Origin of the sequence: Prauserella salsuginis, assembly GCF_024648885.1 — a bacterium.
GTDB classification, from domain to species: domain Bacteria; phylum Actinomycetota; class Actinomycetes; order Mycobacteriales; family Pseudonocardiaceae; genus Prauserella; species Prauserella salsuginis.
The window spans coordinates 115344-230116 of the sequence record NZ_JANBBF010000012.1; the positions used below are offsets into that span (position 1 = coordinate 115344).

Genomic DNA, 114773 nt, shown 5'->3' on the forward strand with positions numbered 1-114773 from the left:
CCAGTCTACGTCACTTGTCGCGGACCGTCCGCGACGCCAGGCGAGGACGGTTCCGGTCATCCGCGCGATCCCTGGTGAGGGGCCTGTTTCCTAGCGTCGTGGTAGGTCCGGAGCGCGACCCGGCGATGCTGTCGGCGGCGGCTTCGCGGGCGGTGCATCCGACATGACGGCCACCCGAGAAAGGTTCGTACACGATCATGACGTCCGAAAGTCTTGCGGCAGCGATCGCCCGTGTCGGAAACCCGGTCGACCTACTGCGCAACACCGCGGCCCGCGCTCACACGTTCCCTGTCGCTGCAGAGTTCAGCAACTGGCGTTCAGAGCAGCGCGCCTGGGCAGAATCCTGCGCACTGCTCGATCAATCACACCACATGACCGACCTGTTCCTCGAAGGGCCGGATGCGCTGAAGCTGCTCAGCGACCTCGCGGTGAACACGTTCGCCAACTTCGGCGTGAACAAGGCGAAGCAGTTCGTTGCCGTCAATCCCAGTGGACAACTGATCGGCGACGCGATCCTGTTCCACCTGGAGGAGGAGCTGTTTGACCTCGTGGGCCATCCCATGGTGATCGATTGGGTACTGTTCCATCTCGATCGCGGTAGCTACCGGGTAACAGCTGAACGGGATGAGAACTCCGCAGTCCGCAAGTTCGGACCCCCCAAGTTCTACCGCTACGAGCTACAGGGCCCGACCGCCGCAGCGGTGCTCGAGCAGGCCACCGGCGCCGCCCTTCCCGAGACCAAGTTCTTCAACATGGCGGACTTCAGGATCGCCGGGCACACCGTGCGTGGGTTGCGTCACGGTATGGCGGGCCAGCCCGGCTTCGAGCTGTTCGGTCCATGGGACGAGGGTGAGGCCGTGCTCGGCGCACTGCTGGAGGCTGGTGAGGGCCACGGCCTGCTCCGGGCCGGCGCGAAGGCATACTCGACCGCGAACCTCGAATCGGGCTGGGTGCCGGCGCCGATTCCGGCGATCTTTGGCGATGACCCATTGCTCAACGAGTACCGCGAGTGGTTGCGCGCGTCGGCGGTCGGCGCGGTCGGTGGCAGCGTCGACTCCGAGGACATCGAGGACTACTACCTGACGCCGTACGACATCGGCTATGACCGCAACGTCAAGTTCGACCATGACTTCGTCGGTCGCGAGGCGTTGGAAGAACTCGCGAAGAACCCTCCCCGTAGCAAGGTCACGCTCGTCTGGAACAACGACGACGTCACCGAGGCGCTGGGTTCACTGCTGTCCAAGGGTCCGGGCGCCAAGTACCTCGACCTACCCAAGATCCGTTATGCGCTGCACCAAGAGGACATGGTCCTCTGTGGAGGAGAGCAGATCGGTGTCTCGCTCGACTGCGGCTACATCGCCAACGAGCGCGCCATGGTCTCGCTGGCGACCGTCGCGAAGGACTACGCCACGCCCGGCACCGAGGTGACGGTGGTTTGGGGAGAGGAGCCGAACTCGGCCAAGCCCCAGGTCGAGGAACACAAGAGCTGGAAGATCCGGGCAACGGTTGCGCCCGTGCCGTTCGTCCAGTTCGCGCGCACCAACTACCGGAGCAAATGATGACCTCTGTGACGAACAGCCGGGCCTCGAGCTCGGCCCCGCGACCTCGCACGGCGAAGCAGGCGGTCGCAACCGCGTTGCGCGCCGCGACGTACGAGATCCTTCCGCTCAAGAGTGCCGAGGAGAAGGTGCTCGCGCATGTTCCAAAAGACGTAGAACTTACGGTCACCACGACCGAAGCAAAAGGACTCGCCCCGACGATCGATCTCGCCGTCAAGCTTGGTGAAGCAGGTTACCGAGCGGCACCGCACCTGGCGGCTCGCCAAGTCAGGGACCGTGCGCACTTGATAGACCTCGTCACGCGGCTACGCGAGGCGAGTGTTGACAGCGTCTTCGTGATCGGTGGCGATGCCGCCGAGTCGGGAGAGTACCCGGACGCGCTGACCCTGTTGGAAGCCATGAAGGAGATCGGGCATCCGTTCTCCACGGTGGGAATCGGTGGCTATCCCGAGGGGCATGGGAAGATCGCTGACGATCTGATCGAACAGGCCATGAAGGACAAAGCGCCGTACGTCACGCAGATCATTTCCCAGCTCTGCTTCGACGGTGACACCACCATCGAGTGGGCACGCGAGGTCGCCGGCAACGGTGTCGACCTGCCGATCCGTGTCGGCATCCCCGGGGCCATCAGCAGGCAGAAGCTGATCCGCGTCTCGGCAGGGCTCGGCCTCGGTCAGTCGGCGAAGTTCCTCAGCAAGCAGCAGAACATGTTCTGGCGGTTCTTCCGGCCCGGTGGGTACAACCCGAACAAACTGATCGAGCGGCTCACCCCTGCGTTCGCGCAGCAGGACAACAACCTGCAAGGCTTCCATGTCTACACCTTCAATGATCTGGACAGTACAGAGGCCTGGCGTCAACGCTGGCTTGCCAAGCTGTCCTGAACCCTGCACCGAGCAACCGGCGTACCCGAAACGCTTCCACGAACCGTGCGAGGGCTTGTCCCGAAGTTCGTCCAACCGGCAGGTTCGTGGGAGTTCCCCCGAGGAGTTCTTCAGCGATGAGTGCCCAGATCATCGATGGGCGTGCCTGCGCCCGCACCCTCAAGCAGAGTTTGGAGGCCGATGTGGCGCGTCTCCGTGCGGAGGGACTCGGTATCGGCCTAGCCACTGTGGTGGTCGGCGACGAATACAGTTCGACGGCGTACGAACGCCGGCTCCGGAGACTGGCCGACGAGCTGGGGGTGCCGTATTCGCCACGTGAGTTACCCGCAGATGTCGGCCAGGACGAGCTTCTCGCATGCATCGGTGAGCTCAACGCCGAGCCATCGGTCTCGGGAATTCTCATCCTCCGTCCACTTCCCTCCCATGTGGACGAGTCGGTCGTCTTCCGCGCGATCGACCCGTGCAAGGACGTCGAGGCCGTCCACCCGGACAATGCCGGACTGCTCGCTCTGGGCGTGCCGCGTTTCGTCCCGTCCACCGCGGCATCCTGCTTCCACCTGCTGGATACCTGGCTCGACTCCGTCGGGGAGGATCGAGCGGAGTTCTACCATCGTTGCCTCATAGTTGTCGTCGGCCGTTCCAACAACGTCGGTAAGCCGGCTATCTCCCTGGGATACGAGCGTCAGGCCACCGTTTCGTCCGTCGACGAGTGGGCAGACCGCACTACCGGCATCGGCCGTCATACCCGTTGGGCTGACGTTCTGATCGTGGCTGCCGGCAAGGCCGGACTGATCAAGGCCGAGCACGTCGGCGAGAACGCCGTGGTGATCGATGTCGGCATCAACGGCGCCACCGGGCGTGACGGCAAGGTGCGCATGATCGGTGACGTCGACTACGACTCGGTCGCGTCCCGGGCTCGAGCACTCACCCCGGTCCCCGGCGGGGTCGGTCCGGTTACGGATGTCTGGCTGCTCCGCAACACCGTTACCGCGGCTCGGCTGCTCGCAGGACAGCGCATCGAGCAGGCTCTGCCGGCCTTGCCCGTCGCTCGCACCGCACAGGTCCGCACACTCCAGGAGAAGTCATGACCCCGCCTCACGGCGCGCAGCACGGCGCTCTGCTTCTGTCCTGTCCGGATCAGCCGGGCGTCGTGCACGCGGTCAGCGAACTGCTCATACAGGAGAAGTGCACGATCGTGCAGAGTCAGCAGTTTGGCAGTGCGACGAGCGGCCTGTTCTTCATGCGGGTGGAGTTCGCGCACATCGACGGCTCACCGCTCGATTTCGACTCCGTGGAGCGACGCGTCGAAGAGCTGGCGACGACGTTCGACCTGACCTGGACGCTTGCCGATGCCGCCCGCAGGCAGCGTGCTGTCATCATGGTCAGCAAGGCCGCCCACTGCCTTAACGATCTGTTGTTCCGCAACTCAATCGGTGAGCTCAACCTCGACGTCGTCGCCGTAGTGTCCAACCATCCCGACCTCGGCCGGATCGCCGACAGCTTCGGCGCGCCTTTCAAACACATTCCAGTGACCAAGGAAACCAAGGCCGAGGCGGAGTCCGCCCTTCTCGAACTAGTACGCGAGGCGGGCGTGGATCTTGTGGTGCTGGCGCGCTACATGCAGATACTCTCGGACGACCTGTGCAGGCAGCTCGACGGCAAGGCCATCAACATCCATCACTCGATGCTGCCGAGTTTCAAGGGTGCGAAGCCCTACCACCAGGCACACGCCCGCGGGGTGAAGTTCATCGGTGCGACCGCGCACTACGTCACGGCGGATCTCGACGAGGGGCCGATCATAGAGCAGGAACTGATGCGCGTCGACCACTCGCTGAGTCCTGACCGGCTCGCTGCCCGAGGTCGCGAAGCAGAGGCCACGGCCCTGGCCAGAGCGGTCCGTTGGCACACCGAGAACCGTATCGCGGTCGTCGGCAACAGGACGGTCGTGTTTCCATGACTGACCACCCGCTTGTCGACGCGACGATCGGCAGCTTTCTCGACGGGCTCGCCGCCCGTCGCCCTGCGCCAGGGGGAGGGGCGACGGCTGCGCTGCACGCCGCTCAGGCCGCGGCTTTGATCAGCATGGTTGCGCGCTACAGCGTTGGCGAGAAGTACGCGGATGTCGCTGATTTCGTCGGCGACATCCTGGAGAAGGCCGAGTCAGAGCGGTGCGCCGCACTGCGACTCGCCGCCGACGATGCCGTGGTATTCACCGCGGTCACCGACGCGTACCGTCTGCCTCGTGACACCGAGCCGGAGAGGGCGCACCGGACCGATGCGATCGCGAAAGCTCTGGTCAATGCGACCGGCCCGCCCGCAGGCGTTATCCGGACCGCCGCGAATGTCATGTCGCTGGCCGAAGACCTGTTGCCGGCAGGCAATCGCAACGTGATCACCGACATCGCCGCGGCCAGCGAGGCGGCGCGTGCGGCCGCCACGACGGCCCGGCTCAACGTGGAGATCAACCTCGGCGGTATCCGAGACGAGAAGGTCCGCGTCGACTTGTGGCGTGTGCTCGGCCAGGTCGACGACCTTGCCCGCCGTGCCGCAGTCCTGGAACGTTCGGTTCGGGCAGCGCTGGTGTAGGTACCGGTTCCCCGAACGTCTCCAGTGAGTGCACCAAGGAGACACGCTTTGGTCGTCAGGTCCGGGTCTCTCGAATAAGTCACCGCGTCGTCTTGCACAAGTGCTCAGTGAGTTCGTTCGTTCGCGTGGAGCTGGCACGACGACCCGATGACCCCGAGGTGCCTTGGGGCACAGGTCCTCGAGGCACCTCGGGGGCGAACATCGGACTGTCCCCGCCGGAGTCAGTCCATCCAGAAGGTCGCCACCGCTTCGGTGACCAAATCCAGCTTGGCGGCCTGGATATCCTCTGTGAGGTCCAGGTGAGCGTCGATCATCGAGGCGAAACCGCACTGGGTGGACAGCGCGAGCTGCTCGGCCGGGATATGGGTGGCGGCCTCATGGAGCCTGCCCACGATCTCGTTGACCGTCTCGACGCGGGACGTTTTCGTGGAGACCAGCCCCAGCACCACCGCCTGGTCTGAAGCCGCGGCGGAAAGAGGCTCGAAAGTACCCGAGCGTTCGTCGTCGTACTCGAGTAGGAAGCGGTCGAAGCCCTTGCAACGACGAAACAGCGCTTCGTCGACGTAGTCGTAGCCACCGACCGCCATCCATCGGCCGTTGCGGTTCCCCCGACACAGGTGCACTCCGAAGGTCACACCGGGGACATCAGTGACCGAGTTGAGCAACTCCAGGCCTTCGGTCAGAATTCTCTCGGTGGCGATGCCCTGACGGTCGTACCAGTCGCGGGTCTCCTGCTGTACAAGCGTGGCGATCTCCGGTGCGTCGAGCTGTATGTAAGTGCAGCCGAGCGCGGCCAGTTCGTGGACTTCCTGTCGCACGATGTCTGCGGCGTCGGCAGCCATCTCGAACGCGTCACGGTAAGTCGCCGTGGAGTGTTCCGGCGACCACCGCAGGAACATCATCAAGGGGCTGGGTAGGGTGATCTTGACCGGGCGACGCGCGCGGGCCCGCGCGTACGTGAACTCCTCCGTCACGCCCGAACGTCGGAAGCGCAGCGTGTCGGTCACGACGACCGGCAGCTCCTCCTCGATCGGCCCTTGGTCGGTGTACCAGACGCGCGTGACCCCGGGGACGTGCTCGAGGCCGTCGACGTTCTCCATGAGCGGCCCGCTGAAGATTTCTCGGCGCAGCTCGCCGTCGGTGACGACATCGAGCCGCTGCCCTCCTGCAGTGCTATCACACGGTCGACCGCGGTGTCCTCGATCAGTTTGAAATCGGATGCGGCAAGCGCACTCTCCCGCCACGCTTCCCGCGCTCGCACGAGGTGGCGCGGTCGTAGCAGCGAGCCGACGACCTCCGCTCGGAATGGTGCGGTCATAGTCGTGATCCTTTCGTCGATTCTGGACGCCGTGCCCGGTGCGGAACAGGCGTGCCGGACGGGGCCGCGACCTTCCCTCCGACAGTTCGGTTACGAGGATTCGGTTGCCGCCTGGGCTGCGGCGGATGGCTCCTGAGCCGGTTCCTTGGCGAACAGCACCCGGTTGCTCGCCGAGAGAATCGCGATCAGGCTGATCAAACAGACAGTCGCGATGAGTACGGATACGGCCATCGACGTACCGAACTCGGCGAACAGCGCGGTTGCGAGCAGCGGGGTGATCCCGCCGCCCAGGACCGAGGCGATGGTGTAGCTGATCGACGCACCGGAGTACCGCAACCGGATCGGGAACATCTCCGTGATCAGGGCGGGCTGCGGCCCCGCCATGATCGAGTTGGCTGCAGTGATGCCGATCAGCGCCACCGCGATCAGTGGTATCGAGACGCTGTCGACTAGCCAGAACAGTGGGAAGGCCCACAACACACCGACTCCGGCGCCGACCGCGAAGGTAATCTTACGACCGAACCGGTCGCCGGAGAGCGCGGACGCAAGCATCATCATGATCCAGGCGACGCTCACGCCGATGAGGATCCACAGCATCGTCGTGGTGGGGATGTTCAGCGTGGCGGTGCCGTACGAAACCATGTAGACCGATACCAGGTAACCGATCGCGGGGGCCGCGACCGAAGCCAGGCTGCCGATCAGGATCTGCAACGCGCTGGTCTTGAACACCTCGATGACGGGCAACTTCTCGACCTTTCCCGAATCCCGGACCTTCTCGAAATCCAAGCTTTCTTCGATGGCGAGCCGAATGACCAGCCCGACGATGATGAGCAGGGAACTGCTGAGGAAAGCGATTCGCCAGCCCCATGCCGTGAACGCATCGGGTGACATTACGCCGGTGATCAACAGGAAAGCCAGCTGTGACAACAGGATTCCGGATGGCAACCCGAGCTGGGGGAAACAACCATACAGCGAGCGGCGCTTCGGTGGGGCGTTTTCGACCGCCATCAGAACGGCACCGGCCCACTCGCCACCGACGCCGGCACCCTGGATTAGGCGCAGTACGATCAGTAGAATCGGCGCCCAGATCCCGATGATTTCGAAGGTCGGGAGGAAGCCGATGAGCGTGGTCGCGATGCCCATCATTAGCAACGAGACGACCAGCATCGATTTGCGGCCGACGCGGTCTCCGAAGTGGCCCATCACGATACCGCCGATCGGGCGCGCGATGAAGCCGACGGCGAAGGTGCCGAGGGAGGCGAGAGTCCCGGCGGTTTCGGAGAATTCGGGGAAGAACTGGGTTCGGAAGACCAGCGTTGCGGCGATGCCGTAGATGAAGAAGTCGTACCACTCGATGGTCGTGCCGATATAGCTGGCGAGCGCGACCGTACCTGGCTTGCGGCCTGCGTGCGCGTCGCCTCGCCTTGGTGTACTCGTGGTCATGGGAGCTCCTCGTTGAGCGATACCGGCCCCGGCCGGACCGGTCGGGACCGGGGCATGGTGCCGCCGCGACGGTGGCTCAGTGCAGGAGGCCGCCGCCGTCACAGACGATCGACTGTCCAGTGATCAAGGTCGCGTCGGGGGAAGCGAGGAAGGAGACGAGACCGGCGAAGTCCTCCGGTGTGACGAATTCTCGGATGGCTTGCTGGGACATGGTCCGGGCGAACACGTCGTCTCCGGAGTGCTCACGGGTGCCAGGGGTAGCCACTTGAGTGGGCATGACGGCGTTGACACAGATGCGGTGTTCGCCGAACTCACGCGCCATCACCCGGGTCATCCCGATCAAGGCGCCTTTACTCGCGATGTAACCGATCTGCCCCAGTGTGCCGGTGAAGAAGGTCCGCGAGGCCACGTTCACGACGCGTCCTCGGTGGTCACTGTCTCGCAGGTACGAAAGCACGCCTGGGCCATCAGCAGCGGGCCGACCGCGTTGACGTCGTAGAAGCGATGCAGCTCCTCGGGCGTCGCTTCCAACAGGCTCGACCGCCCGGATAGGAGACCGGCGTTGTTCACCAGTACATCCACCCCGCCGCGGCGACTGGCGACTTCCGCGACCGTGCGATGCACGGCGTCCGGATCGGTGACATCGCAGGTCCACCGTTCCAGGGAGCCTGCGCCCACGTCTGTGTGCCGGGAATCCGGGCCCGACTCCGGAACGGTGTCCAGTGCGGCCACATGCGCGCCGTCAGCGCTCAGCCGAGCCGCGATTGCACCACCCAGGCCGCCCGCGGCGCCGGTCACGATCGCGACCATGCCGGCGAGCCGGGCACTCATTGCTGGTTCTCCTGGGGGTGAGCAGCGAGAGCTTCGACGGTGATGTCCATGTACTTCCACATGGGCAGCGAGACGAGCGCGTCGTGCAGGGCAGCTGAGTCCGCGGCCTCGTAGAGCCCGATCGTGGCGTTGCGGCCGGGCACGCGCCAGAGTCGCTTGAGCACGCCCTCGGCGCGTAGTTCCATCGCGCGTTCGCGCTCGCCGCTCTTCAGCCTGTTGCGGACCTCGTCGGGAGTGTCGTTCGGCAGCAGGTTCTCCGTGCGGACCAGGAACTCCATACGATCCTCTTCCTCAGATTCGGTTGGCGACGTCGAGCAGCAGCGCCGCGAGTTCGTTCGGTGCGGTGACCATGGCCTCGTGGCCAGTCGCGATCCGGTGGATCGGCCAGTCGCGGTTCGTGGCCCGCTCTGCTTGGCCCTGAAACACCCGCATCCAATCCACGCACTCGATGAACGCGGCTGCGACCTGGTCACTCCTACCGGTCAGCTGCAATGGCTCGGTATAGGTGAGCCACGGGTGGGGAGTGAGTCGGGGGATCAGCCAGTCGAGGTCAGCCTGGTCGGTAACGCCGAGCTTGGTCAGCGACCGTGGCGGTACGAGCCAGCCGAATCCTGGTCCCGCCGCTGCTTCGCGCCAGTGCTCCGCCACGCCCGCAGGAAGTAGGTCCACAGCTGCCTCGCCGTGGTCGCCGACGAACGCGTCGAGGTGCACCCGCAGGGAGAGACGTTCAGGGACGCGGTCTGCGACACCGGTGACCACTTGGCCCGCGTAGCTGTGACCCACCAGCACGGCGTCGCGCACGTCGTAGCCTTCCAACAACCCGACGACGTCCTGGACATGGGTGGACAGTCCGACCTGCGGGGTGAGCGTGTGGGCGCGACCGGACAGCCCGGTCAGGGTGGGGGTGTGGACCTCGTGGCCGGCGGCGCGCAGTTCGGGGACCAGGCGTTGCCAGGCCCAGCCGCCGTGCCAAGCTCCGTGGATCAGTACGAATGTGCTCATCGGGAGTCCTCGGGATCGTCGGCGTCGACGTACCGGACGCCGAGCCGCTCCAGAAGGGGCCGCATGTCGTAGACGTCGAGGCCGAGCTCGCCGTCGTGGAAACGGCGGCGCTTGGCCTTCTCGTTCGCCTCTCGCTTGGCCGCGGCTTCCACGACGGCTTCGCCCTCCGTCAACGGGACACAGAGCACTCCGTCGTCGTCGGCGACGATGATGTCCCCGGGATTGACCAGTTGGCCGGCGACGACGATCGGTACGTTCACCGACCCCGGGACGGACTTCGCGGTGCCTTGCGCGTGGACTGCACGCGACCACACGGGGAATCCCATCTCCTCGAGATCGGCGATGTCGCGAACGCCGGCGTCTGTGACCAGGCCTCGGACCCCACGCCGCAGGAGCTGCGTGGCGAACAGATCACCGAACATGCCGTCGGTTGACCGCGACGTCGTGGCGACGACCAGGATGTCGCCTTCACCGCACTGTTCGATGCTCGCGTGGATCATCAGGTTGTCGCCCGGATGGGACAGCACAGTGACCGCCCGTCCGGCGATTCGCGCGCGGGGATAGATGGGCCGTAGTTCCGGGCCGAGTAGCCCGCGACGCCCATAGGCCTCATGGGAGGTCGCTACTCCACGCTTTGCGAGCGCCGCTGTGATCTGAGGCGTGGGGCCGCGGTCGGTTCGGTAGATGACGTGCTCGGTCACAGCAGCACCTTCCCGACGACGGGGAAGACACGTTGGTACGCCTCGGCCTGCGTGATGGATTCCCCGCCGCCATTACGTACGGCCTGAACACCACGACGTAGACCGAGGTCGGTGTAGTACTCCACCAGGTGCGACTGTGCGCTCATGCACTCCATCGCCTTGCGCTTGCGGTCGAAGACCGGCGTGATGTCGAGGAGTAGGTTCGGTACGAACCCGCACTGCTCGGGTTGATGCGGCTCGAACTGGATAACCTGAGGTGCACCGATCGGCGGTGTTGAGCGGTCGTGCCCGGCGGCTTGCGAGACCTGGCGGGCGAGCAGGGTCGCCTCGTGCGCGGCATTGTGGTCGCGGTTGTATGGATCGGAGGCGACGTGCGTGAGGAGGATTTCGGGCTGTGCGTCGCGGATCTCGGCGACGATGCGATCGAGGCCCGCGTCGTCGACTCGCAAGGGATAGTCGCCGAGGTCAAGGAAGGTGATATGCGCGCCGAGGGCTTCCGCTGCCGCCTCGGCTTCGGCGCGCCGCTTACTTTTAGCGGTCTCCAACGTCATCCCGGCCTGCTTCCACAGGCCCTGGGACTCACCGCGCTCTCCGTAGCTTAGACACGTGATCCGGGCGTCGCACCCTCGCTCCGCGTATAGGGCGAGCGCGCCACCCGCCCGCCACACGAAGTCCCCGGAGTGCGCGCTGATCACCTGGATCGTGGGACGCTTGTGTTCAGCCATTGCTGCTGATCGCCTTTCTCCGACACTCGATTCCCATGGGCTCAGAGGGCGAGGACGAGCCGACGACGACGTAGGGCAGTCGGCTCTCCGGTTCACGACGTGCACCGATGTGCCAGGGCCTGTCGTCCTTGGTCGGGCCGCAGACCAAGCGCTGTGTTCTGAACCCATTGGGTAGCAACACATCGATGTGAGCGCCTAGTTGCCTCTGCGGCAACGGCTCGATGTAAGGCGATCCGCGCTCCAGTGAGGGCGAACGTTTCAGACTCGGTTATACGGGAGAGGATCTTGGCATTTCCTGTGACGCTGGCCGTCGTTCGGCCAGCTCGTGTGGACGTTCCCTCCACCTAGCCCATCTCCTTGCGCCGTTGCTAAGGCCACCGCGCGTCCGCGATAGCGACAGTGACCACATTAAGTACGGGGCGCCGTCTGGGTAACTCGCGAATGACCGGACCAGGTTGGGTGGCTTGACGTGTCGCCTCTACGTCATTCGTCGTAAGGCGGCCGGCCTGCACGTCTCGAAATGTGCTCCTCCGACGCGCCAGGCTTACGGCGTCGTGAAGCAGTAAAGGGGCAACGTGGCCCAGCGGAACCTGCGGATCGGCGACGGCACACTGATCATCGCTACGCCAAGGCCGGCGTGCTCAACCGCGCACAGGGTCGCGACATGGACGGCCGAGCGCGATCGATCTCCATCGACTCCTTGCCTACAGGTCAACGCGGTGCTTAGGTGGCCATCGACGATCCGCCGTATCTCGACGAGCAAGCCGGGGCAACGTTCCGGGGTGATGCTGAAGATGCTGATCTCGGCCAGAGTCGTAAGGACGACCGTCGCGTTGCTAGAGGCAATTCCGATCATCCAGAAGGCGATCATGGGCTGATGGCCGCGTAGATGTGCGGGGCGTTCGAGACCGGTCAGCGCAAACTGGAGTTCCGCTGGGGTATCAGCTGTCGTCGTCGCTCTCCGGCGAGCTCGCACCGTTGACGGCCAGTAGCCTGCTCGCGCTCGGGGGGCTCGTGTACGTCGCGCTAATGTTCTGCGGGGAGAGAACCGCCGTGCGGAACCGGGATCAGCGAACGCGTGACGCGGAGCGGGAACCGCTCACTCCGGCAGCTCCCGGAACAGTGTCGCGAAACGCTCGGCCACCGGCGTCAAAACGGCGTCGGCGCGCCGGACCAGCCCGAGAGGCAGGTCCGGCCACCCGCCGACGACCGGCACGGGCATGATGCCGGGACGTGGCCCGCTCATTTCGGTGCTCAGCACCGAGACACCGGCACCGGCGGCGACGAGGCTCGCCGCGTTCTGCACCGTCGGCACGCGGACGACGTGATCGGGGCTCCCGCCAACCGAGGTGAACCGGTCGTCAAGCAGTCGCGACAGGCTGCGCGCGCCCGGCACCCTGGCGGGGAGGATCCAGGTCAGTTCCCGCAGGTCGGCGAGCTCGACCGGCCCGCTCGACGCGAGATCCCACGAGGCCGGGGCGACCAGCGACAGCGGCAGCTCCTCGACCATCTCGACTGCAAACGCGGTGTCGTGCAGCGGAGGTAGCGGCTCTTCGGGAAGCACCGGTATCACGGCGAGATCGAGGTGCCCGTTCGCGAGGCTTTCCAGTAGATCCCGGACCGCGGTGTCCATGATCTCCAGCGTTACCTTCGGATGCTCGGCCAGATACGACGCGAGCTTGCCGCTGACGACCCGCCACATCCCCATCGGTTCGACCCCGAGCCGGAGCTCGCCCTCCAGGCCCTCCCCCATGGAGCGCAGCGTCGCCGAGATGCGCTGCTCCTCGGCGATCAGTCGCCTGCCCGCCGATTCGAGATAACGGCCGGCCGCGGTGAGCTCGACGCCTCGTGGGAGCCGGTCGAACAGCCGCACTCCGAGCCCGGATTCGAGTTTCGCCATCGCTGTGCTCAGCGGTGGTTGGGACACGTGAAGTGCCTTGGCCGCTTCGGTGATCGACCCGGCCTCGGCGACGGCTAGGAAGTACTTCACGGTGCGGATGTCCATCGGTACAGCATAGGGGCTCGATATACATGATTCATATGGGCAACCGAAGAAATTTATCTTTGTAGTATCCCAGAGATGGCATCAGAGTGTGACACAGGACCCAGGCAGGGCCGCGGCGCCGCCCGCGGTGCCCAGAAGAAGCGACGGGAGTTCCCCGATGATAGAGATCAAAGTCGATTTCGAGAGGTGCGACGCGAACGGCACCTGCGCCGCGCTGATGCCGGACGTGTTCCGGATCGGCGAGGACGGGCGGCTCCGGCAGCTCGTGTCCGAAGTGGATGACGGCCGCGAAAACGAGCTCGACGAAGCCATCTTGTGCTGCCCGGTGGGGGCGATCTCCCGGTCATGACGACGACTGCTGATTTCGATCCGTTCGCACCCGATGCCGGTCATGAGGGTGGGGCCGTTGATGGCCGAGCGCTCGTGTCGGGTCCCTACGGCTTCGCGGCTCTGGGCCACGAGCTCGCCTCGACGGTCCTGCGCGACCCCCGGTTCCAGAACTCGGCGCTGCGTCTGATGGAGGAGTTCGGCATCACCGAGGGGCCGGTCCACGACTTTCGCGCACGCAGCATCATCATGATCGAGGGCGACCCGCACATGCGGCTGCGCACGCCGCTCGCGCGCTTCATGAGCCCGGTGACCGTCGAGAGGATCCGTGGCGTTCTGCGCGCGATCGTCGAGACGATCACGGACGACCTCGACGACTCGAAGCCATTCGACTTCTATCGCCAGGTCGCCTACCGGATCCCGTCGATGGTCTACTGCCACCTCGCCGGTGCACCGTTCAGCGACGCGCCGAAGGTGCAGAGCCTGTCGGAGCGGACCCTCGCGCTGCTGCACCGCGACCGGAGTCTCGCGCCGTCGATTCGGGCCGCCTATGACGAGCTGTTCGACTATCTCGACGACCTCATCCGCCGCAAGCGGGAGCAGGGGTTCGGTGAGGACATGCTGTCGTACCTGCTCAAACAGGGCGACGACGGCAAGCTCACCGAGCAGGAGGTGCTCACCGAGGCGACCTCGATGCTGGAGGCGAGCTCGGTCAACACGGCGCACCAGGCGGGCCTAGTCGTCTGGACACTGCTGCGCGACCGGGACGTGTGGCGGCGGCTCGTCGCGGACCCAGAGCTGATACCGGCGGCGGTCGTCGAGGCGCTGCGGCTCTATCCGCGCACCGGACTGGTCAGCAAGATCGCGACGGAGGACGTCGAGCTTGGCGACGTCGTGATCCCACGCGGCTCGGACGTGCACGTGGCCGTCTGGTCGGCCAACCGCGACCCGGAGCGTTTCGAGAACCCGGGCGCCTTCAGCCTCGACCGCGAGTGCAACCAGCCGCTGACGTTCAGCACCGGCCCGCACAACTGCCTCGGGCAGGGGCTCGCGAAGGCCGAGATCGAGGAGGTCGTGCGCCACCTGGCCGAGCACTACCCGGACGCGGTCGTCGACGAGGACGCGACCCGCATCGGGCAGGCCGGTGGCCGGTGGCTCGTCGAGTCTCTGACCGTGGACCTACGGCCGTGACGAGGGGACATGGGGAGATCCGCTCCCTGACCGAAAGCCTCGCCGATCACTGGTCCCACGTTGGATACGACGACATCCCTGGCGACGTCGTCGCCGACGTCAAGGACCACATCCTCGACACCCTCGCGGTCGCGCTGCGCGGTGCCACCACGGCCGAGGCAACGAGCGTCATCGACGCGCTTGCCGGTGTGCAGAGCACGTCCGTCGGCAGCACCGTCTGGGGCACCGGCCTGCGGCTTTCGCCCGCACAGGCGGCGCTGGCGAACGGAACCTCCGCGCACGCCAGGGACTTCGACGACGGCGGCGGCCCCGGCCACGCCGGATCGACGGTGCTGCCCGCCGCGATGGCTGTCGCCGAGGCGACCGGCGCGAACGGCAAGGCGCTCATCACCGCGACGATCGCCGGCTACGACATCGGGCACCGCGCGCTCGCCGCCCTCGGCGGATTCGGCACGCACACCGACCGAGGCTGGCATTCTAGCGGCACGATGGGCAGCCTCGCGGCGGCGGGCGGGGCGGCGAAGTGCCTCGGCCTCGACGCGGAGCGGTACACCGACGCGCTCGGGATCGCGGGCTCGTTCACCGGCGGAGTGTGGGCGTTCAAGGACGATGGTGCCCAGACGAAGCGGTTGCATCCCGGGAAGGCGGGGGAGACCGGCGTTGACGCTGCGATCTTCGCCCGCGCCGGAATCACCGGCCCCCACCGGCTTTTCGAATCGCAGTGGGGCGGGTTGTTCGCGACGTACAACGGCGGCGTCGGACACCCGGATGTCGCGCTGAAAGACCTCGGTTCCGACTTCAACGTCGCGAGCGCGTATCTCAAGCCGTACGCGTGCTGCCGGGGCTGCCACTCGGCCGTCGACGTCGTGCTGGATCTGCTGCGTACACGGTGCATTCGGGCCGAGGATGTCCGCTCGGTCCGCGTCACCGCCGGTGCGACGGCGTTGAGCATGCTTTCGGCCGATCCGATCGAGACGGTCTTCGACGCGCAGTTCAGCCTGCCGTACGCGGTGAGCCTGGCACTGTGCGGCGATCGCCTCGGCCTCGACGAGTACGAGCCTCCGCGCGTCGACGAGCCCCGCATCAAGGAGACCCTCGCCAAGATCTCCATGCACCTCGACGAGAGCATCGACCTGCTCGACGGTCCGCGCCTCGATGTCGAACTCACCGATGGCGAACGGCTCACTCTCGAATCCGGCGATCCTACTTTCGCCAAGGGATCGGCACCGAACCCGATGCGGCACGACGAGGTCGTCGCCAAGGCGACCGAACTCGTCGCACCGCTGGGCGGTGATGTTGCCCGCGGCCTCGTGAACGCCGTCGACCACCTCGACCACGCCCCCGACGTCACCGAGCTCCTGCACGTACTCGGCGACCGGTCATGAACGGAACGGAAACCATGTCGACCCCGGAGAAGCTCAAGCGCACCGAGATCATCGCCGCCGAACCGGCCGAGTCGATGGCTGGCCTGCTCGACATCGAGATGGGCCATGCCCTCGGCGACACCCTCGCGCCGCTGTGGCACTGGTGCTACCTGCTCGAACGCAGTCCTGAACGGGCGCTCGGCGAGGACGGCCACCCCGTCGAGGGCATCCCGGCGCCGCCCGGGCCCGATCGCCGCCGCATGTTCGCCGGTGGCCGCGTCACCACGCTCGGCGGGCTGAAGATCGGCAAGCCGGCCACGAAGGTCACCTCGATCGCGAAGTCGGTCGACAAGGAAGGCCGCACCGGGCGGCTGACCTTCACGACCGTGCTGCAGGAGATCTTCCAGGACGACCGGCTCGTCATCCGCGAGGAGCAGGACATCGTCTACCGCGCGCCGGGATCGAACGCGCTGCCGACACCGCCACCGCCGCCGGAGCCCGCGGCCGGGCCGACCCTGGAACTCACCGCAGACGAGCGGCTGCTGTTCCGCTTCTCCGCGCTGACCTACAACGCCCACCGGATACACTACGACCTCGACTGGTGCCGCAAGGAGGGCTACGACGGACTCGTCATCCACGGCCCGCTGCTGGCGTTCATGATGGGCGAGCACCTGCGCCGCGAAGGCATCGACCTGGTCGGGAAGACCTTCGGATACCGGCTCGTATGCCCGATGACCCAGCCGCAGACGTTCACCATCGTCCCCGGCCCGGGCGGGCTCGACCACGGCGCCGAGGCCCGCAGCGCGACCGGAGCCGTCTGCGCCGTCGGCACCTTGATGGAGGGCTGAGCCGTGTCGACCTGTTCGTCAGACGTCCTGGTCGTCGGCGGCTCCGTGGCCGCCACCCGCGCCGCCGAGATCGTCGTCCGCAAGGCTCCCCAGCTGAGCGTTGTCGTCGTCAGCGACGAGTCCCACGCGCCGTACGAGCGCCCGCCGCTGTCCAAGACGGATCTCGACGATGCGATGGATCTGGACGCGCTGACCTATCCGACGGTGGCCACGCTCCGCGATGCCGGGGTGGAGTTCGAACTCGCTACCCGTGCAGAGAGGCTCGACGTCGGTACGCGCACGGTCACGACCACCACCGGCTCGGTCGAATACGGCGCACTGGTGATCGCGACCGGATGCGAGCCGGTGATCCCGTCACTGCTCCGCGGACTCGATGACGTCTACGCGCTGCGCTGTTACGAGGACGCGGTCGCGCTGCGCGCGGCCGTCGCGGGCTCGGACACCGCGGTGGCGATCGTCGGCGCCGGCTTCATCGGCGGAGAGTTCGCCGCGACCCTCGCGAAACAGGAGCGGGACGTGGCGCTCATCGACCTCGCGCCGAAACCGTTGGGGCGCTTCGGCGACGCTGTCGCGGCGTCCTACAAGCAGCTGCATCGCGACGCGGGCGTGACGCTGCACCTCGGCACGGCGGCCGTAGATGTGACCCACGACGGCGGACGGCGCGAACTCGTGCTCGACGACGACACCCGAGTTCGGGCCGATGTCATTCTGCTCGGGGTCGGCGTCAGGCCCGCCGTCGACTGGCTCGCCGACTCTGGACTGACATTGGACAACGGAATCGTCTGCGACACGACCCTCCGGGCGGCCGACCGGGTGTACGCCGCGGGAGACGCCATCCGGTGGACGAACGCGCGTTTCGGATCGACGATGCGGATCGAGCACTGGACCAACGCGGCCCAACAGGGGCGCGTGGCGGGCATGAACGCCGCGAACGCTGTGCTCGGCGAGTCGCCCGTCGAATGCGCCAACGTCCCATACTTCTGGTCCGACCAGCACGGCGTCCGCATCCAGTTCGCCGGACACCGCACCGGCGACGAGGAGATCGTGGAGAGCCACGACGACAGCGGCTCACTCTACCTGTACCGGCGGGGCGACGAGGTGACCGGAGCACTCGCCTTCGAGCGGCGCACGCAATTCGTCAAACTCCGCGCTGCCCTGAAGACGCCGCTGCCGTGGGAGACCGCGCGGGAGCTGGCGGAACTCGCGTAGCGACCACGACACCCGGCACCACGGTCCGGGTGGGCCCGAACGAGTTTAGGAAGGAGTAGCCAGCGTCGGTGAGCCGTCGTGGCCGGAAGTTGATTTGTGACACGTATGGGAGGTCGAAACGATGGGTATTGGTGGCTTGACGCGATTTCCTCCACGCTGGAAGAAAGGCTTCAAAGCGAAGGCCGGTGCGAGGGGACGGGGAGGAAGCCGTGCGTGAAGATCACCAGGTCGTTGTCGTCGGGGCGGGACCGACTGGGCTGTTGACCGCACTCGGTCTTGCGCAGCAAGATATCGACGTCACCGTGGTCGAGCGAGCGCCCGGTCTGCAGGACGCGCCGCGCGCGATCGTCTACCATTGGTCCACGCTTGGCGGGATCGAGCGCCTGGGCCTCTTCGACGCCGCCGTGCGGGAAGGTTTCCTCAAACAGGACTACGCCTACCGCGTGCACAAGACCGGCGAGATCATCGAATACGGCCTCAAACCACTGGAAGGTAAGGTCAAGCACCCCTACAACCTCCACATGGGACAGGGTGTGCTCGCCCAGGTAATCCTCCGTGAGGCCGAGACGCACGACAACATCCGGATCCTGTGGGGCCACGAGGTTGTCGACGTCGCGCCCGACAATGCCGGAGTCGATGTCCGGGTCCAGGTCGTCGACGACGAGACGACCGTGCGCGGCGCATGGCTCGTCGGTGCGGACGGAGCTAACTCGCGGGTGCGTAGCGCCCTCGATCTCGGGTTCGACGGCATGACCTGGCCCGAGCGGTTCGTGGCCACTAACATCCGCTTCCCTGACGACCGCGAGGGCTGGGCCCAGTCGACTTTCTACGTTGACGACGAGTACGGTGCCATCATCGCCAAGATCGACGAATCCGGCGAGCACGGGCTATGGCGCTACACGTTCATGGAGGACGACGCGCTGCCCGCCGAGACTGTGGCTGACCGGCTGCCCCGGTTCTTGTCTGCGGTCTTCGGTGACGACGTCGCGGATCGGATCGAAGTCGACGCGATCTCGCCGTATCGGATGCATCAGCGCAGCGCCTCGACGTTCCGCGCGGGCCGGGTCTTGCTGGCGGGCGACGCCGCCCATGTGACGAACCCGTGCGGCGGTCTCGGGCTCACGATGGGGCTCTTTGACGCCTACGCGCTGATCGAGGCGCTCGGTGGCGTGATCCGCGACGGCGTGCAAGACGGTGTCCTCGACGCCTACGCCGAGCAGCGGCGTACCGCGTTCGAGGAGAAGGCCAGTCCCCGCGCATCGGCGAACAAGCAGTTGATCTTCCACTCCAGTGATCTCGCGAAGCTCGACAAGGACTTGGAACTCTTCCGGCGCATGTCGAAAGATTCCGAACTGGCAGCCGATGTCCTCTACTTCACCAAAACGCTGGAGTGTCCGTCGCTGCTCGCAGGCTGACCCATGAGGCCGTGCCCCTATCCAGCCCGCCGCGTCAGCGGCGCTTCTGTCCGCTGAACCCGATCTCATGTAAGGATCCGCATGACTCCGCTCTCCGGGCTCGTCGTCGTCGCTCTCGAGCAGGCGGTCGCCGCTCCCTTCGCCACCCGCCAGCTCGCCGATCTGGGCGCCCGCGTCATCAAGATCGAGCGCCCCGGGGTGGGGGACTTCGCCCGGCGCTACGACGAGACGGTCCACGGACAGGCCAGCCACTTCGTCTGGCTCAACCGGGGCAAGGAATCGGTGAGCCTGGACCTGAAGAGCGACGACGGTCGAGCGACGATCCAAACGCTGGTGAGCCGGGCCGACGTGTTCATCCAGAACCTCGCTCCCGGCGCGGCCGAGCGGCTCGGACTCAGTGCCGACGCGCTGCGCGAGGAAAACCCGGGACTCGTCCACGTGTCGATCTCCGGCTATGGCGACGGCGGCCCGTACTCGACGAAGAAGGCCTACGACCTGCTGGTCCAGTGCGAGGCCGGGCTCGTGTCGATCACCGGCACGCCGGATGAGCCCTCCAAGGTCGGCATCTCCATCGCCGACATCGCCTCGGGCATGTACGCCTACACCGGCATCCTGACCGCGATCATCCAGCGTCAGCAGACCGGAACCGGAGTCACGATCGAGGTCTCGATGCTGGAGGCGCTCTCGGAGTGGATGGGCTACCCGCTCAACTACGCGATGTACGGGGGAGAGGCCCCGCCGCGCACCGGCGCACGCCATGCGTCGATCTATCCGTACGGTCCGTTCACCTGCGGTGATGGGAACCTCGTGTTCCTCGGTCTGCAGAACGAGCGCGAATGGGCCGTGTTCTGCGAGCGGATCCTGGAGAAGGTCGAGCTGACCCAGGACCAGCGCTTCAGCCGCAACTCGCTGCGCGTCGAGCACAGCGACGCGCTCCGCAGCGAGATCGAACGCGCTTTCGTCGGCAGTGCGGCCGAGGAGATCGCCGCGAAACTGGAAAGTGCGGGCATCGCCAACGCCGTGCTCCGGGACATGCACGGGCTCGCCGACCACCCGCATCTGGAGGCGCGCGATCGCTGGCGGACCTACGATTCACCTCGCGGGCAGCTGCGTGGCCTCATCCCGCCCGTCACGTTCGCGGGCTCCGAGCCGCTGATGGGCGCGATTCCCGACATCGGCGAGCACACCGACACGGTGCTCGCCGAATTCGGTATGCCGCGATCCTCGGGCGCGTCGTGAACACGAATCAGTTCTCCTGCGCGGTGCTCGTCCGTACCGCTCGGTCGCTGCTGTTCGTGCCCGGCGACCGCCCGGGGCGTTTCGACCAGGCCGCGGCCGCGGGCGCCGACGCGGTCATCCTCGATCTGGAGGACGCCGTCTCCTCGGAGCGCAAGGAAATCGCTCGCACCGAGGTCGCCAGCTGGCTCGACCGCGGCGACTACGCGTGCGTGCGCGTCAATGCGGTCGGCGGTCCCGAGCACCAGCGTGATCTCGACGCACTCCGGGCGCTGCCGGGACTGCTCGCGGTGATGGTCCCCAAACCGGACGATCCCGCTCGGCTCGCTGCCATCGCTGAACACGTGCGCATGCCGATGATCGCACTCGTCGAGACGGCCACCAGCCTCCTGCGGGCGACCGAGCTCGCGGCGGTTCCGGGTGTTGAGCGGCTGGCGTTCGGCCACCTCGACTACGCCGCCGACATCGGTGCGACTCCGACGCAGACGGCGATGCGGCACGCGCGCTCGACGCTTGTGGCCGTGTCCAGGGCAGCGGGCGTCGCAGGGCCGATCGACGGCGTGACAACAGCGATCGACGACCTCGGCGGCCTCTCGAAAGACGTCGCGTGTGCGAGGGAACTCGGCATGACCGGCAAGCTACTCGTGCATCCACGCCAGGTCGTGGGCACACACAACGGCTTTCGCCCTACCGACGACGAGATCCGTTGGGCGCGCAGCGTCACCGACGCCACGACGACCGGCGACGAGGCCTTGAGCGTTGACGGCCAGATGGTCGACGCGCCGGTGCTGGCGCGCGCCGCGGCGCTCCTGCACCAGGCGGAATGAGCATGGATCACGCTGACCCCAGAGCGGACGAAACGGAAGTGAGCAGAAGTGGCTGAGCAGAACACGAGGGGCGCTGCAGCGATCACCGGCGGCGCGGGCGGCCTCGGGGCTGAGATCGCCACCCGGCTGGCGCGGCAGGGCTTCTCGCTCACGCTCCTCGATCTGCACGACGAGGGGCTGCGGCGAGTCGAGGAACAACTCGGAGCGGCCGTGTCCGAAACCGCCGTCCTGAGCATCGCCCTCGACCTTACGGATGAGGACGGGGTAGCCGCGGCATTCGACCGGATCGACGAGCGATTCGGGCGGCTCGACGCTCTGGTCAACACCGCGGGCGGCAGCGGCACCGACCAGATTCGCAGCCTCGACGAACTCTCGGCCGACGTCTGGCGCCACGTCGTCGACGACAACCTGACCAGCGCCTTCCTGTGCTGTAAGCACGCCGTCCCGATCATGAAACGGGCCGGCTACGGCCGCATCGTCAACTTCTCCTCGGCGGTGGCTAACGGCAAGACCGAACCGTCCGGAGCTGTCGGCACCCGGCTCCCCTACGCGGCCTCGAAGGCCGCCATCAACGGCCTCACCAAGCAACTCGCCAAGGACCTCGGAGGCACCGGCATCACCGTCAACTCGCTCTCACCAGGGCTGGTGTTGCCGAAGGAACGGCGAGTGCGAGACAGCTTCGAGGCACTCCCTGCCGAGGCCCAGGCCGCGGCGCGGGCGGCGATCCCGGCCGGACGCACCGGCACCGGCGCCGAGGTCGCCGCCGCCGTGGCCTACCTGGTCTCTGAGGAAGCCGGGTTCACCACCGGCAGCGTCATGAGCGTCGACGGCGCCGAAGTCTGACCACCCCGATGTCCCATCAAACCCACCGACCACGAAGGACGAACATGCTGCCCCACCCCTTGGTGCTCGTGCCCGCTCTCGGCTCGGACGAACGACTCTGGCAACCCCTGATCGAACGGCTCGGTGACACCGTCGATACCGTCGTGATTCGAGGAGAAGGTGACGCGATCTCGGCGATGGCCGACAGCGTGGTCGCCCAGACCCCGGAAAGGTTCTACCTGGCAGGCAACTCGATGGGCGGCTACGTGGCGCTCGACATCGTGCTCCGCTACCCGGAGCGTGTGACCGGACTAGTGCTGCTGAACACGTCGGCCATCGCGGCGGCACCGGAGCGCAGAGACGCCTCGCTCAAGCTGATCGAGCAAGTCGAGAACGGCGGATTCGCGGAAGCGGTCGCGACCATCTCGGCTCCGGTCGCACCCGGTCGTCCGGATGTCAGCGCGATCGCGGCGGCAATGGCCCTGGATCTCGGCCCGGCCGTGTTCAACGACCACCAGACGGCGGTGAGCAACCGCGGGGACCGCAGAGCCGAACTCGGTGACCTGACCGTACCAACGCTGGTCATCACCGGGGACAAAGACAGGGTCGTGCCTGCCGAACTCGGCGAGGAACTCGCGAAGCTGATTCCCGGTGCGGAGCTGGCCGTGCTGGAAGGCGTCGGGCACCTTTCGCCTCTCGAAGCCCCCGGCGATGTCGCCACACACCTGATCACGTGGCTGGAGCGGAGTTCGCAGTAATGGGCCACCTCAGTGGTCGCGACCGGGACGGTGCGCGACTCACTCGCTCCATCGACCGGAGTCAGGGGCAGTGGTCGGCGGGCGACCTCGTGCGCCTCGTTGGCGTCGAGTCCGACCGTCCGAAGCATGTATTCGGCGAAGACGGCGCCGGGGCCGGTGCGGTGTTGGGGCGACGCGAACATATCGTCGAGCACGCAGTCCAGTCCCGGATCGGGCCGGTCTCGCCGCACGACGCGGTTCTCGGGAATGGTGGGTGGAATGGAGACGCCCCCACTTGCCGGTGTCCACGCGATCCAGAGGCAAGGGGCACGTCACTTATGGCGGCGCCACCGGGCAATCCGACGAGACCGTCGGGCGGGGCTGGGCGCTTATCTCCGCCGCCGGGACACGGTGGCGTGCTCGCCCCGATCCGGTAGCGGCTGCTCGATCGGCTCGGCGGGCTCGCTGTCACCATCGGGCCGGTCGGCAGTGGCGCCGAGATGATCGACGCCGTCGGCCTCTACGAGGCCTGGCTCGCCAAGCACGATCGGAAAAATCTATTCATACGGCCTGATTTCACCGTCGCCGCTACCGCGGCCGACGATGAAAGCCTGCAGGTCGCGTTTCATAGCGTCACCGGGGCACTCGCGCGCTGACGGAGGAGACGAGTTTATGAGGTTCACGCATGAGACGCTGCCGCAACGGGTCGTTTTCGCTCCCGGCGACGCGCCGTATGCGGTGGCCAACGAGGTCGCGGCGCTGAACGGGTCTAAGGTCATGCTCCTCGCGTCGGAACGCGAGGTAGCCCTGGCCGACCCGATCGCCGATCGGATCCCAGTGGTCCTGCTGCACGACGAGGTAGTCATGCACGTGCCGGCCGACGTCGCGGCGCGTGCCCGCGACACGGCGATGGCCACCGGAGCGGATGTCCTGGTCTGCGTCGGCGGCGGGTCGACCACGGGGCTGGCGAAGGCGGTCGCGCTGGCCAGCGGCCTGCCGATCGTCGCCGTGCCCACCACCTACGCGGGGTCGGAGGCCACGAATGTCTGGGGCCTGACCGAGGGCGGGACCAAGACGACCGGTGTCGACGCCGCGGTGCTTCCGCGCTCGATCGTCTACGACGCGCACCTGCTGAGCACGCTACCCGGGGAGTCGGCTGTCGCGTCGGGACTGAACGCGATGGCGCACTGCGTGGACTCGATGTGGGGTCCGCGAGCCGACCCGATCGACCGCGCCTTCGCCGGCGAGGGCATCCGGGGGCTGGCGACCGGGCTCCGGCGCGTTGCGGCCGACCCGGCCGACGTCGGCGGCATCGAGCAGATGCTCTACGGCGCCTACCTCGCCGCGGTCGCGTTCGCCTCCGCCGGATCCGGTATGCACCACAAGATCTGCCACGTGCTCGGCGGTATGTTCGACCTCCCGCACGCCGAGACCCACTCCGTCGTTCTGCCGCACGTGCTGGCTTTCAACGCGCCGAACGCCCCGGAGGGGGAACGCCGGATCGCGGCCGCGTTCGACGCCGACACCGCCGTCGAGGGACTTGCCGCACTGCGCGACGAGCTCAACGCTCCCGGCGCGCTTCGGGACCACGGGATGCCCGAGGCCGGGATCGCTGACGCGCTAGCCCCGATCAAGAAGGCGATCCCGGCCGACAATCCCACACCCGTCACGGACGAGAACCTGACCACGCTGCTGGAAGCGGCCTGGTCCGGTCTCGACGACCGAAGGAGCCGATGATGCACCCCCACGCCGACCATGTCCCCCGCGAGGTCACGTCCGAGCAGCAGGCTGTCGAACAGCGCCTGGTCGAGCGTGTCGTCGCCTCGTTCGACGCCTGCGGTGACCCGCGGCTCAAGGAGGTGATGACCTCCCTGGTCCGGCACCTGCACTCCTTCATCCGTGAGGTTCAACTGACCGAGCCGGAATGGGACGCGGCCATCGAATTTCTCACCAGGGCCGGGCACATTACCGACGACGTCCGTCAGGAGTTCATCCTGCTGTCGGACACCCTCGGTGCCTCGATGCAGACCATCAACGTCAACAACCAGGCCTACGGCGACGCCACCGACGCCACCGTGTTCGGCCCGTTCTTCGTCGAGGACTCACCGGCGATCGAGAACGGCGACGACCTGGCCTTCGGCGCGTCCGGCGAGCCATGCTGGGTCGAGGGCACCGTCACCGACACCGAAGGAAACCCGTTGGCCGGTGCGCGGATCGAGGTCTGGGAAGCGGACGAGGATGGCCGCTACGACGTGCAGTACGACGCAGGAAAGAGGGCGGCCCGCGCACACCTGTTCACCGACGTGAACGGTGCCTACCGATTCTGGGGGCTGACGCCCACACCGTATCCGATCCCAGACGACGGCCCGGTTGGCGAGATGCTCGCCGTGGTCGGCCGCTCGCCGCTGCGGGCCGCGCACCTGCACTTCATGGTCTCCGCCGACCACCACCGCAAGCTTGTGACCCACATTTTCCCCGAGGGCGACTCGATCCTGTGGGATGACACCGTCTTCGGTGTGAAGGAGTCACTGATCAAGCGGTTCGAGTCGCAGCCCGCAGGCACGCCGACGCCGGACGGTCGCGAGATCGAGGGCACCTGGTCCCGGGTGCGATTCGACATCGTGCTGGCGTCGGCCGCGGCGTGATCAGGACGATGCCGCGCCGGTCACCTCCGATTCTCGTCGGAGTGCGACCGGAGCGGCGTGATCGTGTGCCTCAGCAGTGGCATTCGTAGTGCGCGCGTCGCTTGGCATACCAGGCCTGCCACCGCTGGGGCTATCGATCCCGCCAGCATCGCGTGTGCGGCGCGCCTGGTGAGGTCGGCTTCGTCCCGATTACTAAGCGCAGCGCGCCGATACTCCAGGCGTGCATCATCGTCGGTGACGAATCCCAGCCCGACGAGTGCAGCGCACGCCAGCAGCCGCTCGGTCGGCGCGCGGCCGTGCTCGGATCGAGCGGGTGAAGATGTAGGCGGCCGCGATCAGGAAATAGCATCAGCAGTGCGCAGCTGTGGTAACCGAAGTTCCATACCGAGATTGCCTGCGGTCACAACGATAACGATCTGCCGACGGCGAGAACGTTGGCAGGTGGTCGCCCGGCCGGGGTTCGCTCACGACACGGCGGCGTCGATCTTGTCGTAGCGCATCGACTTCGCACGCTCCATCACGGTACGCAGTGGCTCGGGTTCGTGCCCGGTGATCTGTTCGACGTGTCGGGACTGGATTGCCTGGTAGCCCTTGGCGATCGCGATTTCGGCGGTTACCAGCTCGTCGCTGGCCCACATGTGTCCGTCGGGGCTGGGCGGCATGTCCGGGTCGTAGGTCCGGGGGATACCGATCGAGTCGTAGAACGCGAGGCGTTCCTCGGCGGTGATCGGCACGTACTCGATCGGCCTCCCGTACACCTCGGTGCCGATCGCGGCGATCCGCTCGAAATTCAGTAGCTCGGGACCGGTGATCTCGTAGACCGCACCCGCGTGTGCCTCCGGGTCGAGTAGGCACGCGGCCGCGCTGCGTGCGACATTGGCCTTCGACACCGGGGCGAGGTAGCCGTCGCCGGTGGCCTGTTCCATCCGCCCGGTGTCGGCGCCCGGTGCTACGAGGATGTTGCTGACGATCTCGGCATAGAGCGCGTTTCGCAGAAATGTGTATTCCAGTCCGGACACCCGTAGATCCAGTTCACTCTGGTAGTGGTCGATCGCGGACAACGCCGGATTGCGCCGCTGCACCCCGCCGACGGAGGTGTAGACGATATGACGGATGCCTGCCTTCTGCGCGGCAGCGATGACGTTGCGGTGTTCCTCGACGCGGCGTCCCAGGTTAAGCCCGCTGATCAGGAACAGGACGTCGCCGCCCTGGTAGGCGGCTTCGAGTAGCTCCAGCTTCCGATGGTCGCCCTCGCGCAGGAGGATTCCGGGCCCGGTGTGGTGGGCGAGCTTATCCGGTGTACGGGACACGAGCGTCAACTCGCGGTTTGGATCGGCCCGTAGTAGGAGATCGGTGACGCGGCGTCCCAGATCTCCCGAGGCTCCGCTGACGACGATGCGACTCATTCGAAACTCCTTGTGCTCGACGTGTGATCGACCGGGCGGCCCGCCCGTGAACTGTGTCTCGTACCTTGACGGAGTTTCCGGCGCCTGACGATGCCGGGAATATGGCGGCTGCCATACCTCCCGTGCATGGTCAGGGCAACGTTTCTGGTGTTGTCGCGCCACCGGCTTGACGTCGACAGTGACCAGGTCGCCTTACGAATGCCGAGATCGAGGTAGCCGACATGCCGTCCATCGACTTTCGGTTGTGATCGCCGTGATCGTCGAGCATGCCGAATTCCGTGTGCTGCCCGGGAGAGGGGCCGAGCTCGAGGCCGCTTTCGCGCGGATCAGCGATCTTCTCCTGGGAGCGCAGGGGTGCCACGGAGCAGAACTGCTGCACAGCGTCGACCACGAGGACACCTACCTGCTCCGGGTGTGGTGGGAGAACCTCGAAGACCACACCGAAGTCTTTGCTCGCACCGAAGCGGGAATGTCGCTGGCCGCCGTACTGGGGCCGTACTGCGATGGCCCGCCCCACGTTGTCCACTACGGAGGCAGTGCACATGCCTGAGATCGTGTTCCACCAGCCTGGCGGCCGTGTCGCCACCGTCGAGACCGAAGCGGGCGTGAGCGTGATGCGCGCGGCCGTCCAGAACGCTGTGGAGGGCATCGTCGGCGAGTGCGGCGGTCAGGCAATGTGTGCGACTTGCCATGTTCTCGTCCACGAGTCCGTTCTGGACGGTCTGCCGCCGATCGGCGACGACGAGGAAGAGATGCTCGACTGTACGGCGGCGCCGCGCGATCCACGACGGAGCAGGCTGGGCTGCCAGCTGATCATGGGTACCGATCTTCCGAAGGTTGCGGTCGATGTCCCCGAAACCCAGCTCTGAGCCCGGCGTGGTCGTCATCGGCGCCGGACAGGCCGGTGTCCACGTCGCCGACGCACTGCGCGAGGGTGGATACCACGGTGCGGTGACCATCGTCGGCGACGAGCCCGGCGTGCCCTACGAGCGGCCGCCGCTGTCCAAGGGCTTCCTGGTCGGGACCACCGCGCCCGAGTCGTTGCGCCTGCGCGATCCCGAGCACTTCATGAAACGGCGGATCAAGCTGCGTATTGGCGTCGCAGCGAGAAGGGTCGACACGGTCGGCAGGACCGTCGCCCTCGCTGACGGGATGCGGCTGGGCTACGACCACCTCGTCCTGGCCACCGGCGCCGCACCACGAGGGTTGCCGATCCCCGGCAGCGACCTTACCGGGGTGTGCTGTCTGCGCACCGTCGCCGACGCGCGGTGGCTCCGGGAACGGATGCGCTCGGCCCGGTCGGTCGTGATCGTCGGCGGCGGATTCATCGGCATGGAAATCGCGGCGACGACGCGTGGGCGCGGACCGCACACTACCGTATTGGAAGCGGCGGACCGTCCACTCGAGCGGGCACTGTCGCCGACCATGGCACGGCACCTAGTCGAGGCACATCGACGGTCGGGTGTGGACGTCCGGCTTGGCGAAAGAGTCACCGGACTCGTGGGCGAGCGGGGGCACGTCACGGGCGTCGTCGGCGCGAGCGGGCACACATACCCGGCGGATCTGGTCGTTGTGGCGATCGGGGTGTCCCCGCGCGCCGAACTGGCCGAGGCCGCCGGAGTGCGGGTCGCGGACGGGATCCTCGTCGACGGCTCGCTGCGCACGACGGTTCCGGAGATCTTCGCCGTCGGCGACTGCGCGCGGCACCCGAACGTCCACGCCGGGGCAATGGTGCGGATCGAGTCCGTGCAGAACGCTACCGACCAGGCGCGGCACGTCGCGGACACGATCCTCGGCACCGTCGATGAGCCGTATGCGCGGCTGCCGTGGTTCTGGAGCCACCAGGGTGAACTGAGGTTGCAGATTGCCGGGCTGCGCGGGCCGGACGAATACGACGTCGTGCTGGGCGCCCCGGAGTCGGGGCGGTTCTCTGTGTGCGGTTATCGGGACGGACGGCTCGTTGCGGTCGAGACGCTCAACCGGCCCGCGGACCACCAGGCGGCGCGGCGCCTCCTTCAGGCGGGAGTCTCCCCGGACCCGGCCCTGCTGAGTGATCACGCCTTCGATCTCAAGGACTTCGCGAAGCGAGAGGTGCCCTCGGCCGACCGGGTTCCCCGTCCGCTTCCCACCCGAGAGGAGCACTCATGACGACCGAAGTACCGACCGCAGACTGGATCGACCCGGTCACGATGAACGCCGACCCGTACCCATCCTACCGCCGCCTCCGGCAGGAGAGCCCGGTTGCCTGGGTGCCCGCGCTCGGGCAGTTCCTGGCTACCGGCTACCGGGCGTGCCGGGCGATTGAGGATGACCAGCGGAGTTTCAGTGCCGGATGCACGTCTGGGACCAGCGCCAAGATGGCCCGCGCACTCGGCGGTCAGCCGATGGTGAACAAGGACGACCCCGACCACACGCACGAGCGCCGCGTCATCAACCCGGGTCTCCGGCCGAAACAGCTCCGCGATCGATGGACACCCGTCTTCGAGGCCAACGCGCGCACCTACCTTGAAACCCTCCGCGAGCACGGACCCGACGACGCGGATCTCAACCGTGACTACGCGGCCCCGGTGGCGGCTCGGAACCTCATCGACCTGCTGGGATTCCGGGACGTCGAGGTCGACGTCATGCGGGAGTGGTCGAACGCGTTCGTCAGCGGAGTCGGCAACCTCTTCGACGACCCGGAGACGTGGAAGCGTAACGATCGAGCGTGTGCCGAGGTTGGTGCCGTCCTCGACGAACTCGTCCCATACTACCGCTCCCACCCCGACGATTCGATGATCTCGGCGCTCGCGAACGCAGAGCTCACCGACGAGCAGATCCTTGCGAACGTCAACCTCACCATCACCGGTGGCATGAACGAGCCCCAGCACGCGGTGACGAGCACGGTGTGGGCCCTCGACCGGCACCGGGAGCAGCGCGATCAGACGCTGGACGATCCTGCGTTGTGGCCTGCGGTGTTCGACGAGACGGTGCGTTGGCTCTCGCCGATCGGCATGTATCCGAGGCAGGCGACCGAGGACGTCGTGCTCAACGGCGTCACGGTGCCGGAGGGAGCGCTCATCGGCGTCGTGGTCGCCGCTGCGAACCGCGACAACGGTGAGTTCGAGCGGGGCGAGGAGTTCGACATCCATCGCCCTAAACGGCCGCACCTCGCCTTCGGCAGCGGCGTGCACATGTGCGCCGGGCACTGGGCGGCGCGGATTGCGATCGGTGAGATCGCCGTCCCGCTGCTCTACGGCGAACTTCCCGGATTTCGGCCCGACACCCGGCGGGACGAATCTTGGTTCGGCTGGTTTTTCCGGGGACTGACCGAATTGCCTGTCACTTGGGACTGAGCCTACGGACTGCCCTTTAGCATCAACAACAAACAGGAGAAGAAATGTCCCTCACCGGCGAGCGCTTCACTGAACTTGACCGCGTCCAATTCTTCATCGACGGAGCATGGGCGGACCCGGTCGGCGACGGCGTGAACCACCAGACCGAGGCCGCGACCGGCGAGATCATCGGCACCGCGGCGCTCGGCGGCGCCCCGGACATCGACGCGGCGGTCCGCGCCGCGCGTCGCGGCGTGCGACGACGGGCCGTGGGGACGGTCGACTGCGCCGGAACGGGCCGCGACGCTGCGCCGCCTCGCCGACGTACTCGAAACCAGGGCAGCCGACACCGCCCGGCTCGTCAGCCGCGAGAACGGTATGCCGATCGGGTTCTCTGAGCAGGTCAACGGTGGTCTTCCTGGCGCGATGCTGCGGACCTACGCCGACGTCGTCGAGAACCTCGTCCTCGAACGTGCCCAGTCGAGCCAGGCCGGATCGACGATCGTGCGGCGCGAGCCTCTCGGCGTGGTCGCCGCGATTGTGCCGTGGAACTTCCCGCAGGCCCTCGCCGCGTTCAAGATCGCGCCCGCGCTGGCGGCCGGGAACACGGTCGTCCTGAAACCCTCCCCGGAGACCGCGCTCGACGCCTACGTCTGGGCCGACGCCGCCCATGAGGCCGGACTGCCGGACGGCGTGCTCAACATCGTCGTCGGTGACCGTGACGCGGGCGCCGCGCTGGTCACGCATCCGCTGGTAGACAAGATCTCCTTCACCGGCTCGACCGAGGCGGGGCGCCAGATCGGCGCCGAAGCGGGCCGGCTCGTCCGCCCGGTCACCCTCGAACTCGGCGGGAAGTCCCCCGGCGTGTTCCTCGACGACGGCGACGTCGACAGCCTGGTCACCGCGCTCGACGGCGCGTCGTATCTCAACAACAGCCAGACCTGCACGACGCAGTCGCGGATTCTGGTCGCGCGCTCCCGCTACAACGAGGTGCTCGATGCGCTCGCCGACCACGCCACCAACCACTTCACGATCGGCGACCCGCTCGACCCGTCGGTGACGCTCGGGCCGATGGCGTCGAGCAGGCAGCTCGATCGCGTCCTCGGCTACATCGACGCCGCGAAGAACTCCGGCGCACGCATGATCGCAGGCGGCGGCCGCCCGGCTGGGCTCGACCGAGGCTACTTCGTCGAGCCGACCGTGTTCGCCGACGTCGACAACCACGACACGCTTGCGCGCGAAGAGGTGTTCGGCCCGGTCATCGCCGTGATCCCCTTCGACGGCGAAGCGGAGGCGGTTCGGATCGCCAACGACACGAACTTCGGGCTCGCCAGCGTCGTCTACAGTACAGACGAGGACCACGCGCTGAACGTCGCCCGCAAGATCCGCTCGGGCACCGTCGGCCTGAACTACTACATGCTCGACATCGGCGCGCCCTACGGCGGATACAAGGAATCCGGCCTGGGCCGCGAACTCGGCGGCGAAATCGGCATCGAGGGATACCTGCAGTATAAGTCTATCTACGCGTCGGCACGGTATCTCGGGGAGTGAGTGCGGTTCAGGGCTTTTACTCGCCGCGCAGCACCGCGGATGGCGAACGGCCGTACCGGCGGCGGAAGGCGGCCGCGAAGCGCGGCACGTGCCCGAATCCCCAACGATTCGCGATCTCGGCGACGGTCCGGCCCTTGGCGTGCACCAGGTCGTCGTGGGCGCGTGCGAGCCGCACCCGCTCGACGTACTGCCGAGGCGCCACGTCGAGAACGGTGCGGAAATCGCGTTGCAGCGTCCGTTCGGAGACTCCGGCGAACGCACTCAGCGATTTCAGCGAGAGATCCGCTTCCGGTTCTGATTCGATGAGGGCGAGCACGCGTCTGACCCTGTATGGAACAGTCGAACGGGAATCGTCCCGACGCAATTCGGTGCTGTAATTGTGCGGCTGCGCCGACAGCAGCCCGGCGATGAGGAAGTTCGCCCACGCCGATGCCCCTTCGGGGCTCGATCCGAGTCCGGTCGGGTCATCGAGATCGTGCGCTAGCAACGCGATCGTGCGCACCCAGGTCGCCGACGCAGGTGCCGTCATGTCGACCCGCAGATTGAAGAGGACCGGGTCGTAGAGAGTCCGCCCCAGCATCCGTTCCAGTTGCTTCTCGAGGGCCTCCCGGTCGATGCGCACGTGGAGTTGGGTGTAGCCGGTGCCGAAACGCATGGTGGTGTGCATGCACGGCGAGATGATTCCGCCCGTACTGGGGCCGAGGAGTACGGAGGAATCGGCGCAGTCGATCCGGTTCGTCCCGGCTAGCGCGAAATGCACGTCGTAATACGACAGCACCTCGGGAATCTCGACGCGGACATCGCTGCCGTAATGTCGGAGATAGATCAGCGAGACCGGGCCGATGGTCGCGGCGGACATGTCGCTGGTCGGAGCGATGGACGACGTGGTCGTCTCGATCCGGAACGGCCCCAACTGCTGGGAAAGGAGTTCCAGTGCCCGCGCCGAACCGTCGGCGCGGACGATCTCGTACCGGGAAGGAAGAACGGGGAGAACCGAGGCCGCTGTATTCACGATGCACCTCCGCACGATGCGGGAACAGGGTACACAACGGGCTGCGGCGACTGTCAAGACAGCGAGCGCGTCGATGCGATGTCGCGAAACGGATTGCCGTTGCGGCTTTCAGCTCGTCGTGGGCACGCCACACGTCGTAAGGTTGAATGCGCTGGATACAGCAGTGTCGCTGTGAGTGGAGGCTAGAGTGGAAGTCCGCGAGCTCGAGTGGTTCATCGCCCTGGCCCGCACGGAGAACGTCACGAGCGCGGCCGATCGGCTGCACATCAGCCAGCCGACGCTCTCGCGTGCACTCGGGCGGCTCGAACGCAAGCTCGGAGTGAAGCTGTTTGACCGCCAGCAGAATCGGTTGTACCTGAGCAAGTTCGGCGAGATCTTCCAATCGCACGTCCTGCGCGCGATCACCGAACTCGAACAGGGTGAGGAGCGGGTCAGGACGCTCGCCGATCCGGAATGCGGCACCGTGTCCCTCGGATTCCTGCACTCGTTCGGTGGCTGGCTCGTGCCGTCGGTGCTGGACCGGTACCGCACGATCGCGCCGACCACGACGTTCGAGCTGATGGGTGCGGCGATGGACTCGATTGTCGATGCTGTCCGGGACGGTCGGCTCGACGTCGGCTTCGTCGCTCCGGAACCGGTCGCGATCGACGTGTTGTGGGTTCCGCTCGGCCGGGAAATACTGTGCCTGGAGGTGCCGGAGGGCGACGAGTTCGAGGGCCGCGCGGAGATCTCGATCGCGGAGATCGGTCGGCGGCAGATGCTCGCGCTTGGCGAGGAGTACGGACTTCGGCACGTCGTGGACCGGCTCTTCGATGACGCGGGAGTCGTACCCCAGATATCGATCGAGGCGACCGAGCTGTCGACGCTGAAGGCACTGGTACGGCACGGAAGTGGGATCGCGATCGTGCCGCTTCCCCCGGACGGTGGTTCCTCGTCGACGATTATCCCGATCAGCGACGAGAACGCTTTCCGCTTCTACGGTGCGGTGACCAGGCAGTGCGGTCCGACAGGCAGCGCGGCCCGGTCGTTCGTTGACTTCGTCGCAGGCGAGGCCGATGTCCGTTCGCTCGGGGGCGAGCACGGTGCGGCGGTGTGACCGCGAGCTGTCAAACCGGTGACTGGCCGAGCCGGTGCGGAAGGCATGCGATCACGTCCGGATCGGCTGGGCCCTTCTCAGCCGAGCGGACCCCAGAAGGTCTCGCCACCGTAGGTGTCCGACAAGGGCTCCAGCGCCTCCGGCCAGACTCCCGGGGTGACTTTCCTGCGCTGGTCGGGACGCCGGACGGCGCCGTCCCAGCCCACCTGTTCCATGTAGTAGTAGAGCTGCACGACGTGGCCGTCCGGGTCGACCGCGTGTAGAACGTAGTCGATGCCGGGATGGATCTCCTGCGGCAAGTCGAGGAACTTGACGTCGCGCTCCTCGAGGAAGGCCTTCGCAGTCCGCAGCTGCTCGTACGATCCGAGCTGGATACCGAACGACAGCAGCGTGCTGTGCTCGCTGACGCCGAGTGCGCTCCGCAGCGCGAGGGGGAACAGCCCGATGCTATGGTGCTCGGTGTTGGCGCGCAGGAACGCCGCGCGGTGTCCCTCGACGGCCGTGTCCTCGCTTGCGGTCAGCCCGAGCATCTTTGTGTAGAAGTGCTGGGCCTCGGCGACGTCTTCGACGAAGATTCCGACCGGCCCGATCCGGACGGCCTTGAACGGGCGTCCGAGCAGCACGCCGCCAACGTCGTGCGTCTTGTCCGACCTGTCGGCCCAGCGGTGTCCCGAGGTCAGGTCAACGCCGTCGGCGAGGGCCTCGGCGAGCTCGGTGACCTCCGCTTTGAACGGGAGCTCGGGGTGGTCGTCGCGCCACGGCCACATCGATTCCGGTTTGCTGAGCCCATCCCAGCCGATCTGCTCGATACCGTACTCGAGCTCGTTCGTATGGCCGGTGGGGTCGGGGAAGTAAGTGTGCCAGTTCGAGCCGGGGTCGCGGCCGTACCGGGCGATCTTCTTGCCCTGCGATTCCAGCCATTTGCGTGCTTCGACAATCTCGCGCAGTGTACTAACCTGCCATGTGATCTGGTTGATCGTGATGTCCGGGCGGTCCGGCGACTCTCTGAGCTGTACCCACGGACGTGGCATCAGCACGAACGTATGGTGGTCGCTGTTGTGGCGCAGGAAGTAGATCTTGCTGTCTGGTACCTGGTCGAGCCAGTCGCCCGGGTCAGCCTTTGCGAGCTCCACGGTGTCCGAGACGGTGAAGCCGAGCAGGTCGCGATAGAATCGCGCGGACGCGCCGGTGTCGGCGACGCTGATGCCGAAGTGGTTGAGCCGCCGGATCTTGAACGGGCGGTCGTAGAGGATGCCGCCGACCGAGTACTTCTCCGTCGTCGCGTTGTCCGTCATGTCTCAGTCCGCCTTGGTCACGTCGTTGCGTAGGGAACCCAGCACGGTAGAAGTGACTTCGACACGGTCGCCGGGCTTGAGGAATCGGGAGTCGTCGGAAAAGGTGCCGTCGTCGAGTCGCTTGCTGGAATCGACGGCGGTGCCTTTCGGGGTACCGGAGAGAATCATGTCGCCGGGGTACAGCGTCATGTCGCGCGAGAGGTGCGCGCCTAGGGCCCCGAAGTCGTGGATCATCGAAGCTGTGTTGCCGTTCTGGCGGAGCTCGCCGTTGACGCGGGTCTCGATTGGGATGTCGTGTGGGTCGATGTCGTCGTCGATTACGATCCACGGACCCAGGCCGGCCGCGGTGTCAAAGTTCTTCGAGTACTGGAAGTCCGGGCCGAAGGACACGTTGTCGCGGACGGACCAGTCGTTGGCCAGCGTGTAGCCCCAGATATGGGCGCGGAACCCGTCGGCGGGGATGTCGCGGCCGCGCGGGCCGATGATGGCCGCGACCTCGGCTTCATAGTCGAGGTGCTCGGTGCGTGCGGGGTAACGTACGTCGTCGCCATCGATCGAGGTGCAGCGGGCGTCCTTGATGAAGTACTTCGGCCTGCCCTCCTGGAGCCGGGCGAGGGTGGCCTGCGCGTCGGCGTCGTCGGTGTTGTCGGCGGCGGCCTGCATGTGGTCGGCGAAGTTCGCCAGCGCGGCGAAGATACGGGAGGCACCCTCGATCGGTGCGTGCAGCATGATCTCGTCGAGTGCGAAGCGGAGCTGTTCGCCGTCAACGCCGACGCCGTCGCCGGAGAGATGCTCGACGGCCGCACGGGCACCGTCGAGCGCGGGCTTCCCCTCGGTGATGAAGGCGTTGAGGCCGGCCGGAACCTCGGAGTCGGCCCGGGCCGACGGGCGAGCCGTGTCGGTGGTGTCGGCGAGGTACCTCGCATAGGCGGCGTTGGCGTCGATGATGCTGCCGTCGTGTGCGATGCCGACGCGGCGGGCCGGTCCGAAGACTGCGATCTTCATGATTCTCCTGGTAGCGGGTCGTTCTTGCTGGTTCAGCGTGCGTCGGGGTCGACGCCGACCTTGTCGAACAGCCGCCCGTCGGTTTGCGTGAGGCTGTAGATCGTGAGGCGCTGGATTTTGCTGTCGCGGACGGTGAAGAAATCGCCGAGCGTCACGTGTTCGCCGTTGGCGATGAGGTCGATCTCGACGGCGACGTGCTCGCCGTCGACGATTGGGTCCTGGGGACTGGGCTTCATGGCGCCGGGTGCGAGCCCGTTCTCGTACATGCGGCGGATGGCGTCGGCGCCATGAAACGTGCCAGCAGAGTTCTGCAGTACGGCGTCGGAGGCGAAGAGGTCGGCGACGGCGATCGGATCACCTGCGGTGACCCCGGCGAAGTAGGCGGCGACGACGTCGGTTGGACTGCTCATGGGCGTGGTTCCCTTCTGAGACCAAGGTTTCGGGGGAGTCAGGTCGCGGCCAGGCCCGCGGTCTCGTCCATGGCGACGAATCCGCCACGCAGGAAGATCAGCGGAGGGTCGTCGGCGCGCAGCTCTAGCGAGTCGACGTGACAGACGACCTGGTAGTGGTCGCCGATCGGGTCGATCTTGAAACGGGAACACTCGAGTGTCACGATCGCATCGTCGAGTAGCGGGGGGCCGTCCTCGGAGGATTGCCAGGCGACGCCGTCGAAGCGGTCGACACCGCGACGAGAGAACGCTGCGCAGAGGTTGCGCTGCGCATGCCCGAGGACGTTGACGCCGAAGCGGTCGGATCCGTGCAGTCGCTTCCATGTCGAGGACCCCAGAGCGACGTAGAACGCGATCAGCGGAGGGTCGAGAGAGACCGAGGTGAAGGACCCGATGGTCATCCCGACCGGCCCCGAGCGCGTCCGACCGGTGATGACGGCGACGCTGGTGGGCACGTGTCCGAGGGCGCGCCGGTAAGCGTCGGTGTCCGTAATGGACACGGGAATCCTGGCACTGAGGGTGTCAGTTGCCACGGCGGGCTCCTTCCTAGAGCGCGATCGCGGGCTCGTCATTGCCGAGTAGCAGACGGCCATAGGCCTCCCGGCCGATCTCGGTGGTGACGAGCGCGTGCCTGCTCGCCGCCTCGCAGTCCCGCCAAATCCGGCTGAGGACATTGGCATCAGCGAACGAACCGGCGCCGTTGGCCGTCAGCAGGAGGTCGATCTCCTCCTTGACCAGCTCCGCGACGACACCGATGTCGTTGCGGAGGCGGGCGAGCGTCTCCAGATTCAGGGGTTGCCGATCGACCGCCGCGCGGTCGATGTCCAGACACATCCGCTGGGTCAGCAGTTCGGCGAGGTGCAGCTTGGTGGCGGCCTTGGCGACGCCCAGCTGATGCGTCGGCGATTCCTTAGCCTGCCGGTAGGCGGTGTAGGCGACGGGCTTTCCAGGCAGCTTCGCTCGGGTCAGCTCCAACGCGTGCCTGCCGAGCCCGAGCTGCGGCGCGATGAGGATCGCGGCGGCTACGGCGTTGAACGGCATGTCGCTCATCCGGTCGTCGGTGAATGGCGAGCGGAACCGGGACGCGAACATGTCCTTCACTCGCTGCACGCGGTACTCGGGTACGAAGTGGTCCTCGATGACGATCGTGTCGCTTCCGGTGCCTTTCATCCCGGCCACGAACCAGGTCGGTTCGATTGTGAACGCCTCCCTGGGGACCTGCGCCATCGCCTGCTCGCCGTCCTCGAGCGTGATCGTCAGGCTGGCCCAGTCAGCGATAAACGAACCTGATCCGTAGGGCCAGCGGCCGCTCACGCGGTAGCCGCCTTCGACCGGTTCGCTGCGGTCACCTGGGGAGAAGATGCCACAGATCTTGGGGCGGTCATGACCACGGAAAATGTCGTCCTGACACTGCTCGGAGAACGTGGAGCCGAAGCCGGTGCCGACAGCCATCAGCCCGGTCACCCATCCGGTCGAGCCGTCGCCGCGCGCTACCTCGGCGATCGCTTCAATGGCCGTGCGCAGTGTCGCGTCAGGCCCGCCGAGCCGCTTCGGCACCATCAGGTGGAACAGTCCGGCCTCGTCGAGTGCCGTCGTCACCTCCGGGACCACGCGGCGGGCCTCGGCCCCCTGGGCGGCGTGCTCGCGGATCAGCGGGATCAACTCGGTGGCGCGGGCGACCAGCTCGGAGTCGGGAGTCGCGAGGTCCTCGGTAGCCGAAGGAATGTCGGTGGCCAGGTCAGTCATGGTTCTCTCGATTCGGACTCGGTGACGGGTATCGCGGGGTATGTCACGAGCATTGTTCTCGGCGACGGTGCGTGACAATGCCGGGAAATTCGCGACGGTCATTCACCGGGCGCATGGCGCGCCAATGAGCGGCTCCAACCGCGGTCACGCGTAAGCCCGTGCGGTTAGAAGCCGGGACGTTGGGGTTGACCGCGTGGACAAGGTTCGCCTGCCTGGAGGTCGTGTCTCTGACGATATCGGTCAACCACAAGGGATCCGGGCAGTAAACGTCCATGCCGCGCGCAGTGTTGTTGACGACCAACGCGCTCGTCGTGGCACGGGGCGACACGACGAACGACACACGTTACCGGTTCAGCTCGATCGCCGCTTCCCGGGAATTGAACGTGATGGTGCTTGGCGGTACTACACCGTTCATCGCCACGATGTTGGTGGAGATCGCGAACGGTTCACCGTAGTTGGTGGTTGTGTTCGTGATCGTCTGTCGGCTGCTCACCATCGGTTCGGTACTGACGGCCAGGCGTGGTTATGAGCCGGATGGCCGTGTTGTGGTCGACACGATCTCGTCTCCGCGTACTGCGGCCCTGGATGATGTCAGGCGCGCAACCGACGTTGTCGTCATGAAGGCCCTCGGTCCGGCGTGAAAGCCTGGTCCGAGGGCCTTATCTGTACACGATGAATACCACGGCGGTCCGGGGCGTCGTCGTCAATTGGTGTCGGTGACGCGGATTCCGTAGGTGAAGGTTTCCGATGCGCCGGGTGGTAGGAGGCGCAGACCAGGGCGGTGCCGGAATTCGCCGACGTCGCCTTGCCGGCACGGAAGGCCCGTCCACGGTTCGAGGCAAAGGAGTTGCCCGGTGGGTGGGGACCAGATCGCGAGGTGGTCGAACCCTTCCCTGAGGGTGAGGGTCAGTGACGGCGAACCTGCGGCGCCGAGTGTGACGCTGCGACTGGCGAGTCGGTCGAAGATGGCGGCGCCGTCGTCGAACAACGGGGGATCGAGCGGTAGAACCCGCCCTCGGACGGGTGAGGGGTAGCGCTGCGGTCGTAGTAGGACGTCGGTAACGCGGCGGATCGGTTGTGGCTCGGGTCGGTCGAAAACGACGGTGTGCGCACGCCGTGTGGTGGTCGCCGGCAACGGCCATCGGAATGCCGGGTGGACGCCGAGCGCGAAGGGGAGCGGCTCGTCGCCCGGGTTATCGACGCGGTAGCGAGCCACGAGTTCATGGTCGGCGACCCAGTGATCGACGGTGAGCCGGAAGCGAAACGGGAAGGCCCGCCGGGTCGCGGCGTCGTCGACGAGGACATGGCCGGTGCCGACGCGACGAAACCGCTGACGTCGCGCGATGCCGTGTTGCGGCATGATGTAATGCTGGCCACGATGGCGGATCCGGTCGCCTTCCGAACGGCCGATGACGGGAAAGAGCACCGGCGCGTGCCACGGCCAGGTTCTGCCCGCCTGCCACAACAGCTCCTGCCCGCCAGGCGTGGTTAGTGAGATCAGCTGAGCTCCGAGGTCGGCCACGGTCGCCGTGAGGGTTCCGTCGCCTGCAACGGTCATCGTGTCGTTCACACCATCTCCCATGTCAGTCTTGTCTTCGGTGATGAGTCTCGACAGTTGGGACGTAAAACCGCGGGGCGTGCCGCTCGCCGGGACATCTCCAAACGTCCTGACAGGGAGTATTGCCCGCATCGTCGATGCTGGCTAGAGTCATCGTGGTCCCGATGAACGGAATCGAGTGCCGATAATCGGGACAAGCACCAGAGTCCGGTCGCCAGTGGCGGCGGCCGCTCAGAGAGGAGTACGCGACATGGCTGCTGCGCCGACCCGGGTCCCGCGGCCCGCGGTCATCTACTTCTTCGGGGCGCTCGGAGGAATCCTGTTCGGCTACGAGACCGGGATCATCGCGGGTGCGCTGGCATACATCCACGAGACACCGGGATTCGAGCCGAACGCCGTGGCGACTGGCCTGATTGTCGGTGGTATCTCGTTGGGCGCGATCGCGGGAGCGTTGCTGGCCGGCAAGCTGGCCGATCGAGTCGGCCGGCGCCGCGTGATCCTGGGGCTCGGCGCAATCTTCATCATCGGCTCGATCGCGTGCGCGGTGGCCCCGGACAACACGATGCTGATCATCGCGCGGGTGTTCCTCGGGCTCGGCGTGGGCGGTTCATCGGCGCTGGTCCCGGTCTACATGTCCGAGATGGCACCTGCGCGTATGCGCGGACGGCTGGCCGGATTGAACCAACTTATGATCGTGACCGGACTGCTGCTGGGTTACCTCGTGAATCTCGCCTTGGCGGGATCGGGTGACTGGCGTCTGATGTTGGCCAGCGGGGCACTACCCGCGGTGCTGCTCGTCGCAGGGTTGCCGCTGTTGCCGGAGAGTCCTCGATGGCTCGTGGCACACGGGCGGACCGAGGAAGCACGCATCCTGCTGGAGGCGACGCGAAGTGAGGCCGAGGCCGAAGTGGACCTGGCCCAGATCGACAAGGTGAGCGAACCTACAGGCAGTCGCCGGGAGCTGTTCTCTCGATGGGTGCGACCTGCAGTCATCGTGGGTGTCGGGATTCCGATTCTTACGCAGTTCACAGGTTTGAACATCGTCACCTACTACGCACCCACCATATTCGACGGACTCGGAATCGAACACCAGAACGCGCTGGCTTTCACGGTCATCCTCGGTGCTGTCAAGGTCGCCGCGGTCGCGGTAGGACTGACGTTCATCGACAGGGTGGGCAGGCGACGCCTGTTCAGTGTCGGTAGCGCGGTCATGGCCGTGTGCATGTTGTGGATGGCGTACGAGGCGGCGAAGGGCGATGCGCTCAATCCCCTGTCGATGCTCATCGCGATGTCCGCCATGTTCGTGGGCTACTCCGTGACGTGGGGTCCGGTGAACTGGGTCGTGCTCGGCGAGATCTATCCCCTTCGTGTCCGGGGTGCCGGAATGGGCCTGTCGGGAATGATCACGTGGGCGGCGACGCTGGCGATCACCTTCGGGTTCCCCATCATGCGGGACGGATGGGGGTTGACGGCCAGCATGATCTTTTTCGCGGCCTGCAACGTGGTCGGACTCGTTTTCGTGTGGCGCTACGTACTCGAAACGAAGGGTCGCACGTTGGAGGACATCGAACTGGACCTGCGTCATCGCGCCGAGCCTGCGAAACAGAAGTCCGCGGTCACGGCCGTGCGGTGACGGACAAACACGGCAACGAAGGGCACCGAATGGATAGGACATCACCGACCGGGTATGGACTGCTCGACGGGAGAGTCGCGTTGATCACCGGTGGGGCGCGGAACATCGGGCGTGCCATAGCGATGCGATGCGGAGCGGAAGGCGCCGCCGTGGCCGTCGCCGACGTAGACGCCGATCGCGTGACGTCGGTGGCCGACGAGATCGAGCAAGCCGGAGGCACGGCCTTCGGCGTAGCCGTGGACATGTCGACAGAGGAGGGTGTCGGGTCGGCATTCGAGAGCGTTGAACAGCGTTTCGGGCTCGTTGACGTGCTCATCAACAATGCCTACGCCCGTGGACCCCGTGCGGCGTGGGGACCGTTCCTGCATGTCACGCCGAGCGCCTGGGACGAGTTCACGCGTGTCAATCTGGGCCTCCTGTTCCATCCGACTCATCGCATGGCATCGGCGTTAGCCGAGCGGGGGCGGAAGGGAACGATCGTGAACATCAGCTCCCACGGTGCTGCGCGTGCGCACCGCAACTACATTCCCTACGACACGGTGAAGGGCGGAACCGACTCGTTCACCAGGTCCGTGGCCGTCGACCTGGCACCCTGGGGAATCCGGGTGAACGGTCTGAGGCCTGGTGCCGTCGAGGTCGACTCGGACGATCCGGATCCACATGTCAGGCGGCATCGTGCCGAGCAGATCCCCCTGGGCCGTGCCGGGGTGCCCGACGACATCGCGAGCAGTGCGATCTACCTGGCGTCCGATCTCTCGCAGTGGGTGACGGGGCAGACCTTCAACGTCGATGGGGGAATGGCTGCCCAAGCCCGCGCGCCACAGGTGGAGACGCAGCGCGTCTGGACACCCGCCAACATCGCCGATCACCGGCCAGGGGGCTGAGGTGGACGGACACATGAGGACGCGCCCATTCGTGACCGAGGTCGAGACCTTTCCGCTCGAGGTCGAGCTGGAGGACGGCGGGTACGGTTCGGCGCGTGCGAGGGTCGCTGCTCGTGTCGCCACCCTCGTCAAGATCACGACGTCGGACGGCGTATCCGGCTGGGGAGAGGCGTTCGGCCCACCGCGACAGGTGGCACCGTTCCTGGCCGATATCGCACGCGAGGTCGTGGGCACTCCGGTCGACGTCCGCGAGACCCGCACCCTCGACATGGTGTCCCAGGGCTACCACCATCTGTCCTGGGGACTTCCGGTCGCCGCAGCGAGTGGTATCGACATCGCGCTCTGGGATGCGTACGCGCGTACGTTCGGCGTACCCGCCAGCCACCTCCTCGGCGGCGCACTGCACACGACGGTGCACGCCTACGCATCGAGCGGATACGTCACGCGAGACCAGGATCTCGGACGCTTTCGCGACACGATGGCCAAGCATGCCGCGGAGGGGTTCACCGCGGTGAAGATCAAACTGGGAATCGCGCCGCGTGACGACCGTGCGCGTACCGAGGCTGCTCGGGAAGCGATGGGCGGTGACGGCGTCGTGATCGTCGACTACAACGGCAACGCCACCGCCGCGACTCTCGTGCGGTCTGTCGACGGAATCCGCGACCTCGACCCGTACTGGGTGGAGGAGCCCGTGGGTCCGGACGATCTCGCGGGCTGGCGGGCGGTGCGTGGCGTCGGAGTCCCGCTTTCGGCTGGCGAGGCGTTGTACACGCGGTACGGGTTCCGTGATCCGATCGCCGAACGCCGTATCGACATCGTGCAGCCGGACCTGACCAAGTGCGGCGGCTTCAGTGAAGGACAGGTCATCCGGCAGCTCGCGGCCGCGTGGAACCTGCAACTCTCGCCACATTGCTGGGGGACCGGCGTGGCCCAGGCCGCCACCCTCCAGTTCCTGGCCGCCACTCCTACCGTGCCGTTCGGCATGGCGGGCGAGCCGCCGCTGTTCTTCGAGTTCGACCGCGGCCACAACCCGCTCCGGGAAGGAGTCCTGGTGGATCCGGTCGCAGCCCGTGGCGGCGTGGTCGCCATTCCCGACGGCCCCGGACTGGGCGTGACGATCGACGAGGAGTGGGTGCGAGGACACGCCATGAAGGAACACGGAGTCCGGCTTCGTGCGCACGCCACAAGCAGTACAAGGAGATGACTCGATGACATCGATCCACAGCGTGGATCCTCGGACCGGAAGCGCCGTCGAGGAGGTGACGCACGAGACAACCCGGGAGGAGCTGGACCAGATCGTGCGCGCGGCGGTGCGAGCGCAGTATGCACTCGAGGATGCGGGCCGGGCCGGACGCGCGGCGATGCTACGGGAGATGGCGGGGGCCCTCGAAGCCGACCGGGCGGGCATCGTGACCATCGCCGACAGGGAAACAGCGCTCGGCCCGGACCGGCTCAACGCCGAGTTGACGCGCACCTGCTACCAGCTGCGTCTGTTCGCCGAGACAGTCGAGGAGGGCGGTTACCTCGAAGCCGTGCTCGACTCGGCAGGCGACACGTCCATGGGTCCGAGGCCGGACCTTCGGCGGATGCTGGTTCCCCTTGGCGTCGTCGGCGTGTTCGGCGCCAGCAACTTCCCCCTGGCGTTCTCGGTTCCGGGCGGGGACACGGCATCGGCGCTTGCTGCGGGCTGTTCCGTCGTGGTGAAGGCTCACGGCTCGCATCCGGCGACGTCGGCGCGTTGTGCGGCGGCCCTGCGTGCGGGTGCCAGCGCCGCAGGTCTGCCCGACGAGGTCGTCGCCGTGGTCTACGGCCAACCGGCGGGCGCGCTGTTGGTGCGGCACGAGTCGGTGCGCGCCGTCGGATTCACCGGCTCGGTGGGAGGTGGCCGCGCCCTTCTGGATCTGATCCACGCGCGGCCCGATCCCATTCCGTTCTACGGTGAACTGGCCAGCCTCAACCCGGTGATCGTGACCCCGTCGGCGCTCCGAGAGCGTGCCGAGGAGATCGGTACCGGCTTCGCGGACTCGGTGACGGGGTCGGCGGGGCAGTTGTGCACCAAGCCCGGTCTGGCACTTGTCCCGGAAGGCTCGGACGGGGACCGGTTCGTCGCTGCGGCGACATCGCGCATCGCAGCCGGATCGAACGACCGCATCCTGCTCAACGGGCGGATTTGGCAGTCCTATACGGACACGACCGCGGCGTGGCGGGCGCTACCGGACACGCGCGTGCTCCACGATGGCGCCGCCGCTGCACCCGCGGTCTCGCCGTTCGTGCTCGAGACCACTGCGCGAGACCTGAACCCGATGTTGACCGAGGAGTGCTTCGGACCCTGCGCCGTGATCGCACGGTTCGTCGATGAGGCCGAACTCGATGCCGTGCTGGAGACCTTGCCGGCGTCGCTGACGGCCACCGTGCACGGCGACGACACCGGGCAGCTCCGCCGGCTCGGTGAGCGGTTGGGACGCAAGGCGGGAAGGCTGCTGTTCGGCGGGTTCCCGACCGGAGTCGCGGTGAGCGACGCCCAGAACCACGGTGGTCCGTGGCCGGCGACGAACAGCCTGCACACATCGGTCGGGACTACCGCCATCCGCCGGTTCCTCCGGCCCGTCACCTGGCAGAACGCTCCCCAAGACGTCCTGCCTGCCGAGTTGCGCGATGGTCCCTCCGTCGTACCTCGGCGGATCGACGGCTTCGTGGCGCTTCCGGACAAGGAGTGACGGGCATGCGTATCGGGCGGCTGGTCGACGGCAGGTGTGTGATCGATACCGGCGACGGCTTTTGGCGTTCCGCAGCCGAGGGGGTCACCGTCGAATCGGTGGTCGCGGGAGGACATGCAGAGACTGTGGGGAAACCGGTCGACGATCCGGTGTTCACCGCGCCCTACCGTCCCGGCACGATCATCGGCGTCGGACTGAATTTTCTCGACACCGTCGCGCAGATGGGCTGGGAGCAACCGAGCGCACCGTACCTGTTTCCGAAACTGTCCTCGAGCGTGATCGGTGACGGAGACGCCATCGTGCTCGACGACTCGCTGACCGCTCGGCTGGACTGGGAGGTCGAACTGGCCGTGGTCATCGGGCGGACCACGAAGAACGTTTCCGCGTCGGAGGCATTGAAGCATGTCTTCGGCTATACCGGGGCCAACGACGTCTCCGCTCGCGACGTCCAGGCCGAGGACGGTCAATGGCTACGTGGCAAGGGAATGGACACTTACTGCCCGCTGGGCCCCGTGGTGGTGAACGCCGACGTGATTCCGGACCCGCAGGCGGTGCGGTTACAGACGTGGGTCAACGGTCAGCAGTGGCAGAACGGGACGACTGCGGACATGGTTTTCACCGTGGCCGAGTTGGTCGCCTATTGCAGCGCCCACTTCACGCTGGAGCCGGGCGACGTGATTCTCACCGGAACTCCGGCCGGCTGCGGAGATTTCGCCGTGCCGCGCCGTGGCTTGCGGCAAGGAGACGTCGTCGAGACCCAAGTCGCCGGCATCGGACGGCTCCGGAACCCGGTTCGTGCAATCTAGAGAGGAGCAGACCATGGATGCTGCAGGAGCAGCCCCCGGCCGCCGTCCGTTGGATCCGAAGGTGCGGCAGTTCCTTGCCGAGGCGAGTACGGCCACTCTGGCCACGCACCTGTACAAGCACGGGATCAGACAACCTTTTCTGGTAGGTGTCCGTCCCATCGGCCCCGCTTTTGACGGCTTCGTCGGTGAGGCTTTCACGATGCGGTTCATTCCGTCCCGGGAAGACGTCGAACCGCTCGACGATCCGTACCGCACCGGAAACGTCCTGCAATGGGAGGCGGTCGAGAGCGTCGAGGAGGGGCAGGTCATCGTCGTCGACAGCCGCGGTGACATCAGCGCGGCCTCGGGCGGAGACATGCTGCTCACCAGGGCGTCCAAACGTGGCGCGACCGGGTTCGTCACCGACGGAGCCGTGCGCGACGGGCATGCGCTGGCCGAACTCGGTTTCCCCGTCTACTCGCAGGGCATCACGTCCACGACCCGGCCGGCGGCCTTCCACGTAGCCGACCTGCAATCGCCGATCGGTTGTGCCGGAGTCGCTGTCTATCCCGGTGACGTTCTCGTCGGTGACCGCGACGGCGTGGTGGTCGTCCCGCGCGCGCTCGCGGACGACATCGCCGAACCCGCTCGTGATCAGGAGTTCCTCGAAAGCTATCTGCACAGCCGGGTTCAGAACGGCGAATCGCTGTGGGGGCTGTACCCGCCGGAACAGGCCACGCTGGACGATTACGCGTCCTGGTGCGCAAGCCGCTCCGATGATCGACCGCACAACAACCATTGAGGATTAGCCACATGAACCGAGAACAGCTCGCCGAGCACATGGAAGCCACGATTCGAACGTACTTCGATGGCTGTAACGAGGCCGATGTCGAGAAGATGGCCGCGTGTTTCACTCCGGACGCCGTGCACTACTTCCCACCCGGGATGTACGGCGGTGCGTGGCGCGGCAACACCACCATCGGTGAGAACTGGGCACATTTCGTCGCGACCAAGGGGTCCGCGTGGACGATCGACCGACTTGTGACGATTCCGGAGAGCCACGAGGCCGTCATCGAATGGACCCACTACAAAACCGCCGAGGCGACAATCCTGCGCGGTGACGAGTGGTATGTGTTCGACCCCGATTCCGGGCTGATCACCGAGATCCGCGCCTATTACGCCTCACCGGTCGACCGTTCCCGCCCTGAGCTCCGGCTCGAGGACTTCGACTATGCAGGTCGCGGGTACCACCTCGAATGCCCGGTGGTCCGTCCGCACGCGAGCCAGTAGGTCTCCTGAACTTCACCAGCTTCACTCTCTTTGTCACCGCCGACGGAAGCGAGTGTCATGTCCGACACCACCGATGTCACGCCGAAAGTGCCCCTGGAGAGCGCGACCTCCAAAATAATGCGTCGCATCGTGCCGCTGTTCGCGGTGATGATGCTGTGCAACCAACTCAACAGATCGAACATCGGTTATGCACAGCACTACCTCGAGGCCGATCTCGGGATTGGTGCCGCCGCATACGGACTCGGCGCTGGCCTGTTCTTCATCGCCTACACGGTGTTTGAGCTACCCAGTAATATGCTCATGGAGCGATTCGGGCCGAAGATCTGGTTGTCCCGTATCTGCATCAGCTGGGGTGTCATCTCCGCAGCGACGATGTTCGTGCAGGGCCCGACCAGCTTTTACGTACTGCGGTTCCTGCTCGGCGTCGCCGAGGCGGGTTTCGTGCCCGCCGTGCTGTACTACCTGACCAAATGGCTCCCGAACTCGTTCCGCGGCAGGGCCAACGCCCGGTACGCGGTCGGTGCGCTTCTGGCCTTCTCGCTGTCCGGACCGTTGTCCGCTCCGTTGCTTGGGCTGGACGGCGCGATGAGCCTGCATGGATGGCAGTGGTTGTTCCTCATCGAAGGACTGCTGTCGGTGGCTGTCGGTGTCTTCGCGATATTCTGGCTGGACAGCAAGATCGCGGACGCTCGGTGGCTCAGCGACGACGAGAAGTCGGCGCTGACGTCGACGATCGAGGCCGAGGAGGAAGCCGTCGCCGCGGCGCACACGGGCGGCGGGAAGCCTCGCTGGTACCACGTCTTGTGGGACCGTAAAGTCCTCCTCCTCGTGTTCATCTACTTCTGCGTACAGATGTCGATCTATGCGAACACGTTCTGGTTGCCCGCGATCGTGCGGGGAATCGGTGGTCTGTCCGATCTCGAAGTCGGCTTGTTGTCCTCGCTGCCATGGGTGTGCGCCATCGCGTCGATGTTCACACTGGCGAGGATCGGCGATCGCACCGGGAAACGGAGGGTGCTGCTGGTCGGCGCCCTGCTGACCGCGGCGGTCGGCTCCTTCGGGGCAGCAGTGGTCTCACCGTGGCTCGCACTGGTGTTTCTCTGCGTCGCGGCCATGGGATTCAAGTCGATCAGCCCGATCTTCTGGCCGATCGTTCAGCGCACGCTGCATCCGGTGACGGTGGGGTTCGCCATCGCCATCATCAACTCCATCGCCAACCTGGGTGGATTCGTGGCGCCGTACGGCTTCGGACTGGTGGAACAGCACACCGGAAGTACCGAGCTCGCGCTCATGGCGCTCGCCGGCGTATCCCTGCTCGCGGCCGCCGCATGTGCGTTCGTACGGGACAAGCCGGAGGTCGGCCCGGATGCTTCGATGCCGGCGTCGGCTGACCGCGACACTCCGGCAGTGACACCGAAAGGATGACCATGACCATGGCCCAGAGCCACGACTACTCACGACGAAAGAACACCACGGACGCGATCTCGCGGGTCGAGCTGTCGCTGGTGCGGCTTCCGCTGCATTCGCCCATCAGCGATGCGAAGGTGCTGACCGGGCGGCAGAAGCCCTTGACCGAGATCGCGTTCCTGTTCGCCGAGATCACCACCGAAGCGGGCTACTCGGGGATCGGCTTCGGGTATTCGAAACGTGCGGGTGGGCCAGGAATGTATGCCCACGCCAAGGAGATCGCGGATGAACTCATCGGGGAAGACCCCAGCGACATCGGCAAGATATGGGACAAACTGGTGTGGGCCGGCGCCTCGATGGGGCGCACGGGCCTGACGACACAGGCGATCGCGGCCTTCGACATCGCGCTGTGGGACCTGAAGGCCAAGCGCGCCGGCCTCCCGCTGGCGAAGCTGCTCGGGGCCCATCGCGATGCGGTGCGCTGCTACAACACATCCGGTGGATATCTGTCGATGCCACTCGAGCAAGTGCTCGAGAACGTCACGACTTCGGTGGCCCGCGGTATCGGCGGCATCAAGATCAAAGTCGGCCAACCCGACGTGAAGGAAGACCTGCGCCGCGTCGAAGCGGTGCGACACCATCTCGGTGACACGTTCCCGCTGATGGTGGACGCCAACCAGCAATGGGATCGGGCTACCGCTCTTCGGGTCGGACGTGCCCTTGAGCGCTTCGATCTCACCTGGATCGAGGAACCGGTCGACTGTTACGACGCCGAAGGTCACGCGAGACTCGCCGCAACGTTGGACACGCCCATCGCGACCGGGGAGATGCTCACGAGCATCGATGAACACTGGAACCTCATTCGGCAGGACGCCTCGGATTTCGTTCAGCCCGACGCGCCGCGGGTCGGCGGTATCACCCCGTTCCTTCGCATCATGGCGTTGGCGGACCACCGGAAGCTCTCGCTGGCCCCTCACTTCGCCATGGAGATCCATCTCCATCTGGCCGCCGCGTACCCCGGCATCACCTGGCTCGAACACTTCGAATGGCTGGAGCCCCTGTTCAACGAACGCCTCGAACTTCGCGACGGTCACATGACGGTGCCCGACCGTCCTGGCCTCGGGTTCTCGCTGTCGGAGCAGGCGCGAGCGTGGACCAGTGACCGGGTGACGGTGACGGAACCGCGAGTGTGAGCATGTTGCTGTTCCCTGCGGCCCGCGGTCGCAGGGAACAGCGGAGGGGCTCGTCGTTAGGCCGTTCCGGCTGACTGGCCCCTGTCTTCAATGGCACACTGTCCCGGTCAGCAGGACAGTGTGAGAGGACAGCAGTGACCGACAGTGAACTGCCCAAGGGGTCGCTCGATCGCGGCTTGACGATCCTGACCTACCTGTCGACGGCGGGGGAGTCACCGGTGTCGGAGCTCGCGACCGTGGTCGGCATGAGCCGAAGCGCGGCGTACCGGATCGTCGATCGCCTGCGCGAAGCCGACTATGTGGTCGACAGTGACGCCGGCCGGGTCAAGCTCGGGCCGGCGGCCGCGCGACTGGCCATGGCCGCGGTGCAGACCACCGACGTGGTGCATGTGGCGCCGGAGCTGCTGCGGTTGCTCGCCCAGCAGACTCGCGAGACCGTGGGTCTGGGCGTGCTCTCGGGAGATGAGATGGTGTTCGTTTACCGGGAACGCGGACCGCAGTCGGTCACGGTGAACGCCGAGCTCGGCGCTCGCCGTCCACTCCACTGCACCGCCATCGGCAAGGCGTACCTCAGCGCCATGACGGCGGCGGAACGTCGGGCGCTCGTGCGGGCACCGAAGCTCACGCGCTACACCGAACGCACCATCACCAGCCGTACCGAGCTCGACCGTGAGCTCGAGACATCACGAAACCGCGGGTGGACGGTCGAACGGGGTGAATTCGACGACGCCAGCACGTGCTGCGGCGCGCCGATACTCGACCACACGGGTGCACCCGTCGCGGCCATTTCGGTGGCCGGGCTCCGCGACCGTATGGAGAACGTCCTCGACAGGGTCGGTCCTACCGTGGCGAGTACTGCGGACGCCATCTCCCGCCGTCTCGGTTACAACCCGGATGCCAGTCCCAGCGCGTAGTGACAAGCTCGGGTTCGAGGAACCGGCTGTGGGTGCGGTGCTGGTGTGAACCTCGTGGTCCAGCTGTCGGGGTCGGCTGTCCTGCCGCGCAGCTGCCCTGGCTGCGGCAACGACCATGCGTTCGTAGGCGCCGCCTCCGGGGTCGCCGTTCCCCGGCGACGACGCCCGGAGAGGGCCGCGGAATCAACTCACCAGGTTGGCTGCGGCCTCGTCCATGTGGCTGCGCACGAATTCGTGGGCCTTGTGGGCCTCGCCGCTCGCGATGATGTCGACGATCTCGACGTGCGGGCCGACAGCCATGTTGGCGACGGCGCGGTCGCGGCCGGCCCACATGACAGACATCCGGATGGCCCCCTCGAGTCCCTCCCAGGAACGCAGCAGGACGGAGTTGCCGGAGAGCCGGCACAGCTCGCGGTGGAAGGTCAGGTCGACTTCGATGCGTTCGCCGACCTCGGCGTCCTGGTTATCGACCATCGCTTGCACGGCCTCGCGTAGCACGGTCACGGCGGAGTCCCGGTCGGGGCGAGCGGCGAGGGACTCGGCGGCCAGTGACTCGAGGGCCGCTCGGACTGCGAACAGGTGGACGATCTCCTCGGTGTCGAGGGTCCGAACCGCGAGGCCGCCCCTGGCGTTGGTCGAGATGATGCCCTCCTGTTGCAGCTGGCGCATCGCCTCTCGCAGTGTGCCGCGGCTGATGCCGAGCTTCTCCGAGAGGTCGGTCTCGACAAGGTGGGTGCCGGGCGCGAGCTCGCCGGTGCTGATCGCCCGTCGCAGCGCGAGTAGCGCGCGTTGACGGAGGCTGGTGCGTTCGAGCCCGGCGAGAGCTCCGGAGGTGCTGTTCATCGTTTCCTTCGTTGTCGTCGGCCGGGCCCAGCTTACCCGGCCTGTCGACTGTTGACCTATCGGTGTGCGGCGCCGTGCATGGCGCGGATCCGCTCGACGAGCTTGCCCGTGCTGACGCCGTACCGGTCCGAGAGCGTTGGCAGCGCGCCGGCATCGAGGAACTCGTCGGGCAGGCCGACGGGGGTGACCTGCCGGCCGCTCCCGTTACGTACCAGCGTGTGTGCGACGGCGTCGAACAGGCCGCCGATGACCGTGTGGTTCTCGCACGTCATCACCAGCCGGTCCTTGCCCAGCTCGCGCAGGATCGTGTCCTCGTCGAGTGGTTTGAGTGTCGGGACGTGCAGGACGGCCACGTCGATCCGGTCTGCCTCCAGGGCCCGGGCAGCCTCGAGCGCACGTTCGGTCATCAGTCCGGTGGACACCAGGAGTACATCGGCACCGTCCCGGACCAGTTTGGCCTTGCCGAGCTCGAAGGAGTAGTCGTACTCGTCGAGCACCCGTGGCACCTTGCCCCGCAGGATGCGGGTGTACGTCGGGCCGTCGTGTGCGGCCAGCTGCGGCACTGCCTGTTCGATGTCCACGGCGTCGCACGGGTCGACGATGGTCAGGTCGGGCATGCCGCGCAGGATCGCGAGGTCTTCTGTGGCTTGGTGCGAGGGTCCGTAGCCGGTCGTCAGCCCCGGTAGTGCGCACACCATGTTGACGTTGAGACCGGCCTCGGCGATGTCCAGGCAAAGGAAGTCGTAGGCCCGGCGGGTGGCGAAGACCGAGTACGTCGACACGAAGGGGACGAACCCCTCCAGTGCCAGGCCGGCGGCGGAGCCCACCAGAGCTTGCTCTGCCATCCCGATCTGGTAAAAGCGGTCCGGCATCGCGTCACGGAAGACGTGCAGATCCGTGTATTTCGCCAGGTCGGCGGATAGTCCGATGATCCGGTCGTCCTCCTGGGCCAGTTCGACCAGGGCATGACCGAGGGGTGCGGCGGTGACGCGTTGGTCCTCGCGGGCCAGCGACGCGCTCATCGCGTCGGAGGTGAGCCGCTTCGGGGCAGTCGTGGCGGTGCTGGTGTGAATGCTCATGCTTCGTAGGACTCCTTGAGCTGCTGGTGGGCCTTGGCCCATTCGTCGGGGGCGACCCGCATGAAGTGCAGTTTTTCCCTGTTCTCGAGGAACTCCACGCCCTTGCCGAGCTTCGTGTCGACGACGAGGCAGCGTGGCTTGCCGGCCTCCTCCGCCCGGAGCTCCTCCAGGGCGGTGAGCAGGGCCGGCAGGTCGTGGCCGTCGACTCGGCGGGCGATCCATCCGAATGTCTCGAACTTCTGGTCGACCGGTTCCATCCCGAGTACGCCGCTGCTTTTTCCGTCCGCCTGCTGGTCGTTGAAGTCCACGATCGCGATCAGGTTGTCGAGTTGGTGGTGCCCGGCGACCGCGGCGGCCTCCCACGTCGATCCTTCGTTGAGCTCGCCGTCGGAGAGAATGTTGTAGACGAATGCGGGGTTGTCCCTGCGCTTGAGGCCCATGGCGATCCCGTTGGCGATCGTCAGCCCGTGGCCGAGCGAGCCACCGGAGATCTCGACCCCCGGTGTATAGGAGGCCATGGCCGACATCGGTAGTCGCGAGTCGTCGCTCGCGTAGGTGTCCAGCTCTTCTGCGGGAAGCACCTTCGCCTCGGCCAGAGCGGCGTACAGCGCCAGCGCGTAGTGCCCGATGGAGAGCAGGCAGCGGTCGCGGCCCTCCCACTCCGGGTCGTCAGGACGCAGTGCCAGCTGGTCGGCGTACAACACGGCGAGCACGTCGGCGATGTCGAGCGCCTGCCCGATATAGCCCTGCCCCTGCACCTCCGCCTGGATGAGGGCGTTACTGCGGATGTTGAACGCAGCCTCGCGGATGCGCTCGAGCCGCTTCTGCCCGGTGACGGTGGTCTCGGCAGGGATCCTCTCGCCGGTCGCGCGGGTGCTGTCCTCTGTCTTCATCTGGTATCTCCAGTAGTGAGGTCGGTTGCGGGGTCGTTGTGGGCGAACGATGTGGGCGTGAGTGCGCAATAGGTGCGAATGACCTGTGAGTCGTCCTGCTCGGCCAGGCCGGCGTCGGCGGCGGCACGGAACCTGGCGGCCGCCGCCTCGAGCAGCGGAGTATCAAGTCCCGCCGTCGCCGCGACGTCGGCCACCAGCCCGGAATCCTTGACGAAGATGCTGACTGCGCTGGTCACCTCGGTGTCCGGGCCTTGAAGCATCCGGTGACCACGGTCGCTGAGCATCCAGGACCCGCCGGCGCCACCGGCGACGGCCGGTAGAACCTCCGCGGGGTCGAGTCCGAGGGCCTCGGCCAGAGCTAGCGCCTCGGCGGCAGCGACCAGATGGACTGAGCAGAGCAGCTGGTTCACCGCCTTCATGGCTTGTCCACGGCCGGCCTCGGCGCCGCAGTGGATCACCTGGCCGAGCGCGTCCAGCGCCGGGCGCAGCCGGGCCAGGGCCTCGGGTGGCCCTGAGCCGAAGAGCAGCAGCTCGCCGGTGCGGGCACGGGATACGCCGCCGGTGACCGGAACGTCCAGGACGCTCACGCCTTCGGGAGCCCCGGCGACCAGCTCTGTCACGGCGTCGGGGCCCACCGTGCTCATCACGACGAGAGTGCTGCCCGGGGTCATGCGGGCGAGCACGCCGTCGGGACCGAGCGTGATCGTCCGCAGCTGCTCGGCGGTGGCGACCATGCACATCACGGCCTCGGCCTCGTCCACTGAAGCGGTGTCGGTCGTCGTGCGCATCCCCTCGCCGGCGGCGTGCTGCAGCCGGTCGGGGTCTGTGTCGACGGCGGTGACGTCGGCACCGGCGCGGGCCAGCTGGGTTGCCATCGGCAGCCCGATAGCCCCGATACCGACGAAGGTGATGGCCGGGGGAGTTGGCAGGGTCATCGTCTTGTCCTCCTCTCCGGAACTCAGAGCACGAGGCCCAGCAGCAGGCAGACGCCGAGCCCGACGACGGCGAACGTGGACTGGGCGAGGGTGTAGATCTTGAACGTGCCTTTGACGGTGAATCCGAGCATCTGCTTGAAGATCCAGAAGGTGTTGTCGGTGACGTGCCCGCCGAACGCAGCTCCCGTGCCTGCGGCGAGCAGGATGAGGATCGCCGGGGTCGAGATCGTGCCCACGATCGGCGCGAGCAGCGTGGCCGCGGTGATAGCTGCCACCGACGCCGAGCCCTGGGCGAGCCGCAGCACCGCGGCGACGATCCAGGCGAGCAGGACCGGGATGGAGGCGTTGGCGGTGAAAGCGCTGCCGAGCATGTCGCTGATACCGACCTTGTTGATCACCTCACCGAGCGAACCGGCGACGCCGGTGAAGAGCAGGATCGAACCGGAGGTCTGGGCGCCCTTGGTGATCAGGTCGTCGATGCCGTCGCGCCCCACGGCCGGGAGGGCGAGCACGATGCCGATCAGCAAGCCGATGATCAGGGCGACGACGGGGCTGCCGAGGAAGGCGAGGAACGGGATCGAGTTGCCGGTGACCTCGCCGATGGTGTTGATCACGATGAGCACGATCGGGACGATGACCGGCAGCATCGCCACGAGGAGCGGCTGCTGGCGCGTCTTGACCGCCGGGCTTCGGGCTGCGCCCGGACCGTCGGAATGCGTCGTAGTGGTGTCGGTCGCGGCCACCGCGAACAACGAGTCGTCGAAGTCGGGTTCGCGGTCGGTGTCCGGGTTGAAGATCAGCCTCATCAGCCGGTCGTGCAGGAAGATGCTGCCGAGGATGAAGACGATCCCGAGCGGCACACCCCACAGCAGCACCGTGCCGAGCGGGACGCCCAGCGGGCCGGCGATGGTGACGGCGGCGACGCCTGGCACGACGATCAGCAGACCCACCTCGAGCCCGATCGCGAGGGATCCGGCGAGTGTGGCCAGGCTGCGGCCCGTTCGCTTGGCGATCGCACCGGCGATCGGAGCGAGGATCACCAGCGCGACGTCGAAGTAGATCGCCGGGAAGACAATGCCGGAGGTGAGTCCCAGCACGTACGGTGACCGTTTCGGGCCCGCGAGAGCGAGGAATCTGTCGACCACGCGTTGCAGCGTGCCGGTGGCCGAGAGGGTCGTCCCGATCATCACGCCGAAGCCGATGATGAGGCCGACTTCTGCCATCAGGCTGCCGAATCCGTCGGTGACAGCGGTGACGGAGTCGGCGAACCCCATGCCGCCAGCGACGCCGAGGTAGAGCGCGCCGACGACCAGCGAGATAACGGGGTTGATGCGCAGCGCCACGATCATCAGCACGATGCCGATCACCGTGATGGCCAGGTGTGTCAGAAGTAATGCGTCCACGGGGGGTCTCCGGAGGGATCGGGCGACGATGGCCGATGGTCAGTGGAGGTCGTCAGTGCAGGTGGCTTCCGCCGTTGACGTCGAGGGTGACGCCGGTCAGGTATGAGGAATCCGCTGAACAGAGGAAGGTGATGGCCGCTGCGACCTCCTCGGTCGTCGCGGTGCGGCCGACCGGAATGGAGCCGGCGATCTGCGCTTCCTGCTCGGCAGTGCTACCGACCCGGATGTCGGTATCGACCGCACCGGGAGTGACCGCGTTGACGGTGACCCCGGTCGGTCCGAGCTCACGGGCCAGTGCCTTGGTGAAACCGAGGATGGCGGCCTTCGCCGCAGAGTAGGGCACCTTGCCGAAGACGCCGCCGCCGCGCTGGGCAGAGACCGACGACATGTTGACGATGCGCCCCCAGCCGCTGTCGACCATCCGGGGAAGGAAAGCCTTGGTGACCAGGTAGGTCCCGGTCGCGTTGACGTCCATCACCCGGCGCCACAGGTCGAGGGTCGTGTCGAGGAAGTCGACCGGCGAGGTGATGCCCGCGATGTTGACGACGGCACCGATCTCGGGCAGCCGACCGGCCGTGACTTCAGCGGTCACTGCGTCCCGCGCTGCGTCGACCGCGGTCTCATCAGCGACGTCCACCGCGTGTCCGAACGCCGGTACGCCGTGTTCGGATGTGATGGACTTCGCCACCACCTCCGCCCGGTCCCCGGCCAGGTCGAGGACCGCGACAGCCCAGCCGTCGCGGGCGAAGCGTCGCGCGGTGGCGATGCCGATTCCGTTCTCGCTGCTCGCTCCGGTGATGACGGCGGTGCGCTGCGAACTCATGGTGCTCCCTTGCTCCTGTTCGGGTGGGGCGCTGTGGTGGCGAGCACGCTAGAGCTGTTGACTGTTAACAGTCAACCCCAGGATTCAGGCGCCCTGTCTCATGGGCAGCGGACCTGGCCGTTTCCGGGGGCTATGCGGTTGGTCAAGCTGCGGGCGCGGCAGTGGGACTGGGTGCGGGTGTCGACAGTGGGTGTGATTGCGGATCGTGGTGTAGAGCTCGCGCATGCTGAGGCGGTGCGCTTCCTTGATCGCCAGGACTACGAGACGGCGGCCGGTCTGGGCGGCGATGCCGAGGTTGACACCGTCGAGATGGGTGGTGTCGGCGCGCTCGGTGTCCACGCGAGAGTTGAGGCGTGCGCATCCGGCCGGCGTCGACCAGCATCAGACCCGCGCCGGCGTAGCACCGGCGACGGCGTCGCCGAGAACCTGTTGGCACGCGGGTAGGTCGTTGGCGCCGCGCGGAAGTCGGGCATGCCGTAGGCCACTTCCTTGGCCGCGGGCGAGGCGCGGCGAACTGCGGTGCGAGCGGTAAGGAGATCGCGTACTTGTTGTGCTGCACGAAGAATACGACCGGTGCGGCGAACACGGCGGCGAAGTTGCACGCCTCGTGGAAGTCGCCCTCGCTCGTTGCGCCGTCGCCTGCGGCGCGACGCGATGCGTACCCGTAGTGCCAATCCCCCGCAGCATGCTCGAGTAGCCCGAGCGGGTTCTCATCTCGCGCAGCGATTGCCGCGGTGTCGCGGTAGGTCGGGAGCACCAGTCCCGTCCGCGAGGGCCGAGGCACAGGCGTCCCGGCACCTCTCCTGTCCACGTGAGGACGGGGAGGCCGCCAACCCGACCTTCCGCACGCACCAGCGTGCTGGCACCTGATCGTTCAGCTGGGGGGCGAACACCAGCCGACGGTGATCGTTGGTTAGCGCATCCGGGGCGCGTGCCGTCGCGTCGCTCACCAGAAGGACGAATTCGTCAAGCACGCGAGCCGTGCTGCGGGCCGCTTCGAGCGGGCCCGCACTCACCCGTACCGCCATCGGCAAGACTCTGTGGATGGAGCGTGTCAACATTGCCGGACAAACGGCTACCGTTGAAATAGTTCGCGAGACGGGGCAACCGAGTTGGCCGAATCGATCTACTCTCGCGCCGCCGAGCCTCAGGGGCGAGGCTAGTGGACAGTCTTCAGGACGCGGTCGATCGGACATCGTCGGCGAGCTTGCAGCGGACGCCTGGGTTCCGGCGGTGCCTTGGCCAGGTGTCTGACGATCTCGCGTGTGAGCGCCTACGCGTGTGTCGAATGACTGGTGGTCGACGGCGTGATCACCGGTTTCCACGTTGGGGTCGATACGGTGAGACTGCGTTTGACGACGTTGTACCCATCGCGGCCGTGGAAGGACGATGTACTACGCGACCGAAGCGACAACGTGGTCGAACTGAGATCGATGCTGTCGTTGCGCCTGTTCGGCGACGTTCGCAGAAAACATGTTCCTCGCCACCACCACCCCTGTCGCGGTTCGGAAGACTGTCCAAACTTTTGTTCATGACCACCTTTTCCCAGCGGAGATAACGAGGCTTGGGGCGGTCACCGTTTCAGCGGGTGTATGGCGGTCTCTTGATGAGAATTTGCGTTTCGGTCCTGCCGAGCCCCGAACACCTCAACGCTGGTCGGGCAGAGCGCGGCACGCGCGCAGCTCTCGAATGTTGAGAGTCTGGGTGGTCGGCGATGCGGCGGGGCGGAGGTCAACATGCTGCAGCGCACCCTTAGCGACTCGGGCTATGTGCGTGGCGGGGTGCGCGTTTGAGCGTGATGGAGCTGATGCGGTCGGCGAGGCTTTCGGGGACATGCCAGTCTTCGGGTGCTCCGGTGAGGCAGGCGTCGTGGCCGAGAGCGGCTTCGATAATGGCTTGGACGTCGTGAGCGGTGAGACCGGCGAAGCGGATGCGGGCTTTGCCCGGGCCATCGATGGCCACTACACCGTGGTTCGGGCAGCCACCGAGGCAGTGCACCTTGCGCACGTCGATCTTGTCAACCGCTGGGGCGGTAGTGAGCGCGGCGGTCAGGGACTGGGCGAATTCGCCGCTGTGCTGAGGCGCGTAGCGCGGGCAGGTGCGGCAGACGAGCAGGGTCACTGGTGCCTCCGGTTGAGCAGGACGTCGTGCTGGGTTGAGTGCTGATCGGGTACGGGCGCCGTGCACGTGTTCTGTGAGGGGGTAACAAGCTAGCGGCTTCATCGAGCCGCCTGAACGTGGCGGCTCGATGAAGCGCACTGGTCAATTCGCCTCGGGTGTTTCCTTGTGGAATCTGCCGTCTTTCATGATGTAGTTGAGCTTGTCGTGGTCTTGTAGCACGGTGATGTCGGCGAGTGGGTCGCCGTCGACGAGGAGGAGGTCGGCGAGGTATCCGGGCTGGACCTTGCCGAGCTCGCCCGGGCGTTGCATGATTTCGCCGCCGAGTGCGGTGGCGGCCAGGATCGCTTCCATCGGGGTGAATCCGAAGCGTTCGACGAAGTGTTGCAGGTCACGGGCGTAGGTGCCGTGGGGTGTCCAGGCGAACCCGTAGTCTCCGCCGGGCAGGACCTTGATGCCGCGCTTGTGCATTTCGATCATCGCTTCGGTAGCGATTTCCAGCTCGCGCTTGTAGCCGGCGGCTTCGGCGGCCTCGGGTGGGTAGCCGAAGTCGGCGGCCTCGTAGAGGGTGGCGATCAGCCAGTTCACCGCTGGGGCCACGAACACCCAGTCCTTGGCCTGCTCGAGCATGTCCATGCCTTCGGGATCGGTGAAGCTGGCGTGGTAGATGATGTCGACGCCGTGGCGCACGCACATCTTCACGCTTTCGGCGCTGCGGGCGTGTGCGCAGACGCGCTTACCTCGCCGGTGTGCTTCGGCGACCGCGGCGGCGACCTCTTCGTCGGAGAAGTAGGTGTCCTCGGCTCGTTGGGTGCCGGTGATCTCTTCGCCGGTCATGGACAGCTTGATCTGGTCAACGCCGATCTCGATCAGTTCCCGGACGGCCTTGCGCATGCCTTCGGGTCCGTCGGCGAACACGGTGATGCCCTTGACCAGGGCCCCGCCGGTAACGGCGATTTCCGGGCCGTTGGCCAGGTATCGCGGGCCGGGAATGCGGCCGGCGTCGATCGCGTCGCGTACGACGACATCGAGACGCATCTTCGCCGAGGCGGCGCCCACTCCCATCGTGTAGCCGGAGTCGAGGAACGTCTTGGCCGATTCCACGGTGAATAGGAGGTGTTCCTCGACCGGCAGGGTACCCAGCCCGTCCATATCGGCGCTGTTGTTCCAGGTCAGGTGGGTGTGTGCGTCGCAGAGGCCGGACATGAGCGTGCGGCCGCGGCCTTCTATCACGCGGGCGTCTTTTGCGGCGCCGGGGGAGGTGGTGCCGACCGAGACGATTCGGTCGTGATCTACCAGGACGTCGCCGCGGTAGGGTTCGGCGCCAGTGGAGTCCAAGATGGATACGTCGCGGAACAGGGTCTTGTTTCGGCTGATGGACATGGATATCTCCTCACCTTTGAGGGCGGGGACGACGCCGCTGGAGTGCCGCGCGGCCGCTACCGGATCGCGGCGTCGCCCCAAAGCTTTTCGAGTTGATCAGAGAAACTTCCGCAGTAGGTCGGTGACCTCGCCTGCGGCTTCGACGGCGGTCCAGTGACCGACGTCCGGGAGTACTTCCACGACGGCGTTGCCGTGGCCGGCGGCGAGCTGCTCACTGACCGCGCCGGGACCGACCTTGTCTTCGGACCCAGTGATCAGCAGCAACGGCAGACGCGTGGGCACCGGGCCGGGATCGGTCGCGGCGGCCAGGGCTTCACAGTTGCGTGCATAGCCTTCGGGGTCTTGGCGCATGACCAATTCGCGCACGAATGCCGCGACCTCGGGCTTGTTCCTGCGGGTGGCCTCGGACAGTGCGTTGGCGACTATGCCCGGTGCTACGGCTGCGGTGCCTTGGGCGCGCACCAGTCCGGCGCGGTCGCGCTGGGCTTGGCGCCCGGTCTCGGCGGGTTCGGCCACCGCGCCCAGTAATGCCAGCGAGGAGACCTTGCCCGGGTGACGCGCGGCGAGTTCGCGCACCACGAGTGTGCCCATCGAATGCCCGATGACGGCGGCGGAGTCCACCCCGAGTTCGCCGAGCACGGCGGCGAGATCGTCGGCATGCGAGGCGATGCTCACTCCCGCACGGGTGGCCGATCGGCCGGCGCCTGCCGAGTCCACCCGGATGACGCGGTGGGTTGCGGCCAACGTATCGGCCTGCGCTTGGTAGAAGTTCGACGTGCCGCCGAGGCCGTGCACCATCAGCACAGCAGGGCCGTCGCCGTCGACCTCGACGGCGAGCTCGGCACCATTGATCTTCACGAGTGCTGCTCCTTTCCTCACTGGATTCGGTTCCTGAGCTTTCCGAGGTTGCTGATCGACACCTCGACGACGTCGCCGCTGTTGAGGAACTGGGGCGGGTCGAATCCGATTCCGACGCCGGCGGGCGTGCCGGTGGCGATGACGTCGCCCGGTTCGAGGGTGATCCCGCCCGAGATGGTCGAGATCAGGTCGGGGATGTCGAAGATGAGATCCTTGACTAGTGCCAACTGGCGGGTCTCGCCGTTGACGGTCGTCTCCAGCTCGAGTGCGGCAACGTCAGTGATCTCATCGGCGGTGACCGCGTACGGTCCCATCGGGCAGTGCGTGTCCAGCGATTTGCCGAGCAACCACTGCTTGTGGTCTCGCTGCACGTCCCGGGCCGTGACGTCGTTGACGATCGTGTAGCCCCACACGTGGTCGAAGGCGTCGTCGCGGCTGATCCCGAGCCCGCCCCGTCCGATGATCACCGCCAGCTCACCCTCGTAGTCCAGCTCCGCGGTGACGTCGGGATGGGACCCCACGACGTCGTAGGGTCCAGTCACCGACGTGGTGGCTTTCGAGAACACCACCGGGCGCTGAGGCAGTTCCTCAGAACGACTCGGCGTGTCGTACCCGCTGCGGCCGAACTCGGCGACGTGTGCTTTGTAGTTCTTGCCCACACAGAACACGTTGCGCCGCGGACGCGGAATCGGTGCGCGCAACGTGACTTCGTGCAAGGGTGTTGCCGGCTGCGTCGTGGCGTTGGCGGCCAGAACCTCGCCGAGTTCAGCCCAGTGCTCGATCACTCCGATCACCCCGAACCCCACAGGCAGCAACCCGCTGACGTCGCGGACCACGCCGGCTTCGGAATCGATGACCCCGACCCGATCGCCCGCCTCAGCGGAGTACGTCACCAGTTTCATGTGAACCAATCCTGACCATTTGAGACCAATAAGCGATAGTCGGGACCATACTCGGCGCGACATGCACTGTCGATACCTGGCAAACTTGAAACCAAAGTCGACAACATTGGTCTTTATTGGTCTCGAGTTGGATGCTAGAGTGGGCGCGTGACATCAGTGGAACGGTCGCTGAGGGCTCTGGTGAGCGAAGGTGCCAAGGCCGGCACTCTCGCGCCGGGGGACAAGCTGCCCACCGAACGTGACCTCGTCGAACGGCTGTCCGCGCCGCGCAGTGCCGTACGCCGTGCCTTGGAACGACTGGAAGATGACGGGCTAGTTATCCGTCACGTCGGTCGCGGCACGTTCCTCACCGACGCCGTCGCACCCTATGCCGACGGCGCGCCGGCCGACACCAGCCCGGCCGAAATCATGCAGGTCCGGCAACTCCTGGAACCGCAGGTGGCCACGCTCGCCGCGCGAGTGGCCACTCAAGCCGACCTCGCCCGCATCGACGAAGCGCTCGAGGCCGGCGGCTCCGCCGATGATTTCGAGGGCTTCGAACGCTTCGACGCCGTGCTGCACCGCTCGATCGCCACTGCAGCGCACAACGGGCTGCTCATGTCGATGTTCGAAGTCATGAACACGGCCCGCTCGCTGCCCGTGTGGGGAAACCTCAAGCGGCGCACCTCTACTCCCAAAGTGCGCCGCTGTTATCACCGCCAACACACCGAGATCGTCGAAGCTCTCCGCGACCGCGATCCCGACGGCGCGGGCGAGGCCATGCGCCGCCACCTACAACACGTCGCCGACAGCCTCCTAGGCCGCGGATAGGATAGGACGTGTCCGTATTCTCGTCGTCTTGGTGGGGTGTTCCACAGGTTTCTGACAGTGTCGCAGTTGCCGTGTCCGCGGCTGGTGGAGATCGCCTCGGCAATGTTGTCTCTGGCGGTTGGCGAATCGTCGTTCGTTTTCGGAGCAGAGTTCCTCGTCGAGGATGGGTTTGTTACCGACAACGATCCGGCACCCGCCCCGGCCCGCCAAGCCGGTGGGCCGGGGTATGTGACCTTGCATGTGCCTGCTCTCTTGTCCCGACTACGGGGTAGGAGTCGCGTGAACTACTAACCGTGCCGGGCTTCTTGTCGGCCCCGCGGAAGCGTGTTTTGATCTTGTGGAATCGGGTGATTCGTGCTTCGCGGCCGCTTCGGTCGGCTGGATCGTTACCTCAGCCATCGGTGCAGCGGCCGGTCATACGAGGCCTATTCGTATGTGGCCCGTGCGTGTGTTTTGGCCGGGTTGCGGTAGTTTTCGGCGTTGGTGCGGGTTGCGGCTTGTTCGTCAGTGGTGAGCGGGCGGCGCGCTTTGCTGGTAGTCCTGCGACCAGCTAGCCGGGTGGATTTCGGTGCCTTCGAGGACGACCGCGCCGACTGCGATGAGACTGTCTGCGCCGAGTCTGGCTCCGTTGAGGACGACGGCGCCCATGCCGAGGGTCGGTGTGGTCGTCTTCGATGGTGTAGCCGTGCAGGACAGCGCGGTGCGGTGGAGAGTGCATTCTCGTCAATCGCGGTGGGGAGGTCGCGAGCATGCAGGTGTGTCACGGATTCGTCGGTGGCGATGTTTGCCGTGCGCGCCGGGAGCGAAGGGGTATCCGCGGTAGCCGCCTGCGGCGCTGTCGAAGTGGACGATGCCTAAGTTGATGGCTGCGTCCACAGTGCGCTAGGCCGGCCCGTGCGCGTTGTGGAGGTGAAGGAGAACTCGACGTCGGGGAGTGTAGCGCGAACGTGGCCGAGGAAGTCATGACCTGGTCGGGGTCGGCGGCGTCCAGCTTTGTTGGCGAGGCCGATGCGCCCGATGCCCATGTCCGCGAAGCGCTGCGACGTGTCGCGCCGAACGAATCACCAGGCGCTAACCTCCGATCTCGTCCGGTAACCAGTCATGGACTCTCTGTCCGCTCGCCGCGCGACAAGATCTGGAGTCGTTGCCGAAGGTTCCTGACGCTCACAGAACGAGCCGTGCGCCGCTCAAGGCGCTGCGGACGCTTCTTGGTCAGGACAGAGATCGCGCTGGGACATATCCAGGTCGGGGGTGGAACGCGTAAGGGCCTTTCTGATGTATCAGGCGCGGGCGAGGTCGATCGCCGTCCATGCCATCGCGGTGGCGCCGTCGAGCACAGCCTTGTCGGCGGCCTGGGTGATGCAGGCCGCAGTGAACTCGGGTTGATGGTTCACTGCGGGCAGGCAGTCCAGCCCCAGCATCGGGTGGATAGTGGGCACGACGTGGGAGACATTGCCCATGTCGGTTGCTGCGCCGCCCGGCGAGCCGCCGGACAGGTCCGGGAAGACACGCCCGAGCGCCTCGGCGTTGGCCCGGTACATGTCGAGCATGGTCGCGTCGGGCCGCAGGTCGGCGTAGTCGAGGGAGATCGGTGTGGTGGTCAGTTCACATCCGGTAGCCAGTGCCCCGGCATCGAAACAGTTCTGCACGCGCTGCTTGAGTCGGGAGAGGCACTCCAGTGTGGACGATCGGACTATCCACCCTCCGCGGCTTGCGTCCGGGATGATGTTCGCCGCAGTGCCGGCCTCCGTGACGATGCCGGAGATGCGGTCGTCCGGACCAGTCTGTTGGCGCAGAAGTCCGACTGCGACCTGCGCGACGGTCATCGCATCGGCGGCGTTGACGCCGTGCTGTGGATACGCCCCCGCATGTGCGGGCTTCCCTCGGTAGGAGATCTCGAATTGCGAGACGGCGAGGCCGGGCATCGCGGCCATCTCCACTGCGCCGGGATGGACCATCATTGCCGCGTCCATCCCCTCGAAGGCTCCGCGTTCGAGCATGAGGATCTTGCCTCCACCGCCCTCCTCCGCCGGGGTGCCGAGGACGGTCACCGTCAACCCCAGGTCGTCGGCAAGACCGGCGAGCGCCGCTCCGGCCCCGACGGCAGCGGCGGCGATGATGTTGTGGCCGCAGGCGTGGCCCATGTCGGGGAGTGCGTCGTACTCGGCGCAGATCCCGATGTGCAGCGGCCCCGTTCCGGCGGTCGCACGGACAGCGGTGGGAAGGCCATAGCAGCCGTGCTCGACCTCGAACCCGGCCACGGTGAGAGCCTCCGCCACCCACGCGCTCGCCCGCTCTTCCTCGAATGCGAGTTCTGGGTGGGTGTGGATGCGATGGGAAAGCTCGATCAGCCGGTCGCGCCGAGCGCCGACCGCATCGGCGGCGTACTGCTTGGCGTCGGCCGTCATGCGTCCTCCGTCGGTGCAGTGTGGATGGAAGCTGGGCGGGTGGCCGCGTCGTAGGCGGCTCGGGAGCCGGTGGCGCCCATGCCACTGTCGCCGGCCGGCTCGTACAGCCTCTCGGGGCCGCCGCCCTGCCACTGGTTTACCCATACGACCCCGGCGGGGATGCGTCGCGCGGCGACCATGTGCTCGGGGTCGGCGGTGTACACCGTGGCGGCGAGCCCCAAGCGCGTCTTGGCCGCTTCTGCCAGTCCTTCCTCGAAGGAGGACACAACCATTACCGGGGCGAGGGGGCCGAAGGTCTCCTCGTTCATGACCAGCATGGAGCCGTCCACGTCCGTGAGGACGGTGGCGGGGTAGAAGAAGCCCTTGCCACCCCGCTCCTTCCCGCCAGTGCGGACGGTCGCGCCGCGTTCGGCCGCGTCGGCGACGTGGCGTGCGACGATGTCGCGTTGCCGCTGGTCCACCAGCGGGCCCAGAACGGTGGTCTCGTCGCGTCCGTCTCCGAGGGTGTACGTTCCCGCGACGTCGACGAGGGCGTCGATGAATTCCTCGGCGATGTCACGGTGCACGTAGATGCGTTCCATGGACGTGCAGATCTGGCCGGAGTTGGCGAACGCGCCGAAGGCGACCGCCGCGGCGGTCGCGGCCGGGTCGACGCCCGCGTCGACGACGACGGGGTCCTTACCGCCGAGTTCGAGGATCGAGCGGCGCAGCAGAGCTCCGCTTTCCCGGCCGACCGCCCGGCCCGCCTCGACCGAGCCGGTGAAGTGCACCAGCCCGATCCGCTCGTCGGCGACGAGCGGCACACCAGCCCGGGAGTCGCCGTGCACGAGGTTGACCGTCCCGGGTGGCAGATCGGCCAGTTCCAGCAGCCGCGCCGCCGACATCGGCGACCGCTCGGACGGCTTGAGCACGACGGTGTTGCCCGCGGCAAGTAGCGGGCCGATCGCGCCGAGCGTCATGGGTACCGGGAAGTTCCAGGGGACGATGACGGCGGCGGCTCCGAGCGGATGGCGCAGGAGGGTGGTGCTGCTCCCGTCCGGACCGGCGACCGTCTTGTCGAACGGGTAGTCCAGGGCTTCGGCGACGGTGGTCTTGAACAGCTGTGCGGCGGCGCCGATGAAGCCGGTGCCGAGGGAGACGGGTTTGCCCATCTCGCGACACTCGATCTCCGCCAGCTCGGATGCTTGCTCGGCGACGGCGTCCGCCCACCTCGTCAACCGCGCTACACGCTCCGCGACGGGTAGCACCGCCCAGGCGGGCTGTGCTTCGACGGCCGCTCCCACTGCCTGGCGGACGTCCTCGGGTGATCCGCTGGGGCAACGGGCCGTGATCTCCTCGGTGGCGGGGTCGATCACGTCGTGGAACGCCTCGCCGCGGGTGTCTTGCCAGTGTCCGCCGATCAGGTTCTGCAGGGTTTTCACAGGGTGTGCTCCTTCGCCGGGGCGGCGGACGGTCAGTCGAGACGGTCGGCCATCAGTTCGCCGAGCATGATCGATGCGACGTTGGTGTTGGCCCGCGGGACGGACGGGAAGATCGATGCGTCAACCACGCGAAGGCCCTCGACCCCGCGTATGCGGCAGGAGGGGTCGACCACCGCGGAGTCGTCGTCGGCCGCCCCCATTCGGCACGTGCTGGTGCCGTGCTGGGCGTCCACCGCGGTCGCCAGCAGGTGGTCGTCGAGTTCGGCATCGTTGTCCAGCACCGCGAACAGGTCGCTGTTGGCGTCCTCGACCGACCCGTCGACGACGGTCGCCGCCTCAGGGCTGCGGGCCATCTCCACCAGGGTGCGGACACCGTTACGCAGTCGCGCGAGGTCGCGGTCGTCCGACAGCATCCGCTCCCGGATTTCGGGCTGAGCCTGAGGGTCGGTGGAGGTCAGCGACAGCACTCCGCGCGAGTGGTTGTGGTTCAGCCACACCCCGAAGCCGCCCATCGGCGACCGCGTGTCAGCACTGGCCATGGACAGCACGTTCATGTTCAGCGACACCAACATCATGTCGTGAGGGGCGGCGCCGGGCGCACCGCTGCTGTAGCGGACACAGACGTTGGTGTGGCGGTCGTCGTCGGTCTTGATCGCGGCCTCCGTGGTCAGCGGCAGCCCGACGACCACCATCGGATGGTCCTGCATACCGCGGCCGACCGGGAGGTCCGCCACGACCGCGAGGCCGAGACGGTGCAGGTCCGCAGCCGGGCCGATGCCCGAGCGCAACAGAATCGCCGGTGAGTGGACCACGCCGGCGCTGAGCACGACCTCGTCCGCGTACTCGGTCGTCGCCGCGCCGCCGGTGATCACGCGGACGCCGACGGCCCGGCCGCCCTCGACGACGACCCGGTCGACCAGCGCGTCGCCGCGGACGGTGAGCCCGGTCAGCGACCGAACCGGTTCGAGATAGCCGTCGTTGACCGTGACCCGGCGGCCGCCGCGCGAGTTGATCGGGTATGGCGAGACCCCGGCCGCACCGGGCGCGTTCACGTCCGGCGCCCAGGGGTGCCCGGCGGCCTGGGCGGCCGCTGACAGTGCGCCGTCCACCCCGCCCCACTGTTCCTGCGGCGTCCGGAAGATCGGCGTCGGTCCGCCGCGCCCGTGGTAGGGCTCGTCGCCGAACTCCTCGTCGTCCTCGAGCTTGGCGAAGTAGGGCAGGACGTCCTCGGGTGACCAGCCGGCGCATCCGGCGGCGGCCCAGTCCTCGAAGTCTTCCATCGGCGGGCGAATGGCGATCTGCCCGTTGATCGACGAACTGCCGCCCGCGCCTCGGCCGCGCCAGTACGGTGCCTGGGGCTGCTTGTCCGTCCGAGCCGAGTTGATGCCCTCCCAGACCAGGCCCGCCACGGCGGTGGGATCCATCAGCGCGCGGGCGGGGTTGGGTGACCGCCACGCCTCAGGCATCTGCGCGGTCCGATAGTCGGGGCCGGCCTCCAGGAGCAGGACGCGCTTGCCGCGTTCGGCCGAGCGAGCGGCGAGGGCCGCGCCCGCGGAGCCCGCTCCTACGACGATGATGTCCCAGCCCGGGTCTGTCACGGTGAACCTCCTGTGTTCGGATCAGGAGTACGAGCCCGGGGATCTCCGGACCGTTGCTGGACCGTATAGTTGTCCCCCGAGTCATGTTCAGTCAATAGTGAATTTTCATTTCTGATTGACCGATTGGAGTTTCGGTGGTGTCCAGCCGTGCCGGCGACGGTCCTCCCGACGATGCCAACTCTCTGATCGACGACTTCGGCCTGTACATCGGGCGCGCAATGGGGTGGCCGCCGATGGCCGGGCGTGCCGCGGGGGTGCTGATGCTCAGCGAGAGCCCCATGACGATGACGCAGCTCCAAGACGCTCTTCATGCGAGCAAGGGCTCGATGTCCGAGACGACGAGGCTGCTGGTGTTGAGCGGGACCGTCCGGCGTTTCAAGGAACCGGGGTCTCGCCGGTACGTGTACGAATGGCGCGACGATGCCTGGATCGGCTGCTTGCAGCACCAGATCGAGGGAACGACCGATCTGCTGGCGCTGGCGGAGAACGCGCAGGCACGCGACGCGGCGCTGCCCGAGCGGCAGCGCGCACGTCTACGCGACATGCACGAGTTCTACACCTTCATGGTCCAGCGTCTCGAAACGCTCCTCGCCGAGTACCGGGCGTTCCGCGAGCACGGCGACCCTGACCACGTGGCTGCTCGAGACCGCGCTGCGGGCGGAGACGGCTGAGAACCTGCGCGGTGAGGTCGGACAACCCTGCATCGTCGGCTGCGACGGCAGCAACGGGCTTGCAACACTCCCGGATTCGAGCTGCGGAAAGGGCCGTTCCGCCGTTCCTTCACGCGAACTCAGTCGGCTGGCCGGTGGTTGGTGTCGTCCTCGAAGACGAGGAAGGTGCGGGTGCCGAGCACGCCGGGGATGGCTTGCAGTTGCTCGAGTACGACGTGGCGGAGTGCGTCGTTGTCGGCTGCTCTGATCAGGAGGATCACGTCGAATTCGCCGCCGGTCAGTGCCATGTGGTGGACCTCGGGGATGGCACGTAGCCGGTCTTTGAGATCGCGCCAGCTGTTCTGTCGGACGGTCAGGGTGACGTAGGCCGAGGTGGTCAGTCCGAGTTTCGTCGGGTCCACGGTGGCCGTGAATCCCGTGATGACGCCGTTCTGCACGAGCCGTTCGAGGCGTGTGTAGGCGTTGGCGCGGGAAATGGAGACGCGTTCGGCGAGCGCTCGGCCCGACAGGCGGCCGTCGGCTTGTAGTTCGGCGACGATGCGGCGGTCCGTCTCATCGATGTCGGTTTCCAATGGTCTCATTTCCCGTGGTCGGCTGAGTGGGATGTGTGCCAATTGGCATGGCAGTGCCGCCTATGAAAGACGACCATCTCAACTTTGTCGTCGTCTGTAGCTATCTGGCACGCCATGCTGCCACGCTCTCGATACGTTTGTCTCGCGGTGGAGGAGTGGAATGAGTGTCGACGAGCTCGGCGCAGCGGTGGCCACGGTGCGGATCCTGGACGAAGCGGGCGATCTCGTCGACGGGGCTGACCGGCCGGATTCGGATGCGCTGTTGGCGGGGTACCGTCAGCTCGTACACGGCCGCAGGCTCAATGAGCAAGCCGGTGCGCTCGTCCGGCAGGGCAGATTGGCCGTCTACCCGTCGTCGCGGGGCCAAGAGGCATGCCAGGTCGCTTGTGTCACGGCACTGTCCGAAGGCGACTGGTTGTTCCCGACCTATCGGGACGCGGTCGCGATCGCCACGCGAGGTGTCGATCCGGTCGAGGTCCTCAGCATGCTGAAGGGCGACTGGCACTGCGGCTACGACCCGGCACAGCATCGTGTGGCTCCGCAGGCCACGCCCTTGGCTACGCAGTTGCTGCACGCCGTCGGGGTGGCTCATGCGGCGCGGCTCAAGGGTGAGGACACCGTTGTCATGGCGCTGTGCGGCGACGGGGCGACGAGCGAAGGTGACTTCCACGAGGCCTGCAACTTCGCGGCCGTGTTCGCCTCACCTGTCGTGTTCTTCGTGCAGAACAACAAGTACGCGATCTCCGTCCCGCTCGCACGCCAATCGGTAGCACCGTCCTTGGCGTCGAAGGCCGTCGGTTACGGCATGCCGGGTGTGCGGGTCGACGGCAACGACCTCGGTGCACTGTCCACAGTGCTCGGTGAAGCGGTCGAACAGGCGCGCAGGGGAGGCGGTCCGACGCTCGTCGAAGCCGATACCTACCGCGTGGAGGCGCATACCAACGCCGACGATGCGACGCGCTACCGGACCACTGACGAGGTCGACGAGTGGGCAGGGCGGGACCCGCTCACCCGCGTGTCTGCCTATCTACGCGGGGTGGGTGCGCTCGACGACGACATCGAGGCGGAGTTCGCCGCCGACGCCGACCGCATGGCCGCCCGGGTTCGAGAGGGGCTCGGCGTTGACGTCGCCCCGGACCCGGATGAGCTGTTCGCGCACGTCTACGCCACCCCGACCCAGCAGCTCGTGCAGCAGCGGGCCGCGCTGCAGGGCGAGTTCGACGTCGAGGAGGCGTGATGACCGCAAAGATGACCATGGCGCAGGCGATCAACAGTGCGTTGCGGGATGCCATGACCGCGGACGAGTCGGTGGTCGTGTTCGGCGAGGATGTCGGTCCGCTGGGTGGTGTCTTCCGCGTGACGGAGGGCCTGACGCGCGACTTCGGTGAGGACCGCTGTTTCGACACTCCGCTTGCCGAGTCGGGCATCGTGGGGATGGCCGCCGGGATGGCCATGAACGGCATGCGTCCGGTTGTCGAGATGCAGTTCGACGCCTTCGCCTACCCGGCGTTCGAACAGATCGTCAGTCACGTAGCGAAGTTCGGCAATCGGACGCGGGGCACGCTCCGACTGCCGATGGTCATCCGGATTCCGTATGCCGGTGGGATCGGCGGTGTCGAGCACCATTGCGACTCGTCGGAGGCCTACTACGCCCATACCGCGGGCCTGACGGTCGTCGCCCCGGCCGACAACACCGATGCCTACGCGCTGCTTCGTGCCGCGATCGAGTGGCCCGACCCGGTCGTGTACCTGGAGCCGAAGCGTCACTACTTCAGCAACGAAGAGGTCGATCTCGCCGCGGCCGATTCGACGATCGGCCGCGCGGCCGTGGTGCGCAAGGGCCGGGACGCCACGCTGATCGCCTACGGCCCCTCGGTTCCTGTCGCGCTCGCCGCAGCGGAGGAAGCGGCCACCGAGGGTCGTGACCTCGGCGTCGTGGACCTGCGGTCCATCGTGCCGTTCGACGACGACACCGTGTGCGAGCAGGTCAAGCACACGGGCCGAGCCGTGGTGGTGGCCGAGGCGCCGGGCTTCGCGTCGGTCGCCTCGGAGATCGCGGCGCGCGTGACGGAGCGCTGCTTCCACTATCTGGAAGCGCCGGTTCGGCGGGTCACCGGCTTCGACATTCCCTATCCCGCGCCGAAACTCGAGCATTTTCACCTGCCGGACACCGCACGGATTCTCGATGCGGTCGACGAGCTTCAGTGGGAGGAGCAGCCGTGAGCGAAGAAGTGTTCACCTTGCCCGACCTCGGTGAGGGATTGACCGAGGCGACGTTGCTGCGGTGGCTCGTGACGGTGGGCGACGTCGTCGCCGTCGACGCCCCGGTGGCGGAGGTCGAGACGGCGAAGGCTTCGGTCGAGGTTCCCTCACCGTTCGAAGGTCGGATCACGCAGCTGCACGGCGACGAGGGCGTGGCGGTGCAGGTCGGCCAGCCGCTGATCACGGTCGACGTCCCGTCCACCGTCGGCGAAGCCGACTCGGCGGACGCGGACCGGTACGTGGAGGAAGAGCGCGCCGGGTCGGGCAATGTGCTCATCGGCTACGGCACCGGCAACGGCCCCGGACGACGTCGCCGTACCGCGAAGAAACGTGAACCCGCCCCGCAACCGTCAGCGCCCGCTGATGCGGGCGCACAGGCGTCAACGGCCGCAGCGGCCCCGCCGCGGCGACCTGTGCAGTCGCCGATCGTGCGCAAGCTTGCTCGCGAGCGCGGTGTCGATCTGAGCACAGTGGCCGGGAGCGGTCCCGGCGGACTGATCACGCGCAGCGACGTCGAGGCGGCGGGCCGGCCGACCGAACCGGCGGCTTCTCAGGCAGCGTCGCACGCTGCACGCGTCGATGCGGACACCGACGGCCGGACAGGGCTCCCGATCCATGCGCGAGTGCCGCTGACCGGGCTACGCAAGGCAGTCGCAGACACGCTGAGCCGGAGCCGCAGCGAGATACCGGAAGCGACCACGTGGGTGGACGTGGACGCCACGGAGCTGCTCGAACTGCGCCGGACACTCGGCCACCCGGAACCGGCGCCGGGCATCCTCGCCATGGTGGCGCGCTTCGTCGTCGCAGGCCTGACCCGATTCCCGGAACTGAACTCGCGAGTGGACACCGAGCGCCAGGAGATCACCCACTTCGACGGGATCAATCTCGGGCTGGCCGCACAGACCGACCGCGGACTGATGGTCCCGGCCGTCCGCAACGCGCACCGCCTCGGCATGCGGGGACTCGACACCGAGATCCGGCGACTCACGACAGCGGCCCGCGACGGGACGGTGCAGCCCGACGAGCTCACAACCAGCTCCTTCACGCTCAACAACTACGGCGTGCTCGGCGTGGACGGCAGCGCGGCGATCATCAACCATCCCGAGGTAGCCATCCTCGGGATGGGACGGATCATCCGCCGGCCATGGGTCGTCGACGACGAGGTGGTACCGCGCAGCATCCTGCAGCTGTCACTCGCTTTCGACCACCGCGTCTGCGACGGCGGCACCGCAGGCGGATTCCTCGGCTTCGTCGCCGACGCCATCGAATCACCGGTGTCCGCGCTGGCCGAGCTGTGAGTGCTGAATCCGGGGCCGTCATCCGGGGCCATCGGGCCGGTGTGAAGAGTCCGGTGGCCGGATCCGCACGGTCACCGCAGCGGGTACCGCGCCTTCAGCGTCGAGCCCGCTTCGGTGCTGGTGTGAAACGCGATCGAGTTCCGTCGAGCTGATGTCGGACCAGCCGATGAACATCCCGAGAACCGACTACACCGGAGGTGGCAATCCATGACCGGAACGTTGCCGTGGGACGGCGAGATGACCTGTGTGCGCCACGATGAGCGCACGGGTGCGAGCTTCGTCATCGCCCTGCACTCGACCACTCTGGGCCCGGCCGCGGGCGGAACGCGTGCCATGGCCTACCCGTCGCTGGACGAGGCGGTCACGGATGCGCGCCGGTTGGCTCGCGCGATGTCGTTGAAGATGGCCGCCGCTGATTTGCCGATAGGCGGCGGAAAGTCGGTGATTATGTTGCCGACACCGCGCGCGCAGCTCGATGACCGCCGCTGGCGGGAAATCCTGTCGGTCCACGCGCACAACCTCGAACTGCTCAACGGTTCCTACTGGACCGGCCCCGACGTCGGAACCGGTTCGGAGGACATGGACGTGCTGGCGCGTACCACGAGGTTCGCGTTCGGCCGGTCCGTCGCGGCTGGGGGCCCGGGTTCGAGCGCGGAAGCCACGGCGCAGGGCGTGTTCTCGGCGATCCGGGCGTCCGTCCGGGAGGTGGGAGAGCCGGGACTGGACGGGTTGCGAATTCTCGTTCAGGGGCTCGGCGCTGTCGGCTCGCGGGTGGCCACCCTGGTCGCAGAGGCCGGTGCACGGTTGCTCGTCACCGACGTCGACGAAGCGAGGTGCGGACCCCATGTGGCGGCGGGAGCAAGGATCGTTCCGGCTGAAGAAGTCACCCGGACGGAATGCGACGTGTTTGCCCCGTGCGCCACCGGCGGTGTGATCGACACCGACATCGCCACGATGCTCCCGGCCCGTGTGGTGGCAGGTGCCGCGAACAACATCCTGGCCACCGACGGGGCCGAAAGGGTGCTGCACGACCGGGGCATCATCGTGGCTCCGGACTTCGTCGCCAACGGCGGCGGCGCGCTCCACCTGATCGGCCGTGAGGTACTCGGTTGGTCGGAATCCGACGTTCTGGCGCGCACCGTCCTCATCGAAAAGGCGCTCGACGAGGTATTCACCTCGGCCCGCAAACAGCGAATCACCCCACTGCAGGCGGCGACGGCCGGAGCTGTTGAACGCATTCAGGCTTGACGCGTGCGATCGGGAAGCGGATCGGGCCGATCCGCTCGACGCGCCATTCGCAGGCGATCTGTCGACAACCCGTCCGACACATGTCGAGGGCGCCTCGTGGAACTTGGCTGGTAATGCTTCAGCCGGGCTGTCCCACTGTTGGCCGCAGGTGCAACGCGAGGGAGCGATGAACACGTCCCATGCCGCCGATGCTTCGACCAGGAATGACTGGCACGTCTCACCCGGCGTCCCTGATCACAGGCCCTCGGTGAGAATCAGTTCGAATTCGTCTCTGGTGGCGGCCAGATGTCGGGTCATTTCCGCCGCTGCCCTGTCCGGGTCGCGCTCCCGGATCGCGGCGAGCACGAGCGCGTGTCCCTCTACACAGGACTCCTTGAGGAACTGGAAGCCCAAGAGGTCGACCGGCGCGAACATCTTGACCCTGGCATCCTCCACGGCCACCGCGAGTTCATGGTTCCCGGAAGCGCGTGCGACAGCGAGGTGGAACGCCGTGTCCGCGTCGCGGGAGTCGTGCAGTGCCTCCGACGCCTCGAGTTCGGCCTGCGCCTGTTCCATCGCGGCGAGCTCCTCGTCACTGCGCCGTTCGGCGGCGAATCGTGCCGCGGCGCTGTCGATCACCGCGCGGAATTCGAGGAGCGCCACGATGTCGTCCGCCCGCTCGCGGATGTCCTGGCGGATCCGCCACGCTTCCATCATCGAGGCCTGCACGAACGCTCCACCGTGGGAACCTCGGCGAATGGTGATCTGTCCACTGCCTTCCAATACCCGCAGCGCCTGCCGCAGCGTGTCCCTCGCGACGCCGAGCTGGTCGGCCAGCTGCCGCTCCGGGGGAAGGCGATCACCGGGCCGGATCCGTCCCAGCGTCATCTCCCTTCGGAGGTGATCGACGATGGCCTGGTAACCGGAAATCGCCCGTGGGGGCGCGGACGCGGCCGAGGTCTCCGACGCGGCTGCGCTGCCCGATGTGACGGAGGCGTCACCGGACCGCTTGCTCATCACGCTCGCACCTCGATCGGAACTAGAGGGGAAGACCGGGCGCGTCGGTTCCCACGATCCTCTTGCCGACGAAGAACTCTAGCAGTTCAGCGTCGCTGTGCCCGCCGATGCCGGAGCTGCCGAAGAAGCTCTGTGCCGAGTGCGGCGACATGTCCAGCACGCTCGTGCCGTTGACCTTTACCTCGCCGGCGACGAGCGCGGCGCCGAGCGAGCTCGCCTCATCGATGTCGTCGGAGAAGACGTATCCGGCGAGCCCCACCTGGCCGGAGTTCGCACGGCGCACCGCATCCTCCACCGCGTCGAAGGCTTCGACCGAGAGTAGGGGGCCGAAGATCTCCGAGTCCGGCTCGATGTCGTCGCCGACGGCGAGCGTGGGAGGAAAGAAGAAGCCTTCGTCGGGCGTCGTTCCCACCTCGATGATCGTGGCGCCGCGAGCGGCGAGGCCATCCCGCTGCGTGGTCAGCTCCAGTCGCCGCCCCTCGAAGGCGACCGGTCCGAGCGTCGTCGTGTCGTCGAGGCTCGAGCCGATTCGCAGGGTGGCGAGCTCGGTGCGCAGCACCTCTACGAGACGATCGTGCACCGTGCTTGCGGCCAGGACCCGCCGCGGCGCCTCGCACCACTGACCGGAGAGCTTCATGGCGCCGGCCACGAGCGCCCGCGCTGTGGCCTCGATGTCGGCGTCCGGTAACACGATCGCCGGGTTGTTCGAACCGAGCTCGAGACGCAGTCTGGCGAAGCGGGGTGCCGCGGCGGCTGCGATCGCACGGCCGGTCGGAGTGGCGCCCGTCATCGAGATCGCGGCGATCCGCCGGTCTTCGACGAGCTGGGCGCCCGCCTCCGCTCCGCCGAGGACCAGGTTCACGACGCCTTCGGGAAGACCGGCCTCGGCCGCCGCCTCCGCGACGAGTAGTGCGCTCCACGGCGAGGCCGGTGACGGTTTCATGACGGCGCTCGCACCCGCCGCGAGCGCGAACCCGAGCTTCTTGACGGCCATCGCCGACGGCGCGTTCCACGGCATCAGCAGGGCGGCGGGCCCCCATGGCACGCGGTGGATGCGCACGTCCCGGTCGTCGGCCGGTACGGCTTCGGCGTCACCGAGCGCGAGTGCACGGTCCGCGGCGGAGCGCACGGTGTCGCCGTTGCTGGAGGCGAACAGCCGGGTCACCGAGATCGGCACACCCGAGTTGAGCGCGTCGAGGCGGGCGATCTCGCCGGCGCGGGCGTCGAGGCCGTCGGCGAGGGCGTGTAGCAACGGCGCGCGTCGCTCGGCGCCGAGCGACGACCAGCGGCCGTCGGCGTGGGCACCGGTCGCGGCAGCCACGGCCCGGTCGATCTGCTCGCTCGACGACGATCGGCTGGAGGCGAGTTCGGCGCCGGTGTTCGGGTCACGCAGCGAGGCGCCGTCGGCGATGTGGCTCTGCTCGGCGCGGCCGTTGATCCAGGTGGACGGTGCGGGAAAGGGCATGCTCGTCAGATCCGATCGAAATAGCGTTGCAGGTCCCATTGCGTCACCGTGGATTGGTAGACGCGCCACTCGAGCTCGGCGAGGTGGCGGAAATGCGAGGTGCTGTCCTCACCGATGAGCCGACGGACGAAGTCGGACGTCGCAAACATTCCTGCGGCCTCCGCGAGCTGCGTGGGCATGGCTGCGTCGACGTCGCCGTCGTAGGCGTTGCCCACCGTCATCGCGGGAGGCTTTACCGAACGCTCGATGCCGTCGCGCGCGGAGGCCAGCACACCGCCCAGCGTCAGGTAGGGGTTGGTGTCGGCGCCGGGTATCCGGTACTCGAAACGCAAGGCGGCCGACGTGTGCCCGACGATCCGTGCCGAGACCGAGCGGTTCTGTACCGCCCATGTCCGGCCGTAGCCCGCGATCTCCTGCGAATGGGTGCGCCGGTAGGAGTTGATGGTCGGCGCGTACCAGACCATGAACGCGGGAGTGTGTTCGAGCACCCCGGCGACGGCCGAGCGCAGTGTGTCGCTCATGTGGTGCTCGGCATCCGGGTCCCAGAAGACGGACTGGCCCGCGTCGTCGCGCAACGACAGGTGCACGTGGCAGGACGAGCCGGGCTGGTCGTTGAGCGGGCGTGCCATGAATGTCACCGACAGCCCTGCTGCCACCGCGCTGTCGCGCACGGCGAGTTTGTAGAGGGCGTGCCGGTCGGCCATCTCGAGTGGATCCCCGTAGGCGAAGGTCATTTCCCACTGCCCGGTTCCCCATTCGGACTGCCCTGCCTCCATCTCGATGCCGCTTTCTCGCAGGTTGCGCCGCAGCTTCTGAAAGAAGGGCTCGTAACCGTTTCCCTCGTGGATGGTGAAATCGCTCGGGGTGAGCGTCGTGGGGTCGAGGTCCTCCCGAAAGCTGCTCTTGCGCAGCGCACGAGGGTTGTTCGCGAACAGGTAGAACTCCAGCTCCGTACCCGTCTGCGGCGAGTAGCCCATGCTCCGATATCGGGCGAGTTCTTTCTTGAGCATCACGCGCGGTGAGATCTCGAGCGGCTCGCCGGTTCCGGGCCATACGGGGTCTGCCATGCAGATGGCGACACCGTCGAGCCACGCGGCTCTGCGCAGCGTGCCGACGTCGGGGACGAGCGCCACGTCGGGTGCACCGTTGTGCATGCTGCAGACGGCGAGGACGCCTGCTCCGATGAGGTCGAAGGACTGCTCGACGTCCCAGGCCCATGCACAGGTGCAGATCTCGATGCCGCACTCGAGGATGCTGGGCAGGCGCTCTGCGGGAATCCGCCGTCCTACCAGGCGGCCCTGTAGGTCCGGGGTCGCGACGATCACCGTGTGGATGCCCGCTCGGTCGAGCTGGGACGGGTCGAGGAGATACGTCATCGCGTCAACCACCCGCCGTCCACCGGCAACTCGATGCCGTCGATCCAGGCCGCCTCGTCGGAGAGCAGCCACGAGACAGCCGACGCCACGTCGGCAGGCGTTCCGACCCGGTTCACGAGGAGGCGCTGTCCCATGAACTCCATGGCCTCGGGGCTCGTGACGTCCTCATAGGAGAAGAAGTCCGTCGCGATGGGTCCCGGCGCGACGCAGTTGACGCGGATGTTCTGGGCAGCGAGCTCGACGGCGAGTGCCTTGGTGAGCATGGGTACGCCGCCCTTGCTCGCGTTGTAGTGCGGCTGCGCGGTGCTGCCGCTGGTCACGACGACGGAAGCCTCGACGGTGGAGAGGTTGACGATCGCGCCGCCGCCCGCGGCGCCGAGGCGCGGCGCCAGTTCCTGCGCGACCAGGAACTGGCCCTTGAGGTTGACGTCGAGCACCAGGTCCCAGGCGTCCTCGGTGAGGTCACTCAATGAGTGTGGCGTTACCAGGCCGGCGTTGTTGACGAGCAGGTTGAGCGAACCCCATGCCTCGACGGCGGCCTCGGCGGCGGCCCGGATGTCGGAGCGCACGCGCACGTCGACGATGGCTGAGAGCGCCGTGCCGTCCTTGGCCTCGACGAGGTCGGCGGTCTCCCTTGCAGCATCGCCGTTGACGTCGGTTGCCATGACTCGGGCACCCTCGCCCGCCAGGCGGAGTGCGGTCTCTCGGCCGATACCGCCGCCTGCGCCGGTGATGAAAACCGATCGCCCTGCATGTCGTTTGCTCATCGTGTGACCTCCTGTGTGTCGTCGTCGCGGGTGGACTGCGCCGTCGCGGCCGCGGTGCGGGCGAGCCAATCGAAAATCGGGTCTCCACCGAAGGTCTCGGGATGCCACTGCACCCCGATCGCGGACGTTCCCGCGACCTCGATGGCCTCGGGAGTCCCGTCCGGCGCATGCCCGACGACGGTCACACCGTCGCCGGGGTGCTCGACCGCCTGGTGATGGAAGGAGTTCACCTTGGTGCGTGTGCCGTAGACAGCCGCGTGCGTGCTGCCCTCGGTGAACTCCACGTCGTGCACCCGATGCGCACGCGGATAGGCATACGAGCCGTGCGATTCGCCCTCGCCGATTTCGAGATGCTGCTGCAGCGTGCCCCCGAGCGCCACATTGAGAATCTGCTGGCCGCGGCAGACTCCGAGAACGGGAATGTCCCGCTCCAGCGCCGCGACGACGAGGTCGATCTCGAACTGGTCGCAGGCCGGGTCTACGACCGTCGTGAAAGGACCTGGCGACTGGCCGTACCGGCGCGGGTCGACGTCGTCCCCGCCGACCAGGACGAGCCCGTCGATGCGCGCGACGAGCGCCCTAGCGTCGCCGTCGAGTGGCAGGTGCACCGCGAGCGCACCCGCACCCTGCACCGACGTGGCGAACTCGGCGAAGTAGACGTCGATGGGCGCATCGGCGAACCCCTGTGGAGCTGCCATGATCGTCGCGCGCTTCCGGCGGCCGGTCAGCCCGATGAGTGGGCTTGCCGCAGTGGGAGCGACGTACCGAGTCAGAGTCATTGGATCGAGTTCCCGTGTCATTCGCGTCTCTAGTGGTCCAGTTTTTGTGTGATCAGGGTGAAAGCCTCCGGGTTTCGTGACCGCGCCAGTAGGGCCTGCACCATGCCGAGAGCCGGCGCCAGGATGACGACCGCGAGCAGCACATAGCTCACGGCGCCCCAGGTGGGGTTGCCCGCCGCGTCGACGTCGCCGACGAGTAGCGGGAAGTTGCTGCCGATCAGCCACGCGGCCACGCCGAGGCCCACCAGTCCGGCGAGCGGCGCCACATACCCCTCCCACGGGTTGGCCGGGATCGCAGTGCGCGCGAAAAAGGTGACGACCGCGAGGCAAGTGACCGTCATGAGCACGACGATGGAGAGCGTTCCGATCCCGGCAAACCAGGTGAACACCGTTTCGGGTTCCAATCCGGCGACCGTGTCGAGCACGATCACGACGGTGGCGATACCGATTTGCAGCAGCGAGGCCCGGTGCGGCGAACGGTGCCGGGGATGCACCTCACCGATGCCAGGCGGCAGTAGCCTTGCGCGGCTCATCGAGTGGAAGTAACGGGTCAGAACGTTGTGCAGCGAGAGAACGGCCGCGAACATGCTGGCGATCAGTAGCGCCCCGACCGCGGCCGAGCCGACTTGGCCTAGGTAGCGGTCGGTGACCCTGGCAACGAGCGTGGCCGGGTCGGCGCCCACGACCTCCGTCAGTCGGGACTGGCCGACACCCATCACGATCGCCCAGGCGGCCAACGCGTAGAAGATGCCGATGACCAGTGCGGAGCCGTAGGTGGCTCGCGGGATCGTGCGGTCGGGGTCGCGTACCTCGCTGCGGTAGACGACCGTCGACTCGAAGCCGATGAAACCCGCTATCGCGAACATGAGCGCGAGAGCCGGAGACCCCGAAAGGATGTTCTCGAGCGAGAACGGACTCAAGGACAATCCCTCGGCACCGCCCGTCATCATGATCGATGCCGCCAGCGCGAGGACGGTCGCCATCTCGGCGATCAGCGCCACGAGCAGCACGCGTGAGCTCAGTTCGATGTGCCGGTAGCCGAGCACGGCGACGACGGCAACGCAGGCGAGAGTGACGATCCACCAGGGGACGTCGGGGCCGCCGAGTAACACGATGCTCGATCTGACGGTCGCACCGAAGTAGGAGAAGACAGCGACCTGGATGGTTGTGTAGCAGAGCACGGCGAGATAGGCCGCGGCGACTCCCGGAACACGTCCGAGGCCGTGCGAGATGTAGGTGAAGAATGCGCCCGCGTGCGGCAGGCGCTTGCTCATGGCCATCAGGCCGACTGAGAACAGCAACAGAATGCCGGTGGCCACCAGGAACATCACCGGCAGACCGGCACCGTTACCGGCCAGGAAGCCGATCGGCATGATGCCGCCGACCACGGTAAGCGGTGCGGCGCACGCGATCACCATGAAGGTCACTGCGTATGGGCCGAGGGTGCCGCTCAGCCGGTCTTCGCCCTGGACGCTCATCGGCGAACCTCCTCAGGGAATGATTTGGCCTAATAACCAGACCATTCGTCCATAGAGAGTGAACACCCACTTGAATGAAGTTGACCTAATCGTTATGTAGTGCCTGCTCGTGATGGCCACCGCTCAGCCGAGGCGCGCCGAACGTGCAGACAGGGCGGACGAACCGCGGTCACTGACGGCCGGTCGCCGGACCGCGGCGTGGAACTCGAGCGGAGCGTCAACCTGTTCATCCGCGCTATGGCAATCGGAGTGATCGTGCGGCCAGCCTTGTGTCGGACGACCAAGCGTGAAACCGGGGAATCGTTCAGGACAAGCGCGTCACCCTCACGCTGGGGGCGTCATCTGAACCGTCACGGGGAAGGGACCGGCTTCGGTGTTAGACCAGCGCCGGTCGGCGTGGTTGGTGTCAGAGCGTAGTAGGCGCTTTCCTGCTCGGCGGGTGTGCGGTAGCCGAGGCGGGGAGTGCAGACGGGCGTTGTTGTACCAGTCGGCCCATTCCATCAGGGCGTATTCAACCTCGGCGAGGGTCTTGAACGGGCCGTGTCGGTTGACGACTTCGGTCTTGAACAACCCGATGATCGACTCCGCCAGGGCGTTGTCGTAAGCGTCGCCGACCGATCCGATCGACGGTCGGATGTCTTCGAGTTCGAGGTGCTCGGCGAACCGGATCGAGGTGTATTGACTGGGTTCAATCGGTCGTTGCAACACCGGGCTGTTCGAGGGAGTGTAACTGTTCTTCGAAAACCTCTGTAGGGGTCTTCCACCCGAGGACCTTCCGCGGCCGGTTGTTGAGAGCGAGAGCAACGGCTTCGAGGTCTTCGGCTGACCATCGCGATAGGTCAGTGCCCTTGGGGAAATATTGGCGTAGCAGGCCGTTGGTGTTCTCGTTTGTTGGCCGTTGCCAGGGTGAGTGCGGATCAGCGAAGAACACTCGTGTGCCCGTCGCAAGAGCGAATGCGGCATGCCCCGACATCTCCTTGCCACGATCCCACGTGATCGTCTCGCGCAACTGCTCTGGCAACGTCGTGATCGAGTCGGCCAGGGCGTTGTTCATCGCGACAGCTCCGTACCCGCCGAGCGAAGGGCCGTTTTTCACCACCGGCATCTCGCCCCACCCGTCTTGTCTCGGCAGATGAACCAGGATGGTCGAGCGACTCGAGCGCTCCACGAGCGTGCCTACCGCGGATCGGTCTGTGCCGATGATCAGATCGCCTTCCCAATGCCCCGGTACCGCGCGGTCATCGGCTTCCGCGGGACGTTTCGAGAGCACGACATCCTCGGTGACATGCCCATATGGTTTGTTCCGTCCGCGTTCGCGCGGCTTGCGCAACGCTCTGCCGGTGCGCAAGTAGGTGACGAGTTCGCGCTTGAGTGCGCCGCGAGATTCGATGAACAGCGCTTGGTAGATCGCCTCGTGGCCGATGCGCATGGACTCATCATCGGGGAAGTCGATCGTCCTCCGATGCGAGATCTGTTCCGGACTCCACGACAACCCCCACCGCCTGTCGGCCCGGTGGGGCTTGTTGAGCTTCGTCCACGGCGGTGTCTCCGGACCTTCCACGGCGCTCCCATCCGGCCGGCGCACCTTCCCCTCGAGACGCTCCGCGACATACTCGCGCAGAGCGCCGTTCGTCGCCAACTTCGCCACCTTGGGGCGCTTCGCGGCCTGTTGCGCCTTCCACTGAGCGACCGTGACACGGTACTCCTGTCTACCTGCACGGGTAGCGGCATTACGACGCAACTCGCGCGAGATCGTCCCGGGATCTCGGCCGATCTGGCGGCCGATCTCTCTGACACCCTTCTCCTGGGCACGAAGGATCGCGATCTCCTCACGCTCGGCGAACGACAGATATCGGCCCGAGGGCTCATCCAGCGAGATCGGCGGCATGCCGCCAGCGTGACGAAACCACCGTGTCCCGACCGGCACCGACACACCGACCTGAAGCGCCGCCTCCGCCGACGTGATACCTGTCGCGATCAGCTGCCAGAACTGTCGCTGGACCGCGCGCGAGGGGTCAGGACGTCCGGGCGAACGCATCGCCGGCCGAAGCGCCCGATCCGCACGCCACTGCCGCCGCACCCGGTCAGGCGCATCGCTGGTCTTCTTCTTGCCCCAGTCTGTCGTCGCCACCCCTGAACACCTCCACGATCAAGGTGTTGCGACGACCAGTTGAACTCGCCTTGACTGCCGGCATCGGAGTGGTGGATCAGCCCCGGCCCGATCGGATGCCCGTTGTGATCGCGTCGCCAGACGGCCATGTTGAGTGCTTTGGACATCAACGCGGTTGTCTTCGTACTTGCGGCGGTCCAGCCGACGATCGCGCGCGAGTACGCGTCGATGATGAAGGCCACGTAGGACCAGCCGGTCCAGGTCGCCACGTAGGTGAAGTCCGCGACCCACACGTGGTTCGGCGCGCAGGCGGTGAAGTCACGATTGAGCTTGTCTCCGGCTCGTATCCCATCCTTGGCGGTGATTGTCGTGCGCTGCTTGTGCCCCTGCACGACCCCGTTGAGCCCCAGTTCTCGCATGATGCGGTCGACGGTGCAGAACGCCACCTCGTGGCCCTGACGGCGCAGATAGCGGGTCATCTTGCGCCGCCCGTACATCTCCTCTGGCTTACCCCGCACGTCGCGCAGGGCGTTCTCTACGTGGGCGTCGGCGACATCTCGCGCCGAGGCAAGCCGATGTCGGGCTTTGCGATAAGTCCTGGGCGCGACCTGCACCCCGTGCGCCGAGAGCGCACGGCAGATCGACTCGACGCCGTAGACCTGGCGATACTCGTCGATGAAGGCGACGATCAGCGGTGTCGCGGGTCGAGTTCCCGCGCGAAGAAAGCCGAGGCCAGCTTCAGAATCTCGTTGGCCTGCTTGAGGTCCCGGACCTCCTTGCGCAGCTTCTGCAACTCGTCACGTTCGGCCGCCGACAGCCCCGCACGTTGCTCATCGCCGGACTGCGAGCCCGCTGCCAGGGCCTTTTTCACCCACACCCGTAGCGATTCGTGGTGCACATCAACCAGCGGAGCAATCGCCCTCGCCGCGGCATACGGGGACTCAAACTCATCCAGCCGTTCCAAGACCAGACGAACGGCCTTCTCACGGACCTCGGGCGGGTAGCGCTTCGACATGATGACGACCATCTTCCCTCAAGACAGGAAGTGGCCCCCAACTCGTGACGGTTCAGTTTGGCGTCGGCGGCGGTGGTAGGTGCATTCGCTTTCAGTGCCACACGAAGCATCTGAGTCGTCACCGGGTCGCCAGCCACGCCCGTCGGTGGCTAGACAGTCGACCGCTCGGCGAGCTGCCAAGGGCCCGCAGGTGCTCGGACATCTGCCGGATCTCGGCGAGGCCGCGTTGGATTCCTTCGTCGTCAGCGGCGCTGGCGTCCATGGCGCCGACACCGAGGTGTGTCCGCAGCGACTCGACCAGAGCGTTGAGTTCCTCAGCGCCCATCACCGCGTCGGTATCCAACGTGAACGGCAGATCCGGCGTTGCGCCGACGCGGGCGGCGCGCCAGGTGCGTTGACACGCTTCTGAACAGAAGTCGGCGTCGACCGACGAGGCGAGACTGCCCGCATTGCTGGCACCCGAGAGTGGCGTCGATCTCGGCCAGGATGTCCGACACGGCTACCCCTGCGGAACCTTCTGCTCGACGACCTCCACCAGCGTGTGTTGGCCATCTTGCGCGCCTTGTCGATGCCGGACTGGATGACCAGTACATAGACGCGGGCGGTATCCGTGACGCCGATGGCGACTGTGCAACTGGTGGGGCTGGGTAGGGCCGAACTGCGCGGCGTCTGCCTTGCTGAGCAGCGAGCACGGGTCGAGCTCGGCGGATGGTGTACCGGTGCCAGCTTCGCCTTCGGATGGCGGGGTAGAGGCTTAGGACGACGCGGCCGGCCTGCTCGGTCCGCCGGCAGTCTCCGGAGTACCGCCCTCGCTGTTGCAACACGAGGTGACGATGGCAGCTCGCCTCGACTTCGCGGTCCACCCCCGCACCCGAGCCCGACGATACCGGCTGCACGGGTTGGACATCGACAACTGACCGGCTGGCTGATTTGGTCGCCGAAGACATCATGCGCCGGATCGACGCCCGAGAATGGCCACCCGGGGCGTGCTTGCCGGTGCGATCAGCGCTGCGCGGCGAGTACGTGCACTGCCGAGGCGATCAAGGACGTGCTGATCACGCCGCTACGCCGCCATGTTCGGCACGTTGGAACGGACCCCAGAAATTGAATCGAATTCAAGACATCCCTTGACGGGGCAGGATGCCGGAATCTAGCCTCAAGTTACTGAATCTGATTCAAGACTTGGAGTGGTGATGGTCGTCAATCGGCGTGGTGAGGCGTCTCGTTCCGCGCTGCTGGCCGCGGGCAAGACCGCGTTCAGCAGCCGTCGGTACGAAGAGGTCTCGATCGTGGACTTGGCGCGCGAGCTCGGCGTGGCGGCCGGCTCGATCAGCTACCACTTCGGTGGCAAGCGGGGCTTCTACTTGGCCGTGCTCGAGGCTGCGGCAGACGAGTTCTGGGGCGATCTGCTGGCGATGCGCGGTCCCGCACTGGACCGGTTGAGTCGCGGTGTCGACAGGTTGCTCGATGAGGCGGTGCAGCAGCCGGCGTCGTTCGAGGCGCTGATCGCTGATGTCGCCGATGCCGAGGTCCGCCAGATTCGGGAGCGGCATCGGGGCCGGCTGGCCGATGCGTTGGCCGTCGAGATGACCGGTTCGAGTTCGTCGGTGGTACTGCGCGCGGCGATCAGCGGGTTTCTGTCTTTCGTCGAGGGGTTGGTGTTGCATTGGCTGCACACCGGCGAGATCACTCGTGTCCAGGTCAAGGATCTGATCATGGGCAACTTCTTCGGTGCCGCGATGAGCGCGTTGCGGGTCGACCCCGATATCGAACTTACCCAGCGAGCCATTGATGCCGCGCTCTCGGATGCGCACGGCTTTGGCCTGTTTGCGGGTTCCTCAGACGTTTTCCATCGAGCCGAAACACCGGAGTGATCACTGATGTCTACAATTCTGCCCACCGGTCCGTCGCGTATCGTCGGCACACCGGTCGCGCGGGCGCTGGCTTGGCTGATCGGGCCGCGGGGATTGCGCGATCAGGCCACTCTGCGCCGCGAGATACAGGGCAAAGTCGTCGTGATCACCGGAGCGTCCTTCGGGGTCGGCGAGGCGACGGCGAAATGGTTTGCCGGTGCCGGTGCACGGGTTGTCCTCGCCGCGCGATCGGTCGATCGGTTGAGGGAGGTTTCCGACGAGATCGCCGCCGCCGGTGGTGAGGCCTATTCGTATCCGCTCGACCTGACAAGCGAGGATTCGGTGCGCGAATTCGCCGATGCGGTTCTGTGTGACTTCGGTGGCGTCGACGTACTGATTCACAACGCGGGCAAGTCGCTGCGGCGCTCGATCCACCTGTCCTACGACCGGCCCAAGGACGTCACCGCCACCACCGGCGCGAACTACCTGGGGCCGATGCGGCTGACTCTGGCACTGCTGCCCGGTATGCGCGAGCGCGGCAGTGGCCATATCGTCAACGTCTCGACGGTCGGCATCATGTTCCCCGTCGCGCCGAAGTGGGGTTTCTACCTGTCGTCGAAGCTGGCCTTCGACTGGTGGATGCGAGCGGTAGGCGCCGAAGCCCGTGCCGACGGCGTCACCTTGACCACCTTCTACGGCGGCCTGCTGCACACCAGGATGAGCGCACCCAGCCGCTGGATGCGGGTGCTGCCGGGGCAGACTTCGCAGGACGCGGCCAAAGTGCTGGCCAAAGCCGTGGTGAACAAGCCGCGCACGATGACCCCGCTCTACGGCTTCCCGTCGGCGATCCTGGTGACGCTGCTGCGGCTGCCGCTGGAAGTGCTGGTGGAACGGATCTTCCGCAATCTCGGTGATACTCAGGCCTCGCTGTCGCGGCTGCGACCCGCCGCCGGTTCGCCACCGGTTGCGTCCGTCGGCGACCAGGCGGAGGTGGCTAGCGGTGCGCGCTGATCTTCGACACGGCCTCCGGCAGTGGGGTTCGGCACTGTCCGCGATCGCGAAGTCGGGAATGCTCGCACCGGTCGGTCCGCGCAAGGCGGCGGCCCTGGCCCGCAGCTTCTACCGATACGGGCCGACCCCGGCGATGTTGCTGGCGGCGACGGCGATCCGCCACCCGGACAAGGTCGCGATCATCGACGACGCCGGGGAGCTGACGTACCGGCAGCTGCAAGGGCGTGCCGAAGCGATCGCGGCCGCGCTGTTCGCGGCCACGCCGACGCCCCCTAGATCAGTGGGCATCCTCTGCCGCAACCATCGCGGGTTCGCCGAGGCGCTGGCCGCGGGCGCACAACTCGGCGCGGAACTGATCTTCATCAACACCGAACTCCCACCGGCGCAGTTGCACGCGATCCTGGCCAGGCACCAGCCCGACGTTCTGATCTACGACGACGAGTACGCTGCCGCCGTCGAGGACGCCTACTATCTGGGGTTGCGGGTGCCGGCCTGGCATGAACCCAGCGCCGAAACCTCTGCGCTGCCCAGCCTCGACGACCTCGCCGCGCGCAGTGGTCCGGCACCGCCGCGGGTGCGTGGCACGGTCAAGCTGACCTTGCTGACCTCGGGAACCACGGGATTGGCCAAGGGAGTGCCGCGCGCGGTCAAGCCCACTGCGATCGTGCTGTTGGCCGTGACGGCGATGGCGATCGTGCGACTACGCACGACGGACCGGGTCTTGGTCGCACCGCCGATGTTCCACGGTTTCGGACTGCTCGCTCTACTCGGCCCGCTGGCCTTGGGCGCGACCGCGATCTGCCGCCGCCGATTCGACGCGCAGACCGCGCTGGACGATATCGCCCGCCACCGGGTCACGGTGGTGATGGCGGTGCCGGTCATGTTGCAGCGAATGTTGGCCGTGCCCGGTCTTACCGACAACGCGTCGGCGCGTTCGGCGCTGCGGATCATGGTCACCGGCGCCGCACCGATCGCACCGGCAACGGTGTCGGCGCTGATCGAGGAATTCGGGCCGATTCTGGTCAACGGCTACGGCTCGACCGAGGCCGGTCTCGTCACGATCGCCACGCCCCAGGACCTCCTCGCCGCACCCGACACGATCGGCCGGACCCTGCTCGGGGTGTCGGTGCGAATCCTGCGCGCCGACCGAACCGAGGCAGCCACCGGCGAGATCGGTGAGATCTTTGTCCGCAGTGGACTGGAGTACGCCGGTTACACCCCCGACGCCGCCGCAACGGTGTCGTCAAAGGAGATCCTCGACGGCCACGTCAGCACCGGGGACCTGGGGCACTTCGACGCCGAAGGCCATCTGTTCATCGATGGTCGTGCCGACGACATGATCGTCTCCGGCGGAGAGAACGTCTTCCCCGGCGAGGTCGAATACCGTCTCGTCGAGCACCCCGATATCACGGACGCCGTCGTGATCGGCGTCGCGGACGCCGAGTTCGGTCAGGTCTTCAACGCGTTCATCGTGCTCGGTTCCGGGGCCGCGACCCCGGCCGATGACGCCCTCAAGCAGCATGTGCGCCAAGCGCTCGAACGCTACAAGGTTCCCAAACGGTTCATCGTGGTCGACGAGATTCCGCGCAACGCAAGCGGCAAGGTTCTGCGGGCGAAACTGCACGCCCCGACCACGCCCTGATCGAGCACTTCGGAAAGGCCGGGCCATGACTACGAAGCCATATCGCGAGCCCTCGATCATCATCATCGGTGCCGGCGTCGCCGGAATCGCCGCCGCGGTGACCTTCAAGAAGGCCGGGTTCGAGGATTTCGTTATCCTGGAGAAAGGATCCGACGTCGGTGGGGTGTGGTTCTGGAATCGCTATCCGGGACTGACTTGCGATGTGCCCTCGCAGGTGTACCAGTTCGGGTTCGCCCCGAAGGCGGACTGGAGCCGGATCTGGGCCACCGGAGCCGAAATCCAGCGTTATCACGCCGACGTTGTCGAGAAGTTCGGATTACGCGAGCACTTGCGCCTGGACAGCGAGGTCACCGACGCGGTATTCGACGGGAACCGCTGGGACGTCACCGTCGCCGATGGCACCCGACACCGCGCGGACTTCGTCATCGCCGCGACCGGCGTACTGCACCATCCGTTCACCCCCGACATCCCGGGGCTGGACGAATTTGCCGGTGCCACGGTTCACACCGCGCGCTGGAACGACTCGATTGTCACCGAGGGCAAGCGGATCGCGGTGATCGGCTCCGGCTCGACCGGCGTGCAGGTCGTGTCGGCACTACAGCCGGACGCGGCGACACTGACCCAGTTCGCCCGCACTCCGCAGTGGGTGCTGTGGGCGCCGATGGGATTGCGACAGTCCTCGCTGGTGACCAAGGTGCTCTTGGCGTCCCCGGCTCTGCGCGATCGGGTCTACGGCCTGTCGCTGTGGGCGTCGGGGATTCTCGCCGACGTCGTCCTGCGTCCGACCTGGCGGCGCAGACTGGTCCAGCGATTCGCGCGCTGGTCGTTGCGCGCGCAGGTCCGCGACCGGAAGCTGCGCGAAACACTGACCCCCGACTATCAGCCACTGTGCAAGCGGCAGGTCGTCTCGGGCACCTACTACCAGGCCATCCAGGCAGCCAATGCGGAACTGGTCACCGAAGGGATCACCGAGATCACCCCGGCCGGTATCCGCACCGCCGACGGGCGTGAGCACGAGATCGACCTGATCGTGTTCGCGACCGGGTTCCACCCGCACAACTACATGCGCCCGATGAACCTACGTGGCCGCGACGGGCTCACCATCGATCAGGCGTGGGAGAAAGGCCCACGCGCCTACCGCATGTCCGCGATCCCCGGTTTCCCGAACCTGTTCACGGTGCTCGGGCCGAATTCGCCGACCGGGTCGATCTCGCTGCAGTACTCCGCCGAACTCACCTCCCGCTACATCACCCGCTGGCTCGAGCGTTTCCGGGCCGGTGAGTTCGACACCGTCGAGGTCACCGAGGATGCCACCACCCGGTTCAACGACGCGGTAGCCGAGGCGATGGGCCCGACCGTGTGGAACACCGGCTGCAACTCCTGGTACTTCACCGAGCAGAACACCATCGACCTGTGGCCCTTCGACCGCAAGACGATGACCGCGATGCTCACAGAACCCGACGACCACGACTTCCTGATCAACCGAAACGCACCCGCGCGCGACTCCGCCGAATCATCGACCCGCTGAATCCAGAATGAGGGCACAAATGTCCAGCAAACCCCGAATCGATCTCACCGGCGTCGTCGTCATCATCACCGGCGGCGGCCGCGGAATCGGCGCCGCCACCGCGCAAGCGTTCAGCGCGCGCGGTGCGCACCTGTGGATCGGCGACATCGACACCGATATCGCCTGCGCCACCGCATCCTGGATCCCGCACTGCCGCAGCGCACGCCTGGACGTGACCAGCGCCGAATCCTGGCGCGAATTCCTCGCCGAAGTCATCGAGGAGGAAGGCCGAATCGACATCCTGGTCAACAACGCCGGGGTCATGCCGCTCGGCGGCTTCATCGAGGAAACCCAGTCCACCACCGATCTCATCCTCGACGTCAACGTGCGCGGTGTCATCAACGGAATGCGCGCGGTGCTGCCCAGCATGGCCGAAGCAGGGCGCGGCCACATTATCAATGTGGCGTCGATGGCCGGGATGATCCCGATTCCGGGCATGGTCACCTACAACGGCTCCAAGTTCGCCGCGCTGGGGCTGTCGCTGGCCGCGCGCCACGAGTACGCGGGCACCGGTGTCACCGTGACCGCAGTGCTGCCCTGCGCAGTGCGCACGGAACTGTCCTCGGGCGCGACCCTGGGCAAGGGCATGCCGACGGTCGATCCCGAAGACGTGGCGCGTGCCGTCGTCGACAGCGTGCGGCGCAGGCCCGAACAGGTCTCGGTCCCAGGCTGGGTAGCGCCCGGCTGGTCACTCGTGCGGGCACTGGTTCCCCGATTCATCGAGAACGCCCTACGCCGCCTCGTCGACGACCGGCGTGCACTGAACGGGATCGACCCCGAGGGCCGACGTGCCTACCTCGACCGCATCGAACGTCATGCCCGCGAACACACCGCCACCGCCGAGACCACCTCCAAGCGCCCGCTAGCCCGCAAGACCGGCCTTCGATGACCACCCGGGCTCTGGTAATCGGCTGCGGCGGCACGATCGGCAGGGCGTGGACCATCGCGGCCTTGTACGCGCTGTCCGAACAACTCCAGTGGGATCCGCGCACCGCCGACCTGTTGCAGGGAACCTCTGCAGGCGCCGAACTGGTGACCATGCTCGCCAGTGGCGTCGCGGTCGACGAACTAGTGGCTATGCAGCAGGGCAACGCCGATGACCCACGGCTGCGCTCCCACCACGCCGACACACCGCCGAGCTTGCCGCCCCTACCGCTCCCCCGACCGCTCAACCCGCGGCTGCTGCGCTCGCAGCGTGGGCTGGCCGCACTGGCCGGGATCGCTCCGATCGGCCGCGGCGACCCGAGCTGGCTGGCGCGCCTGGCCGACGGTTTCACCGCGGGCCGGGACTGGCTCGACCACTCTGCCGCTCGAATGGTCGCCTTCGACATCGATTCCGGAGAACGGGTCGCGTTCGGCGCTCCCGGTGCGCCCGCTGTATCACCGGCGACCGCATTGCAGGCATCCTGGTCGGTCCCGGGCTGGATGCCGCCGGTCACCGCGCACGGCCGCACCTACATCGACGGCGGTGCGGCCTCGACCGTCTCGCTCGACCTGCTCGCCGACGACGACTTCGACGAGATCTACCTCATCGCCCCGATGGCCTCACCGGACCGAGCCCGCATCCCTGGCCTCGGCGGGTTCCTCGAAGACCGCTGTCTGCGCCGGCCGATGACCGGCATCCTCGCCGCCGAGATCGCTACCGTCACCGCCCGCGGGACACGCGTGATCACGATCTGCCCTGGCATCGCAGACCTGGCGAACCTGCCGCCGAACTTCATGCACCGCAAGCGGCAGCACCAGGCGTTCACCCACTCGAGCCGCACCGCCCACGACACTGTCGCCGCCGCACTGGCGACCGGTACCGGCTGAAGCCATCCTTCGACTTCACCTTGATCAGGAACGCCACACATCGGATTCTCAAACAAGAATCCTTCAAAAGGAGACGAGATGTCGACCGACACCAAGTCGCCGCTGCGGCGCAACCGCGGCGTCCGTGGCCGCACACCACGGACGCTGGCCGTGCTCAGCGTCGCAGTCCTCGCGATCGCCACGACGCTGAGCACCGCCGGCCCCGCAGCATCGGCACCGGACGCCGGGGTGTCATCGGTTTCGTCGCCGGACACTGATTTCTACCTGCCGCCCAGCCCGCTGCCCGAAGGAGCTCCCGGGACGATCCTGCGCAGCGAACGCTTTCCCCTCGCTCTGGCCTTGCCCGGAGTCGACGGACAGGTCCCGGCGAACGCGACGCGGATCATGTACCGCAGCGCCGACACCCACGGCACTCCCACCGCAGTGACCGGCACCTACCTCGAACCCACCCTGCCCTGGAACGGCCCCGGCCCTCGCCCGCTCATCGCAGTGGCTCCCGGCACGCAGGGGCAAGGCGACCAATGTGCACCGTCGAAAGGGTTCGCCGAACTGGTGCACTACAACCCCCCGCTCGACGGGTGGTTCAGCTACGAGACGAGCACCGCCTATTCCCTGCTGGCACGCGGGATGGCCGTGGTGATGACCGACTATCACGGACTCGGCACCCCCGCGATGCACGACTATGTCAACCGCCTCGCCGAAGCGCACGCGGTACTCGACTCGATCCGCGCCGTGGAGGCGCTGACCGGAATCACCCGTTCCAGTGCGATCTTCGGCTACTCCCAAGGTGGTGGCGCCGCCGCTGCGGCGGCCGAACTGCAGCGCTCCTACGCTCCTGAACTCGACGTGCGTGGCACCTACGCCGGTGCCCCACCCGCGGATCTCCGCGCGGCGATGGCCAGCCCAGCGGTCAACGGGGCCGTGCCCGGCGTGATCGGTGGCACCGCACCAGGCCTGCTCGGCTACGCACTCAACGGCTTCGCCGCCGACTACCCCGAGGTCAGGCCGGTCATCGACGCGGCCCTCAATCCGGCAGGCAAGACGATGGCGGCGGACGTGGCGGACACCTGTATCGCCGAGACAGTCAGCCGCACCATGTTCCGTCCGGTCACCTTGTTCACCACCGGCGGCCGCACCCCAGCCGAGATCGTCGACAGCTCACCGGAACTGACCGCCGTCGTCGATCAGCAACGCATCGGCCGACTCACCCCCAACGCCCCGGTACTGATCGCCGGCAGCACCAACGACGACGTCGTGCCATACCCCCAGGTTCGCCAGCTCGCCGCCGACTGGTGCGCGCACGGCGCCACCGTGCAGCTCGAACAAACCACCTGGCTGCCACCGCTGCTGCCCAGCACCGGCACCGGCCACATCCTGGAATTCCTCGCCGCCACCGCCAGCGCCCACGACTGGCTCGCCCAACGCCTCGCCGGCAAGCCGGCACCCAGCAACTGCTCCGCACTGCCGTGAAGTCCGGCGGAGACGTCGTATGACCGGCACTTTCCAGACGGTTGAACGAGGTTGAAGCGGTCATGGACGTAAGGCCGCTTCGACTATGCCGGCTTTCCGAAATGGTCGTCCGCGGAAGCCCCGCTCACTCTTCGCTGACTGGTACGACGTCGTCTGTGCGGGCCCATGGGAACAACCTCCTCCGTAGGCCCGCACTCTCCGCGGCAGCCTGCGACTACCTGGTGAGCCGCACAACGGCGAGGTCGGGTTCGCCGTCGTAGTCGGCCAGCTCGAAGTCGGTCTCCGGGGCTGCCGAGGATCCCGGTGTAGCAAGCCTCGCACCTAGCGTTCACCGCACCGGTGAAACGCCGGCGCGGGAGCATTCCGGCCGAGCAACGCAGGGTGTGGTCATGCCGTTCGCCGCCACGTTCTTGTCCGGATGCCAGGTGGTCGCAGCGCTGTATTGCGACGAGCCACTGGTCGACGCGCGCACTGCCTGTTCCTGCCGGATGCCTTTTCCGTTGCGCCGGTGCGGTATCCAGTACCGCACGGTGGCTGCTGAGACGTCCGGTGCCCGGTCCGGCCCGCACGTGCTGCGAGCTTGAGGCTCCCGAACAGCAACACGTGGAGAATCTAGTATTCTCCACGCCAGAATCAGTACGCTGGGAGGTTCGATGGCGACGGAGATGAAACAGCCCCCGCCTTACGCCATCGCCAGTGTTGATCACGCGTTGAGGCTTGCGACGATCCTCCAGCTCGAAGGAAGCCTGAGCGTGGCCGACGCGGCTGCCCGCCTGGGTGTCGCGCGATCGACCGCCCACCGGCTGCTCGCGATGCTCGTTTACCGGGACTTCGCAGTGCAGGACGACACGAAGGTCTATCGTGCGGGTCCTGTCCTGGAACTCGGCTCGCATTCGCACTCGACGGTGTCGCTGTTGCGGCGGGCGGCGTTGCCGCAGCTGCGCGAGCTGGTCGACAGGCTGGGGGAGTCGGTGAACCTGACGGTGCGCACCGGTGACACCGCTCGGTTCATCGCCTGCGTCGAGTGCCAGCAGGCCCTGAGGGTGGGTTCCCGGGAGGGCATGGTTTTCCCCGCGCACCAGACCACCGCGGGACTGCTGCTGCTCGCCGAGCTCACCGACGAGGAACTCGATTCCGTCTACGCCGGAGCGGGGCACGGCGAGGTACCCGCGATGGACGAGCTGCGCCGGGAGCTGGCAAAGGTCCGCCGCAACGGATTTGCGCTCAACCAGGGCCGTTCGGAGCGCGGAGTCGTCGCCGTCGGCGTGCCCGTTCGCTCTCCGGACGGCGCAGCGCTCGCGGGGGTGTCGGTGTCGATGCCGAGCGTGCGGTACGACCGGCGGCGGTTGCGCGCGATCGTCGCGGACCTCTCCTCGGCCGTGCGTGCGCTGGAAGCGGACCTGCACGAGCAGCTACGGGTACAACGCCAGGAGTCGGCGCATCGTCAGTGAGGCGTCGGGTCGGTTCAGCGTTCGCAGGCCCTCGTGGTAGTTCTTTACAGCAGAACTCTCTGTTCCTCAGTGCGTAACCGCCGGAGGATGGACCGAGCCATCCGGTAGTTCGTAGGCAGCACTGCGGCCCCTTCACTCGGGGTTCCGCGGGGTTGGATGCCAGGAGGAGTTCAGTCCAGTGCAGTTCTATCTTGACGGCTACAAGCCGGGGGATCCGTTCGTCGAGGAGCCCCATCCGTCGGTGGCCAAGCGCCTGTCGGGCCTGCCGGAGGAAGCTGATGTGGTGATCATCGGCTGTGGTCCTGCCGGGTTGGTGCTGGCGGCTCAACTGGCCCAGTTCCCCGAGCTGCGCACGGTGATCGTCGACCGACGGGACGGACCGCTCGAGGTGGGCCAAGCGGACGGGGTCGCCTGCCGCACGGTGGAGATGTTCGAGGCGTTCGGGCTGGCCGACCGGTTGGTCCACGAGGGGTACCAGGTCAACGAGGTGACGTTCTGGCGGCCGGACCCCGAGCGCAGCGGGTCGATCGTGCGCACCGGCCGGGTCGACGACGTGGAGGAGGGCATCTCCGAGATGCCGCACATGATCGTCAACCAGGCTCGGATGCTGGCCTACCTGCGTGAGCACATGCGCCGGTCGGCTGCCCGCGCCGAGCCGTTCTACGGGCTGCACGTGACCGACGTGCGTGTCGACACCGCCGACGCCGATGAGCACCCGGTCACAGTCGAGCTGCAGCACGTCGAGAATCTCGAGCCGACCGGTGAGACGTCGACGATCCGCGCGAAATACGTGGTCGGTTGTGACGGTTCGCGCAGCGGGACCCGGGAAGCCATCGGGCGCCGCCTCGAGGGCGATGCCACCGACAGCTCCTGGGGTGTGCTGGACGTCCTCGCCGTGACCGATTTCCCCGATATCCGGCTCAAGTCGGCCATCCACTCCGAGCAGGGCAGCATCCTGATCATTCCGCGAGAAGGTGGGTACCTGGTCCGGCTCTACATCGAGCTCGACAACGACCGCGACGGCGAGATGCTGCGCAATCGCAGCGCGACGCCGGAGAAACTCGCCGCGGTCGCCAACCGGATCCTGCACCCGTACTCGATCGACGTGAAGCACGTCGGCTGGTGTGCGGTCTACGAGATCGGCCAGCGACTCTGCGACCGGTTCGACGACGTCCCCGACGGCGAATCCGACACCCGTCTGCCGCGGGTGTTCATCGCCGGCGACGCCTGCCACACGCACAGTGCGAAGGCAGGGCAGGGCATGAACGTGTCGATGGCCGACGCCTGGAACCTCGGGTGGAAGCTGGGGACGGTGCTGCGCGGGACGTCACCCGCCGAGGTGTTGCGCACCTACTCCGAGGAGCGGCAGCGGGTTGCTCAGCAGCTCATCGATTTCGACCGAGAGTTCGCGGCGTTGTTCAGCGCCCACTCGGATGACGGCGAGGGCGGAGCGGACCCGGAGCGTTTCCAGCGCTATTTCCGAGAGCAGGGCCGGTTCACCGCCGGGGTCGCGGTGCGCTACGGGCCGTCCATCCTCACCGCGGCATCACCTCACCAGAGCTTGGCGGACGGGTTCTCGCTGGGAATGCGGTTCCACTCGGCGCCGGTCATCCGGCTGGCCGACGCCAAGCCCGTGCACCTCGGGCACGCGGCCCGTGCCGACGGTGCGTGGCGCCTCTACGTGTTCGCCGACCGGGCACACCCGGCCAGCTCCGACTCACGGCTGCGGGATGTAGCCGGGTTCTTGGCCTCGGCGAAATCGCCGATCACCCGGTTCACGCCGCCCGGCGCCGACCCCGACTCGGTGATCGATGTCCGTGCCGTGCTGCAGCAAGGGCATCGCGACGTCACCGTCGACGATCTGCCGCCGGTTTTCCTGCCCCGCAAGGGGCCGTTCGAGCTCGTCGACTACGAGAAGGTCTTCTGCGCCGATTCGGCCGACGACATCTTCGACCTGCGCGGCCTGGACCGGGATCGCGGAGCCCTCGTCGTCGTTCGGCCGGATCAGTACGTCGCCAACGTCCTGCCTCTCGACGCACACGACGAACTCATCGAGTTCCTCCGCTCCGCGCTGGTCGAGGTCGCAACGCCGATGGCTCCGTCCGGCCAGGACGAGCTCGACGCAGTGACAACGTCTTGACGGCCAGGTCGGCGGTGTCGTTTCTTGCGGAGGCGACGACGTGGGGATCGCGGGAGGGCGTGCCGGATGTGGATCGTCGAGGAGTTTCCGGGTGTGCTCGGTGAGTCACGCGACGCGGAGTTCGGTGTCGTCGACGGTGACGATGTCGCCGCGCACGAGTTGTCTGCCGCGGCGGTGTTCGGTTTCGCCGTTGACGTGGATGCGGCCGTCCTCGAGTAGTGATCGCACGTCGGAACCGATGTCGATCAGGCCTGCGAGTTTCAGGAACTGGCCGAGTCGGATGGAGTCGGTGCTGACCGGAACGTCTTCCATTCGGTCATCATCTCGCGCACCTGGTGCCGGTTCTCGGCAGGGCCCAGTCCGTGCGCCGTGAGGGTGTTTTCGGCTGTGGGTTTGAGAACCGTCGTGCAACCGGCCGACAGCGCGGGGGCGATCTCGCCCGGGATCACGTCGATCACAGCACTCACCCAAGCTGCCGTCTATCGCGTCGCCCCGACAGGGCCGGAATCGCCTCGGCGATCCTCAACTCTGCGCAGCACATCGGGGTTGCACTTGGCCTTCCTGTCCTGGCCGGTGTCGCCGCGACCGTCACCGCGCAGCCGCGGAACGAAGCTCTCGACACCGCGAACGCGCTCGTCGCCGGTTACGGAACGGCCCTGCTCGTCGCCGCCGGCATACTCCTGGCCGCCGAGGCGTTTGCACTGCTGATCCTCAGCTCACCGGGAAACACCGATGGTGAGCCAGAGGGTGCCGTCCGGCTCGTTGACACAGGCTGTGAGTGCGCGTGCTGTGCTGGACGGTGATGAGTGGTGGGTTCGCCTGGACCAGTCACGGTCGGCGTGAACCACCACGCCGGCGTCTCGTCGGCGCCGCGGTAGAACTTGCGGGCGGCTCGCAACACCGTCGGTGCAAGTCTGATCCGGTCCACCCTTGTGAACTGCCGCGTTCGCACGATCGCCCCGGTACGGACCACTCCTGCGTGGTGGCTCGGTCGGAGTATCTGCCGCCCGAGGGATAGCGCTTTCAGCGATGATCCCGTTACGCTGGCGGCGTTCTCAAGAATCCCAATGGAGGGAGGCGCACCATGGTCGAGTCGGGCGAGCTTCAGGTCTGGACCACTCCGGACTTCCAGGAGTACGAGACCTCGCCGGAGGTCACGGCATACTTCGGCCGTATGGAGTGACGAGTGTTTTGGCGTGGCCGACAGGAAAGCGCTTACAAGTTTCCCGTCGGCCACGCCTCACCGACCCGGAAGGACGGCAGTGCGGCCGATGGAGCCGAAGTCACCGATGACCGAGCAGGCCTTCGTCGCGGAGCTCAAGGAACTCTCGCACCGCTACTGGGGCGCCCATCCGTTCCATCACCGGATGCACGCCGGTGAGCTGACCGAGAACGAGCTGCGGATCTGGGCCGCCAACCGCTGGTACTACCAGCGCATGCTGCCGCAGAAGGACGCGGCGATCATCAGCAACTGCCCGCTGCCGGAGGTGCGCAGGCAGTGGCTCGACCGAATCGTCTACCACGACGGCCGCGCCGAGGGCGAGGGCGGAGCCGAGCGCTGGCTGCGCCTGTGCTCGGCGGTCGGCCTCGACCGTGGGGAGGTGCTGGACGAGCGCCACGTCGCGGCGGGCGTGCGGTTCGCCGTCGACGCGTACGTGAACTTCGCGCGCACCAAGCCATGGGTCGAGGCCGTCGCCTCCGGGCTCACGGAGATGTTCTCCGGGCACCTCATGCGCCGCCGGGTCGGCGACATGCTGGCGTGTTACGAGTGGATCCGCAGCGAGGACCTGGCCTACTTCACGAACCGGATCGACGCCGTGAGCGGCGAGGGCGAGGAGACACTCGCGATCGTCGTGGCCCACTGCGTCACCCGCGAACAGCAGGAGGCTGCCGTGGCGGCACTGTCGTTCAAGTGCGATGTGCTGTGGTCGATGCTCACCGCCATCGAGCACGCGGCGGGGAAAGCGTGACGCCCCGCCTGTGCCGCGGCGTGCGGCTGACCTACGACCACACCAGGCAGACCCACGTGCTGTTGTTCCCCGAGGGGGTGCTGATGCCCAACGCGACCGCGGCCGCCGTACTCGAACTGTGCGACGGCGAGCGGACGGTGCCCGACATCGCCGCGGCGCTCGGCGAGCGCTACGCGGAGGTGCGCGAAGACGACGTCGGCGACGTGCTCGCCAGGCTCGTCGATCGGCGGGTGGTCGAATGGGCGTGACCGAAGGGGTGCAGCCGCCGCTGGGCATGCTCGCCGAGCTGACCCACCGCTGCCCGCTGCACTGTCCGTACTGCTCGAACCCCGTCGAACTGGTCACGCGCGAACGGGAACTGGGCACCGACGAGTGGTGCTCGGTGCTCGATCAGGCCCGCGACCTCGGCGTCCTGCAGGTGCACCTGTCCGGCGGCGAGCCACTGGCCAGGCCCGATCTGCCCGAGCTGGTCACCCGCGCGTCCGACCTCGGCTGCTACGTCAACCTCGTGACCAGCGGGCTCGGACTCACCGAGGCACGCCTCGCCGACCTCGTGGACCGGGGACTCGCGCACGTCCAGCTGTCCGTGCAGGGCGCCGACGCCGAGCGGGCGAACCTGCTCTCGGGTGCGAAGGCCCACGACCACAAGCTCACCGCCGCGGAACTGGTGAAGCGGTTCGAGCTGCCGCTGAGCGTCAACGTCGTACTGCACCGGGCCAACCACGACCAGCTGGAGGGCATGATCGCGCTCGCCGAGCGCATGGGCGCCGACCGGCTCGAACTGGCAAACACGCAGTTCTACGGCTGGGCCCTGCGCAACCGCGACGCGCTACTGCCGACCCGTGAGCAGCTCGCGGCTGCGGAGCCGGTGGTGCGGGCCGCGACCGAGCGGCTCCGAGGCTCGATGCAGGTCGTCTATGTGCTCTCCGACTACTACGAGCAGTACCCCAAGCCGTGCATGTCCGGCTGGGGCGCGCAGCAGCTGACCGTCGCTCCGGACGGCACCGTGCTGCCCTGCCCCGCGGCCACGACCATCACGACGTTGTCGCTGGAGAACGTGCGGGAGCGGCCGCTGGCGGAGATCTGGTACGACTCGGAGTCCTTCAACGCCTATCGGGGTGAGGACTGGATGCGCGAACCGTGCCGAACGTGCGAGCGGCGCACCATCGATTTCGGTGGCTGCCGCTGCCAGGCGTTCCAGCTCACCGGCGACGCGGCGGCGGCCGACCCGGTGTGCCGCCGCTCGCCCGACCGCGGACTGGTGGACGCGCTGCTGGAGGCGCCGCACGGCTCCAACGAGTTCGTGATGCGGGGTATGCGGTGAGAGCGGTCCTGCTCGGCACGGCCGCGGGCGGCGGGGTCCCCCAATGGAACTGCGCGTGCGCGAACTGCGAGGCCGTGCGCGACGGGAGTGCCCCGGCCCGCACGCAGGACTGTCTCGCGGTCAGCGCCGACGGCCGAGCCTGGTACCTGCTGAACGCGTCGCAGGACATCCGCACGCAGCTGACCTCCTGCGCGGCCTTCCGGCCGGGGCCGGGGCCGAGGGAGACGCCGCTGCGGGGAGTGTTGCTCACCGACGGCGAGCTCGACCACACGCTGGGACTGTTCCAGCTCAAGGAAGCCGCCGGCCTCCGCGTGTGGGCCCCCGACGCGGTAGCGGCGACCGTGCCGGCGAGGGAGATCGTGGCTCGCTACCACGGCTGGGAATGGCCTCGGCTGGAGGAGAAGTTCGAACTCGACGGGCTGGTGGTCACGGTGCTGCCGGTGAGCGACAAACGCCCGAAGTACGCCGGGGAATCGACCCTCGACGGTCCGTGGGTCGTGGCGTACCGGATCGAGGACCCGGCGACCGGTGGCTCGCTCGTGTACGCGCCGTGCGTGGCGCAGTGGCCCGCCGGGTTCGACGACTTCTGTGCGGGGGCGAGCTGTGTGCTGCTGGACGGTTCTTTCTTCGCCCCGGACGAGATGGCGGGCGCGACGGCCGGGGGCGTCGGCTCCGGCGCCCAGCTCGCGATGGGTCACCTGCCGATGGCGGGCGAGCACGGCAGCCTCGCACGCATCCGGCGTTCGCGGGGCACCCGTTGGCTGTACACGCACCTCAACAACACGAATCCGGTGCTGAACCCGGCGTCGCCGGAGCACGCGGCCCTTGTCGAAGCAGGCGCCGAGCTGCCACCGGACGGCACGGAACTGGTCCTCTGACCGCAATACCCCTCGGCTGTCGGAGCCGCCGACTAGTCGCCCGGTGCCGGACCCGTCCGATCGCGCCCGCCGTTGAGCCGGGTGCCTCCCGCCGCCGCTCGCTGTTCCACGCGCGGCGGTCCGGCAGACGCGCACCGGCGTCGACGAACACGGGAACCTCGTCCGGTGAGGTGCCTCGGACCGCGTTCGGCCCGAGGCACCTCACCGGCGGTATCAGAGGTGACGTTCCGCCGGTCGCCGGAACTCAGACCGCATCGCGTTCCTTCATCGCCGGCGCGGACTCCGGGTCGTGGCGGCGTAGCCCGACCAGGACGATGGCGCAGATCGCAACCACGGCGGCGGCACCGACGTAGAGCTGGGTCGCCGAGGCGCCCGCGTCGTTGAGCATCCCCGCGACGGTCGGCGACAGGATGGCGCCGATCCGGCCCATGCCGAGCGCCCAGCCCATGCCGACGCTGCGGAGGTGTGCCGGATACAGCGGCGGTCCGACGGTGTAGGCACCGGCGATGCAGCCGTTGATGAGTGCACCGACGAGTACGCCGATTCCGAACCCGAGCCACAGGACCGAGGTGCTCAAGATGAAGACGACCATCATCGCGGCGGCGAGCAGCGAGAACCCGATCAGGACGACCCGTGGCGTACGTATCCGGGCGGCGACGCCGTAGAGCACCGAGCCGACGGTGCCGCCGATCGAGATCGCCATCCCGGCGGTGACCGCGGCGCTTTCCGAAAGCCCGTCCTCGACCAGCAGGGTGGGAGTCCAGCTGTTGACGAAGTAGAAGCCGAACATGATCGTGATGAAGACGGCCCAGAGCAGGATCGTCGGGGTGAGCAACTGCTTGAGCCACCCCGAGCCGGTCCGCCCGGCGGTCTCCCGCGCCGAGGCGGCCTCGTCGAGTTCGGCCCAGCTGACGGAACCCATCTTCATCCGTGCCAGCGTCCGGTTGATGCGTTCCAGAGCGCCCTGTGGGCGACGCTGCTCGAGGTAGGCGACCGATTCGGGCAGGAGGAGTGCGATCACCACGAGAGCGAGCAGGGTGGCGAACCCGCCTGCGTAGAAGACGATCCGCCAGTCACCGCCCACTGCCGCCTTCGCGACCACGCTCGCCACGGTGGCGCCGATGCCGTAGCCGGCGGTGAAGATGCCGATGGCGAGCCCGCGATTCTTCGTGTTCGAGAACTCGCTGGTCATCACGTTGGAGCTGGCCAGAATACCGCCGACGCCGATACCGGTGACCAGGCGGAACACGCCCATCACCGGCATGGACGGGGCCATGGCGGCACCGAACATGCCGATCGTGCCGAGGGCGAGGCTGATCAGGATGAGCGGGCGACGGCCGATCAGGTCGGCGAAGGGCGCGAGCAGCATCGAACCCAGTGCCATACCGATCAGCCCGACCGAGACCAGCAGCCCGAACTCCGAACCGCTCAGGCCGAACTCGTCGGTTACCGAGGGACCCGTGAAGGCGACAGCCATGACGTCGAAGCCGTCGAGACAGTTCATGAAGGTGCAGAGCGCGACGATCAGCCATTGATAGCCGGACATCGGCGCCGCGCCGATACGTTCAGTGATGTTCATGCAGGCGTCCAGATGTGAGGGACCGGTGAGCCGGTTCAGGTGAGGTGGAGGGTGACGGTGGCACGGTCGGCGTTGTCGCCGGCCACCGCGCGGGAGACGCAGAGGCACAGGTTGGCGCAGTTTTCCTTCTGCGTTTCACTGAGGAAGACGTCGCGGTGATCGATGGTCCCGTCCACTTCGACGACCTTGGCCAGGCAGAGCCCGCATTCGCCCTTACGGCAGTCCGAGAGCGTGTCGATCCCGGCCGCGTTCAGGGCGTCCAGGATCGAGGTGTCGGGCGCGATGACGACCTCGCGGTCGAACTGGGGAAGACGCACCCGGAACTCCTCGGCGCCGAACCGGCCGCTGGAGCCGAAGGTTTCGAACCGCAGGTTGGTCTCCGGCAGCGAGTGCTCGTGCCAACTCGACCTGATCGCGTCCATCAGCCCGATCGGACCGCACATGTAGAGCTCGGCCGTCTTCGGCGCTGCCGCGGTGTCGCCGACCAGATCGGGAACCGACAGGGGCGTGCCTTCGTCGTCGACGTGAACTCGGACCCGATCGCCGTGCTCGGCGCAGAGTTCGTCGAGGTAGGCCATGAGGCGGCGGCTGCGGCCGACGAGTACGAGTTCGTAGTCGGCGCCGCGGCGGCGCAGCGAGGTGGCCATGGCGACCAGTGCCGTGACGCCGATGCCGCCGGCGACGAGGACGTAACGACCGGCGCCGACCGCGAGCGGGAAGTTCTGCAGCGGGCCGGTGACGGTCAGCTCGTCACCGACGGCGAGCGTGTGCATCGCCTTCGAACCGCCGCGCGAGGTGGGGGAGAGCTGCACGCTGAGCGTGAGCAGGCGGCCGCCGTCCTCGGATCGGACGATGGAGTAGGAACGGGTCAGTCGCCCGTCAGGGGTAGGCAGAGCGACATCGAGGTGCGTACCGGGGGCCGCAGCTTCGGGGTGCTCGACCTCCAGCACGATCCGGCGGACGCCGTCGGCGACGTCGTCGGCCTCGACGACCCGTGCCTGCTGCCAGCGGGACTGGGCCTGGACCGCCATCAGGCCCCCTTCCCTGCAGCGGGAGCCGTCGAGGGCCGCCCTTCGGCTGCCAGCATCCGCTCGAGGATCTGGCGTACCCACATCCCGCCGGCGTCGATGTTGAGGCTGTAGAACTCGTGCTCGGGGTTGGCGTCGATCGCACGTTGTTGGGCGCGCAGCATGTCCTCGTCCTCGCCGAAGACGCCGTGCACGGCCTGGCGCAGCTGGGTGGTGATGGTCTGGCTGTCCAGGCAGTAGTTGCGCATGAACGCCCAGAAGTAGTGGCAGGTGCGGTCGGTCTCGGGCGTGATCGTGTTCATCACGTACCCGTTGACCCCCTGGCTGCGGTCGCCCTCGGGGGCACCGGTGCCGGCCTTGGCGACACCCACGTCGATGCAGATCGTGCCCGGCGCCTGGAACCTGATGATCTGCCAGCGGTCGACCTTGCCCTCGAAGCCGGGGAACTTGTCGCGCAGGTTCTTCAGCCAGAACGGTGGAGCATCGATGTCGCGCATCCAGCGTGTGACGGTGACCGTGTCGCCCTCGTGTGTCACGTCGAACTCGGCCTCGGAGAGCTCGTCCTGGCCGATGCTCGAGGAGTGCACGAACTCCTCGTGGGTGAGGTCCATCAGGTTGTCGAGGACGAGTTGGTAGTTGCAGTCGGCGTGAATCGTCTCGCCGTCGCCTGCCCATGACGGGTCGTCCATCTGGTGCATGTCGGGCACGGTCGTCGGATCGGCCAGGTCGGGATCGCCCACCCATACCCAGACGTATCGGTAGCGCTCGACGACGGGGTACGAGGGCACGACCGCGCTCGGATTGAGGGTCTCCTGCGCAGGCATGGCGGTGCAGCGACCGGTCGAGTTGTAGCGCAGACCGTGGTAGGGGCACTGCAGCTCGTCGCCGAGGATCTTGCCCTGCGACAAAGGTGCCAGTCGGTGCCAGCAGGCGTCGGCGAGTGCGACGGCGCGGCCCTCGCTGTTGCGCCACAGCGCTAGCGGAACGCCTGCGACGGTGCGTGCCAGCGGTTGCTTGCCGGTGACCTCGTGGTCCCAGGCTGCGACATACCAGGCGTTGCGGGGGTGGTTGAAGATCTTGGCTGCGGCTGTGGTCGGTGCTGCGGCCGCTGTCGGCGGCGGAGAAGTGAGCGTCATTGGTCAACTCCCTATGGATATAGGTATCTGTTGCGCGAGCCACAAAGTATCTATCTATATAGTGAGTTGGCAAGAGTGGATAGCGTGACTGACTCGGAGAGGAGGGGACCTTGTCGCTGCGGTGGGCGCTGATCGCGCTGCTGACGGGTCGTCCGATGACCGGTTACGACATCTCGAAGAGCTTCAGTACGTCGGTCGCGCACGTGTGGCACGCTCCGGACTCGCAGATCTACCCCGAGCTCAACCGGATGGAGCGAGACGGACTGCTCACCTCGGTCGAGGTTCCCTGGGGGAAGAAGGGCACCAAGAAGGAGTACCACGTCACCGACGAGGGGCTCGCCGAGTTCCGGGAGTGGATGGAATCGCCCCTGGTGCCGCAGCGCCAGCGAGACCCGGCCTATCTGAAGGCCGCCTACTTCGACTTCGCCGACCCGGCGGCGGTGCGCGAGCAACTGCGGCAGCAACAGGCGTACTGGGAGGACCACCTGGCGATGCTCGAGCGCACCCGGGCGAGCCTCGTCGACCGCAGCCATCCCACGCTGGCGGCGAGAATCGAGAAGCTGAACGAGCGCGAGGCCGAACTCGCGGTCCGCTGCAAGATCTACGCGTACGACGGGTTGATCGCTCGCGCGCGCGCCGAGCTGGCGTGGATCGACGACGGCTTCACACTGGTCGACGAGCTGTACGGCTGAGCACAGGCCGCCGCGGGAGTCGCGTGGGTTGTTGCCTCCTCGGTGCGGGCCGAACGGATGTCGAAGGCCCTGTCGCAGCCGTCGTCGAGCAGTCGGGTGCTGCACGACACCGACGTCCGCAAGCTGTGCGTCCACACGGGACGGCTGTGCGCACGGCTGGGAGCGGAGAAACCGCGACTTGTGGCGCCTGGCCGATCCCTCGGCTTCGGCTGCGACCGACGGAGCGGCGCGCCGGTGACGATCGCATCCGGTCGCTGCAGGGTTGCTGTGCATTCGACCGTCCGAGTGATATCTCTACGATGTGCGGCGACGATGCCGGAATCGAAAGGGTGGGGTGCCGGTGACAGCGGGCGGGAGCGACGCTGACAGGTTCGCGGGTAAGGATCTCGAGCTGGACAAGCCGAATCCTGCGCGGATGTACGACTACGTCCTGGGCGGCGAGCTCAACTACGCGATGGACCGCAGGCTCGTGGACGAGGTCCTGGCCGCCATGCCACGCGCGCGCGATACGGCTGTGCTGAATCGCTACTGGCTGCGCCGTGCCGTGCGCTACGGTGCGCGGCAGGGGATCCGGCAGTTCCTCGACCTGGGCTCGGGCATGCCGACCGTGGGACAGGTGCACGAGATCGCGCAGCAGGTCGCCCCCGAGTCGAACGTGGTCTACGTCGACAACGAGCGCATCGCCGTGGCGCACAGTGAGATCGCGCTGGAAGGCAACGACCGAGCCGAGATGATCGGCGCCGACGCCGAGCGGGTCGACGAGGTCCTGGCCCACCCGACGACGAAGCGGCTGCTGGATTTCGACCGGCCGGTGATGGTGCTCATGTCGGCGCTCGTGCACTACTTCTCCCCGGACGAGCGGGATGCCGGCAGTATGATCGCCCGCTACCGCGACGCGCTCGCTCCCGGCAGTTACCTCGCGCTGTCGAGCTTCACCGACGAGCAGCAGGACGAGGAGATGTTCCGGGCGGTCGAGCTGAGCAAGGACACGAGCGAACCCATCCACCTGCGAAGTCGCGACGACGTCCACGAACTGATGGCCGGATTCGAGATCGTCGAGCCCGGAATCGTGTTCACCCCGGAATGGCACCCGGACTCCCCGGAGGACGTCGGCGAGACACCCGAACTCTCCGGTGTGCTCGCCGTGGTCGGCTACACGTCGTGACGCCGGCACCGCGCCCGTGGTGCACAGGCGCACGTGCCCGGAGTCCGTGGGGCGCGATCGCGGCGATGCCGGAGACCGGGCCGAGCGGTTGCGGTTGACGGGTGGCACCGCACCGGCGATCTTGGGGACACCGCGCGGCCATGCGCGTAGGACGGTTCGTTCGCCCGCGATCGTGGGCGGTGTGCTCGGGAGGTCGGGTCATGTCCCCGCGTTACGGCGACTACCAGCTGGAGATCTACCTGAACGGGATGCGGGGTCTGCAGCCCCGGTATCCGGCCGACGCAGCGACGATGGAACGACGCGCGGCCGAGGCGCTGCCGCCCTGGGTGTTGTCGTACGTGAAATCGGGTGCCGGGGACGAGGGTACGCAGCGCGCCAACGTCGAGGCCTTCGCCAAGTGGGGTCTGGTTCCGCGGATGATGGAGGGCGCCTACGAACGGGATCTGTCGACGACCCTGTTCGGTATCGAGCTGGAGCACCCGTTGTTCCTGTGCCCGATCGGCGTGCTGGGGATCTGCTCGCAGGATTTCCACGGTGACCTGGCCACCGCCCGCGCCGCCGCGCGCACGGGGGTTCCCATGGTCGCCTCGACGCTGTCGCAGGATCCGATGGAGGACATCGCGGCCGAGCTCGGTGACACGCCGGGGTTTTTCCAGCTGTACCCGCCCAACGACCGGGACCTGGCGATCAGTCTGATTCAGCGGGCCGAGCGCGCGGGGTTCTCGGCCCTCGTGGTCACGCTGGACACGTGGGTCACCGGCTGGCGCCCCGCGACCTGAACACGGCGAACTTCCCGCAACTGCGCGGATACTGCCTGGCCAACTACGTGACCGACGAGCACTTCCGTTCCCGGCTCGGTAATGATCCCGACGCCGATCCGCTGGCCACGGCGGCGTTGTGGGCCAGCGTGTTCGGCTACGCGACGTCCTGGTCCGACCTCGACTGGATCCGGGAGGCCACGTCGCTGCCGATCGTGCTCAAGGGCATCAGTCATCCCGACGATGTGCGCAAGGCCAGGGACCTGGGGGTCGACGGCGTCTACTGCTCCAACCACGGTGGCCGTCAGGCCAACGGCGGACTTCCCGCGTTGCAGACCCTGCCCAAGGTGGTCGAGGCCGCCGCCGACGAGATCCCGGTGCTGTTCGACTCGGGCGTGCGGAGCGGTTCGGACATGGTGAAGGCGTTGGCGATGGGGGCGACGGCGGTAGGCACGGGACGGCCGTACGTGCACGCGCTCGCGGTCGGCGGGGAGGACGGTGTGGTGCATCATCTCCGTTCGTTCCTGGCCGAGGCCGATCTGCTGATGGCCATCGACGGCTACCCGACGCTGGACAGGCTCCGCGCGGCGGGCTTGGAACGCTTGCACTGACGGTAACGGGACTCGGAAACCCGATCCCGCGATAGCGCGGACCCCACCGGTGGCCGTCGGCAGTCGGACCTCGGGCGCACTCGGTGTCCGGCGCGCTGACGTCGACGATCGTGGCGCATCGTGGCTTGTAGATCCTACGAGGTTCGGCCCCGTGAGTTCTCGTTCTCACCAGTTTCGCGGGTGGCTACCGGTGGTTACCGTCATCCGCGAGCGAGGCAGGCCGATGGAGGTTTCGCCGGTGAGGCCAGGACGGTTCGGATGACGTTGTCGGGTGGTTGCGCCGTCACCGGCGCGTCGGTGCTCGCAGCACGACGGACGACCCCGGGTCAGACCACGCTGGGACTGATCGGCAGGCTGGCCGCGGCCGCCGTCGCCGATGCGGGGCTGGAACCGGCCGAGGTCGATGACGTGTTGTCACCTGAGCTGACGGCGACACCGCTGGCTGCGGCCATCTCGGACGTTTGCGATATGTCGGGCACATCGGTCGGTGACATCGACCTGTTCGCGCTCTACGACTGCTACTCGATCATGCCCGCACTCACGTTCGAGGACGCCGGGTTGTGCGCGAAGGGCGAGGTCGGGCCGTGGCTGTTGGAGCAGGACTTCTCCCACACCGGCAACGTGCCGACCAACACGCACGGCGGGCAGGCCGACCTGGCCGGAGGGATGAGCCACCTCGTGGAGGCCGTGCGACAGTTGCGTGGCGAAGGTGGCCCGCGGCAGGTGCCGGACGCGGAACTGGCGCTGGTCACCGGAAACGGCGCGACGCTCGGCGAAGAGGTGGCGCTGGTGATGGGAGCGGAGCGATGAACGAGGCAGTGCCACGGCCCGGCAGATTGTCGACCCCGGTGACGGCCGAGTACTGGCGAGCCGCGGCCGAGGGCAGGTTACTCCTCCGGACGTGCCGGACCTGCGGTCACCGGCAGCTCTACCCGCGTTCGATGTGCGTGCGCTGCTGGTCGGAAGACCTCGGGTGGCACGAGGCCGCGGGTGCCGGAACGGTGTGGGCATTCACGGTGATCGAGGTTCCGGGCCACCCGGCGTGGCGGTCGATGACGCCGTACGCCGTGGTGATCGTCGAACTCGACGAGTGCCCGCGACTACTCAGCGGACTGCTGGAACAGCGCGCCTACGACGTCCGTATCGGCCAACGCGTGCGCGCGGTCACCGAGGCCAACGGCGACCCGACGGGCCCGATTCCCTACTTCGTCCCCGCCGAGTCATGACGCCGCTGCAGCGCAGGATCGCGATCGCGGCCGTGCAGGTGCTCGGCCTGGCGGTCTGGTTCTCCATGTCGGCGGTGGTGCCCACGCTCCGGGGCGAGTGGGGCATCTCGGCCGCCGCGGCGGTGTGGCTGACGGCATCCGTGCAGATCGGGTTCGTCGTGGGCGCGGTCGGGTCGGCCGCGCTGAACCTCGCCGATCGGGTGCGGCCGCATCTGCTTCTCGCGGCTAGTGCGGCGTTGGCGGCGCTCTGCACGCTGGTGTTGGCACTGCTGGCCGGCGGCATGGCGGCCGCGCTCCCGTTGCGGTTCTTGACCGGTGTCTTCCTGGCGGGTGTCTACCCGGTGGGCATGAAGCTGATGGTGTCCTGGTCGGGGCAGTCCGGCAGGGGCATGTCGATGGGGATGCTGATCGCCGCGCTGACCGTCGGCTCGTCCGTGCCCCACCTGATCGCGGGATTCGGCTCGCTGCCGTGGCGCTCGGTGCTGCTGGCCGCAGCGGCGCTCGGCGGTCTCGGCGCGCTCGTCGCGATCACGATCGTGCGGCCGGGGCCGCATCTCGGTGCCGGAAGCCCGCTCCCGAATCCGCGCTACGCCCTCACGATGTTCACCGAACGCGGGCCGCGGCTGGCCAACCTCGGCTACTTCGGCCACATGTGGGAGCTGTACGCACTGTGGACCTGGATCCCGACCTTCCTCTTGGCACGCGACGCGGCGGACGCGCCACAGGTGGTCGAGCTCGTGGTGTTCGCGACCATGGGTGTCGCGGGTGCGGCCGGCTGCTTTCTCGGTGGCTGGATATCCGACCGGTTCGGCCGGTCCCCGGCCGCGGTGTCGGCGCTGGCCGTGAGTGGCGCGTGCTGCCTGCTCTCGCCCCTGGCGCTCGCCGCGCCGTCGGCGGTGCTGGTGGCGTTCTGCGCCGTGTGGGGTGCTGCCGTCATCGCCGACTCGGGAGTGTTCTCGGTGTCGTTGAGCGAAACAGCCGACTCCCGCTACGTCGGGACGGCGCTGACCGCCCAGACCGCGATCGGCTTCGCGCTGACCGTGGTCAGTATCCAGGTGGTGCCGTTGGCGGCAGCCGTGGTCGGTTGGCAGTTCGCGTTCCTCGCCCTGGTGCCCGGGCCGGTGATCGGTGTGCTGGCCATGCGTTCCTACGGTTCCCGAACCCGCCCCACGATTCTATCCACAAAGGAGTGACATGTCCGCTGTGTGGCCGAACGGCAAGCCAGAGGTGGGTTCCAGCGCGGAGCTGTCCCGTCGGGTGAGTCCGAACGACATCCCCCTGTTCACCGAGCTGAGCGGCGATCGCAACCCGCTGCATTACGACGAGGCCGCTGCCGAGTCGTCCCGTTTCGGCGAGATCGTGGTGCAGGGCGGGATCACCAGTGCCGTCCTCAACGCGGTGGTCGCCGAGAAACTGCCCGGCCCGGGGACGGTCTTTCTGAGCGTATCGTGGAACTTCACGGCCCCGGTCCGGCCGGGCGACACGATCACGGGCCGCGTCGAGGTGACCGAGGTCAGGGATGACAAGCCGATCACGAAGCTGGTCACGCAGGTGACCCGCGACGACGGGACCACGGCACTGGAAGGCACCGCCGTGTGCTGGACGATGGCGATGCCGGAGTGGCGAGGCGGTGATGATGTCTGATCGGCGAGTGGTGCTGCTCTCGGCGGCGCGCACGCCGGTCGGCCGGTTCGGGGGAGGCTGCGTTCGATCGACGCCACAGACCGCGCGGGAAACCTTGTGCCCGACCAGATCGTGCTCGGCATGAAGAACGACCGCTGGTCGGGGGGACCCTGTGAGTTCGGCAAGAAGCGGCGGCTCGTTTCCCCGCACTGACACGCTCATCCACCGCCCCTAGGTTCGTTGGTGTCCGTCGCGGAGGCCAATGAGGCCAGCCGGAGGCGCATGTCGACGCGAATCCTGTGTGGGTGCCCGACGCGGAGGCTGTGGCGCGATGCCGGTGTCAGGTTCCGAGAGCGTGTCGGCATCCAGCTGCCGATGTGCGTGAGGCCGTGGTCGCATCTCTGGGTGCGCGAAGATCGCGGCTGTCGCCGTGCTGGCGATCGGGTGAGGAGGCGTTGTTGAATACCCCCATGAACGTCAGCGTGGTCGATCTGTTCAGCATCGGCATCGGGCCTTCCAGTTCGCACACGGTGGGCCCGATGCGGGCCGCCGGACGGTTCGTCACGGCGTTGGCCGACGACGGTCTGCTCACCCGGACGGCTCGCGTACAGGTCGAGCTCTTCGGTTCACTGGCCGCGACCGGGCTCGGCCACAGCACCGACCGGGCGGTACTGCTCGGCCTGGCCGGCCAGGATCCCGAGACGGTCGAGCCGGACCGGGCCGCCGCGGTGGTGACCCTGGTGCGCCAGCAGGGACAACTCGACCTGCTCGGCACCGAACGGATCGGCTTCGAGATCGACCGTGACCTGGTCATGCTCGCCCGCGAGACGTTGCCGCGGCATCCCAACGGCATGCGGTTCACCGCATACACCGCAGGCGGGGACGCGGTGCACGAGGCGACGATGTACTCCGTCGGCGGCGGTTTCGTGGTGGAGGGCGGCTCCGAGGACGACGCCGGTGGGGATTCCGCCGAGGCCGACGCGCCGCCCTACCCCTTCGCCTCCGGGGGTGAACTGCTCGGGTGGTGCGCTACCCAGCAGCTGCCGATGAGCGCGGTGATGCTGGCCAACGAGTGCGCCCTTCGCTCGGAGGCCGACGTGCTCGCTCACCTCGACCGGGTCTGGTCGGTGATGCAGGACTGCGTCGATGCCGGCTGCGCGACGGAGGGAACCCTCCCCGGCGGGCTGGCCGTACGCCGGCGGGCGCCGCAGCTGTACCGGCGGCTCACCGACGAGGGCGCGGACCGTGATCCGCTACGCGTCGTGGACTGGATCAACCTGTTCGCTCTCGCCGTCAACGAGGAGAACGCCGGGGGCGGGCGGGTCGTGACCGCACCGACCAACGGCGCGGCCGGCATCATTCCCGCGGTGCTGCACTACTACGTGCGGTTCTGCGACGGTGCGGACGCCGGCGGCGTACGCCGATTCCTGCTTGCCGCCGGCGCGGTCGGCAGCCTCTACAAGCGCAACGCGTCGATATCCGGTGCCGAGGTCGGTTGTCAGGGTGAGGTCGGCTCGGCCTCGTCGATGGCGGCGGCCGGGCTGTGCGAGGTGCTCGGCGGTACCCCGCGCCAGGTCGAGAACGCGGCCGAGATCGCGATGGAACACAACCTCGGGTTGACCTGCGACCCGGTGGCAGGTCTGGTTCAGGTCCCGTGCATCGAGCGCAACGCGATGGCCGCGGTCAAGGCCGTCAACGCCGCCCGGCTCGCCCTCAACGGCGACGGTGAACACCGGGTCTCCTTGGACCAGGTCATCGCCACCATGCGCCAGACCGGTGCCGACATGGCCTCGCAGTACAAGGAGACCTCGCTCGGCGGCCTCGCCGTCAACGTCATCGAGTGCTGACGGCCGGCGAACCTTGCGCTGCGGCGAACCCGTCGCCACGTCGTCGACACCGTGCGGTGCGGCCTCATCCGCGGCCTCTTTCCGCGGTTTTCCCGCCGAATCCCAGCCGGCAGGGACGAACGATGCCGCGGCCCGCGGAAAGATCCCTCCTCCGAGCCGAGTTCGGCGTGCCGGAGCAGATAAACGCTCATGGGCCGGGGCCTGCCCGCTCGGGCAGGTCGGGGCGACCGTTCGGTCGGTTACGACATCCGCCGCGCCGATTAACGTTCACAGTTGCCGCGTGTCACAAGCCCGGCACGGGGAGGAATCACGGACATCGGACGTCACCGAGACCGGAGGAGCCGCCATGGGTCGCTACGTTGTGGAGCGGACACTGCCCGGAGCGGGAAAACTGACCGACCAGGAGCTGCGTGACGTCTCGGCGAAGTCGAACGAGGTGCTCGCCGAGATGGGAGAGGACGTGAGCTGGGTCGAGTCGTACGTGACCGACGACAAGCTCTACTGCGTCTACGACGCGACTGATCCCGAACTGATCGAAGAACACGCCAGGCGCGGCGGTTTTCCCTGCGACCAGGTCGCTCCGGTACGCGGGGTCATCAACCCGGGAACCGGATCCTGAGGCAGCGCCCGGGTTTCCCCGCCGCGGCGCGTGTCACCGGCATGCCGCGCCCGGTCTCACGATGGGTGGTGCGGTTGCCGTGGTGGTGACTGCCGTTCGAGGCGGCCGGGTCCTCCCGGCCGCGTTCGGTGAACGGGGTCGTACGGGGAGACGATCAGCCCTAGCCGGGTCCGCCGAACGGACCGTCGAGCGATCAGCGATACCGGCGGTCGGTCCTCCCGGGACAACTCGGCGATCCCGGGAGAACCGAGCCCTCCCGGGATCGCCGACGCACGCAGTCTTCCACCGCCGGATTCCTCGCGGAATCAGCCGTCCCTCACCGCGTACCGGCGTGAGCGGGCACGGCCGACTTGCGTCGACCGTGGGCACCGACGTCGTCGCTGCTCAGGTCGATGCCGCGGGTCTCGGGAAGGGTGAACAGCACCAGGATGGTGATCACCATCAGTCCCATCGCGTAGAACAGGAACAGCGAAGGGTTTCCGAGGTCGGCGAACAGCGTCTGCAGATAAGGCGCGGTGCCGCCGAAGGCCGCCACCGCGATCGCGTACGGGAGCCCCAGGCCTACCGCCCGGATCCTGGTCGGGAACATCTCGGCGTAGATCGCCGGTGCGATCGACGAGAACCCGCCCATCAGCAGCAGCGCGATCGACATGGCCAGGAACAGTTGCCAGGCTTGGTCGCCGAGCAGCGCATCCAGCGGAATCGAGGTGACCAGCAGCCCGCCGGACGCGATGAACAGCACCGGCTTGCGGCCGATCCGGTCCGAGAGCATGCCCCACAACGGCAGGGAGATCAGGAAGAGGACCTGGGCGCCCACTCCGGCCCAGAGCGCGCTGGTCGGATCGATGCCGTGCACCGAAATCGCGTAGGACGGCGCGGAGATCGCCCACACGTAGTAGAGAACGGTGGCGCCGACGGTCATCCCGATCACCT

113 protein-coding genes, 3 pseudogenes and 1 other annotated feature (1 of these 117 only partly in view) are annotated in these 114773 nt (G+C 67.1%); of the genes and pseudogenes, 68 read left to right on the forward strand and 48 right to left on the reverse strand.

The window, feature by feature from the left end:
* Window positions 1-197 precede the first annotated feature (197 nt).
* The 5 genes from LY40_RS18355 (at window position 198) to LY40_RS18375 (ending at window position 5026) form a co-directional block, all read left to right on the forward strand.
* Window positions 198-1559, forward strand: coding sequence for an aminomethyl transferase family protein (locus tag LY40_RS18355; RefSeq protein ID WP_258937573.1), 1362 nt, complete (start codon window positions 198-200; stop codon window positions 1557-1559).
* A gap of 8 nt (window positions 1560-1567) precedes the next feature.
* Window positions 1568-2440, forward strand: a complete 873-nt coding sequence (locus LY40_RS18360; RefSeq protein WP_258937574.1) for a methylenetetrahydrofolate reductase — start codon at window positions 1568-1570, stop codon at window positions 2438-2440.
* Between the two features lie 116 nt (window positions 2441-2556).
* Window positions 2557-3528 (forward strand): bifunctional 5,10-methylenetetrahydrofolate dehydrogenase/5,10-methenyltetrahydrofolate cyclohydrolase, encoded by a 972-nt coding sequence (locus tag LY40_RS18365; RefSeq protein ID WP_258937575.1) that lies wholly within the window; start codon window positions 2557-2559, stop codon window positions 3526-3528.
* Window positions 3525-4397, forward strand: coding sequence for a formyltetrahydrofolate deformylase (gene purU, locus LY40_RS18370; protein WP_258937576.1), 873 nt, complete (start codon window positions 3525-3527; stop codon window positions 4395-4397). Before LY40_RS18365 ends, purU begins: the two co-directional genes overlap by 4 nt.
* Window positions 4394-5026: a cyclodeaminase/cyclohydrolase family protein gene (locus tag LY40_RS18375; protein WP_258937577.1), complete on the forward strand. Its 633-nt coding sequence runs from the start codon at window positions 4394-4396 to the stop codon at window positions 5024-5026. The genes purU and LY40_RS18375 overlap by 4 nt, the downstream gene beginning before the upstream one ends.
* A 221-nt stretch (window positions 5027-5247) precedes the next feature.
* Here LY40_RS18375 and LY40_RS18380 read toward each other — a convergent pair whose 3' ends face one another.
* The 7 genes and pseudogenes from LY40_RS18380 to LY40_RS18415 form a co-directional block, all read right to left on the reverse strand.
* On the reverse strand, window positions 5248-6270 hold the full coding sequence (locus LY40_RS18380) for a cobalamin-independent methionine synthase II family protein (RefSeq protein WP_258937578.1): 1023 nt from the start codon (window positions 6268-6270) through the stop codon (window positions 5248-5250).
* Window positions 6271-6434: 164 nt separating this feature from the next.
* Window positions 6435-7787 carry an MFS transporter gene (locus LY40_RS18385; RefSeq protein ID WP_258937579.1) on the reverse strand — a complete coding sequence of 451 codons (1353 nt, stop codon included), beginning with the start codon at window positions 7785-7787 and terminating at the stop codon, window positions 6435-6437.
* A 76-nt stretch (window positions 7788-7863) separates the two neighbouring features.
* Window positions 7864-8618: pseudogene (locus tag LY40_RS26565) on the reverse strand (SDR family NAD(P)-dependent oxidoreductase).
* On the reverse strand, window positions 8615-8896 hold the full coding sequence (locus tag LY40_RS18400) for a muconolactone Delta-isomerase family protein (protein ID WP_258937582.1): 282 nt from the start codon (window positions 8894-8896) through the stop codon (window positions 8615-8617). The pseudogene LY40_RS26565 and the gene LY40_RS18400 overlap by 4 nt, the downstream one beginning before the upstream one ends.
* A 13-nt stretch (window positions 8897-8909) precedes the next feature.
* Entirely contained in the window at window positions 8910-9620 is a 711-nt protein-coding gene (locus LY40_RS18405; RefSeq protein WP_258937583.1) for an alpha/beta fold hydrolase, read from the reverse strand.
* On the reverse strand, window positions 9617-10321 hold the full coding sequence (locus tag LY40_RS18410; RefSeq protein WP_258945866.1) for a 4-carboxy-4-hydroxy-2-oxoadipate aldolase/oxaloacetate decarboxylase: 705 nt from the start codon (window positions 10319-10321) through the stop codon (window positions 9617-9619). The genes LY40_RS18405 and LY40_RS18410 overlap by 4 nt, the downstream gene beginning before the upstream one ends.
* A complete protein-coding gene (locus tag LY40_RS18415) occupies window positions 10318-11229 on the reverse strand; it encodes a PIG-L deacetylase family protein (protein ID WP_307876965.1) in 912 nt (303 codons plus the stop codon). The genes LY40_RS18410 and LY40_RS18415 overlap by 4 nt, the downstream gene beginning before the upstream one ends.
* A gap of 544 nt (window positions 11230-11773) precedes the next feature.
* Here LY40_RS18415 and LY40_RS18420 point away from each other — a divergent pair.
* On the forward strand, window positions 11774-11935 hold the full coding sequence (locus tag LY40_RS18420) for a hypothetical protein (RefSeq protein ID WP_258937585.1): 162 nt from the start codon (window positions 11774-11776) through the stop codon (window positions 11933-11935).
* 210 nt (window positions 11936-12145) lie between these two features.
* Here the strand turns inward: LY40_RS18420 and LY40_RS18425 are convergent, their stop codons facing one another.
* Entirely contained in the window at window positions 12146-13051 is a 906-nt protein-coding gene (locus tag LY40_RS18425) for a LysR family transcriptional regulator (RefSeq protein WP_258937586.1), read from the reverse strand.
* An 88-nt stretch (window positions 13052-13139) separates the two neighbouring features.
* Between LY40_RS18425 and LY40_RS18430 the strand changes: the two genes are divergently transcribed.
* The 13 genes from LY40_RS18430 (at window position 13140) to LY40_RS18490 (ending at window position 25672) form a co-directional block, all read left to right on the forward strand.
* Window positions 13140-13400 (forward strand): ferredoxin, encoded by a 261-nt coding sequence (locus tag LY40_RS18430; RefSeq protein ID WP_258937587.1) that lies wholly within the window; start codon window positions 13140-13142, stop codon window positions 13398-13400.
* Window positions 13397-14569, forward strand: a complete 1173-nt coding sequence (locus tag LY40_RS18435) for a cytochrome P450 (RefSeq protein WP_258937588.1) — start codon at window positions 13397-13399, stop codon at window positions 14567-14569. Before LY40_RS18430 ends, LY40_RS18435 begins: the two co-directional genes overlap by 4 nt.
* Window positions 14566-15954 (forward strand): MmgE/PrpD family protein, encoded by a 1389-nt coding sequence (locus LY40_RS18440; RefSeq protein ID WP_258937589.1) that lies wholly within the window; start codon window positions 14566-14568, stop codon window positions 15952-15954. The genes LY40_RS18435 and LY40_RS18440 overlap by 4 nt, the downstream gene beginning before the upstream one ends.
* A complete protein-coding gene (locus LY40_RS18445) occupies window positions 15951-16781 on the forward strand; it encodes an HTD2 family dehydratase (protein WP_258937590.1) in 831 nt (276 codons plus the stop codon). The genes LY40_RS18440 and LY40_RS18445 overlap by 4 nt, the downstream gene beginning before the upstream one ends.
* 3 nt (window positions 16782-16784) lie before the next feature.
* The gene (locus LY40_RS18450) at window positions 16785-17990 is read left to right on the forward strand and encodes an NAD(P)/FAD-dependent oxidoreductase (protein ID WP_258937591.1); all 1206 of its coding nucleotides are present in this window, start codon (window positions 16785-16787) and stop codon (window positions 17988-17990) included.
* A gap of 209 nt (window positions 17991-18199) precedes the next feature.
* Window positions 18200-19405: an FAD-dependent oxidoreductase gene (locus LY40_RS18455; RefSeq protein ID WP_258937592.1), complete on the forward strand. Its 1206-nt coding sequence runs from the start codon at window positions 18200-18202 to the stop codon at window positions 19403-19405.
* A gap of 81 nt (window positions 19406-19486) precedes the next feature.
* The gene (locus LY40_RS18460) at window positions 19487-20644 is read left to right on the forward strand and encodes a CaiB/BaiF CoA transferase family protein (protein ID WP_258937593.1); all 1158 of its coding nucleotides are present in this window, start codon (window positions 19487-19489) and stop codon (window positions 20642-20644) included.
* A complete protein-coding gene (locus tag LY40_RS18465; protein WP_258937594.1) occupies window positions 20641-21468 on the forward strand; it encodes an HpcH/HpaI aldolase/citrate lyase family protein in 828 nt (275 codons plus the stop codon). Before LY40_RS18460 ends, LY40_RS18465 begins: the two co-directional genes overlap by 4 nt.
* Window positions 21469-21516: 48 nt before the next feature.
* Window positions 21517-22311: an SDR family NAD(P)-dependent oxidoreductase gene (locus LY40_RS18470; RefSeq protein WP_258937595.1), complete on the forward strand. Its 795-nt coding sequence runs from the start codon at window positions 21517-21519 to the stop codon at window positions 22309-22311.
* A gap of 44 nt (window positions 22312-22355) precedes the next feature.
* A complete protein-coding gene (locus LY40_RS18475) occupies window positions 22356-23048 on the forward strand; it encodes an alpha/beta fold hydrolase (RefSeq protein ID WP_258937596.1) in 693 nt (230 codons plus the stop codon).
* A gap of 479 nt (window positions 23049-23527) precedes the next feature.
* On the forward strand, window positions 23528-23683 hold the full coding sequence (locus tag LY40_RS18480; RefSeq protein ID WP_258937597.1) for a hypothetical protein: 156 nt from the start codon (window positions 23528-23530) through the stop codon (window positions 23681-23683).
* 16 nt (window positions 23684-23699) lie between these two features.
* Window positions 23700-24764, forward strand: a complete 1065-nt coding sequence (locus tag LY40_RS18485) for a maleylacetate reductase (protein WP_258937598.1) — start codon at window positions 23700-23702, stop codon at window positions 24762-24764.
* Window positions 24761-25672 (forward strand): hydroxyquinol 1,2-dioxygenase, encoded by a 912-nt coding sequence (locus LY40_RS18490; protein WP_258937599.1) that lies wholly within the window; start codon window positions 24761-24763, stop codon window positions 25670-25672. Before LY40_RS18485 ends, LY40_RS18490 begins: the two co-directional genes overlap by 4 nt.
* A 464-nt stretch (window positions 25673-26136) precedes the next feature.
* Here LY40_RS18490 and LY40_RS18495 read toward each other — a convergent pair whose 3' ends face one another.
* Window positions 26137-27078, reverse strand: coding sequence for an NAD(P)H-binding protein (locus LY40_RS18495; protein ID WP_258937600.1), 942 nt, complete (start codon window positions 27076-27078; stop codon window positions 26137-26139).
* 244 nt (window positions 27079-27322) lie between these two features.
* On the opposite strand from LY40_RS18495, the gene LY40_RS18500 reads away from it, so the two are divergent.
* Genes LY40_RS18500 through LY40_RS18520 form a run of 6 tightly spaced genes read left to right on the forward strand, consistent with a single transcriptional unit; the run spans window position 27323 to window position 31943 of the window.
* Window positions 27323-27628 carry an antibiotic biosynthesis monooxygenase family protein gene (locus LY40_RS18500; protein ID WP_258937601.1) on the forward strand — a complete coding sequence of 102 codons (306 nt, stop codon included), beginning with the start codon at window positions 27323-27325 and terminating at the stop codon, window positions 27626-27628.
* Entirely contained in the window at window positions 27621-27947 is a 327-nt protein-coding gene (locus LY40_RS18505; RefSeq protein ID WP_258937602.1) for a 2Fe-2S iron-sulfur cluster-binding protein, read from the forward strand. Before LY40_RS18500 ends, LY40_RS18505 begins: the two co-directional genes overlap by 8 nt.
* Window positions 27925-29226: an NAD(P)/FAD-dependent oxidoreductase gene (locus LY40_RS18510; protein WP_258937603.1), complete on the forward strand. Its 1302-nt coding sequence runs from the start codon at window positions 27925-27927 to the stop codon at window positions 29224-29226. The genes LY40_RS18505 and LY40_RS18510 overlap by 23 nt, the downstream gene beginning before the upstream one ends.
* Window positions 29223-30413 (forward strand): cytochrome P450, encoded by a 1191-nt coding sequence (locus LY40_RS18515; RefSeq protein ID WP_258937604.1) that lies wholly within the window; start codon window positions 29223-29225, stop codon window positions 30411-30413. The genes LY40_RS18510 and LY40_RS18515 overlap by 4 nt, the downstream gene beginning before the upstream one ends.
* A 44-nt stretch (window positions 30414-30457) precedes the next feature.
* Window positions 30458-30790 (forward strand): hypothetical protein, encoded by a 333-nt coding sequence (locus LY40_RS26205; RefSeq protein ID WP_307876967.1) that lies wholly within the window; start codon window positions 30458-30460, stop codon window positions 30788-30790.
* Window positions 30699-31943 (forward strand): aldehyde dehydrogenase, encoded by a 1245-nt coding sequence (locus tag LY40_RS18520; protein WP_307877004.1) that lies wholly within the window; start codon window positions 30699-30701, stop codon window positions 31941-31943. Before LY40_RS26205 ends, LY40_RS18520 begins: the two co-directional genes overlap by 92 nt.
* Before the next feature lie 16 nt (window positions 31944-31959).
* On the opposite strand, the gene LY40_RS18525 is transcribed toward LY40_RS18520, so the two are convergent.
* Window positions 31960-32955, reverse strand: a complete 996-nt coding sequence (locus LY40_RS18525; RefSeq protein WP_258937605.1) for an AraC family transcriptional regulator — start codon at window positions 32953-32955, stop codon at window positions 31960-31962.
* Window positions 32956-33142: 187 nt separating this feature from the next.
* Between LY40_RS18525 and LY40_RS18530 the strand changes: the two genes are divergently transcribed.
* Window positions 33143-34051, forward strand: a complete 909-nt coding sequence (locus LY40_RS18530; RefSeq protein ID WP_258937606.1) for a LysR family transcriptional regulator — start codon at window positions 33143-33145, stop codon at window positions 34049-34051.
* Between the two features lie 77 nt (window positions 34052-34128).
* Here the strand turns inward: LY40_RS18530 and LY40_RS18535 are convergent, their stop codons facing one another.
* The 5 genes from LY40_RS18535 to LY40_RS18555 are packed head-to-tail and all read right to left on the reverse strand — an operon-like array spanning window position 34129 to window position 38648.
* Window positions 34129-35346, reverse strand: coding sequence for a VOC family protein (locus LY40_RS18535; protein ID WP_258937607.1), 1218 nt, complete (start codon window positions 35344-35346; stop codon window positions 34129-34131).
* A 3-nt stretch (window positions 35347-35349) separates the two neighbouring features.
* Window positions 35350-36351 carry a fumarylacetoacetate hydrolase family protein gene (locus tag LY40_RS18540; RefSeq protein ID WP_258937608.1) on the reverse strand — a complete coding sequence of 334 codons (1002 nt, stop codon included), beginning with the start codon at window positions 36349-36351 and terminating at the stop codon, window positions 35350-35352.
* A gap of 32 nt (window positions 36352-36383) precedes the next feature.
* Entirely contained in the window at window positions 36384-36761 is a 378-nt protein-coding gene (locus LY40_RS18545; protein WP_258937609.1) for a nuclear transport factor 2 family protein, read from the reverse strand.
* Between the two features lie 38 nt (window positions 36762-36799).
* Entirely contained in the window at window positions 36800-37333 is a 534-nt protein-coding gene (locus LY40_RS18550; protein WP_258937610.1) for a flavin reductase family protein, read from the reverse strand.
* A gap of 13 nt (window positions 37334-37346) precedes the next feature.
* A complete protein-coding gene (locus tag LY40_RS18555; protein WP_258937611.1) occupies window positions 37347-38648 on the reverse strand; it encodes an acyl-CoA dehydrogenase family protein in 1302 nt (433 codons plus the stop codon).
* Between the two features lie 170 nt (window positions 38649-38818).
* Between LY40_RS18555 and LY40_RS18560 the strand changes: the two genes are divergently transcribed.
* Complete coding sequence (locus LY40_RS18560) at window positions 38819-39001, forward strand: hypothetical protein (RefSeq protein ID WP_258937612.1); 183 nt, start codon at window positions 38819-38821, stop codon at window positions 38999-39001.
* Between the two features lie 248 nt (window positions 39002-39249).
* Here the strand turns inward: LY40_RS18560 and LY40_RS18565 are convergent, their stop codons facing one another.
* Window positions 39250-40116, reverse strand: coding sequence for an aldose 1-epimerase family protein (locus tag LY40_RS18565; RefSeq protein ID WP_258937613.1), 867 nt, complete (start codon window positions 40114-40116; stop codon window positions 39250-39252).
* A 238-nt stretch (window positions 40117-40354) separates the two neighbouring features.
* On the opposite strand from LY40_RS18565, the gene LY40_RS18570 reads away from it, so the two are divergent.
* The 10 genes from LY40_RS18570 to LY40_RS18615 all read left to right on the forward strand — a co-directional run bounded on the left by LY40_RS18570 (window position 40355) and on the right by LY40_RS18615 (window position 50927).
* On the forward strand, window positions 40355-41737 hold the full coding sequence (locus LY40_RS18570; RefSeq protein ID WP_258937614.1) for a sugar porter family MFS transporter: 1383 nt from the start codon (window positions 40355-40357) through the stop codon (window positions 41735-41737).
* A gap of 29 nt (window positions 41738-41766) precedes the next feature.
* Entirely contained in the window at window positions 41767-42621 is an 855-nt protein-coding gene (locus LY40_RS18575; RefSeq protein ID WP_258937615.1) for an SDR family NAD(P)-dependent oxidoreductase, read from the forward strand.
* A gap of 13 nt (window positions 42622-42634) precedes the next feature.
* Entirely contained in the window at window positions 42635-43825 is a 1191-nt protein-coding gene (locus LY40_RS18580) for a mandelate racemase/muconate lactonizing enzyme family protein (protein WP_258937616.1), read from the forward strand.
* 4 nt (window positions 43826-43829) lie between these two features.
* On the forward strand, window positions 43830-45338 hold the full coding sequence (locus LY40_RS18585) for an aldehyde dehydrogenase (NADP(+)) (RefSeq protein ID WP_258937617.1): 1509 nt from the start codon (window positions 43830-43832) through the stop codon (window positions 45336-45338).
* 5 nt (window positions 45339-45343) lie between these two features.
* Entirely contained in the window at window positions 45344-46144 is an 801-nt protein-coding gene (locus LY40_RS18590; protein WP_258937618.1) for a fumarylacetoacetate hydrolase family protein, read from the forward strand.
* A 13-nt stretch (window positions 46145-46157) separates the two neighbouring features.
* Complete coding sequence (locus tag LY40_RS18595; protein ID WP_258937619.1) at window positions 46158-46925, forward strand: RraA family protein; 768 nt, start codon at window positions 46158-46160, stop codon at window positions 46923-46925.
* A gap of 11 nt (window positions 46926-46936) precedes the next feature.
* Window positions 46937-47413 carry a nuclear transport factor 2 family protein gene (locus LY40_RS18600; RefSeq protein WP_258937620.1) on the forward strand — a complete coding sequence of 159 codons (477 nt, stop codon included), beginning with the start codon at window positions 46937-46939 and terminating at the stop codon, window positions 47411-47413.
* Between the two features lie 57 nt (window positions 47414-47470).
* The gene (locus tag LY40_RS18605) at window positions 47471-48838 is read left to right on the forward strand and encodes an MFS transporter (RefSeq protein ID WP_258937621.1); all 1368 of its coding nucleotides are present in this window, start codon (window positions 47471-47473) and stop codon (window positions 48836-48838) included.
* A 2-nt stretch (window positions 48839-48840) separates the two neighbouring features.
* Window positions 48841-50013, forward strand: coding sequence for an L-talarate/galactarate dehydratase (locus tag LY40_RS18610; RefSeq protein WP_307876971.1), 1173 nt, complete (start codon window positions 48841-48843; stop codon window positions 50011-50013).
* Window positions 50014-50147: 134 nt separating this feature from the next.
* Window positions 50148-50927 carry an IclR family transcriptional regulator gene (locus LY40_RS18615; protein WP_258937622.1) on the forward strand — a complete coding sequence of 260 codons (780 nt, stop codon included), beginning with the start codon at window positions 50148-50150 and terminating at the stop codon, window positions 50925-50927.
* Window positions 50928-51110: 183 nt separating this feature from the next.
* Here the strand turns inward: LY40_RS18615 and LY40_RS18620 are convergent, their stop codons facing one another.
* The 12 genes and pseudogenes from LY40_RS18620 to LY40_RS18670 form a co-directional block, all read right to left on the reverse strand.
* Window positions 51111-51770 (reverse strand): GntR family transcriptional regulator, encoded by a 660-nt coding sequence (locus tag LY40_RS18620; RefSeq protein ID WP_258937623.1) that lies wholly within the window; start codon window positions 51768-51770, stop codon window positions 51111-51113.
* Window positions 51771-51826: 56 nt separating this feature from the next.
* On the reverse strand, window positions 51827-52849 hold the full coding sequence (locus tag LY40_RS18625) for a transketolase family protein (protein ID WP_258937624.1): 1023 nt from the start codon (window positions 52847-52849) through the stop codon (window positions 51827-51829).
* A complete protein-coding gene (locus tag LY40_RS18630; RefSeq protein ID WP_258937625.1) occupies window positions 52846-53742 on the reverse strand; it encodes a transketolase in 897 nt (298 codons plus the stop codon). The genes LY40_RS18625 and LY40_RS18630 overlap by 4 nt, the downstream gene beginning before the upstream one ends.
* Window positions 53739-54677, reverse strand: a complete 939-nt coding sequence (locus LY40_RS18635; protein WP_258937626.1) for an NAD(P)-dependent oxidoreductase — start codon at window positions 54675-54677, stop codon at window positions 53739-53741. The genes LY40_RS18630 and LY40_RS18635 overlap by 4 nt, the downstream gene beginning before the upstream one ends.
* A gap of 23 nt (window positions 54678-54700) precedes the next feature.
* Window positions 54701-56080 (reverse strand): GntP family permease, encoded by a 1380-nt coding sequence (locus tag LY40_RS18640; protein WP_258937627.1) that lies wholly within the window; start codon window positions 56078-56080, stop codon window positions 54701-54703.
* Between the two features lie 52 nt (window positions 56081-56132).
* On the reverse strand, window positions 56133-56903 hold the full coding sequence (locus LY40_RS18645) for an SDR family NAD(P)-dependent oxidoreductase (protein ID WP_258937628.1): 771 nt from the start codon (window positions 56901-56903) through the stop codon (window positions 56133-56135).
* 84 nt (window positions 56904-56987) lie between these two features.
* The gene (locus LY40_RS18650) at window positions 56988-57242 is read right to left on the reverse strand and encodes a hypothetical protein (RefSeq protein ID WP_258937629.1); all 255 of its coding nucleotides are present in this window, start codon (window positions 57240-57242) and stop codon (window positions 56988-56990) included.
* A gap of 181 nt (window positions 57243-57423) precedes the next feature.
* Window positions 57424-57714 (reverse strand): annotated as a pseudogene (locus LY40_RS26570) (thiamine pyrophosphate-dependent enzyme); the annotation flags it as partial.
* A gap of 941 nt (window positions 57715-58655) precedes the next feature.
* Window positions 58656-59024 carry a DUF1636 family protein gene (locus tag LY40_RS18655; protein WP_258937630.1) on the reverse strand — a complete coding sequence of 123 codons (369 nt, stop codon included), beginning with the start codon at window positions 59022-59024 and terminating at the stop codon, window positions 58656-58658.
* 141 nt (window positions 59025-59165) lie between these two features.
* Window positions 59166-60404 (reverse strand): metal-dependent hydrolase family protein, encoded by a 1239-nt coding sequence (locus LY40_RS18660; RefSeq protein ID WP_258937631.1) that lies wholly within the window; start codon window positions 60402-60404, stop codon window positions 59166-59168.
* A gap of 96 nt (window positions 60405-60500) precedes the next feature.
* Window positions 60501-61262: an alpha/beta fold hydrolase gene (locus LY40_RS18665; protein WP_258937632.1), complete on the reverse strand. Its 762-nt coding sequence runs from the start codon at window positions 61260-61262 to the stop codon at window positions 60501-60503.
* A gap of 17 nt (window positions 61263-61279) precedes the next feature.
* Window positions 61280-62164 carry a fumarylacetoacetate hydrolase family protein gene (locus tag LY40_RS18670; RefSeq protein WP_258937633.1) on the reverse strand — a complete coding sequence of 295 codons (885 nt, stop codon included), beginning with the start codon at window positions 62162-62164 and terminating at the stop codon, window positions 61280-61282.
* A gap of 147 nt (window positions 62165-62311) precedes the next feature.
* On the opposite strand from LY40_RS18670, the gene LY40_RS18675 reads away from it, so the two are divergent.
* On the forward strand, window positions 62312-62974 hold the full coding sequence (locus LY40_RS18675) for a FadR/GntR family transcriptional regulator (protein WP_258937634.1): 663 nt from the start codon (window positions 62312-62314) through the stop codon (window positions 62972-62974).
* Between the two features lie 1280 nt (window positions 62975-64254).
* Here the strand turns inward: LY40_RS18675 and LY40_RS18685 are convergent.
* The 3 genes from LY40_RS18685 to LY40_RS26415 are packed head-to-tail and all read right to left on the reverse strand — an operon-like array spanning window position 64255 to window position 68401.
* Window positions 64255-65382, reverse strand: a complete 1128-nt coding sequence (locus tag LY40_RS18685; protein WP_258937635.1) for a M20 family metallopeptidase — start codon at window positions 65380-65382, stop codon at window positions 64255-64257.
* Complete coding sequence (locus tag LY40_RS18690; RefSeq protein WP_258937636.1) at window positions 65379-66803, reverse strand: aldehyde dehydrogenase family protein; 1425 nt, start codon at window positions 66801-66803, stop codon at window positions 65379-65381. Before LY40_RS18690 ends, LY40_RS18685 begins: the two co-directional genes overlap by 4 nt.
* A gap of 32 nt (window positions 66804-66835) precedes the next feature.
* The gene (locus tag LY40_RS26415) at window positions 66836-68401 is read right to left on the reverse strand and encodes a GMC family oxidoreductase (RefSeq protein ID WP_258937637.1); all 1566 of its coding nucleotides are present in this window, start codon (window positions 68399-68401) and stop codon (window positions 66836-66838) included.
* Window positions 68402-68538: 137 nt separating this feature from the next.
* Between LY40_RS26415 and LY40_RS18700 the strand changes: the two genes are divergently transcribed.
* On the forward strand, window positions 68539-69072 hold the full coding sequence (locus LY40_RS18700) for a GbsR/MarR family transcriptional regulator (protein ID WP_221212764.1): 534 nt from the start codon (window positions 68539-68541) through the stop codon (window positions 69070-69072).
* 119 nt (window positions 69073-69191) lie between these two features.
* On the opposite strand, the gene LY40_RS18705 is transcribed toward LY40_RS18700, so the two are convergent.
* Entirely contained in the window at window positions 69192-69644 is a 453-nt protein-coding gene (locus tag LY40_RS18705) for an Lrp/AsnC family transcriptional regulator (protein ID WP_258937638.1), read from the reverse strand.
* Between the two features lie 160 nt (window positions 69645-69804).
* Here LY40_RS18705 and LY40_RS18710 point away from each other — a divergent pair, with 160 nt between their 5' ends.
* The 4 genes from LY40_RS18710 to LY40_RS18725 all read left to right on the forward strand — a co-directional run bounded on the left by LY40_RS18710 (window position 69805) and on the right by LY40_RS18725 (window position 74452).
* On the forward strand, window positions 69805-70881 hold the full coding sequence (locus LY40_RS18710; protein WP_258937639.1) for a thiamine pyrophosphate-dependent dehydrogenase E1 component subunit alpha: 1077 nt from the start codon (window positions 69805-69807) through the stop codon (window positions 70879-70881).
* Window positions 70881-71867: an alpha-ketoacid dehydrogenase subunit beta gene (locus tag LY40_RS18715; RefSeq protein WP_258937640.1), complete on the forward strand. Its 987-nt coding sequence runs from the start codon at window positions 70881-70883 to the stop codon at window positions 71865-71867. The genes LY40_RS18710 and LY40_RS18715 overlap by 1 nt, the downstream gene beginning before the upstream one ends.
* Window positions 71864-73204, forward strand: a complete 1341-nt coding sequence (locus LY40_RS18720) for a dihydrolipoamide acetyltransferase family protein (protein WP_258937641.1) — start codon at window positions 71864-71866, stop codon at window positions 73202-73204. Before LY40_RS18715 ends, LY40_RS18720 begins: the two co-directional genes overlap by 4 nt.
* Window positions 73205-73411: 207 nt before the next feature.
* Entirely contained in the window at window positions 73412-74452 is a 1041-nt protein-coding gene (locus LY40_RS18725) for a Glu/Leu/Phe/Val dehydrogenase dimerization domain-containing protein (RefSeq protein WP_258937642.1), read from the forward strand.
* 234 nt (window positions 74453-74686) lie between these two features.
* On the opposite strand, the gene LY40_RS18730 is transcribed toward LY40_RS18725, so the two are convergent.
* The 10 genes and pseudogenes from LY40_RS18730 to LY40_RS18775 all read right to left on the reverse strand — a co-directional run bounded on the left by LY40_RS18730 (window position 74687) and on the right by LY40_RS18775 (window position 84438).
* A complete protein-coding gene (locus LY40_RS18730) occupies window positions 74687-75448 on the reverse strand; it encodes a FadR/GntR family transcriptional regulator (protein ID WP_258937643.1) in 762 nt (253 codons plus the stop codon).
* A gap of 22 nt (window positions 75449-75470) precedes the next feature.
* Window positions 75471-76913, reverse strand: coding sequence for an aldehyde dehydrogenase family protein (locus LY40_RS18735; RefSeq protein WP_258937644.1), 1443 nt, complete (start codon window positions 76911-76913; stop codon window positions 75471-75473).
* A 5-nt stretch (window positions 76914-76918) separates the two neighbouring features.
* Window positions 76919-78289, reverse strand: coding sequence for a glutamine synthetase family protein (locus LY40_RS18740; RefSeq protein WP_258937645.1), 1371 nt, complete (start codon window positions 78287-78289; stop codon window positions 76919-76921).
* The gene (locus tag LY40_RS18745; protein ID WP_258937646.1) at window positions 78286-79056 is read right to left on the reverse strand and encodes an SDR family NAD(P)-dependent oxidoreductase; all 771 of its coding nucleotides are present in this window, start codon (window positions 79054-79056) and stop codon (window positions 78286-78288) included. The genes LY40_RS18740 and LY40_RS18745 overlap by 4 nt, the downstream gene beginning before the upstream one ends.
* Window positions 79053-79835 (reverse strand): gamma-glutamyl-gamma-aminobutyrate hydrolase family protein, encoded by a 783-nt coding sequence (locus tag LY40_RS18750; protein WP_258937647.1) that lies wholly within the window; start codon window positions 79833-79835, stop codon window positions 79053-79055. The genes LY40_RS18745 and LY40_RS18750 overlap by 4 nt, the downstream gene beginning before the upstream one ends.
* A 29-nt stretch (window positions 79836-79864) precedes the next feature.
* Window positions 79865-81313 (reverse strand): APC family permease, encoded by a 1449-nt coding sequence (locus LY40_RS18755; protein WP_258937648.1) that lies wholly within the window; start codon window positions 81311-81313, stop codon window positions 79865-79867.
* Between the two features lie 324 nt (window positions 81314-81637).
* Window positions 81638-82021: an integrase core domain-containing protein gene (locus LY40_RS18760; protein WP_258937649.1), complete on the reverse strand. Its 384-nt coding sequence runs from the start codon at window positions 82019-82021 to the stop codon at window positions 81638-81640.
* Window positions 82002-83351 carry an IS30 family transposase gene (locus tag LY40_RS18765; RefSeq protein WP_443687888.1) on the reverse strand — a complete coding sequence of 450 codons (1350 nt, stop codon included), beginning with the start codon at window positions 83349-83351 and terminating at the stop codon, window positions 82002-82004. Before LY40_RS18765 ends, LY40_RS18760 begins: the two co-directional genes overlap by 20 nt.
* 140 nt (window positions 83352-83491) lie before the next feature.
* A pseudogene (locus tag LY40_RS18770) lies at window positions 83492-84115 on the reverse strand (IS3 family transposase); the annotation flags it as partial.
* Window positions 84023-84151 (reverse strand) — a sequence feature (AL1L pseudoknot). (Overlaps the previous pseudogene by 93 nt.)
* The gene (locus LY40_RS18775) at window positions 84112-84438 is read right to left on the reverse strand and encodes a transposase (RefSeq protein ID WP_258937650.1); all 327 of its coding nucleotides are present in this window, start codon (window positions 84436-84438) and stop codon (window positions 84112-84114) included. Its footprint overlaps the feature before it by 40 nt. The gene LY40_RS18775 and the pseudogene LY40_RS18770, both read right to left, overlap by 4 nt.
* 190 nt (window positions 84439-84628) lie before the next feature.
* Here LY40_RS18775 and LY40_RS18780 point away from each other — a divergent pair, with 190 nt between their 5' ends.
* The 10 genes from LY40_RS18780 to LY40_RS18825 all read left to right on the forward strand — a co-directional run bounded on the left by LY40_RS18780 (window position 84629) and on the right by LY40_RS18825 (window position 97384).
* Window positions 84629-84847 (forward strand): hypothetical protein, encoded by a 219-nt coding sequence (locus LY40_RS18780; protein WP_258937651.1) that lies wholly within the window; start codon window positions 84629-84631, stop codon window positions 84845-84847.
* A gap of 784 nt (window positions 84848-85631) precedes the next feature.
* Window positions 85632-86312, forward strand: a complete 681-nt coding sequence (locus LY40_RS18785; RefSeq protein WP_258937846.1) for a TetR/AcrR family transcriptional regulator — start codon at window positions 85632-85634, stop codon at window positions 86310-86312.
* A gap of 6 nt (window positions 86313-86318) precedes the next feature.
* A complete protein-coding gene (locus LY40_RS18790; protein ID WP_258937652.1) occupies window positions 86319-87302 on the forward strand; it encodes an SDR family NAD(P)-dependent oxidoreductase in 984 nt (327 codons plus the stop codon).
* The gene (locus LY40_RS18795) at window positions 87292-88944 is read left to right on the forward strand and encodes an AMP-binding protein (RefSeq protein WP_258937653.1); all 1653 of its coding nucleotides are present in this window, start codon (window positions 87292-87294) and stop codon (window positions 88942-88944) included. The genes LY40_RS18790 and LY40_RS18795 overlap by 11 nt, the downstream gene beginning before the upstream one ends.
* Before the next feature lie 25 nt (window positions 88945-88969).
* Window positions 88970-90472: a flavin-containing monooxygenase gene (locus LY40_RS18800; RefSeq protein WP_258937654.1), complete on the forward strand. Its 1503-nt coding sequence runs from the start codon at window positions 88970-88972 to the stop codon at window positions 90470-90472.
* Window positions 90473-90491: 19 nt separating this feature from the next.
* Entirely contained in the window at window positions 90492-91400 is a 909-nt protein-coding gene (locus LY40_RS18805; RefSeq protein WP_258937655.1) for an SDR family oxidoreductase, read from the forward strand.
* On the forward strand, window positions 91397-92323 hold the full coding sequence (locus LY40_RS18810; protein WP_258937656.1) for a patatin-like phospholipase family protein: 927 nt from the start codon (window positions 91397-91399) through the stop codon (window positions 92321-92323). Before LY40_RS18805 ends, LY40_RS18810 begins: the two co-directional genes overlap by 4 nt.
* A gap of 78 nt (window positions 92324-92401) precedes the next feature.
* Complete coding sequence (locus LY40_RS18815; protein ID WP_258937657.1) at window positions 92402-93793, forward strand: lipase family protein; 1392 nt, start codon at window positions 92402-92404, stop codon at window positions 93791-93793.
* A gap of 653 nt (window positions 93794-94446) precedes the next feature.
* Window positions 94447-95244 carry an IclR family transcriptional regulator gene (locus LY40_RS18820; protein ID WP_258937658.1) on the forward strand — a complete coding sequence of 266 codons (798 nt, stop codon included), beginning with the start codon at window positions 94447-94449 and terminating at the stop codon, window positions 95242-95244.
* A gap of 178 nt (window positions 95245-95422) precedes the next feature.
* Window positions 95423-97384 (forward strand): FAD-dependent monooxygenase, encoded by a 1962-nt coding sequence (locus LY40_RS18825; protein WP_258937659.1) that lies wholly within the window; start codon window positions 95423-95425, stop codon window positions 97382-97384.
* 105 nt (window positions 97385-97489) lie between these two features.
* On the opposite strand, the gene LY40_RS18830 is transcribed toward LY40_RS18825, so the two are convergent.
* Window positions 97490-97696 (reverse strand): RNA-binding S4 domain-containing protein, encoded by a 207-nt coding sequence (locus LY40_RS18830; RefSeq protein WP_183784421.1) that lies wholly within the window; start codon window positions 97694-97696, stop codon window positions 97490-97492.
* Entirely contained in the window at window positions 97645-97842 is a 198-nt protein-coding gene (locus LY40_RS18835) for a hypothetical protein (RefSeq protein WP_258937660.1), read from the reverse strand. The genes LY40_RS18830 and LY40_RS18835 overlap by 52 nt, the downstream gene beginning before the upstream one ends.
* Window positions 97843-98468: 626 nt before the next feature.
* On the opposite strand from LY40_RS18835, the gene pqqA reads away from it, so the two are divergent.
* The 5 genes from pqqA (at window position 98469) to pqqB (ending at window position 101556) form a co-directional block, all read left to right on the forward strand.
* Window positions 98469-98567: a pyrroloquinoline quinone precursor peptide PqqA gene (gene pqqA / locus LY40_RS18840; RefSeq protein WP_183784423.1), complete on the forward strand. Its 99-nt coding sequence runs from the start codon at window positions 98469-98471 to the stop codon at window positions 98565-98567.
* 106 nt (window positions 98568-98673) lie between these two features.
* The gene (gene pqqC, locus LY40_RS18845) at window positions 98674-99354 is read left to right on the forward strand and encodes a pyrroloquinoline-quinone synthase PqqC (protein ID WP_258937661.1); all 681 of its coding nucleotides are present in this window, start codon (window positions 98674-98676) and stop codon (window positions 99352-99354) included.
* Window positions 99351-99602: a pyrroloquinoline quinone biosynthesis peptide chaperone PqqD gene (gene pqqD, locus LY40_RS18850; RefSeq protein WP_183784427.1), complete on the forward strand. Its 252-nt coding sequence runs from the start codon at window positions 99351-99353 to the stop codon at window positions 99600-99602. Before pqqC ends, pqqD begins: the two co-directional genes overlap by 4 nt.
* On the forward strand, window positions 99593-100678 hold the full coding sequence (gene pqqE / locus LY40_RS18855) for a pyrroloquinoline quinone biosynthesis protein PqqE (RefSeq protein ID WP_258937662.1): 1086 nt from the start codon (window positions 99593-99595) through the stop codon (window positions 100676-100678). Before pqqD ends, pqqE begins: the two co-directional genes overlap by 10 nt.
* The gene (pqqB, locus tag LY40_RS18860) at window positions 100675-101556 is read left to right on the forward strand and encodes a pyrroloquinoline quinone biosynthesis protein PqqB (protein ID WP_258937663.1); all 882 of its coding nucleotides are present in this window, start codon (window positions 100675-100677) and stop codon (window positions 101554-101556) included. Before pqqE ends, pqqB begins: the two co-directional genes overlap by 4 nt.
* 244 nt (window positions 101557-101800) lie before the next feature.
* Here pqqB and LY40_RS18865 read toward each other — a convergent pair whose 3' ends face one another.
* The 3 genes from LY40_RS18865 to LY40_RS18875 are packed head-to-tail and all read right to left on the reverse strand — an operon-like array spanning window position 101801 to window position 105299.
* A complete protein-coding gene (locus tag LY40_RS18865; RefSeq protein WP_183784433.1) occupies window positions 101801-103135 on the reverse strand; it encodes an MFS transporter in 1335 nt (444 codons plus the stop codon).
* Window positions 103136-103170: 35 nt separating this feature from the next.
* Window positions 103171-104166 carry a PDR/VanB family oxidoreductase gene (locus tag LY40_RS18870; RefSeq protein ID WP_258937664.1) on the reverse strand — a complete coding sequence of 332 codons (996 nt, stop codon included), beginning with the start codon at window positions 104164-104166 and terminating at the stop codon, window positions 103171-103173.
* Window positions 104166-105299, reverse strand: coding sequence for an aromatic ring-hydroxylating dioxygenase subunit alpha (locus LY40_RS18875; RefSeq protein ID WP_183784437.1), 1134 nt, complete (start codon window positions 105297-105299; stop codon window positions 104166-104168). The genes LY40_RS18870 and LY40_RS18875 overlap by 1 nt, the downstream gene beginning before the upstream one ends.
* A gap of 110 nt (window positions 105300-105409) precedes the next feature.
* On the opposite strand from LY40_RS18875, the gene LY40_RS18880 reads away from it, so the two are divergent.
* From LY40_RS18880 to LY40_RS18920, 10 genes are all read left to right on the forward strand, one after another.
* Window positions 105410-105991, forward strand: coding sequence for a PadR family transcriptional regulator (locus LY40_RS18880; protein WP_183784439.1), 582 nt, complete (start codon window positions 105410-105412; stop codon window positions 105989-105991).
* A 340-nt stretch (window positions 105992-106331) separates the two neighbouring features.
* A complete protein-coding gene (locus LY40_RS18885; RefSeq protein WP_258937665.1) occupies window positions 106332-107156 on the forward strand; it encodes an SAM-dependent methyltransferase in 825 nt (274 codons plus the stop codon).
* A 200-nt stretch (window positions 107157-107356) separates the two neighbouring features.
* A complete protein-coding gene (locus LY40_RS26225) occupies window positions 107357-107935 on the forward strand; it encodes an alpha-hydroxy-acid oxidizing protein (protein WP_307876972.1) in 579 nt (192 codons plus the stop codon).
* A complete protein-coding gene (locus LY40_RS26230; protein WP_308216707.1) occupies window positions 107905-108525 on the forward strand; it encodes an alpha-hydroxy-acid oxidizing protein in 621 nt (206 codons plus the stop codon). The genes LY40_RS26225 and LY40_RS26230 overlap by 31 nt, the downstream gene beginning before the upstream one ends.
* 258 nt (window positions 108526-108783) lie before the next feature.
* Window positions 108784-109335 (forward strand): thiolase C-terminal domain-containing protein, encoded by a 552-nt coding sequence (locus tag LY40_RS18895; RefSeq protein ID WP_258937666.1) that lies wholly within the window; start codon window positions 108784-108786, stop codon window positions 109333-109335.
* Window positions 109332-109751, forward strand: coding sequence for a Zn-ribbon domain-containing OB-fold protein (locus LY40_RS18900; protein ID WP_183784445.1), 420 nt, complete (start codon window positions 109332-109334; stop codon window positions 109749-109751). The genes LY40_RS18895 and LY40_RS18900 overlap by 4 nt, the downstream gene beginning before the upstream one ends.
* Window positions 109748-110944: an MFS transporter gene (locus LY40_RS18905; protein WP_183784447.1), complete on the forward strand. Its 1197-nt coding sequence runs from the start codon at window positions 109748-109750 to the stop codon at window positions 110942-110944. Before LY40_RS18900 ends, LY40_RS18905 begins: the two co-directional genes overlap by 4 nt.
* Before the next feature lies 1 nt (window position 110945).
* Window positions 110946-111395: a MaoC family dehydratase gene (locus LY40_RS18910; RefSeq protein ID WP_258937667.1), complete on the forward strand. Its 450-nt coding sequence runs from the start codon at window positions 110946-110948 to the stop codon at window positions 111393-111395.
* Window positions 111396-111844: 449 nt separating this feature from the next.
* Window positions 111845-113221 (forward strand): L-serine ammonia-lyase, encoded by a 1377-nt coding sequence (locus LY40_RS18915; RefSeq protein ID WP_258937668.1) that lies wholly within the window; start codon window positions 111845-111847, stop codon window positions 113219-113221.
* Window positions 113222-113567: 346 nt separating this feature from the next.
* Window positions 113568-113840 carry a DUF4242 domain-containing protein gene (locus tag LY40_RS18920; protein ID WP_183784451.1) on the forward strand — a complete coding sequence of 91 codons (273 nt, stop codon included), beginning with the start codon at window positions 113568-113570 and terminating at the stop codon, window positions 113838-113840.
* Window positions 113841-114156: 316 nt separating this feature from the next.
* Here the strand turns inward: LY40_RS18920 and LY40_RS18925 are convergent, their stop codons facing one another.
* On the reverse strand, window positions 114157-114773 hold the end of the coding sequence (locus tag LY40_RS18925) for an MFS transporter (protein WP_258937669.1). The gene runs 769 nt beyond the window's last position; the window shows 617 of its 1386 coding nt (coding positions 770-1386); its start codon lies beyond the right edge, outside the window; its stop codon occupies window positions 114157-114159.

Coding starts and splice junctions, on each gene's coding strand:
- LY40_RS18385 (WP_258937579.1), bottom strand. CDS start 7,787: ATGACCACGAGTACACCAAGGCGAGGCGACGCGCACGCAGGCCGCAAG.
- LY40_RS18805 (WP_258937655.1), top strand. CDS start 90,492: ATGTCCAGCAAACCCCGAATCGATCTCACCGGCGTCGTCGTCATCATC.
- LY40_RS18585 (WP_258937617.1), top strand. CDS start 43,830: ATGACATCGATCCACAGCGTGGATCCTCGGACCGGAAGCGCCGTCGAG.
- LY40_RS18710 (WP_258937639.1), top strand. CDS start 69,805: ATGAGTGTCGACGAGCTCGGCGCAGCGGTGGCCACGGTGCGGATCCTG.
- LY40_RS18535 (WP_258937607.1), bottom strand. CDS start 35,346: ATGACGGACAACGCGACGACGGAGAAGTACTCGGTCGGCGGCATCCTC.
- LY40_RS18445 (WP_258937590.1), top strand. CDS start 15,951: ATGAACGGAACGGAAACCATGTCGACCCCGGAGAAGCTCAAGCGCACC.
- LY40_RS18560 (WP_258937612.1), top strand. CDS start 38,819: ATGCCGCGCGCAGTGTTGTTGACGACCAACGCGCTCGTCGTGGCACGG.
- LY40_RS18545 (WP_258937609.1), bottom strand. CDS start 36,761: ATGAGCAGTCCAACCGACGTCGTCGCCGCCTACTTCGCCGGGGTCACC.
- LY40_RS18355 (WP_258937573.1), top strand. CDS start 198: ATGACGTCCGAAAGTCTTGCGGCAGCGATCGCCCGTGTCGGAAACCCG.
- LY40_RS18540 (WP_258937608.1), bottom strand. CDS start 36,351: ATGAAGATCGCAGTCTTCGGACCGGCCCGCCGCGTCGGCATCGCACAC.
- LY40_RS18620 (WP_258937623.1), bottom strand. CDS start 51,770: ATGAACAGCACCTCCGGAGCTCTCGCCGGGCTCGAACGCACCAGCCTC.
- LY40_RS18715 (WP_258937640.1), top strand. CDS start 70,881: ATGACCGCAAAGATGACCATGGCGCAGGCGATCAACAGTGCGTTGCGG.
- LY40_RS18570 (WP_258937614.1), top strand. CDS start 40,355: ATGGCTGCTGCGCCGACCCGGGTCCCGCGGCCCGCGGTCATCTACTTC.
- LY40_RS18590 (WP_258937618.1), top strand. CDS start 45,344: ATGCGTATCGGGCGGCTGGTCGACGGCAGGTGTGTGATCGATACCGGC.
- LY40_RS18495 (WP_258937600.1), bottom strand. CDS start 27,078: ATGAGTCGCATCGTCGTCAGCGGAGCCTCGGGAGATCTGGGACGCCGC.
- LY40_RS18895 (WP_258937666.1), top strand. CDS start 108,784: ATGACGTTGTCGGGTGGTTGCGCCGTCACCGGCGCGTCGGTGCTCGCA.
- LY40_RS18435 (WP_258937588.1), top strand. CDS start 13,397: ATGACGACGACTGCTGATTTCGATCCGTTCGCACCCGATGCCGGTCAT.
- LY40_RS18815 (WP_258937657.1), top strand. CDS start 92,402: ATGTCGACCGACACCAAGTCGCCGCTGCGGCGCAACCGCGGCGTCCGT.
- LY40_RS18480 (WP_258937597.1), top strand. CDS start 23,528: ATGATCGACGCCGTCGGCCTCTACGAGGCCTGGCTCGCCAAGCACGAT.
- LY40_RS18630 (WP_258937625.1), bottom strand. CDS start 53,742: ATGAAGACAGAGGACAGCACCCGCGCGACCGGCGAGAGGATCCCTGCC.
- LY40_RS18800 (WP_258937654.1), top strand. CDS start 88,970: ATGACTACGAAGCCATATCGCGAGCCCTCGATCATCATCATCGGTGCC.
- LY40_RS18740 (WP_258937645.1), bottom strand. CDS start 78,289: ATGACGTATCTCCTCGACCCGTCCCAGCTCGACCGAGCGGGCATCCAC.
- pqqA (WP_183784423.1), top strand. CDS start 98,469: ATGGTCGAGTCGGGCGAGCTTCAGGTCTGGACCACTCCGGACTTCCAG.
- LY40_RS18475 (WP_258937596.1), top strand. CDS start 22,356: ATGCTGCCCCACCCCTTGGTGCTCGTGCCCGCTCTCGGCTCGGACGAA.
- LY40_RS18875 (WP_183784437.1), bottom strand. CDS start 105,299: ATGACGCTCACTTCTCCGCCGCCGACAGCGGCCGCAGCACCGACCACA.
- LY40_RS18625 (WP_258937624.1), bottom strand. CDS start 52,849: ATGAGCATTCACACCAGCACCGCCACGACTGCCCCGAAGCGGCTCACC.
- LY40_RS18365 (WP_258937575.1), top strand. CDS start 2,557: ATGAGTGCCCAGATCATCGATGGGCGTGCCTGCGCCCGCACCCTCAAG.
- LY40_RS18865 (WP_183784433.1), bottom strand. CDS start 103,135: ATGAACATCACTGAACGTATCGGCGCGGCGCCGATGTCCGGCTATCAA.
- LY40_RS18775 (WP_258937650.1), bottom strand. CDS start 84,438: ATGTCGAAGCGCTACCCGCCCGAGGTCCGTGAGAAGGCCGTTCGTCTG.
- LY40_RS18785 (WP_258937846.1), top strand. CDS start 85,632: ATGGTCGTCAATCGGCGTGGTGAGGCGTCTCGTTCCGCGCTGCTGGCC.
- LY40_RS18915 (WP_258937668.1), top strand. CDS start 111,845: ATGAACGTCAGCGTGGTCGATCTGTTCAGCATCGGCATCGGGCCTTCC.
- LY40_RS18670 (WP_258937633.1), bottom strand. CDS start 62,164: ATGAAACTGGTGACGTACTCCGCTGAGGCGGGCGATCGGGTCGGGGTC.
- LY40_RS18580 (WP_258937616.1), top strand. CDS start 42,635: ATGAGGACGCGCCCATTCGTGACCGAGGTCGAGACCTTTCCGCTCGAG.
- LY40_RS18400 (WP_258937582.1), bottom strand. CDS start 8,896: ATGGAGTTCCTGGTCCGCACGGAGAACCTGCTGCCGAACGACACTCCC.
- LY40_RS18755 (WP_258937648.1), bottom strand. CDS start 81,313: ATGAGCGTCCAGGGCGAAGACCGGCTGAGCGGCACCCTCGGCCCATAC.
- LY40_RS18745 (WP_258937646.1), bottom strand. CDS start 79,056: ATGAGCAAACGACATGCAGGGCGATCGGTTTTCATCACCGGCGCAGGC.
- LY40_RS18660 (WP_258937631.1), bottom strand. CDS start 60,404: ATGTCCATCAGCCGAAACAAGACCCTGTTCCGCGACGTATCCATCTTG.
- LY40_RS18910 (WP_258937667.1), top strand. CDS start 110,946: ATGTCCGCTGTGTGGCCGAACGGCAAGCCAGAGGTGGGTTCCAGCGCG.
- purU (WP_258937576.1), top strand. CDS start 3,525: ATGACCCCGCCTCACGGCGCGCAGCACGGCGCTCTGCTTCTGTCCTGT.
- LY40_RS18645 (WP_258937628.1), bottom strand. CDS start 56,903: ATGAGTTCGCAGCGCACCGCCGTCATCACCGGAGCGAGCAGCGAGAAC.
- LY40_RS18505 (WP_258937602.1), top strand. CDS start 27,621: ATGCCTGAGATCGTGTTCCACCAGCCTGGCGGCCGTGTCGCCACCGTC.
- LY40_RS18735 (WP_258937644.1), bottom strand. CDS start 76,913: ATGCCCTTTCCCGCACCGTCCACCTGGATCAACGGCCGCGCCGAGCAG.
- LY40_RS18900 (WP_183784445.1), top strand. CDS start 109,332: ATGAACGAGGCAGTGCCACGGCCCGGCAGATTGTCGACCCCGGTGACG.
- LY40_RS18515 (WP_258937604.1), top strand. CDS start 29,223: ATGACGACCGAAGTACCGACCGCAGACTGGATCGACCCGGTCACGATG.
- LY40_RS18870 (WP_258937664.1), bottom strand. CDS start 104,166: ATGGCGGTCCAGGCCCAGTCCCGCTGGCAGCAGGCACGGGTCGTCGAG.
- LY40_RS18750 (WP_258937647.1), bottom strand. CDS start 79,835: ATGACTCTGACTCGGTACGTCGCTCCCACTGCGGCAAGCCCACTCATC.
- pqqE (WP_258937662.1), top strand. CDS start 99,593: ATGGGCGTGACCGAAGGGGTGCAGCCGCCGCTGGGCATGCTCGCCGAG.
- LY40_RS18810 (WP_258937656.1), top strand. CDS start 91,397: ATGACCACCCGGGCTCTGGTAATCGGCTGCGGCGGCACGATCGGCAGG.
- LY40_RS18555 (WP_258937611.1), bottom strand. CDS start 38,648: ATGACCGTCGCGAATTTCCCGGCATTGTCACGCACCGTCGCCGAGAAC.
- LY40_RS18415 (WP_307876965.1), bottom strand. CDS start 11,229: ATGTGTTGCTACCCAATGGGTTCAGAACACAGCGCTTGGTCTGCGGCC.
- LY40_RS18685 (WP_258937635.1), bottom strand. CDS start 65,382: ATGACGGCCGACGCCAAGCAGTACGCCGCCGATGCGGTCGGCGCTCGG.
- LY40_RS18830 (WP_183784421.1), bottom strand. CDS start 97,696: ATGGAAGACGTTCCGGTCAGCACCGACTCCATCCGACTCGGCCAGTTC.
- LY40_RS18490 (WP_258937599.1), top strand. CDS start 24,761: ATGATGCACCCCCACGCCGACCATGTCCCCCGCGAGGTCACGTCCGAG.
- LY40_RS18575 (WP_258937615.1), top strand. CDS start 41,767: ATGGATAGGACATCACCGACCGGGTATGGACTGCTCGACGGGAGAGTC.
- LY40_RS18485 (WP_258937598.1), top strand. CDS start 23,700: ATGAGGTTCACGCATGAGACGCTGCCGCAACGGGTCGTTTTCGCTCCC.
- LY40_RS18460 (WP_258937593.1), top strand. CDS start 19,487: ATGACTCCGCTCTCCGGGCTCGTCGTCGTCGCTCTCGAGCAGGCGGTC.
- LY40_RS18790 (WP_258937652.1), top strand. CDS start 86,319: ATGTCTACAATTCTGCCCACCGGTCCGTCGCGTATCGTCGGCACACCG.
- LY40_RS18510 (WP_258937603.1), top strand. CDS start 27,925: ATGTCCCCGAAACCCAGCTCTGAGCCCGGCGTGGTCGTCATCGGCGCC.
- LY40_RS18595 (WP_258937619.1), top strand. CDS start 46,158: ATGGATGCTGCAGGAGCAGCCCCCGGCCGCCGTCCGTTGGATCCGAAG.
- LY40_RS18905 (WP_183784447.1), top strand. CDS start 109,748: ATGACGCCGCTGCAGCGCAGGATCGCGATCGCGGCCGTGCAGGTGCTC.
- LY40_RS18765 (WP_443687888.1), bottom strand. CDS start 83,351: ATGCGTTCGCCCGGACGTCCTGACCCCTCGCGCGCGGTCCAGCGACAG.
- LY40_RS18635 (WP_258937626.1), bottom strand. CDS start 54,677: ATGACCCTGCCAACTCCCCCGGCCATCACCTTCGTCGGTATCGGGGCT.
- LY40_RS18605 (WP_258937621.1), top strand. CDS start 47,471: ATGTCCGACACCACCGATGTCACGCCGAAAGTGCCCCTGGAGAGCGCG.
- LY40_RS18920 (WP_183784451.1), top strand. CDS start 113,568: ATGGGTCGCTACGTTGTGGAGCGGACACTGCCCGGAGCGGGAAAACTG.
- LY40_RS26205 (WP_307876967.1), top strand. CDS start 30,458: ATGTCCCTCACCGGCGAGCGCTTCACTGAACTTGACCGCGTCCAATTC.
- LY40_RS18425 (WP_258937586.1), bottom strand. CDS start 13,051: ATGGACATCCGCACCGTGAAGTACTTCCTAGCCGTCGCCGAGGCCGGG.
- LY40_RS18405 (WP_258937583.1), bottom strand. CDS start 9,620: ATGAGCACATTCGTACTGATCCACGGAGCTTGGCACGGCGGCTGGGCC.
- LY40_RS18610 (WP_307876971.1), top strand. CDS start 48,841: ATGACCATGGCCCAGAGCCACGACTACTCACGACGAAAGAACACCACG.
- LY40_RS18820 (WP_258937658.1), top strand. CDS start 94,447: ATGGCGACGGAGATGAAACAGCCCCCGCCTTACGCCATCGCCAGTGTT.
- LY40_RS18600 (WP_258937620.1), top strand. CDS start 46,937: ATGAACCGAGAACAGCTCGCCGAGCACATGGAAGCCACGATTCGAACG.
- LY40_RS18725 (WP_258937642.1), top strand. CDS start 73,412: ATGACCGGAACGTTGCCGTGGGACGGCGAGATGACCTGTGTGCGCCAC.
- pqqC (WP_258937661.1), top strand. CDS start 98,674: ATGACCGAGCAGGCCTTCGTCGCGGAGCTCAAGGAACTCTCGCACCGC.
- LY40_RS26225 (WP_307876972.1), top strand. CDS start 107,357: ATGTCCCCGCGTTACGGCGACTACCAGCTGGAGATCTACCTGAACGGG.
- LY40_RS18375 (WP_258937577.1), top strand. CDS start 4,394: ATGACTGACCACCCGCTTGTCGACGCGACGATCGGCAGCTTTCTCGAC.
- LY40_RS18730 (WP_258937643.1), bottom strand. CDS start 75,448: ATGAGCAAGCGGTCCGGTGACGCCTCCGTCACATCGGGCAGCGCAGCC.